This is a genomic window from Salinisphaera sp. Q1T1-3, from assembly GCF_003602005.1.
Taxonomy (GTDB): Bacteria; Pseudomonadota; Gammaproteobacteria; order Nevskiales; family Salinisphaeraceae; genus Salinisphaera.
The window spans coordinates 1-115343 of the sequence record NZ_QZWD01000010.1 but is presented as its reverse complement, the minus strand read 5'-3'; the positions used below and the strand labels follow the sequence as shown (position 1 = coordinate 115343).

The following is a 115343-nucleotide window of genomic DNA, read 5'->3' as shown; positions in this document are numbered from 1 at the left end:
GCACGAAACATTAACAGGCCATAGGGCCGGTCGAAGGGCGCGTCGGCCGGCTATGTCGTGATTTCTGTCGGTGTGGGCGAGCGCCTGCCCCGGCGATTGGCGCTCCGCAGCGCAGTTCATCGGGGCGCCGTGGGCATGGCTCGGGCCTGGCCGGCCAGGATCGGCGGACGATAGAGACTTCGGACGACATGTCGATCGGCCATGGTGGGACGGTTCCGAGCGCCGGCGCGGCCAATGGTGCGGCAGCGTGCGACCGCTGTACCGACCAATGTGCCCGTTCGTTGAAATGTGCATCATGAAGCGACTCAGCAAAGAAAAGAGCGACTCGTTATACTCGGGCCCCTAAGTCGAAACACAAAAACGCTATTTCTCATTCCGACAACCCCGCGTCCAAGGACGTCATATTCAGGCCGCCCGGTAAGGAAGACGGCGCCGGCATCCTGCGACTCGTGCACGATCTCGGCGTGCTCGATGTCAATTCCGCTTATGCCTACATGCTCATCGGGGAGCATCACGCCGGCACAAGCGTCGTCGCCGAGATCGAAGGCCGCCTGGTCGGCTTCATCTCGGCTTATGTACTGCCCGCGGATCCGGAGACGGTGTTCGTCTGGCAGGTCGGCGTTGCGCCGGCCGGCCGTGGCAAGGGGCTTGCCACGCGCATGCTCGTCGACATCCTGAAGCGCCCCGCCTGTGCGGATGTGCGCTATCTCGACACCACCATCGGGCCGACGAACGAGCCTTCTCAAGCACTGTTCCGCGGGCTCGCCCGCCGTCTCGAGACATCGATCGACGAGACCGTGCTGTTCCCCGCCGAGCTGTTCGATGCCTTCGACGCCGGTGAACCGCACGAGCCGCACGAAGCCGAACACCTGTTCCGTATCGGGCCATTTGACGCCGAACGCGTCAACGCGCTTACTTCGTAAACACGACGCAAAGCTAGAAGAGCCGGGAGCTCTCTCATGGAAATCATTAATCGTCTTGAATCGGAAGTTCGCGGCTATGTCCGTTCGTTTCCGAAAGTCTTCACGCATGCCAAAGCCAACCGGATGACCACCGAGGATGGAGCCGAATATCTCGACTTCTTCTCCGGTGCCGGCGCGCTGAACTACGGCCATAACGACGAGGTCATGAAGAAGGCCCTCGTCGATTACATCGCCTCCGATGGTGTGACGCACGGTCTGGACATGGCGACCGAGGCCAAGCAGCATTTCCTGAAGACGTTCGAGGACGTCATCATGAAACCGCGGGGGATGGACTATAAGATCCAGTTTCCCGGGCCGACCGGCACCAACGCGGTCGAAGCGGCACTGAAGGTCGCACGCAAGGCCAAGGGCCGTGATCGCGTGTTGTTCTTCACCAATGCCTATCACGGCATGACGCTCGGCGCGCTCGCCGTGACCGGCAACGCCTCGAAGCGCGGCGGCGCCGGTGTGAACATGCCCGGCGCGATCCCGCAGCCCTACAGCGGCTATTTCGGAGAAGGGCGTGATACTGCCGATGATCTCGAGATGCTGCTGAACAACAGCTCGTCGGGCCTGGAGAAACCGGCTGCCATCATTCTGGAAACGGTGCAGGGCGAGGGCGGTATCAACGTTGCCGACTTCGACTGGTTGAAGAAGATCGAGAAGCTCTGCCGCGACCACGACATGCTGTTGATCGTCGACGACATCCAGGCCGGTGTCGGCCGTACCGGGCCGTTCTTTTCGTTCGAACCGGCCGGCATCAGCCCCGACATCATCACGGTATCCAAGTCGCTTTCGGGTTATGGGCTGCCGCTGGCGATCACCATGATCAAGCCGGAATACGATGTCTGGGCGCCGGGTGAGCACAACGGCACGTTCCGTGGCAACAACCATGCGTTCGTGACCGCCAGCGCGGCACTCGAGCATTACTGGCGGGACGACAAGCTCGAAAAGGCAGTGCTACGCGCCAGCGATCGCATCAAGGAGCGTCTGGGCGGCATCATCAGCAAGACCGGTTTCAAGGCCGAAGTTCGTGGACGCGGCTTCTTCATCGGCATCGATTGCGAGCAGGCCGAGCTGGCTGACGAAATCGCGGCCGAATGTTTCAAGCATCATCTGATTCTCGAAACCGCCGGTGCCGATGACAATGTCATCAAGGTCATGCCGCCGCTGATCAGCCCGGATGCGGACATCGAGAAGGGCCTGGATACGCTGGAGACCGCGATTCACACGGTGCTCGAACAGCATGGGTTGTTGACCAACGCCGCCTGAGCGTAACGATAGACCAGCGGGCGCTGTGCCCGCTGGTGTAATGTGTAAGAGTCAGCAAGTGACAGCGTCTATAGCAAGGAGACAGCATGAAGATCGTACGTACGGAAGATCTGCGCGGTACGGATCGCGAAGTCGTCAGCCCGGATGGCTGGACCAGTGTGCGATGGTTGCTCGCCAAGGACGGCATGGGTTTTTCGTTCCATGAGACGACATTCCCGCCGGGCCTCGAATTCGATATGTGGTACAAGCACCACTTCGAAGCCGTGTTCTGTTACCAGGGTGAAGGTTCGATCGTGAACCGCGATACCGGCGAAGAATTCGAGATTCGTCCGGGCACGGTCTACGCTCTGGACAATCACGATCGCCACACGCTCAAGGCGAAGACCGAAATGAAGCTGGTCTGTGCGTTCAACCCGCCGGTCACCGGCCGTGAGATTCACGACGAAGACGGCGCCTACGTTCTGCCGAGCGAATGATCGATGTCTAACATCGACTGAGATGTAAAAAAGCCCCGATCGTCGGATCGGGGCTTTTTTTTGTCGCGCCCCGGGCGATAGCGCGAATCCGCGCGCTACGTGGGACAACGGCTAATGCATCGTCGTTCGAGGCCGCCTGGCGCAGGCGGGCGCGCCGGGGCTGGGCTTTGCGCTTCGCACGCGCCGGGGGACACCGAGCCGACGCGGCGTGATGGCACGGAGCGCGCGAGTAATCGCTATGGTCAGTCCACGCTGACCGCCTGGCCCATCAGGTTCAGACCGTCGCGCCGCCGATAAGCGCGCCGAGAATGAGCGGGAAGAGCTGGATGACCAGAACCAGAAAGACGCTGATCGAGGCGATGGCGCCGATGATGGGCATGCCGGTCAACGCCGTGCCGGCGCCGAGCAGGATCAAGCAGAGGATCAGCGACGGCAGAATCGCGGCGAGGAGGCCGCGGCCGACACTGCCGGCCGTGCGCCCACCGACGAATCCGGCCAGGAGCGGGCCGGCGACCGGCAGCCAGAACAAGACGAGAGAAATAACGACCATCCAGATGATGGCCATGGTCAGGCTGCCCTTGGGCATAAGCACTCCTCGTGGACGCGACCGGTCGTAATCCGGACAATGGGCGCGATTATCGCATTGGATGAAGTGGTCGCGACATGAATTCCTACAGTCTCGACAATTACGAGCGCCCGGAACTGATCCCACCTGAACCGGGCACGAAACTGCTCATGCATTCGTGCTGTGCGCCCTGTGCCGGCGAAGTGCTTTCGGCGGTCAAGGCCTCGGGCATCGATGTCACGGTGTTGTTCTACAACCCGAACATCCATCCGCAGGCGGAATACGAGATGCGCAAGGCCGAGGATACGCGTTACTGCGACGAACTCGGCATTCCGCATATCGACGGCGATTACGATACCGACAATTGGTTCGACCGAATTCGTGGGCTCGAGAACGAACCCGAGCGCGGTCGTCGTTGCACGGTCTGCTTCGACATGCGATTCGAGCGGACCGCGCTCTATGCGGCCGAGCACGGTTACCACATGATTTCGTCCACGCTCGGGATCTCGCGCTGGAAGAACATGGCGCAGATCAACGAAGCCGGCGTACGGGCCACGGCACGCTATCCCGAAGTGACGTACTGGACGCTCAACTGGCGCAAGAAGGGCGGCGCGGCCCGCATGATCGAGATCGCCAAGCGCGAGGCGTTCTACCAGCAGGAATACTGCGGTTGTGTCTACAGCCTGCGCGATACGAATCGACATCGCCAGGCCGCGGGGCGTGAGCGCATTCAGAAGGGCATCAAGTTCTACGGTCGCGAGGCGGTGACCTCGCCGTTGCCCGGCGCGGATGCGCGCGGCGAGTATCCCTGGCTCAATCGCGACTGACGCGAGCCGCTCTCCGACGCATCGTCGCCCCAGGGACGATATCCACGATCCCCGGTCCGGGCGAGGGGTGAGACAGCGAGGGCGTATCGGGATATCGCCCGGTCACGGTCGACGACTGCGGTGACGCGGCGTCGACCAGTGGTCGGATATCGGCCTGGCAAGCGGGCCGTCCGAAAACGAAACAGCCCGCCGAAAAGATGCCATCAATAAGCGAATTCCGAGAACACGGGGTCGACTGATTCGTTCCAGCGCCCGTGGTAGAGCGAGAGCAGGTGCTCGGCCGGCGTGACGCCGGTGGCCGCGATCTCGGCCAGTTGTTCCAGAAATATTGCTTCGCTGCGATCGTGTGCGTCGAGTCTGGCGCGCCGTTCCAGGCCGCGTTGTGCGATCGCCACTGTCTCGCGCGCGATATCGGCCAGCGTGCCGCCACGAAATGGCGTGGCCAGGCCCTGGATCGGTGCCTGATCGCGCAGGTGATTGCGTTCGGTCGTGGAGAAATCGGCGACGAGCTGCCAGGCCTCGTCGAGTGCTGCGCTGTCATAGCACAGACCCGCCCAAAGCGCCGGCAGCGCGCAAAGCCGACGCCACGGACCACCATCGGCGCCGCGCATCTCCATGAAGCGCTTGAGCCGAACCTCGGGGAAGATCGTCGTCAGATGATCGTCCCAGTCGCTCATCGTTGGTCGTTCGCCGGGCATCGCGGGAAGTTTGCCGGCCAGAAAGTCACGGAACGACTGTCCGGAGGCATCGATGTAGCGGCCGTCGCGATAGACGAAATACATGGGGACATCGAGCGCGAAGTCCTTGTAACGTTCGAAGCCCATATCGTCGCCAAAGACCCAGTCGAGCATACCGCAGCGGTCCGGGTCCGTATCGGTCCAGATCTGGCTGCGATAGGAGACGAAGCCATTCGGCTTGCCCTCGGTGAACGGGGAGTTGGCAAACAGCGCGGTCGCCACCGGTTGTAGCGCGAGGCCCACCCGGAACTTCTTGATCATGTCGGCTTCGGAGCCGTAATCGATGTTCACCTGCACCGTCGAGGTGCGCAGCATCATGTCCAGGCCGAGACTGCCGACCTTGGGCATATAGGATTTCATGATGTCGTAGCGGGCCTTGGGCATCCAGGCGCACTGCTCGCGCGACCATTTCGGCTGAAACCCGAGCCCGATCAGTCCGACGTTCATCTCCGCCGCGACTTCCTTGACCTGGCGCAGGTGCACATGGATTTCGTCGCAGGTCTCGTGGATGGTGTCCAGCGGGGCGCCGGCCAGTTCGAGCTGGCCGCCCGGCTCGAGCGTGATGTGACACTCGCCAAGTTCCAGCGCCACCAGACGCCCGTCCTCCATCATTGGCTGCCAGCCGAAACGCTGCAGTTTCTCCAGGAACGTGGCAATGCTCTGCTCGCCGGCGTAGGGCAGCGGCCGCAGCGTCTCCCGATCGAACACGAATTTCTCGTGTTCCGTGCCGAGACGCCATCGGCTCGGTGGTTTGCAGGCGTTTTCGAAATATTCGACAAGCTGACGCTCGTCGGTGATCGGCGCACCGCCGGATTGGGAGGGAGCGGACATGAAATCTCCAGACCACGGGCAACCGAGGATCAGCGGGCTGCCGCGACAATTTTGCGCATGGTAACGTCTTGCGCTGCAAGCCGGTAGCTGACGGTTGCAGATATCACGCGCTACGCTTCGACACGGAGAGACACCTGCATGACCGCGACCACTCGATCGGCGAGCCGACTGGATGCTTATCTTCGTCTGACCCGGCTGAACAAGCCGATCGGCATATTCCTGGTTGTCTGGCCGATGATGTGGGCACTGTGGCTGGCCGCACGGGGCGTGCCGAACCCGTGGGTCCTGTTCGTGTTCGTGGTCGGCGCCGTGCTGATGCGCTCGGCCGGGTGCGTGATGAACGATTTCGCCGATCGTCGCATTGATGGCCACGTCAAGCGGACGCGGGCGCGGCCGTTGGCGACCGGTGAAGTCAGCGCGCGCGAGGCACTCGCAGTGTTTGCCGCGCTCAGTATTGCTGCCTTCGCGCTGGTGCTGACGCTCAACGGATTGACCATTGCCTATTCAATCGTCGGGCTTGGGCTCGCGGTGCTCTATCCGTTCACCAAGCGCGCGACGCACTGGCCGCAGATGTTTCTCGGTGCGGCCTTCGGCTGGGCGGTGCCCATGGCGTTCGCGGCCCAGGCCCATCACGTGCCGCTCGGAGGCTGGCTGTTGTTCGTGGCCACCCTGATCTGGGCTCTGACGTACGACACGTTCTATGCCATGGTCGATCGTGACGACGATCTGAAGATCGGCGTCAAATCCACGGCCGTGCTGTGGGGAGACAACGATCGTCGCAACATCGCCGTGATTCAGGTCATCTTCTATGCGCTGCTGGTCGCCGTCGGCATCTCGTTCGCGCTGGGCTGGCTCTACTACCTCGGGCTGGCGGGAGCTGTGGCGATGTCGATCTATCATTATCGTCTGACCCGACATCGCGATCGCGATGCTTGTTTCAAGGCATTCATGCAGCACAATTATCTGGGCGGGGTGATTTTCATCGGCCTCGCGCTCGATCTCGCGCTGGGCTGATAGGCCCGCCCCGTGTACCAGAACGCTTTTCCGAACCTGACAACCAGAGCCAGATGCCCATGAAGGCACGAATCGATACCAAGGGGCTTTTTGCCTGTTTCGACGCCGGTCTTGCCCACGACAGTGGCGACGCGGTCAATGTGGAGATTTCTGCCGTGGCCTGGGACGGTCGACGTCTGGTCTTCGGCAGCGACAAGAACGTGCCGGGCCGACATCGCTCGCCGGTGTTCGCACTGGAGATCGATGACGGGCGCCCGGTGGCCGACAGCTTGGGCTTCTACACCGCCTCTCTGATCAAGCACGCCGAGAAATACGAGGATTTCGCGCTCAGCGACGACGGACAGTTTTTGATCGCCACGACCGGATTCGATCGCGTTGACGATGACAGCGCGGCTCAGGATGCCTACAACCGGCTGCTCGTCTGGCCGGTCGATGCGCCGGACGACGTCCAACTGGTTGCGGATCGACACAACGACGGGGTGGCGAGCTCCGTGCCCCTGCGCGACGATCTGTCGACGGCCCTTGGCGCACCGTATTTCAAGATCGAGGGCCTGGCCAGTATCCCCGGCGAAGACGCCGGGGACGACCCGCTGCTGTTGTTCGGGATCCGTGAGGTCGGCGCCGATCATGAGAACTTCACCTACGTCGCGCAGGTGGTGGCGGCACCGTATCGCATCGACCAGGCCGGCGCGCTCTCGTTCACCGGCGCGTTCGAGATGGTCTACGAATTCGAGCCCGCGGCCTGGCCGGCGGTGCGGTTCGACGTCGGTCTGTCGAGTCTGGAATTCGACCCGACGAACGATCGCCTGCTGTTTCTGACGAGCTTCGAGGTCGACGACGGCGCCGGCGGCGACCGTCTCGGAGCCTATCTGTGGTCGCTTGATGTCGCCGACTTTCACGCCGGGCGCGCGCCTCGGCTGGTGCATGACGAGCAGGGCGAGGCGCTGGAATTCGCCAACAAGGCCGAAGGAGTGGCCGTGTTGCCCGACGGGCGTCTGTTCGTCGTCTACGACCCCGATCGGGCGCTCAAGCTCGAGTCGGATCATCCGCGGGACGCGCGTGACCCGCACGAAGCGCCGTATACACTGCTGACACTCGTCGACGAGACATGAAAACCGTTGGGCGGGCTCGGTAGAATCCGGGGCCGCCCCCGACGGCACGCGTGCCGTCGATTTGTTCGACCGACCGGAAATCCAGGCCGCATGACAAACCAAGAACTCGTCGATCGCGATCTTGAGGTGCTCTGGCACCCCTGCACGCAGATGAAGGATACCCGCAACCTGCCGCCGGTGCCGATGCGCCGCGGCGAAGGCGTCTGGCTCGAGGACTTCGAGGGCAATCGGTATATCGATGCCGTGAGTTCCTGGTGGGTCAACATCTTCGGCCACGCCAATCCGGACATCAACGCAGCGGTCAAGCGCCAGCTCGACACCATCGAACATGTCATGCTCGCCGGGTTCACGCACGAGCCGGCCGTCGAGTTGGCCGAGCGTCTGGTAGGCGTCACGCCACCGGGTCTGGACAAGGTGTTCTATTCGGACAACGGGTCCGCCGCGGTGGAAGTCGCGCTCAAGATGAGCTTTCACTATTGGCGCAACACCGGCCATGGCGAGAAGACACGATTCATCAACCTGACCAACAGCTATCACGGTGAAACCCTGGGCGCGTTGGCGGTCGGCGATGTCTCGCTCTACAAGAAGACCTACGAGCCCTTGCTGCTCAAGCCGCTCACCGCGCGCTCCCCGGACTGTTTCCATCGCGAGCCGGGCGTGTCCTGGGCCGAGCACAGTCGGGCCTGCTTCGCGGAGATGGAAGCGCTGCTGGCCGAGCATGCCGACCAGACGTGCGCGGTCATCGTCGAGCCGCTGCTCCAGTGCGCGGGCCACATGCGGATGTATGACCCGGTCTATCTCGAGCTGCTGCGCGAGGCCTGTTCGCGTTACAACGTGCACCTGATCGCCGACGAGATCGCGACCGGGTTCGGGCGCACCGGAACCATGTTCGCCTGTGAGCAGGCCGGCCCGTCCGGCATAACGCCGGATTTCATGTGTCTGTCCAAGGGCATTACGGCCGGCTATCTGCCGCTGTCGGTAACCTTGACCAGCGACCGGGTCTACGACGCCTTCTACGACGATTACGAGAATCTCACCGCCTTCCTGCATTCCCATTCGTACACCGGGAATCCGTTGGCCTGTGCCGCGGCGATCGCCACGCTCGACCAGTTCGAGCAGCGCGGCCAGGTCGAGGCCAACAGGGCTTTGGCTGCGAGAATGCGAATCGCGACCGCGCCGCTGGTCGACCATCCCAACGTGGCGGAGGTGCGCCAGACCGGCATGGTGCTGGCCATCGAGATGGTGGCCGACAAGGCCACTGGCACGCCGTTCGACTGGCGTGAGCGGCGTGGCCTTCAGGTCTATCGCCATGGGCTGACACGCGAAGCCCTGCTGCGCCCGCTCGGCGACACGATCTATTTCATGCCGCCCTACGTGATCACGCCGGAACAGATCGACCATCTGGCCACGGTGGCGGCGGAGGGCATCGATCGCGCCGTCTCGACTTGATCGGCAAGCCTTGCTAGCCTGCAGTAACTGACCGGTCGGCGTTTTACCGCGGCCGGCTCAATGTGCATCTCAAGGGTCGCCGTCTCCGGCGACCTTTTTGTTTCCATAATTTTCGAACACGTATCCGAGGTGGTTCTCATGGATCGCACGCCACTGACGCAGACCGGTGCCGATGCACTGCGCGCCGAGCTCAACCGCCGCAAGAAGACGGAGCGTCCGCGCATCGTCGATGCGATCGAGGAAGCACGTGCCCACGGCGACCTGAAGGAAAACGCCGAGTATCACGCCGCCAAGGAAGAACAGGGTTTCAACGAAGGCCGAATCGCCGAGATCGAGGCCAAGCTGGGGTCGGCCCAGGTCATCGACGTGGCACAGGTCGGCGCCCAGGCCAACGGGCGCGTCGTGTTCGGCGCCACGGTGGATCTCGCGGACGAGGATTCCGGCGACGAACTGACCTACCAGATCGTTGGTGAGGACGAGGCCGACATCAAGCAGGGCAAGCTGTCGTTCGCCTCACCGATCGCGCGTGCGCTGATCGGCAAGAGCGCGGGCGACGTGGTCGACGTCGACGTGCCCGGCGGCAAGCGCACGCTGGAGATCGTCGAGGTACGCTACGTTTGACCGGAGGGGCCGTCACTGTCCGGATTCGGGCGATATATCGTGGCCATGCGGCCGATCTCCTGGATCGACACCGCGTCGAGCCGCTCGCACACACTGGCGACATCGGCCTTGAAGGTCGGCTTGTCGTCAGCGACCAGCTTGATCTTGATCAGTTCGTGATCGGTCAGGGCGCGATCGATCTCGGCGAGCACCGGCTCGCTGAGGCCTGCCGCACCGGTCTGAACGACTGGCTTGAGATGATGGGCCTGTTTCTTCAGGGCGAGACGAGTGGTCTTGTCGACAGCGATGGGCATGGCAAGCGACGCGTTCATGTGAAACACGCCAGTATAGCCCCGTGAGTAAACGCAGCGACACCAAGCGATGGCTGGCCAAGCATCGCAACGACCCGTATGTACGAGCCGCCCAGGCCGACAACTATCGTTCCCGGGCGGTCTACAAGCTTGCCGAGGTCGACGAGAAGGAGGGGCTGCTCGCTCAGGCCCGCGGCGTCGTGGACCTGGGGGCGGCGCCCGGCGGCTGGAGCCAGTACTGTCGTCGGGTCGCGCCGCAGGCCCGCGTCGTGGCCATCGACCGGCTCGATATGGATCCGATCGACGGCGTGACCTTCCTGCGCGCCGATTTCGCCGAAGCCGAAGGGCTCGATGCGCTCATGGCCGAGATCGGCGAAACGCCCGTGGATCTTGTACTTTCCGACATGGCCCCCAATCTCTCCGGTGTGAAGGCCGCAGACCAGGCCGGTGTGATGCATCTTGCCGAGCTCTCGCTCGAGCTGTGTCGTGATGTGCTCGCCCCCGGCGGCTGTCTGTTCATCAAGGTGTTTCAGGGCGAGGGTTTCGATGCCTTGATCGCCGGGATGAAAAAGAGCTTCGACAAGGTGGCCACGCGCAAGCCCAAGGCTTCGCGGGACGCCAGTCGCGAAATGTATGTTCTCGGTCGCGGCTGGCGCGGCTAGGAGCGAAGGGCGCTCGATGACGCCCGCAGTGCAACCGATCGTTTATACTGATCGGTAACTCTATAGACTCGACAACCAAACGGCCGGTCTCTGGGTCCGGTCGAGGACGACGATCTTGAACGAACTCGCCAAGAATCTGTTGCTGTGGGTCGTGATCGCGCTCGTATTGATGAGCGTGTTCTCGAGCTTTGCGCCATCGGGGTCGACCGGTAACAGTATCGCGTACTCGGACTTCCTCACGAAGGTCGACAACGACAATGTGTCCGAAGTGCACATCGAGGACCACCAGATCAGCGGTCAGTTGACGTCCGGCCAGAAGTTCAACACTTACAGTCCGGAATCCGACAACAAGGCCATGATCGGCACCCTGATGGATCACAACGTGACCATCACGGGTGAGCCGCCGAATCAGGGTTCGTTCCTGAAGCAGATCCTGATCTCGTGGTTCCCGTTCCTTCTGCTGATCGGCGTCTGGATCTATTTCATGCGCCAGATGCAGGGCGGTGGCCGCGGCGGTGGTGCCATGTCGTTCGGCAAGTCCAAGGCCAAGATGATGGCCGCGGACCAGATCAAGCTCACCTTCGCGGATGTCGCCGGTGTCGAGGAGGCGAAATCAGAGGTCCAGGAGCTTGTCGAATTCCTGTCCGATCCGTCGAAATTCCAGAAGGTCGGCGGCAAGATCCCGCGTGGTGTGCTGATGGTCGGCTCGCCGGGTACCGGCAAGACCTTGCTGGCCAAGGCGATCGCAGGCGAGGCCGGGGTGCCTTTCTTCTCGATCTCCGGCTCGGATTTCGTCGAGATGTTCGTCGGCGTGGGCGCATCCCGTGTCCGCGACATGTTCGAGCAGGCCAAGAAACAGGCCCCCTGCATCATCTTCATTGACGAGATCGACGCCGTCGGTCGTCAGCGCGGCGCCGGTCTTGGTGGCGGACACGACGAGCGCGAGCAGACGCTCAACCAGCTGCTCGTCGAGATGGACGGCTTTGAAGGCAGCGAAGGCGTGATCGTCATTGCCGCGACGAACCGCCCGGACGTGCTCGATCCGGCGTTGCTGCGGCCCGGCCGTTTCGACCGACAGGTCGTGGTGCCTTTGCCGGATGTGCGCGGTCGCGAACAGATCCTGAAAGTGCACATGAAGAACGTGCCGGTGCACGATAACGTCAAGCCGGGCATCCTGGCGCGTGGCTGCCCCGGGTTTTCCGGCGCCGATCTGGCCAACCTCGTCAACGAGGCGGCGTTGTTCGCGGCGCGTGCCAACCGTCAGGAAGTCACGCAGGACGACTTCGAGCGGGCCAAGGACAAGATCATGATGGGCGCGGAGCGCAAATCGATGATCATGAACGAGGACGACAAGCGCATGACGGCCTATCACGAGGCCGGCCACGCGATCATCGGTCTGTCGGTTCCGCAGCACGATCCGGTTCACAAGGTCACCATCGTGCCGCGTGGACGCGCGCTCGGTGTGACCATGTTCCTGCCGGAAGAGGACCGCTACAGCTATTCCAAGCAGCGTCTGATCAGCCAGATCTGCTCTCTGTACGGTGGTCGTCTGGCCGAGGAGATCATCTACGGCAAGGACATGGTCACGACCGGCGCGTCCAACGACATCGAGCGTGTGACGGAAATCGCGCGCAACATGGTCACCAAGTGGGGCCTGTCCGAGCGAATGGGGCCGATTGCCTACAACACCGAGGACAGCGAGCCGTTCCTCGGCAAGGCCGCAGCCCAGGGCGGCGGCATCTCCGATGAGACGGTCCATGCGATCGACGAGGAGATTCGCTCGATCATCGACAATTGCTACGAGCGATCCCGCGAGATTCTCGAGAGCAACATGGACAAGCTGCATCTGATGGCAGATGCGCTCATGAAGTACGAAACCATCGATCGCAAGCAGATCGACGAGATCATGCAGGGTCATGAGCCGGGGCCGCCGGACAGCTGGAACGATTCCGATCCGACGGGGCGCAACGGTGGCGGGCCGAACGCCAGTGCCGGGAGCGACGACACGCAGCGCGCGCCGGACAATCGCGGCGACGACAACAGCGTGCCCAGCCCGGCGCACAACCGCCAGTCGTAGGACGGTAGCCGACGCATCTCGGCCGGCGGACTTCGGTCCGCCGGCTTTTTTTTGCACGGCGCATGCCGGCCCTCTCATGATCGACCCGTCTATGGCACGTTCGTCCCAATCCAATATCGGTGCCCGTCGTCTCGACGGGGCACATCGCTCGCTCGATCTGGGCGCGCCGGTGATCATGGGGGTGCTCAATGTCACCCCGGATTCCTTCTCCGACGGCGGTCGCTACGGGGATATCGACGCGGCCCGCGCCCGCGCTCGCGAGATGGCCGCCGAAGGCGCCGGCATCATTGATATCGGCGGGGAGTCCACGCGGCCCGGTGCGACGCCGGTGACAACCGAGGACGAGCTTGCGCGCGTTCTGCCGGTGCTTGAAGCGTTGCGCGCCGATATGCCGGATATGTTCATATCGCTGGATACGAGCAATCCGGTCGTCATGCGTCGTGGCTGTGATGCCGGCGCGGACATGATCAACGACGTGCGCGGGCTGGATGCGCCGGGTGCGCTCTCGGCCGTCGCCGACGCGAAAGCTGCGGTCTGCGTCATGCATCGCCAGGGCGAGCCGGCGACCATGCAGAACGCGCCGCGATACACCGATGTGGTTGCCGAGGTGCGCGATTATCTCCAGGCCCGAGTAGTTGCCTGTCGCGATGCCGGTGTGCGCCACGATCGCATCGTCGTCGACCCGGGGTTCGGTTTCGGCAAGTCGCTCGACCACAATCTGGCGATGCTGCGACATATCGAGCGCCTGGGGGTCGACGATTGTCCGGTGCTGATGGGCATCTCTCGCAAATCGATGTTCGCGACGCTGTTCGAGGCCGACGACATGGCCAGTCGAATCAACGGCAGCCTCGGGGCCGCCTTCTGGGCGGCCCGGCACGGTGTCGGTATCATCCGGGCACATGACGTACGCCAGACCGCCCAGATGCTGACGCTGGCACAAGCGCTTGGCGACGCGCCGGGCCGGGCATAGAAAAAGGAGCAGGCAGGTATGTCGCAACGCTATTTCGGCACTGACGGTATCCGCGGGACGGTCGGCGAGGCACCGATGACGCCGGATTTCGCCCTGCATCTCGGCTGGGCGGCGGGTAGGGTCCTGTTGCGTCGCCTGTCCGACGGGGGTGACGGTGATCTGCACGGCGCACGTGCCTGTGTATTGATCGGCAAGGACACGCGTCTTTCCGGCTACATGTTCGAATCGGCGCTCGAGGCCGGTTTCGCCGCCGCCGGAATCGATGTCTTGCTCGTCGGCCCTCTGGCAACGCCGGGCATTGCCTATCTGACACGTACCTTTCGGGCGGTCGCCGGTGTTGTCATCAGTGCATCGCACAACCCGTTCGAGGACAACGGGGTCAAGTTCTTTTCTCACCGAGGTCAGAAACTCGACGACGCCGTCGAGTCGGAAATCGAGCAGGCGCTTGCCGAACCGCTGGTCTGTGTGGCGCCGGAGCAACTCGGGCGTGCCCGTCGGGTGGAAAGCGCGTCCGGCCGCTACATCGAGTTTTGCAAATCCACGGCACGCCTGCCGGCCCACGGCCTGCGCGGTGTGCGTCTGGTGGTGGACTGCGCGAACGGGGCGGCCTATCAGACTGCGCCGGAAGTGTTTCGCGAGCTGGGCGCGGAGGTCCATGTCATCGGCAATGCGCCGGACGGCCTCAATATCAATCTGGGCTGTGGCTCGACGCACCCGGAACAGCTGGCGGCCGAGGTCGTGGCCCGCAGCGCCGATGCGGGGATTGCGCTGGACGGCGATGCCGATCGCTGCATCATGATCGACGCTGCGGGCCGGGTGGTCGACGGCGATCAGCTGCTGTTCGCCCTGGCTGAGGATCGACATGCCGCGGGCGAACTCACGGGTCCGGTCGTTGGCACCCTGATGAGCAACCTCGGTCTCGCGCTCGCGCTTGAAGCGCGCGGTATCGCCTTTGAACGAGCCAAGGTCGGCGATCGCTACGTGTTTGAACGTCTGCTTGCGCTCGGCGGCAACGTGGGTGGTGAATCGTCGGGGCATCTGCTTTGTCTGGATCGATCCACCACCGGCGATGGCACGGTCTCGGCGCTGCAGGTGCTGTCCGTGATGGGGCGTCGCGGGATCGCGCTCGCCGATCTCGTTGCACCGGTCGAGAAATGCCCGCAGAGCCTGATCAACGTGCGCATCGGTCGCGGCTCGGCCAGCACGCTCATGTCCGATCGTCGGGTGCAGGCCGCCGTGGATGAAGCGGAGCGTGATCTGGGCGGCGAAGGTCGCGTATTGTTGCGCCCGTCGGGAACCGAGCCGCTACTGCGTGTGATGGTGGAAGGTCTGGATGTCGCCCGCGTCGAGCGCCACGCGCGCGATATCGCCGACGCCGTCGAGCAGTCCGCTGCGGCCTGATTTACAGATTCATGAATCGACAAGGAGACGTCATGCACAGTCGTGCCATCGTTGCCGGGAACTGGAAGATGAACGGCAGCCGTGCTGCCATCGATGAATTCGCGCCGGCTCTGGCCGATGCGGCTGCCGGCATCCGCTGTCCGCTGGCGGTATGTGTGCCGTTCGTCTATGTATCGCGACTGGCCGAACGATTCGCCGATACCACCGTTGCCGTTGGCGGGCAGGATGTGGCCGCCGAGGTCGAGGCCGGCGCCTTCACCGGTGAAGTCAGCGGCGAGATGCTCATCGATGCCGGCGCAACGCATACCGTGGTCGGGCACTCCGAGCGTCGCGAAAAGTACGGCGAGACCGATGCCATCGTCGTCGCCAAGACGCGCGCCGCCGTCACAGCCGGCCTCGTGCCGATCGTCTGTGTCGGTGAAACACTCGAGCAGCGCGAGAATGACCAGGTCGAGGCCGTGCTCGGGCGTCAGCTCGGAGCCTTGCTCGATGGTTGTTCGGCCGAAGAACTGGATCGGATCGTGTTGGCCTACGAACCGATCTGGGCAATCGGCACGGGGCGCACTGCAACCCCCGAGCAGGCACAGGAAATTCATGCGTATTTGCGGTCGCAAATCGCAGATCGCGATGCTACACTAGCGCGCTCGCTGAGCATTGTTTACGGCGGTAGCGTTAAACCGGACAATGCAGAGGCGATTTTCGCCGGTGACGACGTCGACGGGGCACTCGTGGGCGGCGCGTCGCTGAAAGCCGATTCATTTGCCGATATTGCCCGTGCGATGGATGCGGTCGGGAAGACGAGCTGATTAATGATCTATACAATCCTGATCATTGTGCAGGTGGTCATCGCAATCTCGTTGGTTGCATTGATCCTGCTGCAACATGGCAAGGGTGCAGATGCCGGGGCGGCATTCGGAAGCGGCGCTTCCGGTACGGTCTTCGGCGCCAAAGGCTCGGCGAACTTCATGAGTCGGGCCACGGCGGCGCTGGCAACGCTGTTCTTTCTGAGCAGTCTGACGCTGGCCTACATCGTGAATGGCGGTGGTGTTGCCAGCGGTGGCGGCTCGGGCAGTGTGACGGACCAACTGTCGCAACAGCCCGCGGCACAGCAGGCACCGGCTAACAACGCGACAAGTTCCGAAGACGCCAATCAGGCGTCAGGTCAGGAACAGTCGTCTGATGATCAAGGGAACGGTCCGAAGATTCCGGACTGATCTGAAAGAACTGCCGACGTGGTGGAATTGGTAGACACGCTGTCTTGAGGGGGCAGTGGCGAGAGCCATGCCGGTTCGAGTCCGGCCGTCGGCACCAAACAGTCGCTTCTTGCGAGAGGCGATTTTCCCAAAGCCGTATCGCGACGCGATACGGCTTTTTTCATGCCTGTGCTCAGGGTCAGAGGTGACCTCTGATGAAGCCCGCGGCGGTTGTCGTCCGCCGGATGCCGACCCGCTCGGACGCGGCGCAGAACAACTGGCATCAGTCACTATTGATCGCACTCGGTGTCGGTGGACCCCGGCGTTCCGGTTTTCAGGCCTTCAGCGCAAGGCGCATCCGCTGCAACAGACGAGGCACACTGGAGACAGGGGCAGCAGGCAGGCATCGACCCGCCGCGGCATCGCCGCAACCGCAAGCCGGACGTGTTGGTACGTACCGTTTACAGCGTGGGGTGGTGTGTCGGGCCTCAGATGGCGCCAATGCGCGGGCAAGGTGGGGCCGATGTATGGGGGCTGTGATGTGCCGTCGCCAATCGAGGTCTCACTGCGCCATGCGAATACTGGAGAGCGGGTCATGCCAGGTGCTTTCCGGCCAACGGCGGCAGCGGCCAGCCCCGCGATGTCGGTGCGGCGCGTCAGGGGGATTGAGTGGTGGCCGTCAGCGGGCTTCGCCGTGCCCGCCTGCATGATGCAGGTGGTGATGCATGGGGCGCTGATCATGAAATGCGTGCGTGTTCCCAGGGCCGAACAACGACGTTTCGCCTCGTCGGAAAGCGCATTTCGCGCGCGTCGGCAAAGGCGCGAAGCCGGGCCGAATAGCGCTTGATCCGCGTCGTGACGCGATCGCGAAAAAACTTTCATGAATTGGACTTGCGTTTTGAAAACCGCGTGTTAACTTATGTCTCGCGTTGAGGGGTTGGGTTTTCCCAACCAGCCGGAACCGCAAGTCAGACGAGCGGCTTGCAATGATTTCGGTAACTATTTATAGTCTCGCGTTCATCGGGTGCGGGGTGGAGCAGTCTGGCAGCTCGTCGGGCTCATAACCCGAAGGTCGCAGGTTCGAATCCTGCCCCCGCTACCACATTTTGGTTATCGAAAAAGCCCCCGATGAGGGGCTTTTTTGTTGGTAACGCGAAATCGTCAACGAGACGGTGCACATGACGCAACGTTTTCATTCCCTGATCGAGCCGATCGTCACCGATCTCGGTTACGAGCTCTGGCACGTCGAATCGGTCGGTCGCGGCAAGAACGCGACACTTCGCGTCTATATCGATGCATCGGAAGGCATCGATATCGAGGACTGCGAAGCCGTGAGCCGCGAAGTCAGTGCGGCACTCGATGTGGCTGACGACGGCAGCGCAGCCTATACGCTCGAAGTCTCGTCGCCGGGCCTGGATCGGCCGTTGGTGGATGCCGGCCATTTCGAGCAGTTCATCGGCGAGCGCGCCCGCGTGAACATGTTCGCGCCGGTGGCAGGGCAACGAAAATTCCGCGGCGTCATTCGTGCCGTCAGTCAGGATGCGGTTGATCTGGCGTGCGACGACGCCATCTATAGCCTTCCGATCGGCGATATGGCAAAGGCGCGACTGGATCCGGTTTTCGAAACGTAGCGACGCAGCGATATCGATTGCGACACGGCGGCTCGCATGAGCCGTCTTCCATGACACGCGGGTGTTTTTATGAATAAAAACGTACTTCTGGTCGCCGAGGCGGTTTCCAACGAGAAAGGCGTCGAGCAAGAGATCATCTTCGAGGCGATCGAAGCGGCGCTGGCTTCGGCCACACGCAAGAAGCACGGCGGCGAAATCGCCGTTCGCGTCGACGTGGATCGCAAGAGCGGCGATTACGTGACTTTCCGTCGCTGGCTGGTCATCGATCCGGGCGAAGAGAACGCCGAGGGCGAGCTGCAGTTCATCGAGGCGCCGGATCGCGAGATCTCGCTCGAGCGTGCGCGGGAGACCAGGCCCGACGTCATGCCGGGCGAATACATCGAAGAACAGGTCGAATCGGTCGAGTTCGGGCGCATCGCGGCCCAGGCCGCCAAACAGGTGATCGTGCAGAAAGTGCGCGAAGCTGAACGCGCTCAGATCATCGATGCTTACGAACACCGTGTGGGCGAGCTGATCACCGGGCTGGTCAAGCGCATGGAACGTGGTGCCTGTATTCTGGACCTGGGCGGCAACGCCGAGGCGATCATTCCGCGGGATCAGATGATTCCCCGTGAGCCGATGCGGCCGGGCGATCGCGTGCGCGGCTTCCTCTACGATGTGCGCCCCGAGCAGCGCGGGCCGCAACTTTTCGTCTCGCGCAGCAAACCGGAATTCCTGATTGAATTGTTCAAGTTGGAAGTGCCGGAGGTCGGCCAGGGGCTGATCGAGCTGCGCGGTGCATCGCGCGATCCCGGACTTCGTGCGAAAATTGCGGTGCAGGCCAAGGACCGGCGTATCGATCCGGTTGGTGCCTGCGTCGGCATGCGTGGCTCGCGCGTACAGAGTGTTTCGAACGAACTGGCGGGCGAACGCATCGACATCATCATGTGGAACGAGAACCCGGCGCAGTTCGTGATCAACGCGATGGCGCCGGCGGACGTCGAGTCGATCGTGCTGGACGAGGACTCGAACAGCATGGATCTGGCCGTTTCCGAAGAATCGCTGGCCAAGGCCATCGGTCGTGGCGGACAGAACATCCGCTTGGCGTCCGAGCTGACCGGTTGGCAGCTCAACGTGATGACGCTCGAGGACGCGGACGCGAAGAGCGAAGCCGAAAGCGAAGAGCTGCAGGGCATGTTCCGTGATCAGCTCGATGTCGACGATGAAGTGGCAGCGATTCTGGTGCAGGAAGGTTTCACGTCCACCGAGGAGATCGCCTACGTACCGGAGCAGGAGCTGCTTGAAATCGAGGAGTTCGACGCCGACATGGTCGAAGAGCTTCGAGGCCGCGCACGGGATTATCTGCTTTCCAAGGCGATTTCGAGTGCCGAAGCCGGCGAAGCCGCGTACGATGCCGACCTGCTCGAAGTCGACGGCGTGGACGAAACACTGGCGGCGACGCTGGCCGAAGGCGGCGTCAAGTCGCGTGACGACCTGGCCGAGCTCGGTGCGGATGAATTGATGGAGCTGTTCGAGATCGACGAAGCCGGCGCAGGCGAATTGATCATGGCAGCCCGGGCCCACTGGTTTGCCGACGAGCAGGCCTAGGCCGAATAATAGAGCGTTAACGAAACGTAAAACGGATCGTCCGCGCCCAACGCGCGCGGGCACCACGGAGTAGACAGAGTATGGCGCAAACGACAGTCAAGCAGCTGGCATCGGAAACAGGCATTCCGGTGGAGCGGCTCGTCTCGCGCTTGGCGGAAGCGGGCGTGGAGGCACGCTCGGCAGACGATCAGATCAGCGATGACGACAAGCTTAAGTTGTTGCGTCACTTGCGTAATGCCGAGAACGCACGGCCCGGCGGCAGGCTGGGTGCCAAGCGTGCTTCGGTATCTTCGCGGCGCCGTTCGACGTCCGAGCTGAAGGTCAATACCGGTCGCGGTGGCGCCTCGGGACGCACGGTGAACGTGGAGGTGCGCAAGCGCCGCACCTACGAAAATCGCAACGAGCAGACCGAGCAGCCGGCCGAGACGGAGGCAGACGAGGCACGTCTTGCCCAGGCCGAAGCCGAGCGCGAGGCCGCAGAGGCCGAAGAACAGGCGCGGCGCGAGGAAGAACAGCGCAAGGCGGCCGAGGAGCAGGCGCGGCGTGACGAGGAAGAGCGTCAGCGCGCCGAGGCCGATGCCAAACGCCAAGCCGAAATCGCGGCCAAGAAAGAGGCCGAGGAAAGCGCTCGTCGCGAAGCGATGGAACGCGAGCGCGCCAAGCATGGCGTGCGCACGGATGCCACGCGATCGCGGGTGCAGGAAAACCTGCGCCGCGCTGCCGAGAGCCACGGCCGGACCGAGGAAGACATCAAGCGCGAGCGGGAACGCGAGCGCGACACCAAGGCCCGTGAGCAGGACGATTCCAAGCGCAAGGAACTGCACGTCGCCGAAGGCAAGCAGGGCCGGCGCAAGGACAAGAAAAAGCGCGGCGGCCGTCGTCAGAAGAACGTTCAGGTGGCCACCGAGCATACCTTCGAGCGTCCGACCGCACCGGTGGTGCGCGACATCGAGATCCCCGAGCTGATCACGGTCGCCGATCTCGCGCAGAAGATGGCGGTCAAGGGCGGCGAAGTCCTCAAGCGCATGATGCGGCTCGGTGTGATGGCGACCATCAACCAGACGGTCGATCAGGACACCGCGACGATCATCGTCGAAGAGATGGGGCACAATCCGAAGCCGGTCTCCAGCGAGTCCGCCGAAGAGGCGCTTGCGCAGGAAGTCCGTGCCGAGGAAGAGCAGGTTCAGGGTGTCACCCGCGCGCCGGTCGTCACCATCATGGGCCATGTGGATCACGGCAAGACATCGCTGTTGGACTACATCCGCCGCACCAAGGTGCAGGCCGGTGAGGCCGGTGGCATCACGCAGCATATCGGCGCGTATCACGTCACTCACGACAAGGGCGCGATCACGTTCATCGATACCCCCGGCCATGCGGCGTTCACCCGCATGCGGGCACGGGGTGCCGAGATCACCGACATTGCGATCCTGATCGTGGCTGCGGATGATGGCGTCATGCCGCAGACCAGGGAATCCATCCAGCACGCGAAGGCGGCCGGTGTGCCGATCGTCGTCGCGGTGACCAAGATGGACGTCTCGAGTGCAGATATCGAGAAGGTCAAGGCCGGCCTGGCTGCCGAGGACCTGATTCCGGAAGATTGGGGTGGCGACATCCAGATCGTGCCGGTGTCTTCCAAGACAGGCGACGGCGTCGATGATCTGCTGGATGCTGTGCTACTGCAGGCCGAGGTCAGTGAATTCGTCGCGCCACTGGATGTCCCGGCACGCGGCGTGGTGATCGAATCGAGCCTCGAGAAGGGGCGTGGTCCGGTTGCGACGATTCTGGTCAAGGCCGGCATGCTCAAGCGTGGCAACACGATTCTGGCCGGTCCGTTCCACGGTCGCGTTCGTGCCATGTTCAACGAATTGGGCGAGCAGGTGAAGGAAGCCGGTCCGTCGATTCCGGTCGAGGTGCTGGGCCTATCCGGTACCCCGGAGGCTGGCGACGAGGCGTTCGTCGTTGCCAACGAGCGCAAGGCCAAGGAAATCGCGGCCCAGCGCGAGGAGCACCAGCGCGAGTCCAAACTGGCACAGCAGCAGGCTGCCCGACTCGAGGAAGTGTTCTCGGCGATGGGCGAGGACGGCCCGTCGGAGACCAAGGATCTCAACCTGCTGGTCAAGGGCGATGTGCAGGGCAGTGTCGAGGCGCTCGTCGAGTCGCTGCGCAAGATTCCGGCACAGGAAGTCAAGATCCGCATCGTATCCAGCGGTGTGGGGGGTATCTCCGAGTCGGATGTCGAGCTGGCCCTGGCCTCGCAGGCGATCATCATCGGGTTCAACGTGCGTGCCGATAACAAGGCCCGCAAGGCGGTTTCGGAATCCGGCGTGGATGTGCGCTATTACAGCGTCATCTACGAAGCGATCGAGGACGTCACCAACGCCGTGAACGGCCTGCTCGGCACCGAGCTGCGCGAAGAGATCATCGGTCTGGCCGAGGTTCGAGACGTGTTCCGTTCATCCAAGCTCGGCGCGATCGCTGGCTGTGTGGTGGCCGATGGTGCAGTGGTTCGCGGTCAGCCGATTCGTGTCTTGCGCGACAACGTCGTGATTTACGAGGGCGAACTCGAGTCGCTGCGTCGGCATCGCGACGACGTCAACCGCGTGCCGGCGGGCACGGAATGCGGTATTGGTGTCAAAAACTACAACGACATCAAGCCCGGCGACCAGATCGAAGTGTACGAGCGGACCGAGGTCCAGCGTACGGTCGATACCGCGGAGCCTGCATAAGCCGTGGCCCGAGACTTCTCGCGACGTCATCGGGTGGCCGAGGAACTCAAGCGCGAGCTTGGGTTCCTCATCGCCAGTCAGGTCAAGGATCCACGTGTGCAGTTCGTGTCGATCAGTGACGTGGATGTGTCGCCCGACCTGAAGCATGCCAAGGTCTACGTGGCCAATTTCGATGTCACCGCGGCCGAGGACAGCGCTAAGCGTGCCGTGGCCGGGCTGCATGCGGCGGAGGGCTTTCTCAAGCGCGAGCTCGGCAAGCGGCTTCGGCTGCGCGTGATGCCGGAACTGCGTTTTGTCGAGGATACGACGGAGCGTGAGGCTCAGAAGCTGGACAGCCTTATCGCCTCGGCCGTCGCCGAGGACGAGTCGCGTACGCAGGACGCGACTGACGACGGTGACGAAGACGGCACCCATGGGGCGTCGTAGAAAGGGCCACGCGATAGACGGCGTCGTGCTACTCGATAAGGCTTACGGCGTCTCGTCCAATACGGCGCTCCAGAACGTGCGGCGTCGCTTAAACGCTGCCAAGGCCGGTCATACCGGCAGTCTCGATCCCCTGGCGACCGGTCTGTTGCCGGTCTGTCTGGGAGAGGCTACCAAACTGTCCTCTTATCTTCTGTCGGCAGACAAGCACTATCGCGTCACCGCAGCGCTCGGTGCAGAGACAACGACGGGGGATCTGGAAGGTGAAGTGACGATTCGCGGTGAGGCCTCTCTGCCGGACGAATCGGAACTGGCCGCGACGGTGGCGGCGTTTACGGGGCCCCAGTCGCAGATTCCCCCCATGTATTCGGCGCTCAAGGTCGACGGCAAGCCGTTGTATCAATATGCCCGCGAGGGGGTAACCGTCGCACGCTCGCCGCGTCCGATCACGGTGCACGATCTGCGCGTGGTGCGTGCCGCGGCCGATCAGGTGACCTTCGATGTCGCCGTCAGTGGCGGGACATACGTGCGCACCCTGATCGAGGACATGGCCCGTCACTGGGGCGGGCGCGCACATGTGGTTGCGTTGCACCGGACGTGCGTCGGCCATCTCGGCGCCGCGTTGCCCACGGTGTCGCAAGCGCGTATAGATGACGATGTCGAGGCCGAGGGCCCGCTGGCCGCATTCGATTGGCTGCTGCCGGTGAGCACGCTGCTCGCGGACTGGCCGGCAATCACGCTGACCGAAAATCAGGCGGCGCGACTCGGGCATGGCCAGACGGTCCGCGATGTCGATACGCCGGCAGCCGCGGCGATTCGGCTGGATCAGCCGGATGGCCGCGTACTCGGCCTCGGCCAACCGGCCGGAGGCGGCGGCATCGCGCCGCTTCGCCTGTTCGCCCGCCCGCTGGCTTGAGACCGGCCAGTGGCGATTTTGATTGCCTTTGCAACGCGTGCGCACTAGAATAGCGCGCTAATTCAGGTCGTACAGGCGGCATTCGAGAGTTCGTCTCCATCGTGACGGTGGAAGACGACATCGCCATGTCGGATCGCTGCTGACGGCCCATGTCCCCAAGGAGTGAATCATGGCCCTGTCCAATCAGGAAAAAGCAGACATCGTCGAGAAATTCGGTCGCGGCTCGGGTGACACCGGCTCGCCGGACGTCCAGATCGCACTGCTGACCACGCGCATCGTCCAGCTCGGCTCGCATTTCGATCATCACAAGGGTGACCATCATTCGCGTCGTGGTCTGCTCAAGATGGTCAACCGCCGTCGCAAGCTGCTTGACTACGTGAAAAAGCACGACCCGAATCGCTACAAGACGCTCATTCAGGAACTCGGCCTGCGTCGCTGATACGCGCGCCGATCCGCAAGTGATCGTGACAAGCGCCCCTCGGTATCGCCGGGACGGGCGCTTTTTTGTTTCCGCAAAACAGTCAGAGAGAAAAAAGTGAGCAAGGCAGAAATCAAGAGCCGACAGACATTCTCGTTCGGCGCACATGACGTGACGCTGGAAACCGGTGAGATGGCCCGCCAGGCCGACGGGGCCGTGATGGTCAGCATGGGCGACACGGTGGTTCTCGTCACGGCCGTCGGCAAGAAGGAAGCCAAGCCGGACGCGAATTTCTTCCCGCTGACCGTCAACTACCAGGAGCGCACCTACGCCGGCGGCAAGATTCCAGGCGGCTTCTTCAAGCGTGAAGGGCGTCCCGGGGAAAAGGAAACGCTGACGTGTCGCCTGATCGATCGCCCGATCCGGCCGCTGTTCCCGAAAGGTTTCTACAACGAAGTCCAGATCATCGCGACCGTGATGTCGGTCGATCCGGAGATTGATGCCGACATCCCGGCGATGATCGGCGCATCCGCGGCACTGGCGCTGTCGGGCATGCCGTTCGCCGGCCCGATCGGGGGCGCCCGCGTCGGCTATGTCGACGGGGAATACGTCCTGAACCCGGGCGCGACGCAGCTCGGCACGAGCGAGCTGAATCTCGTCGTTGCCGGCACGGCCGATGCCGTGCTCATGGTCGAATCGGAAGCCAAGCAGCTGCCCGAAGATGTGATGCTCGGGGCTGTCCTGTTCGGCCACGAACAGCTGCAGGGCGCGATCCAGGCCATCGAAGCCCTGGCTCAGGATGCCGGCAAGCCGGCCTGGGACTGGCAGGCGCCGGTCGAGGATGAGTCGCTGGCCGATGCCGTGGCCCGTGTCGCCACGGACGATGTGACCGCGGCCTATCAGATCGCCGACAAGCAGGCACGTCAGACGCGCCTCGGCGAAATCAAGGATCGTGTCGTGGCCGAGCTGGCCTCCGATGACGAGGATGGCCACGCCGAAGGCGATATCAAGGACGCCTTGAGCGCTCTCGAGAAGAAGACGGTGCGCTCGCGGATCCTGGCCGGAGAGCCACGTATCGATGGCCGGGATACCCGTACCGTGCGCGATCTGACCATCCGTACCGGTGTGCTGCCTCGCACGCACGGCTCGGCGCTGTTCACGCGCGGCGAGACCCAGGCGCTGGCGGTGACCACCCTGGGCACCGGTCGCGATGCCCAGCTCATCGATGCCGTCGAAGGCAAGTATGAAGAGCCCTTCATGCTGCACTACAACTTCCCGCCGTATTGCGTGGGCGAGACCGGCTTCATGGGCAGCCCGAAGCGTCGTGAGATCGGCCACGGCAAACTGGCCAAGCGCGGGATCCAGGGTGTTCTGCCGGATCTCGAGAAAGAATTCCCCTACGTGATGCGCGTGGTCTCCGAGGTCACCGAGTCCAACGGTTCCTCGTCGATGGCCTCGGTCTGCGGAACCAGCCTGGCGCTCATGGACGCGGGCGTGCCGATCAAGGCACCGGTGGCCGGTGTTGCCATGGGCCTGATCAAGGATGGCGACAAGTTCGCGGTGCTTACCGATATCCTCGGTGACGAAGACCATCTCGGCGACATGGATTTCAAGGTCGCCGGCTCGGTCAACGGTGTGACGGCGCTGCAGATGGATATCAAGATCGCCGGCATCACCCGTGAGATCATGGAGGCGGCGCTGTCGCAGGCCAAGGACGGCCGCATGCATATCCTGGGCATCATGAACGAGGCGATCGACGCGCCGCGCTCGGAAGTCTCGCAGTGGGCCCCGCGCATCTTCACCATCAAGATCGATTCCGAGAAGATCCGCGACGTGATCGGCAAGGGTGGGGCGACGATTCGCTCGATCACCGAGGAGACCGGCGCGTCGATCGATATTGAAGACGACGGCACGATTCACGTCTCTGCGGTTGACAAGACGGCGGCGGATCTCGCGATCAAGCGAATCGAGGACATCACCCGGGACATCGAGGCCGGCCAGATCTACGAAGGCAAGGTCGTGCGTATCGTCGATTTCGGTGCATTCGTGAATCTGGCGCCGGGCCGCGATGGCCTTGTCCATATTTCGCAGATTGCCCAGCATCGGGTCGAAAGCGTCAGCGACGAACTCTCCGAAGGCCAGATGGTCAAGGTCAAGGTGCTAGAAGTCGATCGACAGGGCCGTGTGCGTCTGTCGATGAAAGAACTGGCAGAAAACGAAGAAGCCTCGAGCGACGACAACGCCGAGTAAGGCGGGCTGCATCGCGACAGCAAGCCGCTGAAGGAAAAAGCGCCCCGCGGGGCGCTTTTTTTTTGCTCTGTGACCGACCGATCGATGGATCGCCGATCGTGCACGTGCAGGGTTCGTTTCGAGATGGCCCAAGCGAGGCCAGGCGCAGGATCGAAAGCGGGGGCTTATCGCGAGGCACGAAGCGCCGCGCAAAAAAAAGCCCCCTTGTTGCAAGGGGGCCAAGTGCGAGAAAGGCCGTTAGGCCTTTCGGAGGAGATAAGCAGGCCGTCAGCAACGACCTTGGTACGCAGTATAGTACGACTTTCGTATGAGTCAATCTATTCGGCGGAAATTTGGTATCGGTACCACGCGATCGTCAACGAATACCGCCACCGCCAGCGGCGCGCCGGTCGGCATTATGGGCCGGGCGCGCGTCGGTGCGCTGTCGGGAGCGCCAGCCGGAGGCGATGATCAGCGACCGAGCTGGCGTTCCCGGATCTCGTCCAGGCTCTTACAGTCCACGCACAGCGTCGCGGTGGGTCGGGCTTCCAGACGGCGAATGCCGATCTCCATGCCACAGGTGTCGCAGAAGCCGTAGTCGTCCCGATCGACGCGGCCAATGGCCTGATCGATCTTGCGAATCAGTTTGCGTTCGCGATCCCGCGTACGCAGCTCGAGCGAGAACTCGGATTCCTGACTGGCGCGATCGGTCGGATCCGGGAAGTTCGCCGCCTCATCCTTCATGTGATGCATGGTGCGGTCCACTTCCTCCATCAGCTCGCGCTTCCACTGCACGAGCAATCCGCGAAAATGCTCGCGCTGCTCCTCATTCATGTACTCCTCGCCCTCGGCGGGCGTGTAAGGAGTAAACTCCTGAGGGGCATCAAGTTTTTTGGGGCTGTCAGTAGTCGACATGGTGCTCTCGCCGTCGATAAACAGCGCGTAGCTGTAGCAAAAAACAGGGATTGGCGCAATTACGGGGCATTGTGGACCGTCGGTGTCGTGGTGGACGCCGGGCCCTCGGTTTCGATGTACAACAATGTAGCGCCGATCACGGCTGCCGGCATCACGATCAGATTGGCCAGCGGAATCGCTGTCGCCAGTGTGACGGCGCTGCCGAAACCGAGATGCCGCCAACCGCGGGCGTAGAGATGCTGCATCTTGTCGTCGAAGACCATACCCCGGTTCGCCATGGGCTGGTCGAGATATTCGAATGCGAGCATGAACGCGCCGAACACGAACCAGAGCGGCGCGATCGCCAGGTTGGCCAGCGGTATGAACAACAGCAGGAGACTGATGAGCGCCAGCACCAGCGCGCGCGAGGCGTAATAGCGAAGACGCCGCAGCTCACCGGCGAGACCGTCCCACATCTCGCCGGCCAGATTCATCCCGCTTTCCGGCGCCCGCCCCGTGGCCAGACGTTCGACCCGGGCGGACAACATGCCGTTGAACGGACTCGCGATCAGGTTGGCGATCACCGTGAAGAAGTAGCAGAAGGCAAGCGCGAACAGCACCATTACAATCCACCAGAGCACGTTTTCAAGCCATGCCAGCCAGCCGGGCAGCCCGGCGAGCCATGTATTCAGCCAGTCATTGACCTGCCAGCCCAGCAGACTGATGAGCGCGGCGATCAGAATCACGTTGACTGCGATCGGCACGATCACATAACGACGCAGGCTGCGCTCGGTGAGGAGGTTGAAGCCTCGGGCGAGATAACCGGGCCCGACGACGAACTCGCTGATCGGATTCATGTGTTGTTCGGCCAGACGATCTTAATCTTGCTGCCATTGTATCGGGCTCGGGTTTACCGACCCTGACCCCGTGTTGATGTTTTCCCGCTCTGGATCGAATGCCATGAAACATGCCACGCGTATGCCCGCGCTGTTTGCGCTGCTCGTCCTGATGGGGGCCGCGTTGGTCGGTTGCTCCAACGACAATGACGATGGGCAACAGACAAACGCCCAGCAGCAGCTCCAGCAGGCCAACGAGAATCTGGCCCAGGCCCAGCAGAACCTGGAGACTGCCAAGACACAGGCCGAGCAGGCGCAGGAAAAGGCCGACGACAACGCGCAGGACGCTGCCGAGGACAAGGTCGCCGCGGCGGAAAAGGAAAAGTCGCGCGCCGAGCAGAAGCAGGCGGCAGCCAAGCATGAGTCGACGAAATCCGAGTCGCACAAGAAGGAGACAGCCCGTGCCTCGGAGTCGTCCGAATCCGAGACGCAGGCGGTGTGCCAGAACTGCGGCACGATCTCATCGATCACGCCTGTCCGCCAGAACGCCCAGCACGGCTCCGGGGTCGGCGCCGTGGCTGGCGGCGTCGCCGGCGGGGCGGTCGGCAGCCAGATCGGCCATGGCGCCGGCAAGACCATCGCCGAGATCGCCGGCGCACTCGGCGGTGCCTACGCCGGTAATTATGCCGAGAAGAAAGTACGCAAGACGACGGTCTATCGCGTCGATGTAGCCATGGACACCGGCAACAGCCGGCAGCTCACACTGGATACGGCGAGCGGCATCAGCACCGGAACACGGGTGCGGGTGATCGGCGACAGTATTTCACCGATGCATTGACGTTGACTGCCGGGCCGCCCGGTTGGGGCGGACGGGAACGGCATCTGCCGGGGTATGGCGATGCGCCAGACGAAGCACGCCGGAAGCCGGTGGTGAACGTGACGTTCGCCGCCGGCTCTGCAGAGCGGCTCAGTGTCAGGGCAGTTCGACGCGACTCGGCGCCTGCCAGCCCGATGCACGATGTTCAGCGATCACGGTGGTGTCGATACCGCCACGAACCCAGAACTCGGCGCGCAGGCGCATGAAGCGCGGCGCGGTGGCGGCAACCAGGTCTGAGAGCATCTGATTGGTCACGGCCTCGTGGAAAGCGCCTTCATCGCGAAATGACCAGATATAGAGCTTGAGCGACTTCAATTCCACGCACGTGGTTTCCGGCACGTATTCCAGGTGCAGCGTGGCGAAATCCGGTTGTCCGGTCTTGGGACAAAGACAGGTGAATTCCGGAATCCGCATGCGGATGGTGTAATCCCGCTCGGGCGTCGGGTTGTCGAATGTCTCGAGTTGACGGCTTGGCTGGGTAGACATGAGCGAACGTCGGCAGAGGATGGGGATGAGGGACGCCGGATCGGTCGACAGCACGGGCGATATGGCTGTCACGGCCGCGAGCTCTGGCGCCAGCTCGCGTAGGGTACACTATGGCCGGTCGACGTTTCGCGGGAGCGCCCCGTTGGCGCCACAACTCGTGTCCGGCAAGACGCGAGTCACCGATCGTGGCGTGCCACGATTCAGGCTCGCAACGCCGCAGGGCGGGATTTGTGGCCCAACCCTTGGGGACAAGCGCTGTTTTGCGGCAATACAGCGTTGTCGCCTGCTGGTGCAGAATAACGGCACGGCGCGCACTACGCCTCGTCTTGCCGCAAAACAGCGCTTGGCGCGGACTCGTACGATATCTCAACAGGTCGCAGGGTCGCTGTGTTCTCATGCCGCAAGACGGCATCGTCGGCGGGGTGGCATGGGACCAGGCTTTGCGGCATCGTGCGCGTGGTTCGGGATCGCCTCGCGGTAAACGTGTTCCCACGAGCCGTGCGTGCAGAATATCGCAGCGCCGGCGGCGCGTGGCGTTGCCATCGGCGCTGGTGCATTCTCGATCGATGCGTTCCCGGCGGCGCCCTGAGCGTCGGTGAGCGCGTCATATCGCGCCTGAATCCTCAGCGCGCCGGTCGTGCACGGGCCGGTTGATCAGATCGTCGACGGGCGCGGTGCACCGGGCCTGGTTTTGTTGTTCATCACGCGAGACGTCATGCGTCTGACGCACATCAAACTCGCCGGTTTCAAATCCTTCGTCGATCCGACGACGTTGTCGCTGGCCTCGAATCTGACGAGCGTGGTCGGACCCAACGGCTGCGGCAAGTCGAATGTGATCGATGCCGTGCGCTGGGTCACTGGCGAATCGAGTGCGCGCCAGCTTCGTGGTGAAGCGCTCGAAGACGTCATATTCAACGGCTCGCACGCACGCAAGCCGGTCGGTCGAGCATCCGTCGAGCTGAAGTTCGACAATAGCGAAGGCAAGCTCGGTGGGCAGTACGCGGCGTTTGCCGAAATCGGCGTTCGTCGCGAGCTGACACGCGACGGCGCGTCGAAGTATTTCATCAACGGTACGCGCGCACGCCGGCGTGACGTGGTGGATCTGTTCCTCGGGACCGGTCTGGGCGGCCGGTCGAACTACGCGGTCATCGAACAGGGCGCGGTCAATCGGCTGATCGAAGCCAAACCGGAGGATATGCGCCAGGTTCTCGAAGAAGCGGCCGGCATCTCCAAATACAAGGAACGACGACGGGAGACCGAGAACCGAATCCGCCACACGCGCGATAACCTCGACCGCCTCGATGATCTGATCGGCGAAATCACCACGCGGCTCGGGACCTTGAAGCGTCAGGCCGACAACGCCGAGAAGTACAAGACACTCAAGGCCGACGAGCGTCGGCTCCGCGCCGAGCTCCTGGCACTCAAATGGCAGGAAAGAAGCACCGAGGTCACCGAGGCTGAAAACGCGTTGCGCGAGGTCGAGGCGCGGCTGCGCGAAGCGATCTCGTCCCGTCGTGCAGCCCAGGATAAACGCGACGAAGCCACACAGACCCAGCGGGCGGCCGGTGAGACCGTCCAGACGGCTCAGGCAGCCTTCTACGACGCGCAGGCCGGTGTCGGACGCATTGAACAAGCGATGCGTCATGCGCGTGAGGTCTCGGAGATGCGACAGCGCGAACGCCAGTCGCTGGTCGACCGCCTCGAGACGCTGGGCGCTCGGCGCGACGCGGATCGCCAGCAGGATGTCGAACTGGCCGAAACACAGGAGACGCGCCGTACCGAGCGGGCGGCGGCCGAGGCGGCCCGCCAGAGTGCGCTGGAAACGCGCGAGATGGCGGAATCGGAGGCCGAGGCCGCCGAGCGAGCCTGGGATGAGCTCAACAATCAACAGGCCAACCCGGTCCAGCAGCTCGAGGCAGAGAAGACCCGGGCATCATATGCAGCCGCCGAACGGGACAAGCTCGCCGACCGCCAGCAGCGCCGGCAACAGGAACGAGACGGGCTGCCGGAGATCGCGACCGAGCGTCTGACTGAACTGGCCGATGAAGTCACCCGTCAGAAGGCTGCACTCGAGGCAGAGCGGGCGTCGCTGGCCGACGAACAGACGCGCCACGACGCATTGCGCCTCGAAATCGACGCCGGCGACCAGCGTCTGGCCGAAGCCCGAACCGAGCACGGCGAACGCCAGGCCGAGCTTGCTGCCGAACGCGCCATGCAACAGGCCGTGCTGCGCGAGGACGATGCCGGCATCACCGAATGGCTCGCTGCGCAGGGCCACGGTGCACCGGTGGGGGTGGCCCGGCGTGTTCGCATCGCGACCGAATGGCGACACGCGGCCGAGGCGGCGCTCGCCGATCTGCTGCGCGGCTTTGCCGTGGACACCGTCGCGAGCGCGGACAGTGGGGCGCCGACCTGGCCGGACGAGCGGATCACGCTGGTCGATGACACGGCCGATACGACCGCCGGTGCCGCGGCCGGCTCAAACGATGCCGCACCGGCTGGACTGGCATGTCTGGCCGGCGGTATCGAGGGGCCGGCCGCCGTTCGGCGGGCCGCCGCCGCGGTGTTCGTGGCACCGGACTGGGCCACGGCGGCGGCTGCCCGATCGGCGCTGTCGGCGCACCAGCGCATCGTGACGCTGGACGGGGCGGTTCTCGGGGCGGGACATATCACGACGCCGCCTCGCGAGACGAGCGCGCAGGCGGTCTTCGAGCGTGAAACGCGTATCGACGATCTCGCAGCACGCGTGGCCGTGCTGGAAGAGACCGTCGCCGCCGAGCGGGACCGTGTGGCGGAGGGAAACCGGACCCTGAGCGTGCTGGACGAATCGCGCCGTGAACGCGAGGGGCGTATTGCCGAGCATCGGCGCGCGCTGGAAACCGCCGAGGCCGAGCTGGAAGGACAGCGTCTGCGTGTAGAGCAGACGCAAACCCGTCGCGCCGAGTTGGACAGCGAACTTGCGGAGCTGGCCGAGCATCTGACCGAGGCACGTGCAGCCGCCGAGGCGGCCGAATCGCGTACCGCCGCGCTGGCCGACGACGCCGCGCGCCATACCGAAACCCGCGAACAGACCCGCACGCGCCTCGGCCAGGCCCGCCGGCAACGCGATGACGCACGGCAGGCAGCGGCCGGGGCCGAGCGGGCGCTCGCCGATGTCGATCAATCGCTGTCGCAGCTGACGACCCGGCGCGAAAGCCTGAAACTGCGGCTCGACGAGACCCAGAGCGCCTTCGATGGCGTCAAGAACGATATTGCCCGCTTCGATGCCGAGACGCCGCAGAATGCCCAGGACGCCGGCTACGACGCGGCTGACCTCGAAGCGGCGCGCGAAGCCCGTGCGACCGCGGATCGCGAACTGAGAAGCGCACGCGAAGCACACGAGGCGACGGATACCACGCTGGCCGAGGCCGGCAAAGCGCTCATGCAGGCCGAGCAGCACGTCGAGAAGACGCAGGAGGCACTCGGTCAGGCGCGTATCGCGGTCGAGACCGCCGCAACGCGTCGCCAGGGCGTCGTAGAGCAGCTCTCGGAGCTGGGCGAGGCGCCGGCCCCGATCATTGAACGCCTGCCCGACGAGGCTGCACCGCCTGCCTGGCAGCGGGAGATCGAGCGCATTGAACAGCGCATCGCCCGGCTCGGGGCAATCAACCTCGCGGCCATCGAGGAATACGATGAGGCAGCCGAGCGCGAGCGCTACCTGGCCGAACAGCACGCCGATCTGACCGACGCGCTGACGACGCTTGAATCGGCGATCGCGCGCATCGACAAGGAAACGCGCGAGCGCTTCCGCACGACCTACGAACAGATCAATCGCCGGTTCTCGGAGATGTTTCCGCAGCTGTTCGGTGGCGGCGAGGCCGCGCTGTCACTGACCGAGCAGGACTGGCTGACCACCGGTGTGCGCGTCATGGCACGCCCGCCCGGCAAGCGCAATGCTTCCATCCAGATGCTCTCGGGCGGCGAGAAGGCCCTGACGGCGGTCGCACTGTTGTTCGCGCTGTTCGAATTGAACCCGGCGCCGTTCTGTATGCTCGATGAGATCGATGCGCCGCTTGACGATGCCAACGTCTCGCGTTTCTGTGAGCTGGTGCGCAAGATGTCGACACAGGTGCAGTTCATCGTCATCACGCATAATAAGCTGACCATGGAGCTCGCCGAGCAGTTGCACGGTGTGACCATGGCCGAGCCCGGCGTGTCGCGTCTGGTCAGTGTGGATATTGATGCCGCGCTCGATCTCGCCGGTTGATGTCCGATGCCGCATCGCTCGGGGTAAGGCAGGCACGAGGGCCCATTCATTTTCATCACACCGCGTATGTCTATCGTGCAATGGCTGCTTCTGATTCTGGTCGTCCTCGTCGTCGTGAGCGTGTACGTCTACATGCGTCGTCAGGCAGCGAGTGATCCCTGGCGCGACATGGACGAGCCCGAGGAAGCGCTCGACGAGCGTGCCGATGGACCTGGGGATTCCTACGTCGTGGGCGTGCGGACCATCAACCGCGAGACCCCGGCCGACCGCAAGGCGGCGGCGTCAGCCCGGGCCGATCAGCACGCCGAACCGGTCGAAGACGACGGCGCCGACCGCACGCGTGCCCTGCGGCCACAGCCGACCGCGGTGCGCCGTCGCCCGGCGCCGCCCGAGCCGGAACCCGAGCCGCTGCCGCGCCGTAGCGCGAAGGTGCGGTCGAGCGAGATCGAGGCCCCGCGCGGCCTGTTCGACGACGAGCCGGATACCGCCGAGGAACACGGCGCATCGACGCGCGGCCTGGAGACGCCGGGGGCTGCAGACGACGGCGTGGCCCGTACCGAAATGGTCGCGCCGCAGCCGGCGGCCGGCTCCGAGGTGTTCATCCTCTACGTCGCGGCCGGCGCCGAGCAGCGTTATACCGGACCGGCGATCCACGAGGCGCTGACGGCGCTCGGCCTGAAGTTCGGCCTCAATGACATGTATCACCGCACGACCGAGACCCGTGGCATGACGGAATCCGTCTTCGCCGTGTCCAACATGGTCCAGCCCGGCACGCTTCATCCGGCCGAAGCCGAGGCACTGGAAACGCCCGGTCTCGCCATGTTTCTCCTGGTCCCCGGGCCGCTCGAGGGCCGAGCGGCGATGCACGACATGATGGAAACCGCGCACGGCATCACCACGCAGCTCGGTGGCACCGTGCTCGACGACAAGCGGGCTCAGCTCAAGGCGCAGACGGCCCAGTTCATGCTCGATCAGATCAGCGAGATCGATCGGCGGGCACGTCTGGTCAGCCGTCGCTAGGGCCTGTTGATGTTTCGTTCGAGCGCCGCGTTGGAAACCGCGAATCGTGTCCTGCAAGGCGCGAGTTGCTGATCGTGGCGTGCCGCGATCCAGACTCGCAACGCCGCAGGGCGCGATTTGCGGCCCAACCCAAAGGGACAAGCGCCCCGAAAGCACGACGGCAATACAGCGCTTGGCGCGGACTTGCACGAAACCTCAACAGGCCCTAGCACGTCATGGCAGAAGAGATCCCCGAGCAGGTGCGCGAGCGCGCGCGAGAGCTGGCCGCGTCGCTCGGCGCGCTGTCGCGGGCCTATTACGTCGATGATGATCCGACGGTCAGCGACGCCGAATACGACCGCCAGTTCCGTGCGTTGGTGGATCTGGAGGCCGATTACCCGGGGCTGGTCACCGCCGACTCGCCCACCCAGCGCGTCGGCGCGCCGCCGGCCGAATACTTCGATTCGGTCGAGCACGCGATACCGATGCTCTCGCTGGCCAATTGTTTCGACGACGACGAACTGGCCGAGTTCGATCGCCGGGCACGTGAAGGTGCCGGGCGCGACAGGCTGGCGTATTGCGCCGAGCCCAAGTTCGACGGCACGGCACTGAACCTGCGCTACGAGGATGGTGTTCTGGTGCGGGCCACCACGCGCGGCGACGGACTGACCGGCGAGGACATCACCGCCAACGCGCGTACGATTCGCAACCTGCCGTTGCGACTGCCCGCCGAACGTCCGCCCGGGGTCATCGAAATCCGCGGCGAGGTGGTCCTGGCCCGGTCGCGGTTCAACGAACTCAATGCGCGTCTTGAAAGAGAAGGTACCAAGCCGTTCGTGAATCCGCGCAATGCCGCGGCCGGCAGCCTGCGCCAGCTCGACTCCCGCGTGACAGCCACGCGCCCGCTGGCCTTCATGGGCTACGGGATCGGCCAGGCCGTAGGCATCGAGCTGCCGGATAGTCTGCATGCCCAGCTGCAGCTGCTCGCGGACTGGCAATTCTCGATCAGCCCGTATGTCGATCGCGTCGAGGGGCTGGCGGGATGTCGTGAATACTATGACGCGATGGCGGCCCGCCGGGCCGAACTCGACGTCGAGATCGACGGCTGTGTGTTCAAGGTCGACGATCGCGCCAGTCGCGACGAGCTCGGTTTCGTTGCCCGGGCGCCGCGCTGGGCGATCGCCCGCAAGTTTCCGGCCGAAGAGACCACCACTCGGCTCAACGCCGTGGAATTCCAGGTCGGACGTACCGGGGCGTTGACCCCGGTCGCCAAGCTCGAACCCGTCTTCGTTGGTGGCGTGACCGTATCCAACGCCACCTTGCACAACATGGACGAAATCGCGCGCAAGGACGTGCGTGTCGGCGATACGGTCGTCGTGCGGCGGGCCGGCGATGTGATTCCCGAGGTCAAGGAAGTCGCAGAACGGGGCGCGGATGCACAGCCGATCGCGTTGCCGAGCGCATGTCCGGTTTGTGGTTCGGCGGTCGAGCGCGTGGAAGGCGAGGCCGTGGCGCGCTGTACCGGGGGGCTGGTGTGTGCGGCCCAGCGTCGTGAGTCGCTCAAGCATTTTGCCTCGCGCAACGCGCTGGATATCGAAGGCCTCGGCGATCGCCAGATCGAGGCGTTCGTGGCTGAAGGGCTGCTGGAAACCCCGGCCGATGTTTTTGGCCTGCACGCGCATCGCGCGGCCCTGGTCGAACGCGACGGCTACGGCGAGAAATCGGTCGCCAATCTACTGGCCTCGATCGAGTCGGCGAAGGACACCACGCTCGAGCGGTTCATCTTCGCGCTCGGGATACGCGAAGTCGGCCAGACCATGGCACGCGATCTGGCCCAGCATTTCGCCACGCTCGACGCACTGCGCGCCGAGGCGAGCGCCTATCTTGAGCGTGAGGGCCAAGCGCTGGCGCAACACCCTGACAACAAGGCCGCGCGCGAGCGCCTGATGACGGCAGAAGGTCTGCAGGCCGTGCCCGGTGTCGGCAGTCGTGTGGCCCACTGCATCGCCGACTTCTTCACCGAAAGTCGCAACCTGTCAGTCATCGATGCGCTTATCGCGGTCGGCGTGCACTGGCCTGTGGTGGATGTCGACGATACCCCACAGCCTCTGGCCGGGACTACGTTCGTGCTGACCGGCAGCCTCGAGACGATGACCCGCGAACAGGCTGGCGAGCGGCTCGAGGCGCTCGGCGCCCGCGTGACCGGCAGTGTGTCCAGGAAAACAGACTATGTGGTCGCCGGGGAGTCAGCCGGCAGCAAGCGTGACAAGGCCGAAAAGCTGGGCGTGGCGATCCTCGACGAGCCGGGGCTGGCCGCGCTCCTGGCCGAGCATGAAGGGCAGGGATCATGAACGGACATTTGTGTGGCCGTGTGGCGATGCTGCTCGCAGCGACCGTCGTCAGCGCCGGCTGCAGCGCCACACTGACGGGCCCGGTAGGCGAGGCCAGCTGTCAGGCTGCGCTCGACAACGCAGGCCAGCGTCTGGAGACATTGCGACACGATGCAAGCGGCGCATCCGATCCATCGACCCGTCGTGCCGATCTGGCGACATTCACAAGCGCGGCCGACCGGGTGGGCCGCGCCTGTGCGCCAGACACGCCGGCGCCTGTTTCACCGTCCGAACAGCAATCACGTTCGCGGGCCCGCTCGCCCAAAGCGGGATGAGCGGCGTGCTTGCCGGGATAGGCCCGACATCTTAGTCTAACGCCTCGATTTCCGAGTGAGGCAAGACACGGTGGCGCGAAGCTGGCTCGAGGTGACGACCGACGAAGTACAGTCCCGGCAGGGGGCCAACGACCGTCTGGCCGAACGACGTGAGGCGATGTCCGATCGGGCCTGGGCCTTGATCGAGGCGTCACTGGCGCCGGCTTTTCAGGCAGCGGCCGCGAGGCTCGGGGCGCGTGAATATCGCGTGGCCGGCGACAGCGAACTGGCCGTTGCCAAATGCGGAATCTATGCCCCGGGGGCCGTGGAACACGACCCGCGAGTCGCGTTCCACGAGGCCGAATTCGATGCCTATCAACCGCTCGTGATCCTGCGGCGCAAAGCCGATGGGGCCGGCCAGCCCGTGCATGCCACCACGTTGCATATCGAACGGCTCGATGCGGAGGCGATCGAGACGTTTCTGTCGGCCAACGGTTGATACCAGGGGCTGTTCGCCGCGCGCTGGTTGCCGTCGGGCGTATGCCGCGGCGAAAGCGGTCGGGTGACTGACCGGCCAGCGCCGATCACGAAACCGGCAGGGCGTATTTGATCGCGTATCGCGGTCGGTGCCGACTCGGGATGAGACACGCGACGCAATGGCATGTGCCGGGGCGGCGGCGGACACGAGCCACGCCGGGCCCGAGATGCCGCGCCGCGGCAGCGCCTCGGCCGGATCGAGAATCCGTGGCGATGCGCGGCGCGATGACGGCCCCGTTCGCGCATGCCGACTGGAAGCGAGTCGTGCGCGAACGCGGCGTCGTTGTCGTCTATTCGTCGCTGCTCAGGGCGCGAATCGACAAGGCGTGGATATCGGTCTGCATCAGATCGCCGAGCGCGCTATAGATCATGCGGTGCCGGGCGATCAGGGACGTGCCGTCGAAGTGTGCGCTTCGCACCGTCACGTGATAGTGACCCAGACCGGTCTTGGCCCCGGCGTGGCCGGCATGCAGATGGCTGTCATCGCGGATGGCGATGTCCTCGGTTTCGAGATGCTGTCGAATGGCGGCACGGATGCGCGGGATGCGATCGCTCATGCAAAAAACCTTTCAATGCGTTCAGGACTGTGGTCGGGACGAAGCGCGGCCGTCCAATCGTTCGGTGCGCGGCCTGTACTCTCGGACCGGCGGTGGCGGATCGGTCGACGCCGTTTGAAACGACGCCGGTTGATCATGATCACTTGATAACGCAACGCCAAGCACGCCGCGGGTTCAGGGCCGGAATATGGCCACCGCATCGAGGCCCACGCGACGCCTTATCTCATGACGACACGTCCTAGAAGACCTTCTTGTACGGGTAGACGCTCGTTTCCATGTACACGCCTTCGGCATTGTACGGATCGACGGTCGCCCACTGGCGTGCGGATTCCAGACTGTCGAAGGCCGCGATGATGATGCTGCCCTGAAAACCCTCGACGATGCGGCCATAGGCATCGGTGCGGGGCAACGGACCGGCCGTGAGCAGTCGGTCCTCGGCCTTGAGATCCTCCAGGCGCTGGCGATGCTCGTCGCGCGCCTTGGCACGACCGGTATCACTCTCGGCGACGTCGAAGGACACGATAGCGAAATATTCCATTGGCAGACCTCCGGGGCAGCATCGCTGCGGCATGTATCTGGGCGTAGTCTGCCGTATTCCGCACGTCATCGGCCATGCCGCGCTATACTCGGCTCATGGCTGATCTGATCCACGTCCACGCCGAGACACCGCAGCCGCGTCGTATCGCCCAGGCAGCCGCGGCGCTGCGCAGCGGTGCCGTGATCGCATACCCGACGGACTCGTCCTACGGGCTGGCCTGTGCGATGGGCAACAAGGGAGCGATGCAGCGCATTCGCTGGATTCGTGATCTCGACCAGCAGCATTTCTTCACGCTCGTGTGCCGCGATCTATCCGAGATCGCCCAGTATGCGAAGGTCGAGAACACGAGCTTTCGCCTGCTCAAGGCGGCCACTCCCGGCGCCTACACTTTCGTACTGCCGGCCTCCAGGCAGGTACCCAACTGGCTGGCCCATCCCAAGCGCAAGACGATCGGGATCCGCGTGCCGGCCCATCCGGTCGCCCGCGCGCTCGCCGACACGCTGGGCGAACCGTTTCTGTCGGTGACGGCGATGAGCGACGACGGGCGCAATCTGTCGGAGGCATTCGAAGTACGCGAGGTCTTCGATCGGCAGATCGATCTGGTGCTCGATGGCGGTGCGACTGGCGTCGACCCGAGCACAATCGTGGATCTGACCCAGGATCCGCCGGAAATACTGCGCCAGGGCAAGGGCAGCGCCGAGGCCATTGGCCTGGAGGCGCCGTCGGCGTAGGGCTCCGAAGCGGGTGACGCCTCGCGTATACTCTCGGCGATCGAATCCAGTTCTGAACAGGGAGTCAGTCGCGTGTCAGAGGCCAACCCGCGCCCGGTGGTGCTGTCCGGCATCCAGCCCTCCGGTGCACTCACGCTCGGCAATTACATCGGCGCGTTGAAGCACTGGGTCAACATGCAGTCGACGCACGACTGCCTGTTCGCACTTGTGGACATGCATGCAATCACGGTGCGCCAGGAACCGGCGTCGCTGCGTGATCGTTGTCATGAATTTCTCTGTCTGTATCTGGCCGCCGGTATCGATCCGGATAACGCCACGCTGTTCGTACAGTCACACGTGCCGGCTCATGCGCAGCTCTCCTGGCTGTTGAACTGTCATACCGCCATGGGCGAGCTCAACCGGATGACCCAGTTCAAGGACAAGTCAGCGAAGAACGTCGATAACATCAACGCCGGTCTTTTCGACTACCCGGTGTTGATGGCGGCTGACATCCTGCTCTATCAGGCCGATGAAGTGCCGGTGGGTAACGACCAGAAACAGCATCTGGAACTGGCGCGCAATCTGGCGGAACGCTTCAATCAGCGCGCGCAGCGCGACGTGTTCACGGTGCCCGAGCCGTTCATTCCCGAGGTCGGGGCGCGCGTCATGAGCCTGGGCGAGCCGACTGCCAAGATGAGCAAGTCCGACGATGTCGAGGCCAACGTCATCAAGCTGCTTGATCCGCCCAAGAAAGTGATCAAGAAGATCAAGCGTGCCGTGACCGATTCCGATGGCGAAGTGCGATTCGACCCGGAGGGCAAACCCGGGGTGTCCAATCTGCTTTCGATCCTCTCGGCTGTGACCGATCGCCCGATCCCCGACCTCGAGCGCGACTACGCCGGTGCCGGCTACGGCGCCCTCAAGGGTGATCTCGCCGATGCCGTGGTGGCATTTCTCGAACCCTTGCAGGCACGTTATGCCACGTTCGCGGCCGATCGGGCCGGGCTCGACGCCATCCTGGCACGGGGGGCGACCGCAGCCCGTCAGCGCGCCCAGCCAACGCTGGATGCCGCCTACGAGGCCACGGGCTTCCTGCCCGCGGTCTGAGTCGAACCGGGCATACGCGGATCGTGAACGAAGCGGATACGCCGGTCGCGGCGGAGGCAGCGCCGGCGCGGGTCGCCGGCGAGCCCTACGGCGAACTGCCGTCGGATCTGTATATCCCGCCGGACGCGCTACGCGTCTTTCTCGAGGCCTTCGAAGGGCCGCTGGATCTGCTGCTCTATCTGATTCGACGCCAGAATCTCGATATTCTCGATATACCGGTGTTCACGATCACCCAGCAATACATGGCCTACATCGAGTTGATGGAGGAAATGGCCATCGAGCTGGCCGGTGAATATCTTCTGATGGCTGCGATGCTGGCCGAGATCAAGTCGCGGATGCTGTTGCCGCGAACGACCACCGACGAGGCCGAGGAGGGCGAGGACCCGCGCGCCGAGCTGGTCCGCCGTCTGGCCGAATACGAGCAGTTCAAGGAGGCCGCCCAGGGCCTGGATGAGGTGCCCCGAGTCGGCCGCGATCTGACACCGGTCCGTCTGGCCGCGCCGGCCGTAGCGGTGGACAAGCCAATGCCCGATGCGGATCTCAAGGCGCTGCTCGGTGCTCTGCATGATGTCCTGGCCCGAGCAGAGCTCAATACCGAGCATGTCATCTCCCGCGAAACGCTGACCGTGCGCGAACACATGACACGAATTCTGGACAAGCTCGCGCCCGGCGCGCGCACCTCCTTTCCGGCGCTGTTGGCGATCGACGAGGGCCGACTCGGCGTCGTGGTCTCGTTTCTGGCGGTTCTCGAGCTCGCCCGGGAATCGTTGATCGCCATCGAGCAGGCCGAGCCCTATGCGCCGGTCGCGTTGCGCCGTGCGGCCCCGGTCGGAGCCGTGTGATGGACGAATCCGACACCCGTACGGATCACGACCCAGTCTCGTCGCGTGTGGTCACCGCCGTCGAGGCGCTGCTCCAGGTCGCGCATGGCCCACTGGCGGTCGACCGGCTCGTCGCGCTCATCGAAACCGATGAGCATGTCGATCGGGCGAGTGTGCGCGCGGCACTGGACGTACTGGCCACGCGTTATGCGGCGTCGGCCGCCGAAGTGGTCTCGGTGGCCAGCGGCTGGCGGCTGCAGGTTCGGGCCGAACATGCCGATCTGGTGGCGCGTCTGTGGGCCGACAAGCCACCGAAGCTTTCGCGTGCGGTACTCGAAACCCTGGCGATCATCGTCTATCGCCAGCCGTTGGCGCGCTCCGATATCGAGGCGATCCGCGGCGTCTCGGTCTCGACCCAGATCATCAAGACCCTGTCCGAATACGAGTGGATCAAGGTGATCGGTCATCGCGAAGTGCCGGGTCGGCCGGCGCTCTATGCGACCACGCCGCGATTCCTGGATGATTTCGGCGTGTCGCGTCTGGCCGATCTGCCGCGACTTCCCGAAATCAAGGATGCCGAGGCGCTGGAAGCCGCGATCGCGCGTCTCGGCGCCTCGTCGGCGGCCCCGCAGACGAGTGCGGCGGCAAACGAGCAGCCGGCCGATGAGGCGCCCGATACCGGCGCCCCGGGCGACCGCCCCTTGGAATAATGTGTCGCGCCCCGCAAGATACGCGCGACCGAGTTACTTGCCGGGCGCGGCGCGCCCTTCACGAAGGATTGTCATGGCAGCACTGAACACCGAGCGCGTGCTGAGCGTGAAGCACTGGAACGATTCCCTGTTCTCGTTCACCACCACGCGCGATGCCTCGCTTCGCTTCGAAAACGGCCAGTTCGTGATGATCGGGCTGACGCAGGACAACGGCAAGCCGCTTCTTCGGGCCTACAGTATCGTCTCGGCCAATTACGAGGAGCACCTCGAGTTCTTCTCGATCAAGGTGCCGGACGGCCCGCTTACCTCGCGGTTGCAGCATCTGGCCGTGGATGACGAAGTGTTCGTGTCCACCAAGCCGACCGGGACGCTGCTGATCTCGGATCTTCACCCGGGACGCAACCTGTATCTGCTGTCGACCGGGACCGGGCTGGCGCCGTTCCTGTCGATCGTGCGCGATCCCGAGACCTATGAACGGTTCGACCGGGTTATCGTCGTACACGGTGTGCGCTACAAGAACGATCTGGCCTACGACACGCTCCTGAGCCACGATCTACCCGAAGACGACCTGCTCGGCGAGCTGATTTCCGGCCGGCTGTTGTATTACCCGGTGGTCTCGCGTGAACCGTTCAAGCATGAGGGGCGGTTGACGACGCTGTTGGACAACGGGCGGATGACAGCGGATCTCGGCATCGAGGATCTGGATCCGGCCCACGACCGGGCCATGATCTGCGGTAGCCCGGCGATGCTCGACGACACGGCTAAGCTGCTCGATGATCGCGGTTTCACCGTGTCGCCGCATATCGGCGCGCCGGGCGAATACGTCATCGAACGCGCCTTCGTCGAGAAGTAGTCCCGATAACAAGCGAGTGAGGTTGGCCGTGGCCGATCGGATTCAGAAAACGCTGGCCCACGCCGGGCTCGGCTCGCGGCGAGCGATCGAGACCGCGATCCGTGAAGGGCGCGTACGCGTCAACGATCGGCTCGCCAAGCTCGGCGATACGCTCGATTCGGGTGATCGCGTCGCGCTCGACGGCAAACGCGTGAGCTGGGAGAAGCGCAGCGACGTGCCGTGTCGCGTACTGGCGTTCAAGAAACATGTCGACCAGGTCGTCACCCGGCACGATCCCGAGGGCCGGCCGACGATCTTTCGTAAATTGCCGAAGCTGGATGCGGGCCGATGGCTCGCCGTCGGCCGGCTGGACGTCAATACCTCGGGCCTGCTGTTGCTGACCACCGACGGCGAGCTCAAGCGGCGCCTCGAGCACCCGAGCTACGAACTGCCGCGGACCTATGCCGTCCGGGTTCGTGGCCATGTCGACCAGGCCATGCTGGATCGGCTCGTCGAGGGCGTGGCGCTGGACGATGGCGTCGCCCACTTCGAATCGATTCGTGAAGGCGATGACGAACATCGAACCAATCGCTGGTTCGAGGTCATCGTGCGGCAGGGGCGTAACCGTGTCGTGCGTCGCCTGTGGGACAGTCAGGGCGTGACCGTTTCGCGCCTGATCCGGACCGGCTTCGGCCCGGTGCCGCTGCCGGGCGGCGTCAAGGCGGGTAGTTTTCACGAGCTGTCGAAAAAAGAGGTCAGTGCGCTTGCCGCGGTCGTCGATCTCAAGCGCTGAATGGACGAGCGCGGCCATCGGCCGCCACGTTGATCGTCGATGAGCCGTGCCGGTGAGGCAGGGCCCGCGGCCGCCATAACCCGCGCCGGTCTGGCAATGTTCTACGACCGGCTGACCGAAGCACACGGGCCGCAGCACTGGTGGCCGCATCAGGATGCGGCGCATCCGCGTTTCGAGATCTTCATCGGGGCCGTGCTCACCCAGCATACGGCCTGGACCAACGTCGAGCGCGCGATCGCGACGTTGCTTGAAGCCGGGCCACTGACCGCCGAGGCGCTGCTTGCCAACGACGATCTGGCCGGCTGTATTCGCCAGGCCGGGCCGCATCGTGTCAAGGCCGAGCGGCTCAGGGCGCTGTGTCGGTGGTTTGTCGAGGCCGGCGGATTCGAGGCACTCGATACCTGGTCCACCGCGGATCTGTGTACGGCCCTGCGCGACGTGCGCGGCATCGGTCCGGAAACCGCGGATGTGATCGCGCTTTATGCGTTCGATCGACCGCGGTTCGTGGCCGATGCCTATGCGTTTCGCATCCTCGAACGGTACGGATGGTGGACCGGGCGGACGCGGCGCTATGAAACACTGCGCCTGCGGGTCGAGGATCAGGCGCCGGCCGGCTGGCGCGCGGCCGATTACGATGAAACGCACGCCCTGATCGTCGAGCATGCCAAGCGGGTCTGCCACAAGCGCCGGCCTGCCTGTGATGACTGCGTGCTGCTTACGGGATGCGCGCAGCACGGTCTGTGAGTCGAATCAGCGCGGCTGGTAATCGCCGACGGCGTATACGCCGCTGATGCGCTGCCCGTCGAAGCGGTAGCGCAGATGCGTGCTCTGGTGGACGCGCCCGATGGCCGGCGGCCGGAACAGCGCGACACACCGCCCGCCCGGCGAGCGGATCGACGGATAAGCCAGTCCCCAGGCACCATCTCGGCGCAGTGCCGCCCCCCAGCGCTGGCTCAGCGTGTAATCGTCGGCATGGCGCACGGCGGCCGGCAGCACGTCGCCCAGGCCGTCGTGCAGCGGCTTGCACAGTGTGCCGACATAGGCGCGCATCTGGATTTCACAGGCAGGCTCACCGCTGGCGCGCAGGAAACGTTCACGATGATGGACGGTTTCGTCGATGGCGACCTGTTCGCTGTCGCCGGCGTAATAGACGCCGTAGCTGCCGTCGGAAAAACGGGAGCCGGAGACGCTCGGGTGCGTGAACGCCGCCATCACGGGCGTGCTGCCCGGGCCGGTGACGATATCGTCCGGGGCGACGAGCTCGATATGGCCGAGCGGATCGGCCAGACGCTCGTTGGTCCGTGATTCCAGCGCCTGGATGAAGGCCAGGTCGCCCGGGTCTGCGACCGTATCGAAGATGCCGACCGGCGGGAATCGACTCGGTACGATCCGGTGGACCGTCGTGAACGGTAGCGGACGTACAAGGAGTTGTTCCGGTGCCGCGACCGGCACGATCAACCGCGCCAGCCGTCGAGAAAGCGTCGCACATGGCGCAAGTCGTCCATGCTGCCGCCGCGGATCACCTCGATCGCACTACGCCCTTCCATGCCGGGCAGCTCGACCGGCCGATGAATCCAGCGGTCGGCCTGTGTCTCGTCGAGGAACAGGATATGCAGAGCCTTGTAGATCCCCAGCAGATAACTGATGCGGTCCATGCGATCCCGGTCGAGCTGGGCGGCGGTCGGCTGACCGCGTCGCAGTCGCATGCGCCAGCGCGTGATCGTGGGGACCGAGACTCCGCCCAGTGCAATGCCGAGATCGGCATCACCGAGCTGCCATCGTTCGGCGATGCGCAGAACCGCCTTGACGGCGGCATTGGCCTGGTCGGCGGTTGTCTCTGGCGCCGAGGCAGGGCGGGCGGCGGCATTGGTATGCATCATGGCAACCTCCGTTATCGATCACATGATACGTCAAAATATTTTTAATATCACGTGATGTTTATCAGGAGTTCCATATCCGCGATTCGCCGGGCGTCGCGATCGTTGACGTGATGTGTGCCCGGTTTCGTCCGCGCATGACACGGCCACCGACGCTGCCGTGTATCGAGTGATATCCGACAATGCACCACGCTCATGGCCCCGGGGGAAAGCGGATGCCGGATGCCGTCCATTTCGCGTGCCAGTTCGCGCTGGGCTGGCCGCGGATAGGTCACTGCGCGGGCCCGGGCGTCGATCATCGGGTGCCAGTACTTGAGGGATGGCGTGTTTCGGCAAGACCGGGCATGCGCGGCGGACCAAGGGCGAGCCGGGCATCCGGCCCATGGCGGTCGTCGCTCGTGCTGACCCCACCCGATATCAACGCCGTGCCTGCAGGGCAAGGGGGCCAGGGCCTGTTGATGTTTCGTTCGGGTGCCTTTTCGTCGAGAGACCGCCGTGTGTCCGGCAAGGTGCGAGTCGCCGTATCGTGGCGTGCCACGATCAAGGCTCGCGACGCCGCCGGGCGCCCATCGTCGATTTTCCATGGGCGGCCCAACCCGAAGGGACAAGCGCCCCAAAATCAAAAACACGACGGCAATCCAGCGTTGTAGCCCGCGGGTGCAGAATGGCTGCACGGTGCGTGCGACGCCTCGTCTTGCCGCCCCTCGTCAATGTCAGGGCGCGCTGGGCGCGGACTCGCACGACACATCAACAGGCCCTCGTGTCGAAATGAAAGAGACCGTTGCCGTGCCGATGGTGAGGACGCGCGGGTACCGCACCGCGGGGCTCGGCGCCGGGGCGGGCGGACAGCGAGCGACACGCCATCCCGCGACGATACGTTGATGATTTTGCTCGCCGGGGTGTCGCACGCAATGCGTGCCGCGTATCACCTTGCCGCCCGTCCGGGTTGATGTCTCAGTAAGACTTCCAGAGAGACTGGATGGCTTCACCCAGCGCCGCAATCGACTCGACGTGCCGTTCGGCCGGCCAATCGGCCGGTGATTCGTCGGGTGGAATATAGCCATAGCAGGCCGCGATCGTGGGCATGCCAGCAGCCTGGCCGGCGGCGATATCGCGATCGGAGTCGCCGACGTAGATACAGTCGGTCGGCGCGACCTCCATCCGCTCGCAGGCCAGCAGAATCGGTGCCGGATCGGGCTTGGCGACGCCGGCCGTGTCGCCACCGATCACACAGCCCGGCGCGGGCTCGAAGGCCAGATGTGCGATCAGCGGCACGGCCAGGCGCTCCGGCTTGTTCGTCACGATACCCCAGCGCACGCCGTCATCGGCCAGATCGGTGAGCAGGGCGCGCATGCCGGTATAGGGGTAGGAGGCCCGGGTCATGCGCTGGGCATAGGTGGTGATGAACTCGTCGTACATCGCATCGTAGTCGGGTGCTCCGGGCGCGATATCGAAGGCCGCGGCGAGCATGCCGCGGCCGCCGTAGGAACACATCGGCGCCATCGCATCGATCGGGCGCGCCGCCAGCCCGCGTCGCGCCCGCATGTCGTTGGCTGCGCCAGCCAGATCGGGGGCGGTATCGACGACGGTCCCGTCGAGGTCGAACAGAACCGCGCGCGAGGATGGGGCGCCCACGTCAGGCGCTCGGCTTTTCGGCATGGATGAAGTAGTTGACATCCGGCCGATGCCCGAGTGTGGCGTTGCGTGACAGCGGGTTGTAGCGCATGCCGGTGAGATCGCGCACGTCGAGACCCGACGTGCGGCACCAATGGGACAGTTCGGCCGGTTTGATGAGCTTGGCGTATTCGTGCGTGCCGCGCGGCAGAAGGCCGAGCACGTATTCGGCGCCGCCGATCGCCAGCGCCCAGGACAAGGGGTTGCGGTTGATCGTCGAGAAGAACAGATCGCCGCCAGCGGCGGTGAGCAGGGCACAGTCGCCGACGACGTTGCCGGGTTCATCGACATGTTCAAGCATTTCGTAGGCCACGACGATATCGAAGGCCCCGGCCATCTCGGCTGCCAGATCGCGCGAGGAGATTACGCGGTAATCGATCGACAGATCCGACTGGGCGGCGTGTCGTTTCGCTGCCTCGACGGTGTCGCCGGCCAGGTCGATGCCGGTGACCCGGGCGCCGCGGCGCGCCATGGCCTCCGAGAGTACCCCCGCGCCGCAGCCGACATCGAGCACCCGCTTGCCCTTCAGGCCTGCGCGTCGATCGATATAGGCACAGCGCAGCGGATTGATGTCATGCAGCGGACGCATATCGCCGTCCGGATCCCACCACGTGGCGGCCATGGCATCGAATTTGTTCAGTTCGGATTTCTGATCGGAGGGCATGGGGTCACGTTACAAAGCGCAATGAACTGGCTGAGAGATTCGCATGCGGGCCGTGCCGACACAACGCGCTGGTACGCGGTCTGAGTACGGCTCGTATCCGAACGCTCGCGATTATCGAGCCGGCATCGATGCCCTGACCGGGTCAGCGGCCGTCGCGGTAAGGCGAAAGAAAAGCGTGCGTGTTGATCAGTGCTTCGACTCGCGCCCGGGCCTCGTCGGACCAGGCGACCTGATGTCGCGTTTCGTTGGCCTTGCGATGCACCACGCCGGCCAGACGTTCGACATCGATTGCGGCGTCATCCAGGGCCAGAAAACCGAACAGTGCCTTCAACGTATCGGCCGGCGATTCGATGAGACGCTCGTGCGTGAGCACGTGCCAATCATGTGCGGGGGTGATGGCGAGCAGGTCGCTCAAGGCATCGCACAGGCGTGCGTATTCATCGATCTGCGCGGTCTCGGCTTCACGCGCGATACGCCCGTCGGCCTGATGAGCCGACAGTTCCTGCTGGAATGCCGCGGAATCAAGGCCTCGGGTGCGCAGCGCGTCGTATGTGCGATTCTGCCTTAGCGACATCGTCGCGATATTGTCGTACGGATTGCGCAGTACGCAGATCCAGCGCCTTGGCGGGCCGCGGCGGTTGGCCAGGCGCTCGCGTAATGTCGGATCGGCGGCCATGCGGCGCAGGGCCAGATCGCCTTTCTTGTCGCCGTAGAGACGCGGACGCTCCAGCCGTTCGTGGCGGCCGCCGGGCATCGCATAGCAGAAGCCGTTCCACCAGCGCCCGCTCTGGTTGAACGCATCGCAGTGTCGATCGACGAGGGCCATGACGGAGGCCAGCGAAAAGCCACGATCGATGAGCCCCATCGCATCCAGTTCGTGGGCGATTCGTGCCTCGGGGTGGGCATCGATGATCGCGCCGATGAGCGAATGGCCGGAGCGCGGGAAACCCGCGAACTGCACGAACGATTCCACCTGTCGATGTCGGCCGCGATGACGCAGCCGCTCGGCGTGTGCTGTCACGCGCAGCTGTCGAAAGGGAATGGACTGATGCGCGCGCGAGGCCTTGCCGCGCCACGCCGGGATGCTGTGCTCCGCGCCGGCCACTTTCCTGTATAGGCGCCGCCCGACCGATCTGATGCCTGCCACGTCCGTTCCTTTTGTGAAAATTCGCGTATATGTCGAGGCTGGCAGATGTTTACACAGAGCGTCCATCCGCACTCGGCGCGTATCGCGCGAGTCGCTGCTGCCATGCATCGACGCTGCGAGAAAGATCGGCTGCATCCAGCGTGGTCAGGCGACGATCGCGCATCAGGGGCCGCCCGTCGACCCAGGTATCGGTAACCTGGTCGCGGGTTGCGCTGTAGACCAGGGCGCCGATCGGATCGAATACCGGTCGGGTTTCGAGGTCGGACAGGTCGATCGCGGCGAGATCGGCCATCTTGCCCGGGGCCAGGCTGCCGGTACGGTCATCGATGCCCAGCGCACGTGCGCCGTTGATCGTCGCCATGGCCAGGGCCGTGTCGGCCGGAATGGCGGCAGCATCATTGGCCGCGACCTTGCCGATCAGGGCGGCCGTGCGCATTTCGCCGAGCATATCGAGGTCGTTGTTCGAGGCCACGCTGTCCGTGCCGAGTGCCACGTTGATGCCGGCATCGAGAAGCTTCTGCACCGGACACAGTCCACTGGCGAGCTTCAGGTTGGACTCCGGTGAATGCACCACATGTATGCCGGCCGCGGCACAGCGCGCGATTTCGTCGTCGGTGATCTGTGTCATGTGCACGGCGAGCAGGCCAGGATTGACAAGGCCGAGCGCATCGAGCCGGGCGAGCGGCCGCATCCCGTGCTTGTCGCAGCTGTCATCGACTTCGTCGACGGTTTCATGGACGTGCATGTGTACGCGCAGTTCCATTTCGTCGGCGTAGGTCCGCACCTTGCGTAACGGTTCGTCCGAGACGGTGTAGGGCGCATGGGGCGCAAACACGGTGCTGATGCGGTCGTGGTGGCGCCATGCATCGCGCAGTGCCAGCCCCTTGTCCAGATATTCCGCGGGCTCGGCCGCCCAGACACTCGGGAAATCGATCACGATCATGCCCAGGGTCGCGCGCATGCCGGCGGCATCGATGCGGGCCGCGGCCACATCGGGAAAGAAATACATGTCGTTGAAGCAGGTCGTTCCGCACCGGATCATTTCTGCCATGGCGAGGTCGACGCCGTCGCTGACATAGGCCTGGGACATCTCGGCGCTTTCGATGGGCCAGATATGTTCGGTCAGCCAGGGCATCAGCGGCTTGTCGTTGGCGATCCCGCGCATCGGGTTCATGGCAGCGTGCGTGTGGGCATTGATCAGCCCCGGGATCAGCAGATGATCAGTGCTCAGATCGACGATTTCGTCGGCCTGATAGCGCGCGTCCGCGGTCTCGATGGGGCAGATCGCCTCGATCACGCCGTGGCGTATGGCCACCGCGTGATCGGTCAGTACGCGCTCTTGTCCGTGCATGGGCGCGATCCAGCGCGCCCGAATGAGAGTATCGATGGATTCCATGGCAGGTCGCCGCACCGGGCACAAAGATGGCCGTCGTCGACGAATTCGGGTTTGGCTGCATTCTAGGGGCTGTTGATGTGTCGTTCGAGCGCCGCGTTGGCGCGCTCAGCGCGCTATGCCGGCTCGGAACGCTGGGCGCCCTGTGGCGACACACGGCCAGATCATCGAGCGAGCCCGATCCGGCGGCACCTGTCGAGATGGCCTCGTCGTCGTGCATGGACCGGGGTGGGACGGGCCCGATGCCCGTATCGCCAGGAGACAACCCGGGGCGAGCGGTTCGGGCCCGTTGTCGGCGGGTATGGCAGCCCGCCGATGGGCTGGATCAGGCGCGCAGCGCAGACGAGATCACAACGCCCGGTCGAGCCATGGCTGACCGGATACCGGGCGGCGCACCGGACAAGCCCTGAAAGCTCCGGTTTCCGGGCCCGGGTGTGCTAGGATGCGCGGCTTAGCGTAATGCCCTCGTCGGGCCCGCCGGAGCGGGTTCCGTCTCCGGTCCGGGAGGGGCGGCCGGTGGTCATGCGCGCGACCCGAAACGAATCGATCTATGGCCGACGTCGCAAAAGAGATCCTGTCGATTAACCTCGAAGACGAGATGCGCCAGTCGTATCTCGACTACGCCATGAGCGTGATCGTGGGGCGCGCGCTGCCCGACGTGCGCGATGGCTTGAAGCCCGTGCATCGCCGCGTGCTCTATGCCATGGCTGAACTGTCCAATGACTGGAACCGGCCGTACAAGAAATCGGCGCGTGTGGTCGGCGACGTCATCGGTAAATATCATCCGCATGGCGATTCGGCCGTCTACGACACGATCGTGCGCATGGCCCAGGATTTCTCCATGCGCTATGTCCTGGTCGATGGCCAGGGCAACTTCGGCTCGATCGACGGCGATGCGCCGGCGGCCATGCGTTACACCGAAGTTCGCATGGCCAAGCTGGCACACGAGCTGTTGGCCGACATCGGCAAGGACACCGTCGATTTCATTCCGAACTACGATGAATCGGAATCCGAGCCGGCGGTGCTGCCGACGCGTCTGCCCAACCTGCTGGTCAACGGCGGGACCGGTATCGCCGTCGGCATGGCCACGAACATCCCGCCGCACAATATCCGCGAGATTATCAACGCCTGCCTGGCCGTCATCGACGACGAGGACGTGACGATCGCCCAGCTGATGGCGCACATGCCAGGCCCGGACTTTCCGACCGCCGGCATCATCAACGGCGCCGACGGCATTCGCGAGGCCTACGAGACCGGTCGTGGCCGGATTCATATCCGCGCGCGTGCCCATTTCGAGGACATCGACGAGCGTGGCAAGCAGGCGATCGTCGTCACCGAGCTGCCGTATCAGGTCAACAAGGCCCGGCTGCTGGAAAAGATCGCCGAGCTGGTCAAGGACAAACGCATCGAGGGCATCACCGAACTGCGCGACGAGTCCGACAAGGACGGCATGCGCATGGTGATCGAGCTGCGTCGCGGTGAGACGCCCGAGGTCGTGCTCAACAATCTGTATCGACACAGCCAGATGCAGACCGTGTTCGGCATCAACATGGTCGCGCTCGACGACGGCCAGCCGCGCACGCTTAATCTGAAGCAGATGCTGGAGGCGTTCATTCGTCACCGGCGCGAGGTCGTCACACGCCGGACGCAGTACGATCTCGCCAAGGCACGAGCGCGTGCCCATGTGCTCGAAGGGCTGGCCGTGGCGCTGGCCAATATCGATGAAGTGATCGCATTGATTCGGGCCGCCTCCAGCCCGGCCGAGGCCCGGGAAGGGCTGATCGGTCGCGTGTGGGCTCCCGGTCAGGTCAACAGCATGCTCGAGCGTGCCGGCGCCGATGCCTCGCGTCCGGCGGATCTGGCGCGTGAATACGGCCTGCTGGATCAGACGCGCTACCGGCTGACCGAAACACAGGCACAGGCGATTCTGGATCTGCGTCTACACCGTCTGACGGGGCTCGAACAGGACAAGATCATCGAGGAGTTCGAAAAGCTTCTCGACGACATCGCCGACTATATCGAGATCCTCTCCTCGATGGCTCGCCTGTTCGAAGTCATCCGTGACGAGCTGGTCGCGATCCGTGATGAATACGGCGATACCCGGGCGACTCAGATTCTCGACCATCATCTCGACCTGACCACGGCCGATCTGATCTCGCCGGAGGATGTGGTTGTCACGCTCACGCATGAAGGCTATGTGAAGAGCCAGCCGCTGGATGCCTATCGCGCCCAGCGCCGCGGCGGACGTGGCAAGTCGGCGACCACGACCAAGGACGCGGACTTCATCGAGAAGCTATGGGTCACGCATACCCACGACACGCTCCTGTGCTTTTCCTCGTATGGCAAGGCCTACTGGCTCAAGGTCTACGAGTTGCCGAGCGTCGGTCGCGGGGCGCGTGGCAAGCCGATCGTCAATCTGTTGCCGCTGGAGGCGGACGAGCGGATCAGCCAGGTGCTGCCGATCAAGGACTTCGCGACCGGCGAGAACGTCTTCTTTGCCACCCGCAACGGCACCGTGAAGAAGACGGCGCTGGAGCAGTTCTCGCGCCCGCGCACCAACGGCATCATCGCCATCGATCTGCGCGCCGACGACGCACTCGTCGGCGTGGATCTGACCTCGGGCGACGATCACATCATGCTGTTCGGCACCAACGGCAAGGTCATCCGTTTCGCCGAATCCGACGTGCGCGAGATGGGCCGCAACGCGGCCGGCGTTCGCGGCATCCGGCTGCCCGAAGACGACACGGCGGCGCGCGTGATCGGGCTGATCGTCGTGCGGGAAGGCCATATCCTGACCGTGACCGAACATGGCTACGGCAAGCGCACTCCGGCCGACGACTATCCGCTGCGCGGACGGGGCGGCCAGGGGGTGCTCACGCTCAAGCAATCGGACAAGACCGGGGCCGTGATCGGCGCGACCCAGGTGCTCGAAGAAGACGAGATCATGCTCATCTCGAACATGGGCACGCTTATCCGCACCGCAGTGGCCGAGGTCTCCGTTCTGGGGCGCAATACGCAAGGCGTACGCATCATCCGTGTGGCCGACGATCAGCACCTGGTGGGGGTGGATCGCATCGCGGTCGAGGACTCGGATGATGACGCAGACGCCGATACGGCGAGCGAGTCGGCCGGTGACGGGCCGGCCGATGCGGCATCGCCCGACAACAACGCGCCTGCCGACGATTGATCGCACGGCGCAACTCGCTTCGATTTCCACGAGGAGTGGTTTGAATGTCACGTGTGTATAACTTCAGTGCCGGTCCGGCGACGCTGCCGGTCGAAGTGCTCGAAAAAGCGCAGTCCGAGATGCTCGACTGGCAGGGCACCGGCATGTCCGTGATGGAGATGAGCCATCGCGGCAAGGCGTTCGTCTCGATCGCTGAAGATGCCACGGCGCGTCTGCGTCGCCTGCTTGACGTGCCCGACGATTATTCGATTCTCTTTCTCCAGGGTGGCGCGGCCGGTCAGTTCGCCGGTGTGCCGCTGAACCTGCTGGGTGAAGGCGATACCGCGGACTACATCGTCACCGGCAATTGGGGCAAGAAGGCCATCAAGGAAGCCGGCAAGTACGGTACGGCCCACAAGGCTGCCTCGAGCGAGGACAGCAGCTTCACCACTGTCCCGCCGCGCGCGCAGTGGCAGCTCAGCGATCGCTCGCGCTACGTGCATTACACGCCGAACGAAACCATTCAAGGCGTGGAGTTCCAGGAAACGCCGGATGTCGGTGATGTACCGCTCGTCGCCGACATGTCCTCGAATTTCCTGTCGCGACCGGTCGATGTGGCCCGTCACGGCGTGATCTACGCAGGCGCGCAGAAGAACGCCGGGCCGGCCGGCATCACCATGGTCATCGTGCGTAACGACCTCATGGGACGGGCCCAGTCGGCCTGCCCGATGGTGCTGGACTACAAGCAGCAGGCCGATGCCGACTCGATGCTCAACACGCCGTCCTGCTACGCGTGGTACATCTGCGGGCTGACGTTCGAGTGGCTCGAGAACCAGGGCGGTCTGGAGGCCATCGAGGCAATCAACAAGCGCAAGGCCGCCAAGCTCTACGATTTCATCGATGGCTCGGACTTCTATTCGAACCCGGTCGATCCCGCCGTGCGTTCGCGCATGAACGTGCCGTTTCTCCTGGCCGATGACGCGCTCAACGCCGGCTTCCTAGCCCAGGCCGAGGAGGCGGGGCTGTCGACGCTCAAGGGGCATCGCTCGGTCGGCGGTATGCGGGCCTCGATCTACAACGCCATGCCGGAGGCTGGCGTCGACGCGCTGATCGATTTCATGCGGGCTTTCGAGAAGGAAAACGGCTGAACCACGCCGTTTCCCCTCGAGACTCGATTTTTCGATGAAAGGATTGTCATGAGCCTGAAGATTCAGACCCTGAACAACATCTCGCCGCGCGGTCTCGATCGTCTGCCGCGCGAGCTTTACGAAGTCGCCTCGGAACTGTCCGAGCCGGACGCGATCATCCTGCGATCGCACAACATGCACGACATGGCCATTCCGGAGTCGGTGCGTGCCATCGGCCGCGCCGGGGCCGGGGTGAACAACATTCCGGTCGCCGCCATGACCGAGCGCGGTGTGCCGGTATTCAATGCGCCGGGCGCCAACGCCAATGCGGTCAAGGAGCTGGTGCTCTCCGGCATGCTGCTCTCGGCGCGCAATGTGCTGGGCGCCTGGAAATATGTCGACGAACTATCCTCGACCGGCGCCGATCTTCACAAGGAAGTCGAAGCCGGCAAGAAGAAATTCAAGGGGATCGAGCTGCCCGGGCGTTCGCTTGGCGTGATCGGCCTGGGGGCCGTGGGTGTGAGCGTGGCCAATGCCGCGCAGAGCCTCGGCATGAGCGTGACCGGTTTCGACCCGGGCATCACCATCAACAACGCCTGGCGTCTGCATGCCAGCGTGCACGGTGCGCTGTCGGTCGACGAGACGATTGCCGGCTCCGAATTCCTGTCCCTGCATGTGCCGTTGATCGACGCCACGCGGGGCTTGATCAACGCCGACCGGCTCAAGCTGATGCCGCAGGGCGCGGTGTTGCTCAATTTCTCGCGTGCGGAGATCGTCGACGAAGATGCGGTGTTGGCCTCGCTGGCCGAGGGGCATCTCAAGTATTACGTCTGCGATTTCCCGTCCGAGAAGTTGCGCGGTCACGAGCGCGTGATCACCCTGCCGCATCTCGGTGCCTCGACCGACGAGGCCGAGGACAACAGCGCGATGATGATCGCCGACCAGCTGCGCGAATGGCTCGAGGTCGGCAATATTCGCAACTCGGTGAATTTCCCCGAAGCGATCATGCCGCCGACCGCGCATGCGCACCGTATCGTGGTGATCAACAAGAACCAGCCGAACATGGTCGGTCAGATCACCTCGGCGCTCGCACGCCACGAGCACAATATCGCCGACCTGCTCAACAAGTCGCAGGGCGACGTGGCCCTGTCGCTCGTCGATGTGGATACGCACGTGGCCGATGCCGCGCTGGATGAGCTGCGCGCTATTTCGGGCGTGCTCTGCGTGCGCTATCTTGGCGCGATCGGGCGAGACGCGCGCTAGCGCGTTATCGTCGGCACGCCCTGGCCGATCGCCGTCGGCCGGGGCGTGGACAGCCGTTCCTTGGATTCATACGGATGCGCCGCACAGCGCGTCCCACTCCTGTGTGCCCATGTCTGAGTCACCCCGCGACGACGATGCATTGCGCGAGGCGCGCGATGCCATCGATGAGCTCGACCAGCAGATCCAGTCGCTGATCAATCAACGTGCCGGCTGGGCCGTGCGCGTGGCTGAAGTCAAACAACGCGCCGGGCGCACCGACTTCTATCGCCCCGAGCGTGAAGCCCAGGTGCTGGATCGGGTGGCGCGGCGCAATGCCGGGCCGCTGTCGGATGCCGCGATGACGCGCATCGTGCGCGAGATCATGTCGGCCTGCCTGGCGCTCGAGCAACCGCTGACGGTGGCCTACCTCGGCCCGGAGGGTACTTACACCCAGGCCGCGGTCTACAAGCACTTCGGGCATGCCGTGAACGCCCGGCCGAGCCCGGCGATCAACGATATCTTTCGCGAAGTCGAGGCGGGCAATGCCCACTTCGGTGTTGTGCCGGTCGAGAATTCCACCGAAGGCGTGGTCAGTCACACCCTCGATCAACTGGTCTCCAGCCCGTTATCGATCTGTGGTGAAGTCGCGTTGCCGGTCCACCATCATCTGCTCTCGCACGAAACGGACCCAAGCGCGATCAAGCGTGTAGTCGCACACGCGCAATCGCTCGCCCAATGTCGCAACTGGCTCGACAGCCACATGCCGGGCGTCGTGCGCGAAGCGGTCTCGTCGAACGGCGAGGCAGCACGTCGGGTCGCTGGCGAAACCGGGGCGGCCGCCATCGCGGCGCGCGCGGCGAGCGCGTTCTACGATCTCCCGATCCTGGCCTCGAATATCGAGGACGATCCGAACAACACCACACGTTTTCTGGTGCTCGGCAATCAGGCCGTGGCCCCGTCGGGGCACGACATGACCTCGATTCTGGTATCCATCCGGAACCAGCCGGGGATGCTGTATCGCCTGTTGGCGCCCGCTGCGCGTGCCGGTGTCGATCTGGCTCGTATCGAGTCACGGCCTTCGCGCCGACAGGCCTGGGATTACAATTTCTTCATAGACATGCAGGGCCATGTCGATGACGCACCGGTGCGTGCCGTCATCGAAGCGATCCGCGGTGAGGCGGCGCTGATCAAGGTCCTGGGATCCTATCCGTGTTCCGTCGGCCGAGAGGCCGAGCAGCCAGACGACTAAGCATCATGCCGCAAGACATTACTCCCCAGCCTCATGCCGGCATCACGCAGCTGCACACGTATGTGCCGGGCAAGCCGATCGAGGATCTCAAGCGAGAGCTCGGGCTCGAGCACATCATCAAGCTTGCCTCCAACGAGAATCCGCTCGGTACATCGCCGGCCGCCCAGGCGGCGTTGTCACGTTTCGACGGCGCACTCTATCGGTATCCGGATGGCGCCGGTTACGACATCAAGCAGCGTCTCGCGGCCGAGCACGGGGTCGATCCGACGCAGATCACGTTGGGCAACGGCTCCGATGATGTGCTCGAGCTGACCGCGCGCGTCTTTCTCGGGCCCGGCCGGAACGCAGTCATCTCGCAGCACGCATTCGCGGTCTATCCCATCGTCACGCAGGCGGTCAACGGCGAGGTGCGAGAGGTCGCGGCCCTCGATGCGGCCGCCGAGATGCCCTATGGCCACGACCTGGCGGCAATGCGCGAGGCGATCGACGAGAACACCGGTGTGGTCTTCATGGCCAGCCCGAACAACCCAACCGGGACCTGGCTGTCGAACGCGGCGCTGACGGCGTTTCTCGAGAGCGTGCCGCCGCATGTCGTCGTGGTGCTCGACCAGGCCTATATCGAATATCAGACCATCGAGGCGGCGCCGCCGGTCGCGGCGTGGCTGGCGCGGTTCCCCAATCTCATCGTCACGCGCACCTTTTCCAAGATCTACGGCATGGCCGCGCTGCGGTTCGGTTACGGGCTGGCCTCGTCGACGATCACGGACTATCTCAACCGGGTTCGGGCGCCGTTCAACGTCAATACCCTTGCCATGCACTGCGCGCTGGCCGCGCTCGACGATACGGATTTCATCACCCATTCGGTGACCTCGAACACGGCCGAGCGCGATGCGCTTGCGCGAGAACTCGCAGCGCGCGGTCTGCCGTGTCTGCCGTCGCAGGCCAATTTCCTGACCTTCGACACCGGGGGCGATGCCCGCGAGACCTACGAAGCCATGCTGCGGGCGGGCGTGATCGTGCGTCCCCTGGCCGGTTACGGCTTGGCGCAGCATCTGCGCGTGACCGTGGGCAGCGCCGAGGACAATGCGGTCTTTCTCGCCGCGCTCGACCGAGTGCTCGATCGATGAGTGACCACAAGCACACCTTCAACGCCAAGCATGTCGCGATTATCGGCCTGGGGCTGATCGGCGGCTCGATCGCCCGAGGCATCTATCGCGCCGGTTTCCGGGGACGCCTCGTAGGGGCCGTGGCCGGCGAGGGCGATGTGCAACAGGCCTTGCGGCTCGGACTCGTCGACGATTGTCATGCCGATGTGGCCGCGGCGGTCGCGGATGCCGATGTGGTCGTCGTGGCTGTCCCGCCCGGGGCGTTGTCCGAGGTGCTGCGGGAGGTGGCGGCCCATGCGCCGTCCGATGCGGTGATCACCGATACGGGCAGCAGCAAGGCCAGCGTGATCGAGATCGCGCGATCGCTACTCGGCGACGGTATAGCGCGCTTCGTGCCGGGGCATCCGATTGCCGGAACCGAGAACAGCGGCATCGATGCCGGTTTCGCGACGCTGTTCAACGAGCGTCGTGTCATCCTCACGCCCACCGCAGAGACCGGGGCAGCAGCACTCGACTGCGTGGTCGCGCTCTGGCGCGAGCTCGGGGCGAGCGTGATCGAGATGGACGCGGCCCATCACGACGAAGTGCTGGCCGCCACCAGCCATCTGCCGCACGTGCTCGCATACACGCTCGTCGACACGCTGGCGGCGATGAGTGAGCACCAGGAAGTCTTTGCCTATGCCGCGGGCGGCTTCTCCGATTTCACGCGCATCGCCTCGAGCGATCCGATCCTGTGGCGGGATATCGTGATCGCCAATCGCCGGCCGGTGCTCGATATGCTCGATGCGTTCATGGCGCGTCTGGGCGATGTGCGTGCTGCCGTGGCTGCGGGCGACGGCGGCGCGCTGGACGACGTATTCGGGCGGGCCAAGGCCGCGCGTGACACGTTTGCCGGTCCACGACAGGAGAGCCGCGGATGAGCGCGCAACGTTTTCATATCGCCCCCGGCGGCTGCCTGACGGGCCGCGTCAGCGTGCCCGGCGACAAGTCGATGTCGCATCGCGCAATCATGTTCGGGGCGCTGGCCGAAGGCACCACGACGATCGACGGCTTTCTTGAAAGCGGGGATTGCCTGGCGACTCTGCGTGCGTTCGAGGCGATGGGTGTGGCGCATCGCCTCGAGGGTCGGACACGCGTCATCACCGGCGCGGGCCTGCGCGGCCTGGGTGCGCCCACGGGCCCGCTCGATCTCGGCAACTCCGGCACCGCGATGCGGCTTCTGTCGGGCGTGATGACCGGCCAGGCTTTCGACTCCGTGCTGACCGGTGACGGCAGCCTGTCGCGCCGGCCCATGAACCGCGTCATCGAGCCGCTGACACGCATGGGCGCGGCCATCGCCGGGGATGCCGGCGGTCGCGCGCCGTTACGCATCGCGGGTAATCAGGCGCTGCATGCCATCGAATATGCCTCGCCGGTCGCCAGCGCCCAGATCAAGTCCTGTGTCCTGCTGGCCGGGTTGTATGCCCAGGGCACGACATGCGTGACCGAGCCGGGCATCAGCCGGGATCACACCGAGCGCATGCTGGCCGGCTTTGGCGTGGCCGTCGAGCGGGCCGGGCGCCGTGTATCGCTTGTCGGCGGCCAGACGCTGCGCGCGGCCCACGTGACCGTGCCGGCCGATCTGTCGTCGGCGGCATTCTTCCTGGTGGGGGCGGCGATCGCGCCCGGCAGCGATCTCACGTTGCCCGGTGTCGGCATCAATCCGACCCGACGCGGCGTTATCGATGCCTTGATCGCCATGGGCGCGGATATCACGTTGCTCGACGAACGTGAATCGGCCGGCGAGCCGGTGGCGGACATCCGGGTACGGGGCTCGCAGCTGCACGGTATCGCGATCGACGGGGATCTCGTGGAGCTGGCCATCGACGAGTGCCCGGCGCTTTTCATCGCCGCGGCATGTGCGAAGGGCACGACCGAGATCAGCGGCGCTGCCGAGCTTCGCGTCAAGGAATGCGATCGGATCGCCGTCATGGCGCGTGGCCTCGAAGCGCTCGGGGTCGACTGCGAGGAAACCGCGGATGGCCTGATCATCAGAGGCCGTGAGGACGCTGAAGCATTCGGCGCGGCAACCATCGCCTCGCACGAGGATCATCGCATCGCCATGGCCTTTGCCATGGCCGGATTGCGTGCGCGCGGGCCGATCGTCATCGACGACTGCGATTATGTCGCCACCTCTTTTCCCGGATTCACGGCGCTGGCGGCAGAGGCCGGGCTGCGGATTCAATCCCGGGAGCTGTCATCGTGAGCGCTTCGGCACCGGTCATTACACTCGACGGGCCGGGCGGGGCCGGCAAGGGCACGCTCGCCGGGAGACTGTCGCAATGGCTTGGCTGGGCGCTGCTCGACAGCGGTGCGCTGTATCGCCTGGTCGGTCTGTATGCACTGCGCGACGGTCTATCGATCGATGCGGCCGTGGACCTGGCATCCGCGGTGGCGCGCGCCCGCGCGCTCGATGTGCACTTTGAATCCGGCGCCGAAGGACAGCGTGTGCTGATGGAAGGCGACGATGTCACGCAGGTGATCCGCAGCGACGAGGTTTCACAGGCTGCCTCGCTCTGGGCCGCCAACCCGGATATCCGGGCCGCGCTCCTGGATCGCCAACGTGCGTTCGCGGGCGCGCCGGGGCTGATTGCCGACGGCCGCGACATGGGCACGGTGATCTTTCCTGATGCCGACCTGAAACTCTTTGTCACGGCATCCGCGGCCGAGCGCGCACGTCGGCGTTACGAACAGTTGTCGGCGCAGGGTGTTGCTGCTAACCTTTCGCGGATATATCGTGAAATCGTGGATCGTGACGAACGCGATGCATCACGCGAGACCGCGCCACTGAAGCCGGCCGCCGATGCACACGTGATCGATACCACAGGCGATAGTGTCGATACGTCCTCGCGGAAGATCCGCGAGCTCGTGGCGGCCAGGGGCTGGCTTGGTACGTCGTAGAACGATGGTCGAGCGGCCATAACGGGTCCGGCCGTGGTGCAATGCCGCGGGCGGTGTTTTTGTCTTCAAACAACCGATGGCGTCGACGCTGGACGCCGCAGGATTTTTTCCACACATGTCTGAAAGTTTCGCCGAGCTATTCGAGCAAAGTCTGCAGGGTCGCACCATGCAGCCCGGTTCCCTCATCAATGCCGAGGTGCTGGAAGTCAAGAACGATGTCGTGATCGTCGACGCGGGCCTGAAGTCCGAAGGCGTGATTCCCGTCGATGAATTCCACGACGAGAACGGCGAACTGACAGTCGCCGAAGGCGACAAGGTCGAGGTTGCACTCGAGGCCGTCGAGGACGGTTTCGGCGCCACCCGCCTGTCCAAGGAAAAGGCCCAGCGTATCCGGACGTGGGACTTCCTTACCGAAGCTTACGAGAACAGCGAATCGGTCGTCGGCCACATCTCGGGCAAGGTCAAGGGCGGTTACACCGTCGATGTCGGCAACATCCGTGCGTTCCTGCCGGGATCGCTGGTCGATGTACGCCCCGTGCGCGACACGACCTATCTCGAAGGCAAGCCGCTCGAATTTCGTGTCATCAAGCTGGACCGTCTGCGCAACAACGTGGTCGTCTCGCGTCGCGACGTGCTCAAGGAAGAGTACAGCGAAGAGCGCAAGCAGCTGCTCGACACGCTTCAGGAAGGCATCGTCCTCAAGGGTATCGTCAAGAACCTCGTCGACTACGGCGCGTTCGTGGATCTCGGCGGCATCGACGGCCTGCTTCACATCACGGACATGTCCTGGAAGCGCATCAAGGACCCCTCCGATGTCGTCACCGTGGGTGAAGAGATCGAGGTCAAGGTGCTCAAGTTCGATCGCGAGCGCACCCGTGTCTCGCTCGGCCTGAAGCAGCTCGGCGATGACCCGTGGGTCAACATCGCGCGTCGTTATCCCGAGCACACCCGCCTGTTCGGCAACGTCACCAATATCACCGACTACGGTGCCTTCGTCGAGATCGAGGAAGGCGTGGAAGGTCTGGTGCACGTCTCGGAGATGGACTGGACGAACAAGAACGTGAACCCCAACCAGGTCGTCTCGGTCGGCGACGAGGTCGAGGTCATGGTTCTGGAGATCGACGAAGAGCGTCGTCGCATCTCGCTCGGCATGAAGCAGTGCCAGTCGAACCCGTGGGAAGACTTCGCGGCCAATCACGCCCGTGGCGACACGGTGTCGGGCCAGATCAAGTCGATCACCGATTTCGGTATCTTCGTCGGTCTGCCGGGCAACATCGACGGCCTCGTCCACTTGTCGGATCTGTCGTGGAACGACGCCGGCGAAGAGGTCGTGCGCAGCTACTCGAAGGGTGACGAGGTCGAAGCCGCCGTGCTGGCCATCGACGCCGATCGCGAGCGTATCTCGCTCGGCATCAAGCAGCTGGCACAGGATCCGCTGGGTTCGTTCGTGGCCGATCATCCGAAGGGCAGCATCGTCACCGGCACGATCGCAACGGTCGACGCGCGCGGCGCGACGGTGGATCTGGGCAACGACGTCGCTGGCTACATTCGGGCGTCGGACATCTCGCGCGATCGCGTCGAGGACGCACGCAGCGTGTTGTCCGAGGGCGAGGCAGTCGATGCACGCTTCGTGGGCGTCGATCGTCGCAATCGTTCGATCAGCCTCTCGATCCGGGCCAAGGAAGAGAAGGACGAGCAGCAGGCAATGCGTGACTACGCAGATACCGATGCATCTTCCGGCACAACGAGCCTCGGCGACCTGCTCAAGGAGCAGATGGCTGATCGCGACAGCTGATCATCGGTTGTCGCGGCTGCGAGGTATGCCCTCGCGGTGACGCGCACCAAGGTGCAACAAAGCCGCCCGACTCCTCGAGTCGGGCGGCTTTGTTTTATGACGCCGGTGGACGTCGCCCGACAGCAGGCCCATCGGAGTGGCGTACGCACGCTTTCGTGGCCTCTTTCTTGATGAATGCTTGCGTAAAGTTCGTGTTTTCAATAGCCTCTGTGGTATTCCTCTATCGTTACGGTCATTGCGCTCGCGATCGCCGTGTAAATGTCGTATCAGGGGATGCGGCGTTGGGGGTGCGACAGGGGATACGCGAGTCAGCGCGCAATGCGGCGCGAACTCTATTGGGGCGGCGTTTCAGGGAGAGCGCTGAATGACCAAATCGGAACTGATCGAGCGTCTGGTCAATCGACAGACGCATATGACGCAGCGTGATGTCGAGCTGGCAGTGAAGGTGCTTCTGGATAATGTCATCGGCCAGCTGGCCGACGGCGGCCGGGTTGAAATTCGTGGTTTTGGTAGTTTTTCCGTGCATCATCGGCCGGCGCGCCGTGGACGGAATCCCAAGACCGGTGAGTCGGTCGATATTCCTCAGAAGTACGTGCCACACTTCAAGCCGGGCAAGGAACTGCGCGAACGCGTGAACGCACGCGACGTGTGACGATGGCGACGCCGGGGTCGTCGATGCGTCGATTGAGCAACCGGGACGTATTTACATGCTGAGTCTTTTCCGTCTTCTCATCGCGATAGTCGCGGCTATGATCGGGCTGGCTTTCGGGTATGCCAATTTCCAGAGCACATCGGTCGATCTGTTCTGGACGCAGACGCAGGCGCCGCTGGTATTGCTTCTGGCCGTGGCATTCGTGGTCGGCCTGATCGTGGCGGCGTTGATCTGCGCGACACGTCTGGTCCGCATGCGTGCCCAGCTTTCCAGTACCAGGCGGAAGCTCAAGGACGCCGAGGCAGAGATCTCCACCTTGCGGAGCATGCCGATCCACGATGCCTGACGCCATCGTCTGGGTGGTGATGCTGCTGCCGATCGCGGCGGCATCCGGATGGTGGGCCCGCGCCCGGGCTGAAAGACAGCGCACCGAAGGCACATCGGCGAATACCAACCTGCAGAACGATTATCTGCAGGGCATTCGCCATCTCGTGAATAACGATGCCAACCGAGCGATCGAGACGTTCTCACGCGTACTCGAAGTCGACGATGAAACCGTCGAAACCCATCTTGCTCTGGGCGATCTGTTTCGACGTCAGGGCGATATCGATCGAGCATTGCGTCTGCACCAGAACCTCGTGGCGCGGCCGAATCTCGCCAAGAGCCATCGCGACCAGGCGCGCTTCGAGCTGGCACAGGATTATCTGCGGGCCGGCGTACTCGATCGGGCCGAGGACCTGTTCAATGAACTCGCGGCGCATCCGGAGCATGCGGATCGGAGTCTTGCCGGGTTGCTCACGATTCACGAGCAGACAAGAGAATGGGCACATGCAAGCGATGTGGCCGAACGGCTCGCTCGTCTTCGAGAGGTTTCGCTGCGTCCGGCGATCGCGCAATATTTCTGCGAGCTGGCCTGCGAGCGTCTGGAGCATGCCGATGATGCCGGTGCCCGCGCGGCACTGCGCCGCGCCGAGCAGGCCAGCCGCGACTGCGCGCGCACCAGTCTGATCGAAGGCGCCTGGCTCGCCGCTCGCGACGAGCACCGTCACGCGATCCGCGCCTACCGACGCGTCCTGTCGCAGGATATCGCGTTTGCCGCCGAGATCCTCGAGCCGGTCAGCCACTGCTACGACGCGTTGTCGGACCAGGCTGGCCTGCTCAAATTTCTCGACTGGTTCATCGATCGTGCTTCGATACCCCTTGCCCACGTTGCCAAGGCGAAAACGCTCGACAGTGCTGGTCGCACCGATGAAGCGATCGCGCATCTGTCACGCTACCTTCAGACCGAGGCGAGCTGGCGGGCTTTCTCATGTCTGCTGGAACTATCCGCAGCGGATCCGCGTACGCGATTGAGTGGGCCGCTCGATAGCCTACGGGCCTCTCTGACCCACATCATCGCGCGCGCGCCGACACACCGCTGCGGGCACTGTGGATTCGCCAGTCGTTACCTGCACTGGCAATGTCCGAGCTGTCGACAATGGAATCGGATGACGCCGATCGACGACATCCGGCCGGATGCGCAATGAAGCCCGAGGATCGGTTTCTGGCAAACCAGACCGGATGTCACGCTTTGGCCGACGTGAGACGACCGGCGACAACGCGGCCACGTGCGAAGTGTTAACAGGCCCTAGTATCGATTTTGTTCGACAACGGCCTGACGGCACTGCGCGACCGACCACGCCTGATGGCAGGCGCTGACCATCTGGTCACGCAGCGCGCCGAGACGCGATTTGTTATAAGGACTCAGGTCAGCGGTCTGTAGAGCGGTCCGCAGCTGATTGATCGCGCTCGGGTAATCGTTGATCATCGCGTAATAACGCGCCTGTCGGTAGTAGGCTTCGCCCAGGTCGTGCTGGTCGCCGGCAGCACGGGCCAGTAGCTGCTGCGCTTGCGGATAGTCGGCGAGCAGTTCGGGCTGCGATAGCATGAAGTTGCGCATCTCGCCCGGACGACCCTGGTCGGTCAGATTCTCGGCGTAGGCGAGCTTGGCGGCGTCTCGATCCGGGAAGCGCTTCATCGCGCCCTCGAGCAACGTCGAGGCCTTGTGATAGTTGCCGGCCCGTGTCTCCGTGCTCGCCAGCGCGAGCGTCCAGGCCAGCAGCTCCGGATGGGCCTTGGCGCGGGGCGCCAGGATGTCGATCGCATCCTGAAGCCGACCCTGTTGATCGAGCACGAGCGCATAGCCGTAGTAATCGGCCGGTGACTTGTCGCCGTTGCTCAATCGCTTGCGATAGTAGCGCAGCAGCACCGGGATACTGTTTGCCTGCAGCACGCGTGCGCGTTCGCGCATGTAGGGGTATTCCGCGCTTTCGTGCACCGGCACGTTGGGATACTGCGCGGCCCGTTCCTCGGCGTTGGCCATGCGCGTGCCGGCCATCGGGTGGGTCAGCAGTATTTCGGGCGGGGCCTTGCCGTAAAGATCCGATTGTCGCTGAAGCTTGGCGAAGAAGCGGCTCATCGCGTTCGGGTCGTAGTCCGAAGCCGCCAGGATCCGGATGCCGACCCGATCGGCTTCATACTCGTTGGCGCGGGTATAGCTGATGCTCTGCATGCCGAGATGCGACATGCCGCCCATGATCGCCGCCATCGCCGCATCACCACCGCCGCCTGCCTGCGCGCCGGCAATGGCAGCTACGATAGCTGTGGCCAGGGTGGCGATCGTATCGCCCTTGCTCTCGGCAAGCTGGCGTGCAATGTGGTTCTGAACTTCGTGAGCGGTCTCGTGCGCCATGACGCTGGCGAGTTCGCTCTCGCTATCGGTTTGAACCATCATGCCGGTGAAGATGCCGATATTGCCGCCGGGCAGGGCGAACGAATTGATCTCGTCCTGCTTGATCACATAGTAGTGAATACTGCCCTTCGGCTTGTTCGTATGAGCGACGAGCCGCTTGCCGATGCGGTTGATATAGGCTTCGAGCTGCGGGTCGTTGACGATCGCGCCCTGTTCGCGCAGTTGATAGACGACCTGGGCGCCGAGCTTGTTTTTCTCCGCGGGAGACATGGCCGTATCCGCCGGATCACCGAGATCGGGCAGGTTGTAGTCACTCGATATGGCGCCGGCTGATCCGGCCACGGCCAACATGGACGCGGTGACGAGGCTTCGTAATACGGCGGATCGTGGAAACAAGCGGTCGATGCCCGGCAAGGCCCCTCGCGAAGATCTGTCAGCCAGTGTAGCGCGCTATTCTGACGCATTGAAAACAGGCCGGCAGCGGCCAGCGCCCATCGGTGTGCGCGGCTGATACCATGATCGCATCTTACGTTCCCGAAGAGCGCGGCGGTCCTGCCCATGAATGTCTTTCGCGCGTGGTTCTCGCGCTATCTCGCCGATCCGCAGGTTGTCTCGCTCGTGCTCATTCTGCTCGCCGGGCTCGTACTGGTCCTGTTCGTCGGTCAGCTCATCACGCCAGTGCTGGCGGCATTGGTGGTGGCCTATCTGTTCGATTCCCCCGTGACCGCGCTCGAACGTCTGCATGTGCCGCGCAGCCTGGGAGCGGCGCTCGTATCGATCGTGCTGATCGTGATCGTGGTCTGGATCAGCTTCGCCCTGATTCCGCTGCTGACGCGCCAGGCAGGGCAACTCGTCCAGGAGCTGCCCCGCCTGATCCATCGCACGCAGGACTGGATCGGGGGGCTGCCTGACCGTTATCCGGCGTTGATCACCAACGATCAGATCAATGCCCTGATCGGCAGCATGTCGATCGACATCGGGGCACTGCGACAGGCCCTGCTCAGCCGTTCACTCATGGTTGGGGCGAGTCTGCTGTATCTCGCGGTCTATCTGGTTCTCGTGCCGTTGATGGTCTTTTTCATGCTGCGTGACAAGCATCTGCTGATGCGATGGTGTGGCGGTTTCGTGCCGGAAAACGGCGCGCTGCTGCATCGCGTCTGGAACGAAGTCAACGTGCAGCTGGGCAATTATATTCGTGGCAAGGCGCTGGAAATCATCATCGTCTGGATCGCTGCCTATGCGACGTTCTGGGCGTTGGGTCTGAACTACGCCATGCTCCTGTCCGCCCTGGTGGGCTTCTCGGTTCTCGTGCCGTATGTCGGGGCGTTCGGGATGACGATTCCGGTCGTGCTGGTGGCCTACACGCAGTGGGGCATGGAAACCGAGACGCTGACGGTGCTCGTGGCCTACACCGTGCTGCAGATGCTCGACGGTAACGTTCTGGTGCCGATTCTCTTTTCCGAGGCGGTGGATCTGCACCCGGTGGCGATCATCACAGCGGTGCTCTTCTTCGGCGGTATCTGGGGTTTCTGGGGCATCTTCTTCGCGATTCCGCTGGCCACGCTCGTACATGCAGTCATCAAGGCCTGGCCTCGACGACACCGGCTCGCCGCCGGCGGCGAGCGTGTCGCGACACCGAACGACGAGAACGCCGCCGCCTGATATCGCAAATGCGCGGTGTGCCTGGAGCGGCGGCCCCGGCCGTGGTGTTTCAGGCCAGCAGCTCGATCCAGTGGCGCACCGGGACGCCGGTTGCGGCTTCCAGATGGAGCTGGCAGCCGATGTTGGCGGTCGCGATCACATCCGGTGTGCCGGACTCGAGGTTGTCGAGCTTGTGGCGGCGCAGTTCGCCCGCCATCTCCGGCTGCAGGATGGAGTAGCTCCCGGCCGAGCCACAGCAAAGATGCGCATCACCGACGTGGGTCAGCTTGAAGCCGGCCTGGGCGAGTATCGCAGCGACATGATCGTGTAGCCCCGGCGCATTCTGCAGAGTGCAGGGTGGGTGGTAAGCGACGCGACGACCGGTGCCGATATCGCCGAGGCCTGACAGATCCTGTTTTGCCAGTATGTCGGAGACATCATGAGTGAGCTCGGTGACGCGCGCGGCCTTGTCCGCATAAGCGGGATCGTCGCGCAGCAGGTGTCCGTATTCGGCGACCTGGGCGCCGCAGCCGCTCGCGGTCATTACGAGCGCCTCAGCGCCATCGGCGATGTACGGCCACCACGCATCGATATTGCGACGCGCTTGCTCACGCGCGGTCTCGCGGTGTGACAGGTGCTGGTGGAGCGCCCCGCAGCAGCCGGCGGTTTCTGCTTCGATCAGTGAGATACCAAGTCGGTCGAACACACGTCGTGCCGCGGCATTGGTATTGGGGGCCGCGCTCGGTTGCACGCAGCCCTGAAGCATCAACATGCGCCGCGGATGTGCCGTTGTCGAATGGCTGTCTTGTCCAGTCGATGTCCGTCGCGGCGGTATCTTGTCGCGCAGTGGGGCGAGTCTTCCCACCAGGAGTGGCGACATGGCCCGGCCGAGCGCCACGAGAAAAGCGAAGCGTCGACGATGCGCGACGATGTGTCGTAGCCCCCAGCGAATCGCGCGTTCCCGCGGGGGGCGCTCGACCTGCGAATCGACCAGGCCGCGACCGATATCGGCCAGACGAGCGTATTCGACGCCGGACGGACAGGTGGTCTCGCAGGCCCGACACGTCAGGCAACGGTCGAGATGAAACTGGGTTCGCGCCGTCGGCTCGGCCCCTTCCAGCGTCTGCTTGATGAGATAGATCCGCCCACGCGGGCTGTCGCGTTCGTCGCCGGTGAGCTGATAGGTCGGGCAGGTCGCGGTACAGAATCCGCAGTGCGTGCAGGCTCTGAGAATGCGTTCGGCTTCCTGGCCATCGGTGGTTTCGCGCAGGCTTTCGATAATGGCGGTCTGCATGATTCAGACTCCGATACGGCCGGGATTCAGAATGCCGGCAGGGTCCATCGCGGCCTTGAGCCGTCGATGCACGGCCACGTGTGCCGCCGACAACGGATGCTGACGAGGTTTGTCGTGACCGCGATAGAGCGTGGCATGGCCGCCGTGGGTCGCCGCGGCCTCGCGTACCGTCTCGGCGGGCGCATCGGAAACAAGCCAGCGTTGGGCGCCGCCCCAGTCCAGCGACCAGGTTCCGGACAGCTTTGCCATCGGGCTCGCCGGCGCACATGAGATACGCCACAGCGGCATGTCCCCTCGCTTGAAAAAATCCCGTTCGTGCTCGCGCAGCCCGGACCAGAACGATTGATCTTCGTCCAGGGGCTCGCCGCCCAGCGCATCTCGTGCGGCATCCACCGACGCCTGGGCGCCCGATAGACGAAGATGCGTGCGCCCGGCCTCCCAGTAGGCGCCGCTGATGGGCCAGGGTCGGGCCGCCCAGGCCGAAAAGGCAGCGAGTGCTTCCGGCGCCTCATGTTCGAAGACCTGCGTGAGCTGTGCACGTGGACTCGGCAGCACTTTCAGACTGATCTCCAGCAGTACCCCGAGCGTGCCATGGGCACCGGCCATCAAGCGCGACAGATCGTAGCCGGCAACATTTTTCATGACTTCGCCGCCGAAACGCAGAACCTGCCCGCGGCCGTTGACGATGCGACAGCCCAGTACGAAATCCCGTGCCGCGCCGGCGTAAGGACGTGCCGGGCCGGAGACCCCGGTCGCGATCGTGCCGCCGAGTGTGGCCGTCGGCCCGTAATGGGGCGGCTCGAATGCCAGACGCTGATGGTTTTCGGCGAGAACGGCCTCGATATCGCGTAGCGGCGTGCCCGCCCGGGCGGTGATGATGAGTTCGCCCGGGTCGTACGAGACAACACCGCTGTGAGCGTGTACGGCCAGCGTCTCGGTTGCCGCCTCGGCCACGGGTTCGCCGAGAAAAGACTTGCTCTGACCCGCGACGATGCGTAGCGGCGCAGCCCGCTGATAGGCGTCTTCGACCTGGGCAGCGATGGCCTCGGTTCGGTCTTCGCTCGGCTGGCGCGTCGTGCTCATAGTCTTTCCAGCTCGGGAAACGGCAGGGCGCCGTTGTGAACGTGCATGGCGCCGAACTCGGCACAGCGATGCAGCGTGGGGACGGCCTTGCCGGGGTTGAGCAGTGTCTTCTCGTCGAACGCGGCTTTCACGGCGTGGAACTGCTGTAACTCGGCCGTCGGGAACTGCACGCACATCTGATCGATCTTCTCGACCCCGACGCCATGTTCGCCGGTGATGGTGCCCCCGTGCTTGAGGCAGAGCTCGCATATCGCGCCACCGAAGGCCTCCGTGCGCTCGAGCTCGCCCGGCTGGTTCGCATCGTAGAGGATCAGCGGATGCAGATTGCCGTCTCCGGCGTGGAAGACATTGGCCACGCGTTGCCCGTAATGCTCTGACAGCTCTGCGATACCGATCAGGACATCGGACAGCGCGGCTCGTGGGATCGTGCCGTCCATGCAGTAATAATCCGGCGAGATACGTCCCATGGCCGGGAAGGCCGCCTTGCGGCCCGCCCAGAAGAGCGCGCGTTCGGCATCGTCGCGCGAGACACGGATTTCGGTCGCGCCACTGGCCTCGGCCACGGCCTGGACACGCGCCATGTCTTCGTCGACCTCGGCCGTCGTTCCATCCACCTCGCAGAGCAGAATCGCCGTTGCATCGGTTGGATAGCCGGCATGCACGAAGGCCTCGGTGGCCACGATGGCGGGCGAGTCGAGCATTTCGAGACCGGCCGGGATGATGCCGGCCTTGATGATGTCGGCCACGGCGTTGCCGGCCGCGCGCAGGTCATCGAAAGCGATCAGCGCCACCCGGGCCAGCTCCGGTTTCGGCAGCAACTTGACGACGATCTCGACGATTACGCCAAGCAGACCTTCGGATCCGGTCATCAATGCCAGAAGATCGTAGCCGGGCGTATCCAGTGCGTCACTGCCGATCGTCAGGCGCTCGCCCTCGACGGTCACGATTTCCAGCCGGACGATATTGTGTGTGGTGAGGCCGTATTTCAGGCAATGGACACCGCCCGAGTTCTCGGCGACGTTGCCACCGATCGAGCAGGCGATCTGGGACGAGGGATCGGGCGCGTAATAGAGCCCGAGATGATCCACCGCTTCGGAGATTGCGAGGTTGCGTACCCCCGGTTGCACGGTGGCCCGGAGATTGTCGGTGTCGATATCGACGATCCGGTTGAACTTCGCCAGCGACAGCAGGACCCCTTTTTCGAGCGGCAGCGCGCCGCCGGACAAGCCTGTCCCGGCGCCGCGTGCCACGACCGGTGTGTCGTGTGCGTGACAGATGCGCATCACCGTCTGCACCTGAGCGACCGTCGCCGGCAGCACGGCAATCATGGGCAGGGCGCGATAGGCCGATAGACCGTCGCACTCGAACGGCCGCAGACTCTCCTCGTCGGTCAGGACGATGTCGTGGGGCAGGGCGGCGGTCAGGGCCGCGACGAGCGTGGCCTTGCTCGCGGCACCGTCGGCATCCAGTGCCGCGGCGCGCTCGCCCGATATCACATCGGACATGTGTTCTCCTCCGAACGGCATCGGCCGGACCCATGGCTTTGTTATCGGTCAGCTTTCGGGAAGCTGCCGGGCCGGTCCGATGCGCCAGGTTTTGATCTTACGCTAGTTAACGCTTCCCGCGTGCGGCGCCATGCACCTTGCCTGGCCGGTTTTTGGGCGGCAACGCAGCGACGTACGAAGTATTATTGATCCGGCACCAAAACAGCTGACGACGTCAGCTGTTTTCAACGCCATCGAAAGAAACGCCGGCCCTTGTCCGTCTTTTTAGGAACCTCTGATCTATTCATCCACGGTCGCGTTTGAGTCCCAAAAGGCCACGATACAAGGCGCATGGCGCCGCGTCATAGCCACTCTATGATCCAGCCATGCAACACCGTAGCGCGGCCTTTTGGGCCAAACCGCTTCGCGGCCGGGCTTTTGCGCGCGCCTGAGCGGCGTTGCCGCTCGCTCATTTGCATTCAGCAAACGGCGCTCGCGGCGTCTTGTCAGACGCGCGCAAAAGACACCGGCGCGACCGTGGATGAATAGATCAGAGGTTCCTTTATTTTCAATGGCGTCACGGCCGTCGGCCGTGGCGCGCGTGCTTTCGCACACGCGCGTTATCAACTCGAAGAATCATCTGTTTCTATGCCGGGTTGATAGCAGACCCTAGCTCACAGATGTTCCGATGCATAGTGGGCCAGACGCGAACGTTCACCCTGTGCCAGCGTGACGTGGCCGGCGTGTCGCCAGTTCCGGAAGCTGTCCACGACACGTGTCAGCCCGGAACTGTTTTCCGTCAGATAGGGCGTATCGATCTGTGCGAGATTGCCGAGGCAGACGATCTTGGTGCCGGGGCCGGCTCGGGTGATCAGAGTCTTCATCTGTTTCGGCGTCAGGTTCTGGGCCTCGTCCAGAATCACAAAGCGCTCCAGAAACGTCCGGCCGCGCATGAAATTCACCGAGCGGATCTTGATGCGGTTGGCCAGCAGCTCGTTGGTGGCTGCCTTTTCCCAGTCCGAAGCGCCAGAGCTCCCGGTGAGGACTTCCAGGTTATCCATCAGTGCGCCCATCCAGGGCGTCATCTTCTCTTCCTCGGTTCCCGGCAGAAAGCCGATGTCGTCGCCGACCGGTACGGTCACCCGCGTCATGATGATTTCTCGATAACGCGATTCATCCAGGGTTTGCGCCAGCGCCGCCGCCAGTGTCAGCAGCGTTTTCCCGGTGCCGGCCGCGCCAAGCAGCGTGACGATATCGATTTCCGGGTCCATGAGTAGATTGAGCGCGAAGTTCTGCTCGCGATTGCGGGCATGGACACCCCAGACATTGCGTTTGCCGTCGCGATAATCCTCGGCCAGCTCGAGCAGCGCGTCATCGTTCTCGATATCGCGCGTGACCAGTTCGACCTCGTTCTCGCGATCGAAATGCAGCAGTTCGTTGACGTGCCAGTCGGCGACGTCCGGGCCGCGTACCTGGTAATAGGTCTCGCCGCCCTCCTGCCAGGACTGCATGTCGTCGGCATGCGCGCTCCAGAAATCCTCGGGCAATGTGGCATGCCCGGTGTAGAGCAGATCGAGGTCCTCGACGACCTTGTCGTTGAAATAATCCTGTGCCTCGATGCCGATCACCGAGGCCTTGATCCGCAGATTGATGTCCTTGGATACAAGCACGACCTCGGATTGCGAGAACACGTTGCGCAGAGCCAGAGCGCTCAAGAGGATCGAGTTGTCGGCCTTGCTGCCCGGCAGCATCATGGGCAGCTCGCCTTCCGGCGGCCGGGTTTCGAAGAACAGCCGGCCGACCGGGTGCGGCGCGTTGCGGCCGTTGTTGCGGGCACCGATATCGGCCCGCTGTTCGAGTGGAATGCCGGCTTCGATGTCTTCATGGCTGTGGCCGGCCATGATCTCGTCGAGAAAGCGGCTGACCTGGCGAACGTTCCGGGCGACTTCGGACAGGCCTTTCTTGCCGCCGTCGAGCTCTTCCAGCACCACCATCGGTAGAAACACGTCGTGTTCGGCGAAACGGAACACCGACGTCGGATCATGCATCAGAACATTAGTATCGAGAACGAATACCCGCTGGCTCATTGATCGGCTCGGCTCGGCTTCGATGGATGGGTTCATGCCAGCGCGGTGACGGTCGCCAGCACCTCGTCTGCGTGCTCGGCGACTTTCACGCCGCGCCATACGCCGCGAATCACGCCGTCGCCATCGATGACGAACGTGCTGCGTTCGATGCCGATGTGTGTTCGCCCGTACATGTTCTTTTCCTTGAGCACGCCATAGGCCTTGCAAAGGCGTTCGTCCGCGTCGCTGATCAGATCGAACGGAAAGGCGTGCTTGCTGCGGAAGTTGTCATGCTTGCGCAGGGAGTCTCTCGAGACGCCGACGATGTCGGCGCCGGCGCGCTGAAACGCCGGATATAGATCGCGGAATGCTTCGCCTTCCTGCGTGCACCCCGGGGTGTTGTCGCGCGGGTAGAAATAGAGGACGAGTATGCGGCCGGCGAAATCCGACAGTTGCAGCGTCTTGTCGCCGGTGGCCGGGGCACGGAATTCGGGCGCGTGTTCGTTGATCTCGGCAGTCATCTTCGCATCATCCTATACAAGCACGGGCTGGCCGGGGAAGGTCGGTACGGTCTGCGTGGGCGAGGCCTGCGTTGGCCGGGCAGCGCTCAGGTCTTGATCGGATCCAGCAGGCCGTCGGCGTTGAGGTCGTCGCAGATATCCATGAACGCATCGCGCAGGGTCTGGGGATGCTGATTGAGGGGTACCTGCAACGACATGTGCATCGTACACATCGCCGCCCCTGTCATGCCCGAATCGTAGGCTTGCACGCTGGCTTCGTGGACGCGCACGTCCTGCTCGGAAAAGAAAGACATCAGCTCGCCCAGCAGGCGCGGATGCTGCGGCGCGACGATCTCCGCCGCATACGGACGGAAATCCGGCGCCGGCTCGGCGTGGTGCGTATGCTCGAACTGGATGGCGAGTCCGAGATGCTCGGCCAGGCCGGGCAACGCGCTTTCCATCTTGCCCATCGCGCTCCAGTTCCCGGCGAGCATCATGACCGCCGAAAAGCGATCGCCGAGCGGCGTGATACGACACTCTTCAATCTCGCAACCGCGACGTGCGATCGCGCTGACCAGATCATGTGCGAGTCGATCCCGGCTTTCGCCGAGCACGACGATCGACAGGTATTTCTTGATTTCGGGCATGGCCTGCCTGCACGGGCTGAAAAGCCGGCTATGTTAGCACCAACAAGCTCGGTACAATCCGGCCCGTTCAACCGGCCCGGAGACGTCATGACGGTATCAAGAGAACAGCTCGGCGGGAGCATGGTGGCGCTTGTCACACCGATGCACGCCGACGGGAGTGTGGATTGGCAGTCGCTCGAGCGGCTGGTGAACTGGCACGTGGAGCAAGGCACGCACGGCATCGTGGCCGTCGGGACAACGGGCGAGTCGGCCACGCTCGGTTTTCGCGAACACGACGAAGTCATCGAGCGTACCGTCGAGATCGTGGACAGGCGTGTGCCGGTGATTGCCGGAACCGGTGGCAATGCGACCGACGAAGCGATTCGTCTGACGCGGCACGCCCAGCGAGTCGGTGCCGATGCATCGTTGCTTGTCTGTCCCTACTACAACAAGCCGAGTCAGGAAGGGCTCTATCGGCACTTTCACGCCATTGCCATGGCCGTGGATATTCCACAGATCCTCTACAACGTGCCGAGCCGTACGGGCGTCGACATGCTGCCCGAGACCGTCGCGCGACTGGCCGAGATCGACAATATCGTGGCACTCAAGGAAGCCAAGGGCTCGATCGAACGGATCCACGATCTGATCGAGCATGTCGGTGATGGCATGGATATCTATTCGGGCGACGATGGCACCGCGATGGAATCGATGCTGGTCGGCGGCAAGGGCAATATCTCGGTCGTTGCCAACGTGGTGCCGAATCTGATGAGCCGTATGTGCGACGCCGCGGTTCGGGGCGAACGCGAAACCGCCGAACGCCTGGATGCCGAGATGCACGGTCTGCACTCGGCGCTGTTTCTGGAGGCTAATCCGATTCCGGTCAAATGGGCGCTTCAGGAAATGGGCTGGATCGAGCCCGGGATCCGGCTGCCGCTGACGCCGCTGGCGGATCATTTTCATTCGCACGTCCGAGAGGCCCTGCAGGGGTGTGGGCTGTTCGACAACGACGCTCGATGACGCATCCTTGCGCGGCATTGCAGAGTCGAAAGAAGGTGCGTGTCGCTACTTGTATTTTCTCCGGCCATTGTGTAATTTGACGTTTAGTGCGTCGACACACTAAGCCCCATGGGAGGCAACTTATGAAAAAAACGCTTACCGCAGTAGCAGTTTCGCTTTTCGCGCTTGCTCCGGCCGCCTCGTTTGCACAGTCCACGGACAGCAGTGCACAGGGTGATGCCGCGACTTACCCGGCTTCGGGTGGTGCCGCAGGCGCTGACTCGACCAAGGTCATCGGTTACACCGCTCTGGCTGGCGTCGGTGCCGCAGCCGCTATCGGCGCTGCGTTTGCCGTGGCCGACAGTGGCAGCGACGACAAGAACGTCGATCTAGGCGGCGGCACGGGTACCACCGGCACGACCGGCACTAACTGATAGCTGCTTCAGAGGTCTCATGACCCGATCGCGATTTGCTCGCGAGAAGAGAAGCCGCCGCAAGGCGGCTTTTCTTTGCGCGGCCGTTTTTTGTGTGGCAAACGCATTGAGCGGCTGCGCTCGCTTTGATGCCAATGATCACCCATTGTTATCGACACTGGGGGCATTCATTCCCAGTACGGGGCGTGATGTCTCACAACAGGCCGAGACGCTCAAATACGCCACGATCAAGCTTTCGCTCGATGGTCGGGGCGGTCTGCTGGTGCTTTCAGAGCAGCAGCCGGGCGTGACGTACTGGCAGTCCAGCCAGTCGGAAACCGTCGTTCTTACGCGTGGTTATCCGAGCGCCACGGCGGGCCTCGGGCACAATCTACAAATGACACGCTTCGATGGCTTGTCACCGTCGCCGTCCTCGGCGACCCCGTTCGTTGGCGCGCTGTCCAGGCCGCGCCACTACCAGGTGACCCGCCAGTGGACATCGAATGACGACAATCGAACGATAACGCGGACAGCGGATGCCGTGATGCGCTGCGACGCCGAGACCACGAAAGTAGCGCTGCCGCTCGCGACGCTACCGCTTCGAGCCTGTCACGAAAAACTGCGCTGGCAAGGTGGGGGGACGACGAAGTCGACGTACTGGATCGATCCGAAGGATAACCGGATCTGGAAGGGCAGGACGCAACTCTGGCCTGGGGGCTTCGACATGACATGGGAGGTCGCAAGGCCTTGGTGGTGAGCGATTCTCGAACACGCAGGCGTGTTTTCGGCTCGGGATGCAATTGATATGACGACGATCGGAACAGGCCGCGGCGTGCGTCTGCTCATGCTCGGTATATTGCTGGGGGGTAGCGTGCCGACGGCTGTGGTAGCGGCGCCCCCGGACAACGCCGGCGCGGAGCTTCAGCAGCCGGCGAATCTCGTCCAGGCTTGGCTTTCGTTTCCGGACGCCGTCTCGATCGACTGGCCCTATGCCTTCATTACGGCGAGACAGTCCGAGGCCGGCGAGAACGCCGGCCGACAAGATCTGCTGGACGAATTCGGCCGCCTTGAGTGGCGGCTCAAGGATTACGGTTATGCTCGGCTTGCCGAAACGATCGACACGTGGCGCGAAAAGATCAAGACATTCAAGACGTTTCGTGTCCCTGGCCATTGGTCGCCTGCGTATCTTCTGGCCCATCCCGATCGCCAGCCGCCGATAGCTAACATTGCAGCAGTCGGGGCCTGCGAAGTGCCGTCCGATGTCGGTGTCTGGTCGGCCGACGGATTCGAGTCCATCCAGTGGCGTTCGGGTCTACGGCTTTCAGACATCGAGAAGCGCGTTCCAGCCCTTCGCGATGGGAGCAAGCCGATGGTCGCGGTCGTCGATCCATATGGCCATATCGATCATTACGGCGTTGAGGCATGGAATTATGCCGATGGCCCCGTCGAGCCGGGTAGCCAGATCGTCGCGAGCCTGCCGCTAAAGGGCGAGGCGTTCGGTTGGATTCGCGATCGCATGGCAGACTTTCTCGCGCATACGCCGTCCGGCGTCAATTGCCGACAGACCAAAATTGCAGGGGAGACCGATAGTGACGATAACGACACCTAAAGCGCGTCGCGCGCGGCCGAAGTGGTCGCATGTGGTAGCGGTTGTGGTGGTCGTCATGCCGGTTTCGCTACCCGCGCCTGCCAAGGATTACACCGGCGACCAGCGTCCCTTTCAGGCCAACTACGGCGGGACCGGTCTGATGGAAACGCCGACAGCGCGCATGGCGCCCGTTGGTGAGTTTTCTTTCACTTATTCGAACATCGACCCATACAGCAACTACGCTTTCAGTTTTCAGCCGTTTTCATGGCTTCAGGGTGGGTTCCGATACACAAGCATTGCTGGTCGTCAATTCAACGCCGACACGCCTGATCGAGATTATCTGGATAAAGGCGTTGATCTGAAGTTGAGGCTCCTCGAGGAACGCACCTATCGGCCACAAATTGCGCTAGGGTTCCGTGACTTTGGCGGTACGGGCCTTTTTAGTAGTGAATTTCTCGTTGCGAACAAGCGGTTTTACGATTTCGATTTCAGTTTCGGCTTGGCTTGGGGGTATCTGGGACACCGCGGAGATATTGACAATCCATTGGGTGTCTTTGGTGGCCGATTCGATGATCGGGTAGGAGGTGGTGATACCGGTGATTTTAACCTGAAGAGTTTGTTTACCGGGCAAGCCGCTTTCTTCGGCGGGATCCAATATCATACGCCTTTCGAGCCACTGACTCTGCAGCTCGAATACGAAGGTAATGACTATAGCGACGAGCCGCGGGGACTCAATATCGACCAAGATTTGCCCGTCAACGTCGGTGCGCGCCTGCGGGTCAACGATAATCTGACACTCTCCGGCGCTTTCGAGCGGGGCAATACGGCGATGTTCGGTGCCACCCTCAATCTTGGCCTGGCGCATTTGTCGCAGCCGAAGTCCGATCCGGCACCGGTGCCAATTGATCGCAGTCCGAGCGATGAAGCCGATCGCGACTGGGCGGCGGTCTCGCGCGCGCTTGCCAGCAACGCCGGTATCCGGGTGCGCAAGATCAAGCAGAGCGGCGATAGGCTCATTGTGGAGGGGGCGCAGAACCGATATCGACAGTATGCGCAGGGCGAGTTGCGTGCGAATCGAATCCTGAACAATGTGTCGTCATCGGATATCAGCTCGTTCCAGTACCGTTACACAAGCCGCGGTTTCTACCTGCGACAGGACGATCTGCCGCGTGCGCCACTGCCCGAGAGAGAGCCTTTCATCACGCAACCCACCAGTATTTTCGCGCACGACGACTATCGACGCGGCGTCAAGATATACGGGGTTTCCCAGAATGAAGTCGCTGATGCATCAGACTCGGAAAAAACACTCTACGACAACGCGCCGAGTCGCTTCACCTGGAACATACGTCCGACGCTGAATCAGAACTACGGCGGTCCTGATGGCTATCTTTACCAGATTCGGGCCGAGGCCAGCGCCGAATTTCGTACCGATGATCACGGCTGGATCTCCGGCACGATCGGTTACTCGCTGATCGACAATTTCGATAAGTTCAATTACATCGCGGACTCGGACCTGCCGCGCGTACGGACCTTCGTCAACGAGTACACGGATCAGACGGATCTCGGGATCTACAACCTCCAGTACACCCGGACCGCGCGTCTCGGCGAAAACTGGTTTGCCATGGGTTACGCCGGGCTTCTCGAGCAGATGTACGGCGGGGCCGGCGGCGAAGTGCTCTATCGGCCCTTCAATAGTCCGGTCGCGCTCGGGGTCGATGTGAACTACGTTCGACAGCGGGATTTCGACACACAGTTCGACTTCCGCGACTACGACACGGTCGAAGGGCACGCAACGGCTTATATCAACACCGGCATTCAGGGCGTGTTGGCCCGCGTCAGTGCCGGGCGTTATCTGGCCAAGGATTACGGCGCCACGCTCGATCTTTCGCGCCGCTTCGAGTCGGGCGTCCGGCTCGGGGCCTATGCGACCTACACAAGCGCCAGTGTCGAAGACAAGTTCGGCGAGGGCGGATTCGACAAGGGGATCTATATCAGCATCCCGCTGGATACGTTGTTCACCAAATCGACACAGAACACGCTTGGATTCGGCTGGAGCCCGCTGACGCGTGACGGCGGCGCGTTCCTGAATCGCCGTTACAGCCTTTACGGCCTGACCAGCGACCGCAGTCTTGATGGGTACTGGCGCGGCTATGAGAAAGCCACCGGGCAGGACCGGTAACGGCCTCCACCGGCGCCGGCGTTGTTACGCTGGCTGACAAGGATATGCATGACTGATCGACAGGAGCGATACGTGAAGAAAATGGCTTGTGCGAGTGCCCTGGGCACGCTGCTGCTGCTGTCCGCATGCAGTGGCACGCCGGGATGTCTGAAAACGCAGCGCTACACCGAGGCCAAGAGTCTTCCGGCATTGAAGGCCCCGCCCGGTCTCGATGTGCCCGAATCGGACGATGAAATGAAGGTTCCCGATGTACGCAACGGCCCCGTGGCCGCATTCGCGCAGCCCCCGGAGGGCACGGAGCAGGACAACCCGCAGTCGCGCTGTCTTTCGACGCCGCCGCCACTGTCGAACCCGAGTTGAGCGAACGTCGGGTATGTGCTGGAAACACAGCCCGAGTCAACGGCGCTTGCGCGGTGTTGTGGCATCGCCGAGATCAAGCGCTTGAAGCCGAACGGAAAGGGTTTTCCGGTTTTTTCTTGTGAGCGGGCTGCCGAAGGGCGCATGTGTCAGTACAATGCGTGTTCGTGCCGAAAGAGAGGTGTCCGAGCGGTCGAAGGAGCAGGACGCGCCTGGAAAGCGTGTGTGCGCCAAGTCGTAGACGAGGCACGTACCGAGGGTCGACCGGCAGCCTCGCTGCCGGCGCGAACACGCGATGCGTGTGAGTCCGAAGGACGGAAATCGCCATCAGCGATTTTCGCGATCCGTCCCTCTCAGGTCGCCCACAGGGCGACGTTTTCAGTTACAATGCGCGCCCGTTCAGAAGGAGAGGTGTCCGAGCGGTCGAAGGAGCACGCCTGGAAAGCGTGTGTGCGGTAACCCCGTACCGAGGGTTCGAATCCCTCCCTCTCCGCCAACAACACGTTTCGATGCGCACGCGTCGTGACGTCATTTTCAATGGTGGCCCACGTCGGTGCCCCCGCGACGATATGCCGTTAACCCCGTCAGGCCCGGAAGGGAGCAGCGGTAGCGGCGGATTCGGGCGCCGGGGTGTCGCTGGCGTGGGCCGCCACCCTTTACTTGAATCGATGGCGCGTCGGGGCGATAGTCTGGGCATGACGCCATCCGACCTGTTCTCCGGCCCGGTCTCGCCCATGACACGAGCTCTGTCCCCACGCTGTGTGGAGATGTCGCGGACATGAGTTTCCAGGCGCTGGCGCGCATATGGCGCCCTCGACGATTCGACCAGATGGTCGGACAGGAGCATGTCGTTCGGGCGCTCACGCATGCGCTCGATACCAACAAGCTTCATCACGCGCTGCTGTTTTCGGGCACACGAGGCGTCGGCAAGACGACCCTGGCGCGCATTATCGCCAAATGCCTGAACTGCGAGCATGGCGTCAGCGCCAGTCCTTGCGTGGGCGGCGATGACGCGTGCGCAACCTGCCGTGAAATCGATGAAGGCCGCTATGTCGATCTGATCGAAGTCGACGCGGCATCCCGGACCGGTGTCGACGACACCCGCGAGCTCATGGACAACGTCCAGTACGCGCCGACGCGGGGACGAACCAAGGTGTACCTCATCGACGAGGTGCACATGCTGACCAAGCATTCATTCAATGCGTTGCTCAAGACGCTCGAGGAACCGCCGCCACGCGTACAGTTTCTGCTGGCCACCACCGAGCCGGAAAAGATACCGGTCACTATTCTGTCGCGCTGTCTGCAGTTTCCGCTCAAACGGCTGTCCGCGGCACTTATTACGGAACGATTGGCGCATATCGCTTCCGTGGAGTCGCTGGACGCCGAGGATGATGCCCTGGTGGAGCTCGCGCGGGCCGCGGACGGCAGCATGCGCGACGGCCTCTCGCTACTCGACCAGGCGGTGGCGTTCGGCGGAGGCAGCCTTCAGGCCGACAATGTCCGCGACATGCTCGGGACCATCGGTGAGGCACGTGTCGCGGAACTCGTCGACGCAGTCATCGATACACGAGCGACCGATGCGCTGGCAGCGCTCGAGGCCTTGTACGCACAGGGCCTCGACATGAAATACCTGCTCGATGCCATGGCGAGTGCCTGGCAGCACATGGCAACGATCCAGGTCGTTGGCGAGCCCATCGACGACGCGAGCGAGCGCTGGGAAACCAGCGCATCCCGATTGTCGCCAGAACTGACGCAGCTGTTCTACGACATCACGATCACGGCAACCCGGGATTACGCGTTCGCGCCCGATCCGCTGGTGGCGGTCCGTATGTGCGTATTGCGAATGTTGGCGTTCCAGCCGTCGCGTGGCGGTATGTCGCCGGCGCCGTCATCGTCAACGAGTCCGGCCGATGGCAGGCCGGCCTCCACGCCGACCGGCGCGGCCATCGGCGGCAGCGAAAGCGCGGCCGGTGATGCACCGTCCGGCGATTCGGCTCGCCTGAGCGCACGCGAGGCCATGGCGCAGGCCCGCGCACAGCTGGCGGGGCAATCGTCGTCTGCAAGGTCTGAAACCGCGGCACCACAGCGCTCGAACAGAGAGAACTCGTCAGGCCAGACGCCGGCAGCCAGCGAGCAGAAAAGCGCGGATCGTGCCGTCCATGCGCCCGCGGAAGAGCAGGGGGCATCGGCGGCGCGTGACGACGCCCCGGCCGTGTCTGTCGACGCGTCCGAACAGCTCGAATCGGGCGCGGGAGCTGCGCCAGAAACCTCGAATGCCTGGCCGGGACACACTGGACAGGCCACAGAAGTGCAGGCGCATGCTGCTGTCGAGCCGGAGCCGGAGCCGGAGCCGGAGCCGGAGCCGGAGCCAGAGCCAGAGCCAGAGCCAGAGCCAGAGCCAGAGCCAGAGCCAGAGCCAGAGCCAGAGCCAGAGCCAGAGCCAGAGCCAGAGCCAGAGCGAGAGCCAGAGCCAGAGCGAGAGCCAGAGCGAGAGCCAGAGCGAGAGGAAATTCGTCCGGTCAATGACGACGCCGAATCCGTATCCGCGCGGATTTCTAGCGGCGATGCCGAGACCGCACACCAGGCGTCCCCCGGTGCCATGCCGCCCCGCGACATGGACAACGGTGAGACACCGTCCATGTCTGATCGGCCCCGAGACAAGGATGTCGATGAAGACCGGGAGGCGCCGGCCCAGGCCAAGAGCCGAGATCATCCCGAAGACTGGCACAGCGTTGTGCAGTCCCTGGATATCAACGGTTTTGCAGCACAGTTGGCGAACAACGGGCGCTGCCGGCATTTCGATGACGCCGTCGTCGAACTTGAAATCGCGCGGACCCATCAGTTCCTGGCCACCGATGACGCGAAGACGCAGCTGGCCAGTGCATTGGCGCCTTACGGCCGTGATGGACATCCCCCACGCTTGGCCGTCCACTTCGTGGATGCGCTCGACGACACCCCGGCGCAGCGTCATGAGGCAGACGCGGAAAAGCGTCAGCAGGATGCGGTTGCATCCATCGAGAACGACCCGATCATCCATGAATTGCGCAGCCAACTGGGCGCGCAGCTCCGAACCGAAACGATCAAACCCAATCGTCGACAACCGACGGTCCAGCAGCGAGACGAACCATGAAAGGCTCTATCGGCAAGATGATGCAGCAGGCGCAAGCCATGCAGGGCAAGATGGAAGAAGCCCAGAAAGAGCTCGCGCAAATGGAGATCACCGGGGAAGCCGGCGCCGGCATGGTCAAGGTGGTCATGACCGGGAAACACGAGGTTCGCAACGTCCATATCGACCCGTCGGCGCTCGAAGAGGATGCAGAGTTTCTCGAGGATCTCATCGCCGCCGCGATCAACGACGCGGTCCAGCACGTCGAAACCGCCAGTAAGGACAAGATGTCGGATATGACCGGCGGCATGGATCTGCCGGAAGGGTTCAAGTTCCCGTTCTGATGTACATCGGTGAGGCCATTCACACCGGGCCCATGCCACGGTGTGCCGGCGTCGGGGATTGATGTGGCGTTTTCTCCTGCATTGACGCGATTGATCGAAGCCTTTCGCGTTCTCCCGGGCGTCGGTGCCAAAAGCGCACAGCGCATGGCTTTTCATGTGCTCCAGGACGAACGCGAAGGCGGCAAGCGATTGGCCTCGGCGCTGGGTGCGGCCATCGAGAGCGTGCACCACTGCCGGCAGTGCCGCATGTTTACCGAGCAGGAATGCTGCGATATCTGCAGGAATGCACAGCGAGACGCCACACGGGTTTGCGTTGTCGAAAGCCCGGCCGATGTGATGGCAGTCGAGCAGAATACCGACTTCCGTGGTCAGTATTTCGTGTTGATGGGGCGACTATCGCCGATCGACGGTATCGGGCCGGAAGAACTCGGGCTTGATCTCCTCAGAGATCGTCTCGTGTCCGGCCCGGTCGAAGAGCTGATCCTGGCCGTAGGCGCGACGGTGGAAGGCGAGGCCACGGCGCAATATGTAGCCGAGCTCGCGCACCAGGCCGGTGCAGGTGTGACGCGCATCGCACACGGCGTACCGGTCGGCGGCGAACTGGAATACGTGGATGCCGGTACTCTGAGCCAGGCGTTTTCCGGCCGACGACCGCTGTAAGGCCTCGCCTGGCGGCCGGCTGATTGTCAGTCGACGAGCCCGTCTATTTTCGCCGCACTGATGAAATCATTGTCCGATAGACCGTTGATCGCGTGTGTGGTGTAGACCACATCACATGTGTTGTAGCCAAAAGTTATATCCGGGTGATGGTCTTCACGATGGGCGATATAGGCCACCGCATTCACGAAGGCCTGAGTCTCGTAGTAGTTGCCGAACTTGAATTGCCCGACAATCCGCGTTTCGCCATCGACGGACCAATGGTCGGACAGCTGCTTCATGCGCTTTTCGATATCGGCGCTGTTCAACGGCGTCGTTTCGCCGTCACAGGGAGTGCAGCGCTGCTGTGCAAGATCGCTCATGGATATTCTATCCTTGGATGTTACCACTCGACGATAACATCGAATTCGGCAACGCCATACGGCCACATGCAGGGGCGGCGGCATATGGCCTCGTGGGCATGCCGGCAACGCATTCGCTGCCGCGAAGACCTGAATAGAGCTTGATGCGCGGAGACTGTGGATCGCTGATCGCCCATGCATTGAATCAATGGAGCGGCGTGTAAACGCCTGTCGGTCGACGGTCGCGACTCGCTATTTTCAGCGCGTGGGTTTCGTGTCGGCCGAGCGCCATCCTCTGATGACCACATCCCGCAGCGCTTTTCCGCTGGCTTGTCCCATATCGCGACATCCGCAAGGTTCGGCGATCGCCGCTTGAGTGTTCGCGAGTCGACGACCGATCGGCTGGCAAGTCCACGGACACAACGCCACAATAGGGATTTGGCTGCCAAGAAAGGGCCCGCATGAGCTACGCAGATGACAACCTGATCTGGATCGATCTGGAGATGACCGGTCTCGATCCCGACGCCGACCGCATAATCGAAATCGCGACGCTCGTGACCGACGCCAATCTTCGCGTGCTGGCCGAAGGGCCCGTTCTGGCCGTACACCAGGCGCAACGGCATCTCGACGCCATGGATGAATGGAACACGCGGCAACACAATGGCTCGGGCCTGGTCGCTCGGGTGCAGGATTCGGATTACGACGACGCGCGAGCAGAAGCCGATACCATCGATTTCCTGGCGCAATACGTGCCGGCGGGCAAGTCGCCGATGTGTGGTAACAGCATCTGCCAGGATCGACGCTTTCTGGCGCGCTACATGCCGAAGCTCGAAGCCTTCTTTCATTATCGGCATATCGATGTCAGCACGCTCAAGGAGCTTGCGAGGCGATGGGCGCCGGAAATCGCCAGCGGCTTCTCGAAACAATCGAGTCACCTGGCGATGGATGACGTTCGCGATTCGATCGCTGAACTCTCCTATTACCGTGACACGCTTCTAAAGGTCTGAGCCGAAACGCCTTGTCCTGGAGGTCAGCCGAAGGTATGAGGTGTTTTTCGTTGACCGATCACGAAGAGGCCAGTAAAACCGTAACCAGCAGCACGAATGCCTCGCGATGCTGCATGGACTTTCGGTCTTTCGGAGGAGATCGCAAGAAAAACAAGCACATCTCAATCGATGTGCGCCCGCCGCTTTATTGTCGATGCACAACGCCTGATGGCGGACAATAAAAACAGGGGAAGATCAGCTACGGCCTCGTTCGCGGGGCCTTTTCTTTTTCTGCACCGGGGCACGCCATCGTTTCCCGGGATCACCATGCCGGCAGCCCCGCCTGATTCCATGCCGTCTTTTCCCGTTGACAGGGCGCCGACTGTACGACGGGCTCGCGCAAGCAAGGCTCGGACGGCCTGCATCCTTTCTTCTGTCAATTGGTTTGAGCTGGAAAGGCGACAGGTCACCCGCCATGCTTTCGTTGGCATTCATGTGCCGTGAATGACGAAAGAGAACTGCAAGGACTGGGTGCGATGTTGATCAACCAGGCGAGGTGGCCCGAACGTGATGAGCATCACCTGGGCGATTGACGTGCTCAAGTTCGCGGGGCTCCGGGGTCGTGAAAGCGGGTTCTATCCGGCTTCGATGGAACCCGAGCCAGGCTCCGATCGCGCCCGCAGGCTGGCGCTGGCTGAGATGTATGCTTCAGGCGTATCCACCCGCAGGGTCGCCCGTGTGACCGAACAGCTGTGCGGCCTCGAGGTCTCGTCGAATCAGGTTTCACACTGTGCGACGGCGTTGGATGAGGCGCCGGCAGCCCGGCGCCGACGACCTGTCGTTCCGCTGGGTGCCTGCTACGAAAAGAGGCCTCATGGCGGCACCGTCCTGGCGGGTGTCATGCTTGCTGGCCATGGGCGTCGATACCGCCGGCAAGCGTGAGCTGCTGGGCGTGTCGGGAGCGCCGTTCGATCGAGGCGGCGATACACTGGCGCGACTCCCTGAGCGATCTGGCCGCTCGCGGGCTGCACGGTGTCACGCTTTTTGTGTGTCTCGGACGACCATGCCGATCTCAAGGCCGCTCGTGCAGCCGTTTCTGGCGACCTCTGTCAACGCTGTCAGTTTTACCTGCAGCAGAATGCCGGCCATGTCGCGCCCACGAAAGCACTCAGGGAACTGGCAGCCGCCGATATTCGGGCAATCTTCGATGCGCCGGATGCAGCCGAAAACAAACAGCTGATCGACCGCTTCATCAGAACCTGCGAAACCAAGGCGCCGAAGTTTGCCGAATGGCCGGAACGGCCTTTTCCAAAGGCTTGGCGGTGCTGGCCAACCGCGCCATCACCGCCAAGGGCTGCGTACGTTCATGTCCTGTCACCGTACGTTTCGCGGCGGCGCTCGCCGATGTACGGGAATAGCCTCTGCCAGGATTATCGCTTCCTGGCGCCTCACATGCCGCAGCTCGAAGTCTTTTTCATTACAGGCATATCGACGTGAGCCCACTCAAGGAACTCGCGCACCGGCAGGACCCGAAATTGCCACCGGCTTCTCCAGGCAATCCAGTCGGCTCGCAATGACCGATGCCCGCGACTCTATCGCGGAACTTTCCCATAACCGTGAAACCCTGCTAGAAATTTGATTTTCAAGCACGCCTCTGCTCTTTGGCTGAAGGTATAACAGTCGTGTTCTTGACTTGCTCCATATATTCCAGTAGGACGTGTGAAAGTGGCTCAAGAGCCGGTGAAATGATAAGAGTCCCGGTCTTTCGAAAGAGGCCGTTTCAGAAACAGGCAAGATTCCGGACAACCCGGCTCCCGGGACTTGCCGGGTCAGTGCCGAAACACAGCTTGCAGTAATAGGGGCTTTGATGGCGGGCCGCAACTGAGTTCCCGGCCTGATCAGGGGTTGAGTTGCGGCGTTCTCTCTGTCACGTCAAGAATGGTCGAAATCGTTCCGAGTTCATCACCACCGGGGAATCATGAATAAACTGAAGCCGGGTCTGTTTTTATCCGGATTGCTCATCAGTGTCAGTGCCTGGTGCGCGTCTGGCGGCAGTGCTTTGAACATGGCTGGTAAGGCAATGCCGCAAAACAGCTCATGCGTCGCAAGCTGTGCAAGATATTTCTATACCGATGATTATTTTAAAATAATCGATCTAGGGCCAAACGGTGAAATAACGAGCGTAGCCCAGGCGCCGATTCCCCATGGCTCAAAACCGGCTTTGATAATCGAAAATGTGAAGGGCAGCATCACAAGGAAAGGTCAGCATCAAGGCACGGCTGTCGACGGTGATTCCTCGCACCCTCTGTCGAAGTGTACGGGGCGTTGTGAAGAGAATCCCGAGATGATCAGGCTTGAAACCAATTATGCCTTTTTTTCGCACGACCGGGGTCAGATCAGGGTAGTCCAGACGACAAGCTTTGTCGGAGTGAATAGCAGTCGTGTATATAATAGAAAAATAACAGAATTTGATATCTCGGCGGATGAGGCGAAGCGAATCTACGGTTACGATCCGAAAGACTGATTTGGAAACACATCGCCCAAGCTCAGTTGCCGCCCAAAGCGCGGTAGTGCTTTGGGCGGCAACTGCAGCGCCTTGTCATGCAGCATCGAACTCGATCTTTTCGACGGCATCAAGATTGACGGTACGCTTTGCGTGCCATAACGCATAGCTATCCTGCATCGCCAACCAACTTTCGGCAGAACGGCCCAAGGTCTTGGATAAACGAAGAGCCATTTCGGAGCTGACCCCGCTGCTACCTTTAAGCAAACGGTTCAAAGTCGAAGGCGAGACACCGAGCTTTTGGGCCAACGTACGCCCCGTAATATCGAAAGGTTCCATATAAACCTCTCGGATGAACGCCCCAGGATGCGGGGGATTGTGCATAGCCATTAGTGATAATCCTCGTAATCTAGAACGAAGGCATTACCTTCCTGAAATTCGAACGTGACTCGCCAGTTGCCATCAACCCAGATAGACCATCGGCCTTCGTTCGAGCCCTTCAACGAGTGCAATTTAAAGCCAGGGATATCCATATCTTCGATAGCAATCGCTGTATCCAACGCAGCTAGTTGCATTCGTAGCCGCTTGGCGTGCTCAGGCTGGATTCCCGCTTTTGAACCCGATTCAAAGTACTTCTTGAGCGCTTTATGACGAAACGACTTAATCACGCCATAAACATACCGCGTTGCGCATCACGCAACAAGACATGACTCGCGTTTACGCCAGGGCGGGTCGCAACCAGCCAGGGCCTGTTAACACTTCCCGCGTGCCCCGCGCCGGCGCTCATTTTTTGCAAGACAAGGCATCGTGAGCATGGCATGCCCTAGCCACGTGAGCGCGCGATAACGCCGGATTATCACCGCTTGGCCGCTGGCCTTTCGGGTTGCCCCGCCGGGCGCGCCAGGCCGCGTTGCCAGTCTCGACCGTGGCGCCGGCCCGCGTCTCGCTTGAAGCGCCCCGCAGAGGCAATGCGGCTGCCTATCTCGTGACGACACGCACAAGTTCGGCAACGCCGCATGGCGCCGCCGGCCGGACAACACACGAAGGGGCGACCCGGCGGCAATCGCGTATTCACGTTGCCTGAGCGCGAGATGCTCGCGATACCTTGTCGTGCCGTCGATCGTCCATTTTCGGGCGCCTGGTGCAGGGCTCGCCCGAAATATCAAAGCCCCCTGGGGCGGGACATCGCAGGCACATGGTCTGCGTTTTCATCCCGGGCCGCGTCTGCCGCGCGGCCGTATATCGCCGACAATGGGTCGATCCGATGTGCACGCACTGTCATTTGAATCCGAACCGGGCTCAGTGTGCGCCCGCAGGCCGAGCAGATATCTATATGCCGTGTTACGCGAGCTGTCGTTCGGCTCTACGCTTTTCCGTGTCCGGTTTTGGCGCGTCTCAATTCTTGACCTGATCGAACGCCTCAAGCGCATTCCTGCGTGATACTTTCAAGTCGACGATCGGCTTCGGGTAGGTATCGCCCAGGGTCACGCCGGCGTTTTCGAGCACGTCATCCGGGGCATCCCAGGGCTTGTGTATATGCTTGTTCGGCAAGTCGGACAGTTCGGGGACCCAGCGGCGAACGTATTCGCCCTTGGCATCGAAACGCTCGCCCTGACGTGCCGGGTTGAATATACGGAAGAAAGGCGCCGCGTCGGCGCCGCATCCGGCAGCCCACTGCCAGCCGAGCGTATTGTTCGCAAGGTCCGCATCGACCAGCGTATCCCAGAACCAGCGCTCTCCGTGTTGCCAGGCGATGCGCAGATTCTTCGTCAGAAACGAGGCCACGGTCATCCGCAACCGGTTATGCATATAGCCGGTCGACCACAGTTCGCGCATGCCGGCGTCAACCATCGGTATACCGGTCCGGCCGGCGGTCCAGGCCTTGAAGTCCTGCTCGGAATGCCGCCAGGGAAATGACTCGAAACGCGAATCCAGAGGCATATCGGGCGTTTTCGGGAAGTGATAGAGCACATGGTGCGAAAATTCGCGCCAGCCGACTTCGCTCTGAAAACTGGCCATGTGCTCATGCACGGCGCCGCCGGATTGTTCGGCGAGCCACTCTTCCGTGCGATGCATGACCTGAAACGGGCTTATTTCCCCCCAGTGCAGATACGGCGACAGATAGGAGGTGCCGGCGACAGCCGGGTGATCGCGGTCGTTGTCGTAATGCTCAGCGGCGTCCGCGAGAAATGTTTCCAGTCTGTCGTGTGCACCATCCTCGCCGGGTTGCCAGTTTTCGCGTATGCCCTCATCCCAGTTGATGTCGGGCAGCAGCTGTAGCGCGTCGAGTTCGAGCGAGCCGATGCGAGACCAGACATCGGGCAGGGCAGCAGGGCGCGGCAGCGGTTGCCGAATGCCGCGATCCTTGATGGCCTTCCAGAACGGCGTGAAGACCTTGTAGGGGCTACCCTGCCTGGTTTCGACGTCCCAGGGCTCGTTGAGCAAGTGCGCCTGGAAGCTTTCGAGCCCGATATCCGGGTGGTCCGTCGCGATACGTGATGCGAGCTGGTCGTCGCGTTCGCGCAGTTTCGGTTCGTACAGCCGATTCCAGAACAACGCGCTGGCTCCGGATTCTTCTATAAGTGCATCGATTGCGTCTTCGGTCGGCCCCTGCCGAATGATCAGGCGCGAGCCCAATGCTTCCAGCGCCGCTGAAAGCGCGGAGAGGGATTCATGTAACCAGACGTTCTGAGCACTGCCCGGCGCCCAGTCGCCTTCTTCATCCGGCGCGTGGATGAATACCGGCACGATGCCGTCATAACCGCCGTCCACGGCCGCGCGCAGCGCAGGGTTGTCTGCTAGGCGCAAATCGCGCCGAAACCAGACGAGTGCGCGTTGTTTCATATTCGTTCCTGTTGGCGTATTCGTGTCTTCAATCTTGCTGCCTGCGTGCGGATGGCCTGCATCAACGCGGAATCGTCACGCTTCTTCTCGATATTCTTGACCTGGAAGATCATGCGACGGTTTTCGCGGAACACATCCAGATTCCGGTCGAGAAAGTCCCAGTAAAGGGTTGTGATCGGGCAGGCGTTCTGTCCGGAGGCTTGTTTGTAATCGAAGGCGCAATTCTTACAGTGATTGCTCATCTTGTTTATGTAATTGCCTGATGCGCAATAGGGTTTCGTCCCGAGGATGCCGCCGTCTCCGTATTGGCTCATGCCCAATGCGTTCGGCAGGCTGACCCAATCGATCGCATCGAGATACATCGCCATGTGCCAGTCGTGAAACTGTCGGGGATGGACGCCGGCGACAAGCGCAAACAGCCCGAGCACCATCAGACGCTGGATGTGATGGGCATAGCCATGCTCGATCACGTTGGTCATGGCATCGGCAATACAGGCCATATCCGTATCGCCGTTCCAGAATGCCTTGGGCACCGGCAGATCCGCGCCGAGGGCGTTACGTTCGATATAGCTCGGCATTTCGCGCCAGTAAACACCGCGTACGAATTCGCGCCATCCCAGGATCTGGCGTATGAAACCCTCGACACTGTTAATGGGGGCCGCCCCCTCACGATATGCCTTTTCCGCCGCAGCGACACAGCTGGCTGGCGAGAGCAGATGGAGATTGAGTGCCGCCGACAGGCGTGAGTGATAGCCGAATCGCAGGTCAGACCAGAGCGCGTCCTGGTAAGGACCGAATTCGGGCAGTCGTTTATCGATGAAATCACGCAAGGCGGTTTGCGCTTCGCCATGTGTGACGGGTAGGTCGAATGAGTCCAGGCGGCCGGGGTGGTCCGGAAAACGCGCCTCTACCATGCCAATGACTTCACGCGTCAGCTCGTCGGGCCGAAAGCGTCGGACGTGCGGGAGTTCGCCCGGGCCGTCCTTGCCAAAGTGCTCTCTGTTGGCCTGATCGAAATTCCAGGCCTCGCCGGCGGGTTGGTTGCCATCCATGAGAACGTCGTGCTCACGGCGCATTTCCCGATAGAAATCCTCGAGCACGAGGGACTGGCGACCAGCTGCCCAGGTATCGAACGCCTCCAGACTGCAGTAGAAATGGCGGTCCGGCCGGACCTGCAATGACACCGCGTTATCGGTGGCACATTGCTGGATCATGCGTTGCACACGGTCATCCCCGCATTCCGTCATCACGAGACGCTCTGGTCGTGATCCGTTCAGGGTTGCCGTGAGAATATCCGCGAAATTCCTGCCGCTGTCGCGGCGCGCATCGGCTTCGAGCGCGTGGTAGTGAACGGTCTTGCCGCTATCGATCAGCCCGTCCCGGTAGTGCCGCATGGCGGCGAAGAACAATACGAGTCGTTGCTTGTGCGCCCAGACATGCGTGGCCTCGGTTTCATTCTCTGCCATCCAGACAGCGTCTGTTGACGAATCGAAGTCGTCCAGCGCGGATAGCTGCTTGTCGAGTTGATCGCCGAGAATTAGAACCAGATTGCGCAATTTTGTTACACCACAGATAGAGCGGACACTTTACCGAGGCTACGCTGCGACCCGCAGACGCGGATGCGACACCTCGACACAATGGCGTATGACCTCCGCGCAGAGACGAGCGCCGTATGTTGCTTGATATACCGTCTTTGTCGGACACACAATACGCGCCATGGCTGAAAGCGGGAGGGCACAAGAGCCGCTAATGCCGTCACTGACCCGTATCGAATGAAGGGGCTATGGATAAAGTCAAGAGTAAAAACCTCCACCACCACAATGGCTTGGTAAGTCGCCAGCGCCGTGAGGCAATCAACCGCCATCGCGGTCTGACGATATGGTTTACCGGCTTGTCAGGCTCCGGGAAGTCGACCGTGTCGGTGGCACTCGAGGAGCGACTCACCGCGATGGGGTGTCGTACTTACCGACTCGATGGCGACAACATCAGGACGGGGCTGTGTCGAGATCTCGCTTTCTCGCCAGAAGACCGCATTGAAAATATTCGTCGTATCGGCGAGGTCGCGAGCCTGCTTCGAGACGCCGGCATCATCAATCTCACGGCTTTCATCTCCCCGTATCGGCGCGACCGAGAAATGGCGCGTGCATTGGCTGACGAAGACGATTTCGTCGAAGTGTTCGTGGACGCACCGCTAGAGGTTTGCGAGTCACGCGATCCAAAAGGCTTGTACGACAAGGCGCGGTCCGGTGCGATTTCCAATTTCACTGGAATCAGCGCACCGTACGAGGCGCCACATGAGCCGGAAGTCCATCTGAGGACCGAAACGCAATCGATTGACGAATGCGTTGAATCACTGATCGCCTTCCTGATCGATCGTGGGTATCTTGATAGTTCACTGGTCGCGGCGGCCGGACGTGGTGGTTTCGAAGGCTGAACCAACCATGGTTCCCAGTACCGCTGAATCGCTGTGATACAGTCACCGCCGCTCATGTCTCGACAATACTCCATGCCCATGCATTCGACTTTTCGCGTGTTTCTGGCCGTTGCTTTTATGGCAATGCTTTCAGGCTGTGCCACTTTCGGGTTGGGCGGTAACAGCGCCGGCGTGAAGGTCGTTGGTAAGCAGACATATTGCGGTACACCTTCACAAGCTTCCGATGTGCATTACTTCGCAACCGATGAGGCTTTCCAGAATTGGGTTTCGTATCGCGACATTGGAAGCTGGCATGAAAACGTTCCGCCCCGCGGGCTCGTCGTGGTCGAAATGGGCCAGCGTCCAACAGGTGGTTACGCCTTGGAGCTGGATGACAAGAAGACGCGTGTCAACGACGGGACTCTGCAGATCGCGATGGACTGGCATGCGCCGCGCTTGGATGCTGCTGTCAGCCAGGCGATGACGACGCAGTGTGTCGCTCTCGCCTTGCCGGCGGGGGACTATGACAATGTGACGATCGTTGACCAGCTCGGAAATTCGCGCGGAACAGTAAATCCGAACGAGTGATACTCTCGTCGGTGGCAGAATCTGAATGAATATGTCAAATATCTTGTGCGTTTGCACAGGTAATATATGTCGGAGCCCCCTGGCGGAAGTTTATCTAGCTAGTAAGTTAGGCGCTCGCGAAATAACTTCGGCGGGAACACACGCATTAGTCGATAAACCGCCGGATGAGAATGCGATATCAATAGCCGGCGCTGATGGATGGGACATAAGTGGTCATCGTGCTCGCCAGCTCGACGATGCCATATCTCGCAAACAAGATCTGATTCTCGTGATGGAGCATTCGCAGCTGCATTGGGTTCGCGCGAATTTTCCTTTTACGCGAGGAAAAGTTTTCTTGCTAAGCCAATGGAAAGATCAAGAGAACATCGACGACCCTTACAGGCATTCTCGAGAATTCTTCGACGTAATCTATCGACGTATAGCATCATGTGCCGACGATTGGGTCGACAGGCTAAAATAAATCATTACTAAAACCTCTTCTAGCGTCTATCGCTTGGGTCGCTAAAGCTGTACAAGAGAATACGAGTAAAACTGAATGGCAAAGGGTTTTGCAAGAGCCTCGGGCAATATGGTCGGTCTAGTTGCCAGGCGATACGGGTTGATGACGATTTCGCTTGCTATGCTTTTGAGCGTGGCGGGTTGTACGCTCCCGGGATATAGCTCTAGCCCTGTTAAAGGCGATAGTTGGTACAACTTCGGCGATAACACAGATACGACGTATCAAGACGAGTTAGATCGCCGCAAAACAGACTATGATCCTCGTATCGTTAAAATCACGCCTAGCCTCATCCAGTACCAACAAAACCAAGAAGCACACGAAAAGCTACCCGCTGCTGAAAAGGCTTTAACCTCTCCGAATCCTCCAGACGATTACAAGATTGGGCCTGGCGATGTGCTCCGCATCATTGTCTATGGCCAAGAAGATTTGAATAGCCCCGGCGGCAACAATGGCTCCGATGAGTCTGCGGGGCAGGTCGTAAATTCCAAAGGCGATATTTATTATCCATTCGCTGGAGAGGTTCAAGTTGCTGGTAAAACTCCGACTACTGTACGGCGCGAGCTGACGGAGGACTTGAGCTCTGTCATTCGTGACCCTCAGGTTGATGTGCGTGTTATGCAGTACCGAAGCCAAAGGGTCTATATTTCTGGAGATATATCCAAACCCTGTACGGTGCCACTAACCGATATCACGAATACTGTTTTGCAAGCTCTCGACCAGTGCGACACTTTGAGTTCTGGTAAGTCGTCAAACTCGGCTGCTCCAGCTACTGGAGTGCAAAATGTCGTTCTGATCCGCGATGGGAAGTCGACGTTTTTGGATTTGAACGAGATTTACGCCGCTGGCGACCCTGTGCCTTTGAAATCCGGTGATCGGCTTTTGGTTGATGACAGCGCCAATCGTGTCTTCATGATGGGCGAGTTCGACAAACAGCAGGCACTTTCATTCTCGACCGGTGGGATGTCACTGAGCGACGCCATTTCAGATGCCGGTGGTTTGAACTTAGATACGGCTAATCCGGGTAAAATATATGTTATCCGTGGTTTCATAAGCGACCAGTCAGTAGCGGCAGGGCAGTTGCAGACGGTTATGCGGCCGAACGTTTACGCACTCGATATGAGTAATGTCGGAGGTATGTTGCTTGCGAATGAATTTCAGCTTCGTCCTCGAGATATCGTATTTGCCGCACCTGCAAGTCTCGTGAACTTTAACCGTGCACTGAGCCAGATCACGCCTTCGCTGAACGTCATCCTGCAAAGCTTGTTGCTCTATAACCGGGCAGGCAATTGATGCGTGAAATTTTTTCTTTTCTGAAGATGGTCGCACAGAGGCGCCGGGATTTGGCCGCGTCAAAGATATTGAAAAAAATGCTGCCAGCGGTGCTGGTCATGCGGTCTAGGGCATAGTGATGAGCAATACTTCCGTAGAGCGAGGCGGCAAGTCGCCGGGTCGAGTAGCTAGCTTGAGCAACGAGCAGCTAGACCTAAAGCGCCTTTTCGCTATGCTCTTAGCTGGGAAATGGTGGATAGCTACTTGTGTTGGCATAGGCGTGCTGCTGGCAATTGCATACCTATTTATTACGCCATACGTATATACCGCCGATGCTTTATTGAAGATCGAAGGAGGGGGCAAGTCGCCGTTAAGTAGCCTAGTCGGCCAAGGGTTGGATGGGCTTTCTGGGGGTAGTGATGCGGCTTTAAGCGAAATTCCGATCATCACTTCTCGTAGTGTTCTGGGGCAGTCGGTTGATGATCTCAACTTGACGATCAATGTTTCTCCGCAGTTACTCCCAGTGATCGGCGAGGCATTCAACGATCCGCAAAAGACGATCAATGTATCTAAATTTGATCTGCCTGAAAATTTGGAAAACCGATCATTCGAGCTTTCAGTTGTTTCGCCAAATACTTATCGTCTAGCGCAAACGGATGGAAGCGAAATCCTAACTGGGACCGTAGGTAAAACTGCGACTGGTAAAACGCCGGCGGGCAATGAGGTTTCTTTGCTCGTAAGCTCTATTTCGGCTGATGTTGGGAGTTCCTTCTCTCTTTCAAAACGTTCTTGGCTCTCCGCCGTAAATAATCTCAAAGGTCGATTGGCGGTTGTTGAGCTGGGTAATGGATCGGGCATCCTGCAGTTGAGCATGACCGGGCGCGATAAGTCCTATGTTCCCAAACTGCTTAACTCTGTCGCGAAAAATTATGTCCAGCAAAATATAGAAGCGCGATCGAAAGACGCGGAAAAAAGTCTGGATTTTCTGGACTCGCAGCTTCCGAAGTTGAAGCAAAAAGTGAACGCTGCAGAGAGTAGACTTGCTGATTATAAAGAAAATAATCAGCCAGTTGATTTGTCTTCAGAGTCTCAGGCTCTTTTGCAGCGGGCGTCCAACTTAGAACGTCGCAAATCTGAGCTAAAGCTTGAGATTGCTCAGTTGACAGAGCAATACACCTCAGAATATCCCGCAGTTAAAGCTGATAGGCGTCAGCTCAATCAGATATCTGAACAAAGCTTGGCGCTGCAAAAAAAGATCAATAAGCTGCCGAGTAACGAAAAAGAGCTGCTTAGCTATCAGCGTGACGTTAAGGTAAACACTGATCTGTATACGTCTTTGTTGAATAAAGCTCAAGAGCTAAGAGTTGTTAAGGCTGGAACTATCGGGAACGTTAGAATAGTCGATCCTGCCGTAGTACCTCTCGGTCCGACTTCGCCGCGTCCAAAAGTCGTCGTATTCGCGTTGACGTTTCTTGGACTCCTGGTCGGGCTGGGAATTGTTGTACTCCGGGCTTTTCTCAAAAGCGGAGTTAATGATCCAGCCGAGCTTGAGACTCACACCGGATATTCTGTCTATGCGGTGATCCCGTTTAGCAACTGGATGGCCAAGGAGAGTAGAAAAAGAGCCGGCCGCCAAGACCAGCCGGAGCCTATTTTGGCACGTGATCATGGCGATGACGTGGTCGTTGAGGCACTGCGAAGTCTTCGAACAAGTTTGCACTTTGCGCAGCTCGAAAGTGGTAGCAACGTGGTGCTAATGACTGGACCGGCACCAGGTGTTGGCAAATCATTCCTTAGTCTGAACTTGGGCTATCTTCTTGCGGATGCGGATCGGCGGATTCTGATCGTGGATGCTGATATGCGTCGCGGCCATCTTCACGATGTATTCTCTAAGTCGGACAGAGGATATGGTCTTTCGGAGCTCCTTGTTGATCAAGCAGGTACTGAGGACGTACGGCGCAACGTCAAAGGGACAAACCTAGATGTAATTACTTCTGGCCAGATTCCTCCTAACCCTTCGGAGCTTCTAATGAAAAATAAGTTCTCGAAGTTAGTAGATGGTTGGCGAGCGGAGTACGATCTGGTGATTATTGATGCTCCGCCTGTCCTGGCCGTAACGGATGCAAGCATAATCTCGGGAAGCATCGATAAAATTATCACGTTTATGGTTCTCCACGCGGGAGAGCACCCCATGCCGGAAATAGATGAGGCTATTGCTCGTTTCACTCGTCAAGGTGGTGATATTGCTGGCCTTATTCTCAATAGATACAAGGCAGAACAGGCGACCGCGTCTTATGGACATGGTCATTACCAGTACGCCTATTCCAGCGATAAAAGCTGATGTCTTCGAGGCTTGGTCCTAGCTAGGTCAAACATGAACGCGCTTCTTTCTTCCAGCTTGGTAAAAACGGAGCGATAGGCATCAGTTTTTTGCGGGACATTCAGTCTTAAATGTACATGAAAGAAAAGCTGATAATTTTTGGCGGCGGCGGCTGAATGCTTTCTAAGCTGGCTAAAATTACGTTGTTCCTTGCGCCGAGCGGGATTTTCTTTTTGCCGATTCCGGCGCTTGGCTCATTCCGAACTTTTTACATTCCGCTTCTCTTTTTAAATCTAATTGCAATCGCTAATTTATGGCGCCGGCAGTTAGCAGAGGTGGCGGTCTTAGTTTTCCTCTTTGGACTGTTTTGGTTTAGCGCGGCTTACGGCTATATCGCTTTCGACTTGGTTCCTCAGAGCCCGACGGAGAATCCCTTCGTACGCTGGGTGGTGATAGCTAATCTGGGGTTTGGGTTTTATTTCTTGGGCTGTTGGCTGGATGGCGCTGAAAATTCCGTCGTTTGGTTTAAGCGTGTCGATATAACCTATTATGGATTCATCGTTGTTTTCTCTTTGGGGTTTCTTCTTTACCTAAGTGTCGTTTTTGGCCCAGTGCCCGCAAGCTTTTACAAACATTTTGTTACTGTAGAACAAAGCGCCTTTGGTTATCTACGGTTATCCCCAGGGACTTATCCTAATGAATTCGGAACTTTGTGTTCTTTTTTTGCAATTTATGCGTTAATAAAGAATTCTCGTGAGGGTGGTCTAGTACCTGTAACGATAGCGTTGTTATCTCTGATCGGCATAGCGCTGGCATCGACGCGTTCCGCTTACGTCACATTAATATGCGGCACGCTCATCGTGATTGTTGGAATGCCAAGTCTAAAGCGTCAAACGCAAGCGATTGTCGCCATTATGATTGCTGTGCCATTAGGCCTTCTTCTGCTAAATGCGTTGTCGTTTAATACTATCGGAGTTATTCAGGGTGGTTATTCGGCAGCTATGGATCCCTCCCGAGGTAGTTTGGGTACGCGTTTAACAGCCTGGGCTACAGCTTATGGTGAATTTGTTAATTTTCCGTTCTGGGGTTTTGGCTTCGAGTCATCAAATATTATTTTCTTGCATAACTTGTTTTTGCAGGAAATATTTGGCCTGGGGCTGCTTGGATCTGCTTTAGCTATTTTGTTATCTATAGTTTTTTGGATGACTCGGAAGTGGGACGCGAGCATTGGCGTCATTTGCGTTCAAAGCGAAGACCGCCGATATATGATGCTGATACGTCTGGTTGCATTAGAGCATACTGTTTTGTTCGGCTTGAATAATCACAATCAAAGTCATTTCTTGACTTGGCTAACTTTCGCTCTTTTTGTTTCTAATATCTTTAATTTCGATCCAAACAGGCAAGCCAGAGAAAGCGGTTAATGAGCTTTTAAATTTATTGAATTCTCGTCTAGTCTGCGCACTTTTAAAATATTTCTCAAAAAATCCTGTCATGTTTCGATTAATTCGCGAGTTATACTCGCTTTTGACGCCTGCTCAGCGTCGAGGTTTGAAGTGGCTTCAGGCTCTCGTCGTATTGATGAGTTTTGCTGAAATCGCAGGTGTCGCGTTAATTGGTCCGTTCATGTCGATCGCGACGGACAAGGAGCATTTGCAATCGCATGCGAAGATCTGGGCGGTTTATAAGGAGCTCGGATTCACATCGCCGAATCAGTTTCTCGTTGTGGCGGGGTTGGCAGTATTTTCAATCCTGGTCGTTGCGGCGGTTTTCTCTGTATTCGCTTCTTGGCGGCTTTTTATCTATGGGTCGCGCGTCGGAGCGGAAATTAGCCAGCGGCTTTACAATCATTATCTTTATCAGAGTTGGCTTTTTCATGCGAGTGGGTCGAGTAGCAATCTGACTAAGCAGGTTTCTCAAGAGACCAACCGACTAACGGATAACATTCTCATTCCGCTGATGCAGCTTAATGCCAAGATGGCCGTGGTGCTTGGCATGGCGCTCGCTGTGTTTTTCTATAGTCCCGGCGTCGCCGTTTCGGGTCTGGCTCTTTTCATACTTGCGTATGCGCTGATCTATTTCACGGTTCGTCGCCGTTTGATTGCCAACGGCGCCATGATTAGTGAAACGGGCGGGGCCCGGTTCAAGCTCATGGCCGAGGGCTTTGGCGGTATCAAGGATGTGCTGGTCCTTGGTCGCCAGGAAATATTCACGGAGCGTTTTGAAAAAGCGAGTAACGACTTTGCGTATGCGAAAGGTGTAACGCAAGCGCTCGGGCAGACGCCGCGTTATCTGATTGAGACCGTCGCTTACGGCTCTATCGTTTTATTGGTGATTTACTTGATTACGCTTTACGACGGTAGTGCCGCAGCGATCCTGCCGGCGTTGTCGTTCTATGCGCTTGTTGGGTTCAAAATGCTCCCGGCGCTGCAGTCGAGTTATCAGAACGTTTCGAAAATTCGCTCTAATCTTGCAGCGTTCGAGGCAATCAAGACCGATTTGAACGAAAGCGCTGAAGGCGCGGATCTTTCGCCGGAACAAAACGCAACCGCTCGTAAAATGCCAGTTGCGGAATCAGTGGCGTTGGATCAGGTACGGTTTACTTACCCGGGCAAACAATCTCCCGCGCTTGATGGCGTTTCCATTCGGATTCCGAAAAATCACGCAGTTGGCCTCGTCGGCGCGACAGGATCGGGAAAGTCGACTGCTATCGATGTGTTTCTTGGGTTGCTCGAACCGGAAGCGGGTCATCTCCGAGTTGACGGAACGGCTGTGGCTCCGAACACCATGCGGGCTTGGCAGAATAGCGTGGGCTACGTACCACAGGATATTTTTCTTGCGGATGCCACGATAAGAGAGAATATTGCCTTTGGGATTCCGCCTGACCAGATTAGCGAGGACAAGATCAAGCATGCTGCTTCGCTGGCGCACCTCGACGAGTTGCTTGATCAGCTTTCGGCTGGTCTCGAGACTCGTGTTGGCGAGCGCGGTGTTCAGCTTTCGGGCGGACAGAAGCAGAGAATCGGTATCGCACGTGCCTTGTATGATGACGCTGAAGTGCTCATTTTCGACGAGGCGACAAGTGCTCTGGACGGTGTGACGGAGCGCAAGATCATGGAGGCGATTTATGAATTCGCCGGAAAGAAGACGGTGTTGATGATCGCGCATCGCCTGAGTACTGTTCGGCGTTGTAATAATATCTATTTGATGAAAAGCGGCGCGGTCATGGCTGCGGGCACATACGAAGAACTCTCGGAAAATAGCGATACGTTCCGACAAATGGCGCATGACTCTGCTTGATGTTTTGACGCTCGGCTCTATATACGCTCGGAACTCGCGCTTCAGTGCGAGACCGAGGTTCGGGTAAAAAACGCTGGTGCAGCGGCGACGATTTGTTGCATCTAATCCGATGCTTTCAGATGATTTCGTGTTGTAGCGTTCGCGCAGATCGTCGCGCGGCGATATCGTCTTACGGTTCCTGCCTGCTGCTTTCCTTGCTGGCCGATTTAACCTCGCGACCTAGAAATTGGATGATTGAATGGCTAATGGTGCGTCTGACTCGTGGAAGCGAATCAAGCTGACGGAAGGCACCCGGGCGCGTCGATATCACGCGCATAGCTATTACGACATCCCGGTGTTTGATGACGGCTCCCGCTACATAGCCGCCCATGAGATGCGGTTTGCGGAACGTGAGCCGGCCCCGCGGGAATCGGTTACCGTCGGAGTGGTCGATTGCGAAAGCGGGGAAGGTTTCGAGCCCGTCGGTTTAAGTACAGCGTGGAGCTGGCAGCAGGGGCCGCTAGCGCAATGGAGACCAGGCGCGGAGCGTGCTCTTCATTGGAACGATCGTTTCGAGGATCGTTTTGTCACGCGTGTCTACGAGCTCGACTCGCAGAAAGAACAGATACTTCAGCGACCCACATATGCAATCGCGCGCGACGGGAGTTTTATTCTGTCGCTGAACATGGCGCGGTTGAATGAACTGCGGCCGGGCTATGGCTATCCCGGTGGACATTGCGGTTTTCTGGAGGAAAAGTATCCGGCGAACGATGGGGTTTGGCGCGTCGATACGGTGACCGGCCGTGAACGTCTGATACTGTCGCTTTCTCGGGCGTTTGATTTCTTGATGGAAATGCTTGAGCCACAGGCGCGTCGTCTGCAACACGCGCACGAATACCATTATTGGTTCAATCACGCGAAAATATCACCGGACGGTCTGCGTTTTACGGTGAAGCTTCGCTTCAAGGTCCGCGGTGGGTCATGGAACGACCGCCAAGGGGTTAGCCTGACCTGCGGAGTAGATGGTGAAGATCTTCGTTTGCTCACTGATGCGACATCGCACGTAATCTGGCGTGATGACTCGTCTTTGTATATGTGGCGCCTTGACGGTTTCTACCTGTATCGCGATGAGGCGCCCAAGGGCGAATGTATTCGTCAGATCGGGAAAGGTCTGGTGGATTCGAATGCTCATTTGCAATATTTACCGACTGAGACGGATCAGTACGTTTTCGATACGCCATATCGAGAAGATGTGGATATCTACATTCGTGATGAGACGGCAAGGTCCACGACTCATGTGACACGGTTCAGTCGCCACCGGCCGAAACGAGGACCTTACCGCTGTGATGTGCATCCTCGTCCGAGCCCCGATGGCAACCGTATTGCGGCAACGTCTCTTGAGGACGGTGGGCGACAACTTTATCTGCTTGAGAAAGTCTGAGAATTCAAAAATCAACGGCTGATCAGTTCACATGGCAAAACGAATCGAGCGGATACGAGAGAAAATAGAATGTGCGTTCTTTGCCAGGGGCGAGGAATCGCAGGAGCTGTCCGCGGATCGGATACACGTCATCAGTTGTATTGGTGTCGAACTTGAGAGCGATCTGGTAGGGCACTTTGCGGATCATTATCTCGGTCTTGGTGTGCCTGCCAAGAATTTTCACATCGTTCTGAATGCAACGCGCGAGAACGCGGATGAACTGCGGATCGCATCTTCGATGCTGGAGACGCGCGGCATCGTGCCCGAAGAGATATGGGTCGAGCCTTATACTAGCGAGGCGATGTGGCAAAAACGGCGTGATGTGCAACGTCGTTGCGTGCCGAAGGATCACTGGGTGATCAGCGCCGATGCAGACGAATTTCATGAATACCCGTTACCCTTGCCGCGCTTCCTCGCCCAATGCGAGCTTAATGGCGTCACTTGCGTGGACGGCGTTTTCGTGGATCGGGTCACCCCTGACGGCACATTGCCGTCGCTCGATCGGGATCGGCCGTTGAGTATTCAGTTTCCTGTCCAGGCGATGGTTCAGGGACGCATTGTCGGATTTGGCGAAAAGAATCGACCATTCGGCAGTATCAAGCTCATGGCCTTCGACGCCGGCCTTCTGCCGGCGCAGGGGGGGCATGGCTTGGTCGACAAGGGAGAGGCCAGGTTCCTGTTTGGTCGGCACCTTGCCGAATATCCGCAAATCAGTTTACCTGCGTTTCGCTTTTGCCTTCCATTGCGTGTCCATCATTACAAATGGCATGCCGGCCTCATGTCGAGTCTCAATCGTCGGTTGAGTGCCGAGGGCGTGAGTCCCGCGGGGAAGGAGTACGGCGAAAACTTGATGGCTCACATTCGCGGTCGTGGCGAGCGAATCGACTTCGCGCAAATCGCTGTATATCGTAAGCACGCGTTATCGTCGTTTGTGGGTTGGCGTACTAGGCTGCGTGCTGTTCGCGGTCTCCATTACGCACGCAAAAACAGTCGCAGGATTCGACGCAAGTTGCCGATCTGATTTGTGGTCTTGTTGGCGTTTTGCACTCGATTGAATACCGCTAACGTCATACACCAGCTATATCTGACCGATTCCTTCAGTGTTCATTAGCGTAATCATCCCAATACATAACGTGGCTTCGACGGTCGCAGAGTGCTTGACGTCGGCCGCTACACAGCTGCCCGACGATTGCGAGATTGTCTGTGTCGATGACGGTTCCACAGACGACTCCATGAAGCGAGTCGAGCAAGTCAGGCAGGCCTTTCCAGACGCAGCGGCGCGTATACGCGTCGTCCATCAGGAGAATCAAGGTCTCAGTGTTGCAAGAAACACCGGCATTGCGTTGGCGTCTGCCGACTTCATCGGTCTGCTTGACTCCGACGATGTCCTTCGTCCCGGTTATTTCGCACATATCCGAGACATCGTCGACAGTAAGCCCGATGTTGAGATCATCTGTTTCAATGCAGACCGTTTTGGTGTCGGCAAAGACGGAGAAGTCGTCAGGCAGCCACTGCACGTACATCCGGGAGCCGCCGATTTTTTTCCATCGAGACCACAAGACTTCGACACGATCGCCATCAATTTTGCTCGTTGTCGCTGGTTTTCTTGGGCTCGGGTTTACGCTCGCAGGTTATTCAGTCTCCGCGGCTTTTCACCAGGTCTGAAATATCAGGATATGGAGCTTCTGCCTGAGCTATATCTTCACGCCAGGCGTGTGGTGAATATCGACGCTCGGTTGGTGGACTACAGAATTCATGAGGCCAGCGTCACGTCGAGGCCCAATCAAAGCACTCTGGAAAATCTCGATGTCATCATTGACTACTATAGTCACACCCTTGCCGATGTCTCCCCGAAGCTGAACGAGTTGCGTCATTTTGTCGTTGTTTCCGCGCTTGAGAGCGCATTTCATGCCGGTAAGAGAATGGCCGGTATCAGTGGTGGTCGGCAGGCGTTTCGATCCCGACAACGGGAAATCGGTCGATCAGTATTGGCTCGTTTCATGGGACGGCATCTGGACAAATACTCGAGTGATTCGGTGATTCTTCAGTTGAGCCCTGTGTTGTTTCTGGCGGTTGGCCGCCTACGGCGGTTCAGGCGAGAAAAACGACGTGCCGCATGCTCTGCGGGTTGAATATGATGTCTCATGATATCCGCGAATCGCGGCGTGCGTCAGATGCCGACCGGTTGGATCTGATGTTTTACCTGCCTGATTTGTCGGGCGGTGGGGCAGAGCGTTTGACGATCGACCTCTGCCATGAATTACAGGCCCAGGGCCATATTGCCGAGTTGACGGTCGATTCGCGCAAGGGCGAGAACAGTGACATTGTGTCGCCGTCTGTTCGACTACATGAGTTGTTACCCGGTGACAGACCGGCGCGACGGGTGATCGAAAGCGGTTTTGCGATCGGCTCGATGGGCGCAATGATCGAGTCGTGTCTTGCATCGCGCAAACCGGTATTCACATGGCAGCGCGTTGCAGCTCTGGCTGCGCATCTCAAGGCCCGGCGTCCGGCGATTCTTGTTGCGGCGCTGGGATATGCGCCGTTTATCGCCTATTGGGCAAATCAAATCGCGGGCCATATCTGCAAAGTTGTTGTGGTTGAGCACAACACTTCCTCAAAAGCTTTTCTTGCCGAAGGGTTGCCGATTCGAAAGCTGATCCGGCTGAGCCAGATCAAGGCGCTCTCTCGTCGGATATATCCAGCACTCGACGGGGTGGTCGCGGTTTCGAATGGTGTTGCTGAAGATGTCTCCGAGTTCGCCTATATCAATCGTCGGTCCGTTCAGACGATCTATAATCCAATCCCCTTTGACCGCGTTACCCGGTTAGCCACGGAGGCGCCTGGTCACGAATGGCTGCAGGACGATGCAGCCGGGCCGGTGATCGTGTCTGCTGGTCGACTCGTCGCCCAGAAGAATTACCCTTTGCTGCTACGTTCGCTGGCGAAGCTGAATGCACGGCCCGGGCGTCAGATGCCGGTCAAATTGCTGGTATTGGGTGACGGGCCCCTTAAACAGGATCTCATGGGTCTTTGTCGCGACCTCGGTATCGAAAGCGAAGTGGATTTCCTCGGTTGGCGGGCGAATCCATATGCCTTGATGTCGCGTGCGGACGTGTTCTGTCTGAGTTCCGACCGTGAAGGACTCGGCAACGTTCTGATCGAGGCGCTGGCCTGTGGGGTAGCCGTCGTGGCGACCGATTGCCCTAGCGGCCCGAGAGAAATATTGGCGGATGGCCTCTATGGCCGGCTTGTGCCACCCCGAGATGTCGATGCATTGGTAGCGGCGCTGGTCGAAGCACTCGATTTTCCCGAGTCGACGACCGAGGATCGTATTGCTCGTGCAGCGCAGTTCTCTGTACCCACCATTGCGGCACAGTACATCGAGTATCTGAGCCAGTTCATGCCACAGGAAAATCGCATTTGTGCGGAGCGGAAGCCGGAAGCATGAAGGTTCTATTCGTACATACCGTCTCGATATTTGAGTCGGTGGGCGGAGCTGAGGTCAGCCTCAAGTATCTCGCGACTTCGTTGGCGGCGCGAGGTCATGAATGTGTGGTTCTCGTGGCTGCTCCGGGGCGGGGTATTAGCCGAAAAGTGGAGCAGGGGGTCACGGTCATCGAGGCCGGACTTCGGAACATATACTGGCCATTCGACAAAAAAGACCACACCAGGCTGGGTAAGTTGGGGTGGCATGCGCTCGATAGCTACAACCCGCTCATGAAGCGTGTTGTCGAGCAGGTTTGTCGAGAAGAAAAGCCGGATGTCGCGTCGGTGCACAACCTTCCGGGCTGGTCAGTGGCTGCCTGGGACGCATTGACAACATGCGATGTGCCGATCGTGCAGGTGCTTCACGATCAGTACCTGCTTTGTGCAAATGGCACCATGTATCGCAACGGCCATAACTGCAACACACAATGCCGGTCGTGTGCGCTGCTACGACGCCCGCATCCACGGCGAAGCCGTAAACTTGCCGCGGTCGTAGGCGTCAGTCGTTTTATTCTCGAGCACCATGTGTCCAACGGCTATTTCCACGACGTGCCGATCAAACGTGTGGTGCACAACGCCAGATCCCCAGCGATTCTCGGCGGAGACCAGAACGCGTTGGCCCCCCAGCCCACGCCAACGGCGGGCGGCGTCGTTTTCGGGTTTATTGGAAGCCTTACGCCTGCCAAGGGCATCAAGAATCTGATCGATGCATTCGCTGATTTGTCTTCTGAAAGTGCACGCCTTTTGATTGCTGGCGATGCGTCATCCGGTTATGGGGCGGTGTTGCGGTCGGAAACCGGGGATGATCGTGTTCGCTTTCTCGGGCGAGTTGCACCGCGTGAGCTTTTCGAGCGTATCGACGTTCTTGTTGTGCCGTCGCAGTGGCGGGATACGTTCCCCGGTGTGGTCTTCGAGAGCCTCATTTTTGGGAGGACGGTGATTGCAGTCGATCACGGCGGCGCCCCGGAGATGATTCACCACGAAAAAAACGGTCTGCTATTCAAGGCGGGCTCGCAAACGGCGCTGACCGACGCTCTCACGCGCGTCAACGAGAACCCGGAACTGGCCGCGCAGCTCTCACGCCAGGCTCGCCTCGATGGCCGTGAGTATCTTGATGTCGAGGGTTGGGTCGAGCGCTATCTCGAAATATACCGAGACGCTCTGGATTCGCGTTTCTGAATGACGCGCTTATTGGCCTCGCGACGGTAAAGGGTAATCCTCCCAAAAATTAACGCGGGTCAGAAGTGGAATATTCTCGTACCCTGAACCGAGGATGAATCGCCCCGGTTTCGTCGGAGGTTCCAACTCTTGAGAGACTGGAGCGATGAAACAGAGCAAACGTTATTCCCCGGAGGTCCGTCAGCGCGCGGTTCGGATGGTGTTCGAGCATCAGGGCGAGTACGCGTCACAGTGGGCGGCGATCGGCTCGATCGCCGGCAAGTTCGGTTGTACGCCGGAGACGCTGCGCAGCTGGGTTCGCCAGGCCGAACGCGACCGCGGCCTACGCGATTGCCAGACCACCGAAGAGCGCGAACGCGTCAAGGCGCTTGAGCACGAGAACCGCGAGCTCAAGCGCGCCAACGAGATCCTGCGCAAGGCCTCGGCGTATTTTGCCCAGGCGGAGCTCGACCGCCGAGGCAAGTGATGATCGACTTCATCGACCATCACCGCGACGTTTACGGTGTCGAGCCGATCTGCACGGTGTTGCCGATCGCACCGTCGACGTACTACGAAGCCAAGCGGCAAGCCTCTGAGCTCAGCCGCCGATCGGCCCGCCAGAAACGTGATGCCGAGATCCGCGGCGCCATCCAGCAGACCTGGAACGCCAACAAATGCGTTTACGGGGCGCGCAAGGTCTGGCGCCAGCTGCAGCGAGACCAATGGCACGTTGCTCGTTGCACGGTTAAGCGTCTGATGCGGGACATGGGCTTGCACGGTGTCACCCGCGGTCGTGCGCCGCGCACGACCCAATCCGACGCGTGTCAGGCCGCGCCCGAGGATCACGTGCGTCGCGACTTTACGGCGCACGCGCCCAACCAACTCTGGGTGGCGGATTTTACCTACGTTGCGACATGGCGCGGATTTGTCTACGTCGCCTTCGTGATCGACGCGTTCGCGAGTCGGATCGTCGGCTGGCGCGCGTCCAACGCACCCAACACAAATCTTGTGCTCGATGCGCTCGAGCAAGCCATTCACGATCGCCAACCGGCCAAAGGCTTGATTCAACATACTGACCGCGGCGTTCAATATCTGTCGATTCGATACAGCGACCGACTGGCTGATCTCGGGATCACGCCCTCGGTCGGGCGTGTCGGCAGCTCGTACGACAAGGCGTTGGCCGAGACGGTGATCGGGTTGTTCAAGACCGAAGTCATCCGTCGCAACGGGCCATGGCGCGATCTCGAAGCGGTCGAGTTGGGTCGACTGGTTCAACCGTCAACGCCTTCTCGGCCCCCTCGGCGATATCCCGCCGTCCGAGGCTGAAGAACACTTCCATGCCACACTTTCCGAGTCCGCCAAGGCGGCGTGACCCAAACCCACGAGCCTCCGGGAAAACCGGGGTGATTCACTAAGCTTGTGGCTTGCAATTCTTTGACGACACGCCCTAGTGCTCGGTCATCGGGAGAGGGTCATGGGAGCATTGAATTGAGTGCTTCAGCTGACTTTCGCCAACTGAAACGGGTAATGTTGTCGCGCCCAAGTCGCGTGAGTTTTTGGCCTAGTTCGCGCTGGCGGTAGAGCGCAATCATGTTGTCGGCCAGTTCGGCGCTTGATTCCGGCGCGCTCAGCAGCGCACTGTCACCAACTATCTCCGGTAGAGCGCCGGCTTGGCTCGTGAGTACCGGACAATCCAGGGCTTGTGCTTCGATAGGTGGTAAGCCAAACCCAGCGTAGTGGGGTACAAAAACAAAGCCCAGTGCAGTTTGGTACTCGCGGCTTAGCGCCTGGTCATCTAGACGGCCAAGCGTACAAATGGTGTCAACGCCAAATTGTGCGTTGAGTGCTTTGATGCGCTCAAGATGGCGTTCGCTAGAACTTAAACAGCGCAGCTTGATCGGCACCTGCTCGCGGGCTTTTGCGAAAGCATCCAGCACTGTATCGAAATTCTTTAGGCGGCTGCCTGAAGCGTAAGTAAAGAAAGTGTCAGAACTGCGTGCTTTTTTTGCACCGTCAGGTGTGGTCAGCTCTCTCCCGATGGCGTTGTACACTACTCCAATCCGCGCTGGGTCGATGCGATAGGCTTTGGCGATGGCGTGCTGAGAGGAATGACTCACCGTCGCTATTTTCCTTGCGGTATGGCTGAGATAAGGTAGTAGGGCCGTATACCACCATCTGAAAGTGCGATCGTAACCTGCGGGATATTTCAGAAAAGCGACGTCGTGAATCACCACAAGCTGATTGAAATAGCTTACCGGCGCTGAATTCCCCAAATTGATCAGAAAAGGTTTTTGACGATTCCGGAGGAATTTCGGCAGCTCAAATTGTTCCCAAGCGAGCCCGCGTCGCTTGCCAACGATCTCAACGCTCGGCGCTAGCGGGCCCAGATCCAACGCGTCCGGTGGTGCCGCGATGACTACGTCGTCACGCAACATAGTGAGTTCGTACAGAAGTTCGCGGCTGAAGCGCTGCACACCAGTCAGCGGCTGACTTAGCACGCGGCCGTTCACATAGATCAAGAGTAAGGCTCCGAATCAACATTAAATACAGCGTAGAACACTTATTATAGCGCTGCGAGCGCCATTATGTGGCGGTTTTAGCGTGAACATTAAACCGCAACCAGCGACGCGGCGCGCCTGTTGTTAAACGGGCGTGTCCGGTTCTACTGACAGCTGATGCTGAGCCATATAAACTCTGTGTAATTCTGGCACTGAGCCGTTCCGCGTTGAGCTTAATGCGTTCAGATAACTGTTTACTCCGGGTGCCATTAACGAATGGATACGCAAGCGAGCGGCAATTTATTTGCCATTTTCATCGAAACCAAAAGCGCCGTTTACGGCGGTCAGAAGCAATTGCTCGCGCGTTGCAAAGAATTTGATAAACGCGGGCTTGATTACGCGGTTATTCATCCATTCAGAAAGTCTCTTTTTTCGGATGAATATTCTGAGCTGGAGCTTAAGGGCGGCTTGATCAAAAAGTCAGCAAGTAATGGTCGCTTGGCGAATAGCAAGGCGTTATCGAAGATAAGTCGTAACGTTTTTATTTTGCGAGAGCTATTTCAGTTAATCAGGCAACGCCGCGGTCGTGTCGTTATACACAGTGATGCGTTCGACAGCGCATATCTGGTTTCAATCGCGTCGCGAGTACCCGGCTTCATACCCGATCGGGTGGTCAAAGTGTTTTCGGTCAATAGTGATCGGTACCGTTTTTTCTCGCGTCTCGATCGGGCATTACTCCCTGCTCAGGATCGGCTTTGCACCAACTCCGAGTTTAGCCGAGATCAGCTTAGACGTCATAAGTGGTTGTCCGCTTTCGATATCAGCGTGTGTTACAGCGCCATAGATTTCGATACGCTGGACGCAGTGCTGCAGCGCGTGCCTCTGTACACCGCTGGACGTCAGGGCAAGGTGTCGATCGCTTATATTGGGAGTTTCGATCGGCGCAAGCAGCTCGATCAATTTGCGCGCTGTGCGATCGCAGCATTGCGGGCGATCGGATCTCGGTTCGAGCTGGAATTTACTGTGTTTGGCGATGCGAAGGACGCAGACCAAGCTTCTTTCGCAGAAGAAATTAAGCGAGATATTGCCAGCAGCGGCTTCGGAGCGCAGATCACTTTTGCCGGTTATTGCGTGCCCGAAAAGGTCGTGTCGAGAGTCGATGCCTTGCTCTGCCCGTTTCGTTTCGAGCCTTTTGGGCGAGTGGTCCCGGAGTTCCTCTACCTCGGGCTCGAGGTGTTCGTGATCCGAGACGGTGGTTTGACGGAAGCTGGCTGTGGATTTGCACGCGGACTTGATGCGTTGGAAGGAATACCTCTGGAGCGTGAGTTCGTTGCTGCGCTTTCGGAGTGGCTGGTGGGCCGCTCTCGTACGAAGTATGAGCTCGCAGATCGTCGGAAGAAGCTGCGTGCAGCGTTCGGATCGGCAGCCATAGTTAACCGCGAGCTAAAATCGTACGTGAAGAGTTGAACTCTAATATATGTCGAAACAGCGTGTTGCCATCGTTCATTACTGGTTTATTAGTGCCCGTGGTGGGGAGAAAGTTGTTCGGAGTCTGCTCAAACTCTACCCTGAGGCTGATGTCTATACTCATGTATTCGACGAGGCGGTCTTCCCGGATATCTCACGTAAACACCGCGTAATTACATCCTTTATAAGTCGCCTGCCGCGTGCGACTCGCTTTTATCAAAAATTTCTTCCCCTAATGCCGCTCGCGCTCGAGCAGCTCGATCTTCGTGACTACGACTTGATTATTTCGAGCGAGTCAGGCCCCGCCAAGGGGGTGCTCACCCGTCCGGACGCACTACATGTTTGTTATTGCCATTCTCCCATGCGTTACTTGTGGGACATGTATCATGACTACAGGGAAACGGCAGGGCGGTTGACTCGATTCCTGATGGTTCCTTTGACACACTATTTGCGGCTGTGGGACAGGCTTTCGGCGGACCGAGTCGATCATTTCATCGCTAACTCTAATTTCGTCGCATCACGTATTCGTAAGGTCTATCGACGAGAGGCGTTTGTCATTCACCCGCCAGTGGATATCCATCGATTCGAGCTTGTTTTGTCTAAGCAGGATTATTTCGTAATGCTTGGGCAGCTTACTGCTTATAAGCGACCGGATCTCGCAGTAGAAGCTTTCCGCTCGATGCCTGATAAGCGGCTAAAAGTCCTTGGAGAGGGCGAAATGGTGGATAAGCTACGGGCTACCGCCCCCGATAATGTAGAATTTCCTGGACGCGTGCCGGACGACGATGTAAAGGCGACGCTACAGCACGCTAGGGCCTTAATTTTTCCAGGCGTCGAAGACTTCGGCATTGTTCCAGTTGAAGCTATGGCTTGCGGCACACCGGTAATCGCCTTTGGAAAAGGTGGTGCGACGGAGTCAGTTAAAGATGGCGTGACCGGATTATTGTTCCAATCTCAAACGGTAGATGCCTTGATTGAGGCATGTGTGAAATTCGATGATTGGGAAAAGACGGTTGATCGGCCGGCACTACGAGCTCGCGCGGCGGAATTCGATGAGGCCGTGTTTCGAGAGCTATTTAAACGCTATGTGTCTGAGTTACACGAGGTAAAAGATTAACCAGAGTGTTACGGCAGCTTGTTAATGGATCCGTCAGAAGTGCGTGTCGGCCCGCCGAAGCGCAATCATCGCTATCGGTTATAATGATGCCCATTATTCAAATAAAGAAAACTGCGGTACGAATCGCGCAGCGCTACGTCCCTCGTCATTTTTATAAGCGGGCTCGGAAGTGGCAATTCGCTGCGCAGGCTGCTGTTGCAGCTAAGCGATGGCCGAGCTTGCTAGAAAGAGGGCACGAGCCTCATACACCGTTTCTTCCCAGTCAAAGGTGGGTTTTTCGAAAAGGCGCTTCTCAGGGCCGATCCCAGACGATACCACGGCAAATATGGCTTTTTTGGGAGACACTCCCGGCGCCGGCATTCATCGAGGCTTGCTATCGTGATATCGAGCGCAAGAATCCTCATTTTACGGTGACTTTATTAAATAGTAGAAACGTCGCGAGCTTCGTGCCGGAATTTGATGCTTGGCCTGAAGATATGCTGCCTCAGCATAAAGCTAATCTTCTGCGCTTATATCTTGTCTTTCGATACGGGGGTATTTGGCTAGATAGCTCAATTATTCTTGGCGAGTCGCTAGACTGGGTAATCGAGTGGCAGGAAGAGCAGAAATTGGATTTCATCGGTTTTCATAACGATCGAATATCAAGATCTGAGGACGAGCCAACTATCGAGAATTGGTTCCTCGCGGCCCCACCCGGCAATCAGTTCCTCCGGTCGTGGATTGATTATCTTTCGGAACAGGCCGGGAGTGGGGCAGATGCCTGTTATCGTGAGCTCATAAAGCGGGAAGAGGTGCGCCGTGCGGCTGAGCGCGTCCCAAACCCTCGATTGCGGGTAGCATATTTGGCGTGTGCAGCGGCTTTGTACGATTGCAAAAACGCTCGTATGGGGCTAGTACGTGTACGAGACGAAGCATTTGCAATCGTTGAAGAGCGTTCAAGTAATGACTGGGATATCGCCATCAACTGGCTTGTGCGTGCCGCGCCTGGCGGTCGATGGCCCGTTTTGAGTAAACTTACGCAGAAAGATCGCGGTATCGTCGAAGCTTATCTCGAACGTGGGCTCTATCAATCGGCAAGTCTTATTGGCCAAGTCGTTGACCAAGATTAGCTTGCATCGGTAATCCTCCCAAAAATTAACGCGGGTCAGAAGTGGAATATTCTCGTACCCTGAACCGAGGAGGTTCCCGTGAAGAAGTCCCGTTACACCGACAGCCAGCTCCTGGCAATTCTGAAACAAGCCGAGGCCGGCACGCCGGTGCCGGAGCTCTGCCGTGAACACGGCATGAGCTCGGCCACGTTCTACGAGTGGCGCAGCAAATAAGGCGGCATGGACGCCTCGCTCATGGCCCGCATGAAAGAGCTCGAGGACGAGAACCGGCGCCTCAAGAAGATGTACGCCGAAGAACGCCTCAAGGCCGAGATCGTCCAGGAGGCGCTCACAAAAAAGTGGTAGGGCCATCTCGCCGCCGCGAGACGGCCCAGCGCAGCGTCGCCGAGCGCGGCCTCAGCATTCGACTGGCCTGTGACGCGTTCTCGATCAATGTGACGTGCTATCGCTATCACCCCCGATTGTCGGATGAAAACGCCGAGATCGCGGACTGGCCGCTGCGGCTGACCGACACCCATCGTCGTTGGGGCTTTGGCCTGTGCTTTTTATATCTGCGCAACGTCAAAGGCTTTGGCTGGAACCACAAACGCGTGTATCGGATCTATCGCGAGCTCGAACTGAATCTGCGGATCAAGCCGCGCAAGCGATTGAAGCGAGACGCCCCGGATAAGCTGGCAGAGCCCGAGGGCATCAACCACGTTTGGTCCATGGATTTCATGCACGACCAGCTTAGCGATGGCCGTGGCTTCCGGTTGTTCAATGTCATCGACGACTACAACCGCGAAGGGGTTAGCACCCGCTAGCACGGACACTTCAGAGAAGGTGCACAATGCACCGAAGGAGTGTTTATGTCTAAGCGAAGAAGATACAGCCCGGAATTCAAGCGCGAGGCGGTTGAGTTGACCCGCCAATC

At 61.3% G+C, this 115343-nt stretch carries 101 protein-coding genes, 3 tRNA genes, 1 other RNA gene, 2 pseudogenes and 1 other annotated feature; of the genes and pseudogenes, 80 read left to right on the top strand and 27 right to left on the bottom strand.

The window, feature by feature from the left end; translation table 11 throughout:
• The first annotated feature begins 365 nt into the window (after positions 1–365).
• The 3 genes from ectA (at position 366) to D3260_RS10935 (ending at position 2710) form a co-directional block, all read left to right on the top strand.
• A complete protein-coding gene (gene ectA / locus D3260_RS10945) occupies positions 366–923 on the top strand; it encodes a diaminobutyrate acetyltransferase (RefSeq protein ID WP_120098632.1) in 558 nt (185 codons plus the stop codon).
• 36 nt (positions 924–959) lie between these two features.
• Positions 960–2234, top strand: coding sequence for a diaminobutyrate--2-oxoglutarate transaminase (gene ectB, locus D3260_RS10940; protein WP_120098631.1), 1275 nt, complete (start codon positions 960–962; stop codon positions 2232–2234).
• Positions 2235–2320: 86 nt separating this feature from the next.
• Positions 2321–2710: an ectoine synthase gene (locus D3260_RS10935; protein WP_120098630.1), complete on the top strand. Its 390-nt coding sequence runs from the start codon at positions 2321–2323 to the stop codon at positions 2708–2710.
• 274 nt (positions 2711–2984) lie between these two features.
• Here D3260_RS10935 and D3260_RS10930 read toward each other — a convergent pair whose 3' ends face one another.
• Positions 2985–3296, bottom strand: a complete 312-nt coding sequence (locus D3260_RS10930) for a hypothetical protein (protein WP_120098629.1) — start codon at positions 3294–3296, stop codon at positions 2985–2987.
• A 77-nt stretch (positions 3297–3373) separates the two neighbouring features.
• Between D3260_RS10930 and D3260_RS10925 the strand changes: the two genes are divergently transcribed.
• Positions 3374–4102 carry an epoxyqueuosine reductase QueH gene (locus D3260_RS10925; RefSeq protein WP_120098628.1) on the top strand — a complete coding sequence of 243 codons (729 nt, stop codon included), beginning with the start codon at positions 3374–3376 and terminating at the stop codon, positions 4100–4102.
• 203 nt (positions 4103–4305) lie between these two features.
• Here the strand turns inward: D3260_RS10925 and D3260_RS10920 are convergent, their stop codons facing one another.
• Positions 4306–5670, bottom strand: a complete 1365-nt coding sequence (locus D3260_RS10920; RefSeq protein ID WP_120098627.1) for a glutamate--cysteine ligase — start codon at positions 5668–5670, stop codon at positions 4306–4308.
• Between the two features lie 138 nt (positions 5671–5808).
• Between D3260_RS10920 and ubiA the strand changes: the two genes are divergently transcribed.
• From ubiA to greA, 4 genes are all read left to right on the top strand, one after another.
• Positions 5809–6684, top strand: a complete 876-nt coding sequence (ubiA, locus tag D3260_RS10915; RefSeq protein ID WP_120098626.1) for a 4-hydroxybenzoate octaprenyltransferase — start codon at positions 5809–5811, stop codon at positions 6682–6684.
• Between the two features lie 59 nt (positions 6685–6743).
• Entirely contained in the window at positions 6744–7796 is a 1053-nt protein-coding gene (locus D3260_RS10910) for a hypothetical protein (RefSeq protein ID WP_199671467.1), read from the top strand.
• 90 nt (positions 7797–7886) lie between these two features.
• Positions 7887–9245 carry an adenosylmethionine--8-amino-7-oxononanoate transaminase gene (locus D3260_RS10905; protein ID WP_120098624.1) on the top strand — a complete coding sequence of 453 codons (1359 nt, stop codon included), beginning with the start codon at positions 7887–7889 and terminating at the stop codon, positions 9243–9245.
• Between the two features lie 138 nt (positions 9246–9383).
• Positions 9384–9866, top strand: coding sequence for a transcription elongation factor GreA (gene greA, locus D3260_RS10900; protein WP_120098623.1), 483 nt, complete (start codon positions 9384–9386; stop codon positions 9864–9866).
• Here greA and D3260_RS10895 read toward each other — a convergent pair.
• Positions 9857–10177, bottom strand: a complete 321-nt coding sequence (locus tag D3260_RS10895; protein ID WP_199671466.1) for a YhbY family RNA-binding protein — start codon at positions 10175–10177, stop codon at positions 9857–9859. The genes greA and D3260_RS10895 overlap by 10 nt on opposite strands.
• A gap of 23 nt (positions 10178–10200) precedes the next feature.
• On the opposite strand from D3260_RS10895, the gene D3260_RS10890 reads away from it, so the two are divergent.
• The 15 genes from D3260_RS10890 (at position 10201) to pnp (ending at position 26410) form a co-directional block, all read left to right on the top strand.
• Entirely contained in the window at positions 10201–10818 is a 618-nt protein-coding gene (locus tag D3260_RS10890) for an RlmE family RNA methyltransferase (RefSeq protein WP_120098622.1), read from the top strand.
• A 115-nt stretch (positions 10819–10933) separates the two neighbouring features.
• Positions 10934–12895, top strand: a complete 1962-nt coding sequence (gene ftsH / locus D3260_RS10885; protein ID WP_120098621.1) for an ATP-dependent zinc metalloprotease FtsH — start codon at positions 10934–10936, stop codon at positions 12893–12895.
• Positions 12896–12986: 91 nt separating this feature from the next.
• Positions 12987–13865 (top strand): dihydropteroate synthase, encoded by an 879-nt coding sequence (folP, locus tag D3260_RS10880; RefSeq protein ID WP_233544034.1) that lies wholly within the window; start codon positions 12987–12989, stop codon positions 13863–13865.
• An 18-nt stretch (positions 13866–13883) separates the two neighbouring features.
• Positions 13884–15266 (top strand): phosphoglucosamine mutase, encoded by a 1383-nt coding sequence (glmM, locus tag D3260_RS10875; protein ID WP_120098620.1) that lies wholly within the window; start codon positions 13884–13886, stop codon positions 15264–15266.
• A gap of 32 nt (positions 15267–15298) precedes the next feature.
• On the top strand, positions 15299–16072 hold the full coding sequence (tpiA, locus tag D3260_RS10870; protein WP_120098619.1) for a triose-phosphate isomerase: 774 nt from the start codon (positions 15299–15301) through the stop codon (positions 16070–16072).
• Between the two features lie 3 nt (positions 16073–16075).
• The gene (gene secG / locus D3260_RS10865; RefSeq protein ID WP_120098618.1) at positions 16076–16480 is read left to right on the top strand and encodes a preprotein translocase subunit SecG; all 405 of its coding nucleotides are present in this window, start codon (positions 16076–16078) and stop codon (positions 16478–16480) included.
• A 12-nt stretch (positions 16481–16492) separates the two neighbouring features.
• Positions 16493–16577: transfer RNA gene (locus D3260_RS10860), tRNA-Leu, on the top strand.
• A gap of 907 nt (positions 16578–17484) precedes the next feature.
• A tRNA-Met gene (locus tag D3260_RS10855) sits at positions 17485–17561 on the top strand.
• A 76-nt stretch (positions 17562–17637) separates the two neighbouring features.
• The gene (gene rimP / locus D3260_RS10850; RefSeq protein ID WP_120098617.1) at positions 17638–18090 is read left to right on the top strand and encodes a ribosome maturation factor RimP; all 453 of its coding nucleotides are present in this window, start codon (positions 17638–17640) and stop codon (positions 18088–18090) included.
• 69 nt (positions 18091–18159) lie between these two features.
• Entirely contained in the window at positions 18160–19677 is a 1518-nt protein-coding gene (gene nusA, locus D3260_RS10845) for a transcription termination factor NusA (protein ID WP_120098616.1), read from the top strand.
• Between the two features lie 80 nt (positions 19678–19757).
• Complete coding sequence (infB, locus tag D3260_RS10840; protein ID WP_120098615.1) at positions 19758–22403, top strand: translation initiation factor IF-2; 2646 nt, start codon at positions 19758–19760, stop codon at positions 22401–22403.
• A 3-nt stretch (positions 22404–22406) separates the two neighbouring features.
• The gene (gene rbfA / locus D3260_RS10835) at positions 22407–22829 is read left to right on the top strand and encodes a 30S ribosome-binding factor RbfA (protein ID WP_120098614.1); all 423 of its coding nucleotides are present in this window, start codon (positions 22407–22409) and stop codon (positions 22827–22829) included.
• Positions 22816–23742 (top strand): tRNA pseudouridine(55) synthase TruB, encoded by a 927-nt coding sequence (gene truB, locus D3260_RS10830; protein ID WP_120098613.1) that lies wholly within the window; start codon positions 22816–22818, stop codon positions 23740–23742. The genes rbfA and truB overlap by 14 nt, the downstream gene beginning before the upstream one ends.
• 169 nt (positions 23743–23911) lie before the next feature.
• Entirely contained in the window at positions 23912–24181 is a 270-nt protein-coding gene (gene rpsO / locus D3260_RS10825) for a 30S ribosomal protein S15 (RefSeq protein ID WP_120098612.1), read from the top strand.
• Positions 24182–24352: 171 nt separating this feature from the next.
• Entirely contained in the window at positions 24353–26410 is a 2058-nt protein-coding gene (gene pnp, locus D3260_RS10820) for a polyribonucleotide nucleotidyltransferase (RefSeq protein WP_199671473.1), read from the top strand.
• Between the two features lie 450 nt (positions 26411–26860).
• On the opposite strand, the gene dksA is transcribed toward pnp, so the two are convergent.
• Positions 26861–27304 carry an RNA polymerase-binding protein DksA gene (gene dksA, locus D3260_RS10815; protein ID WP_120098611.1) on the bottom strand — a complete coding sequence of 148 codons (444 nt, stop codon included), beginning with the start codon at positions 27302–27304 and terminating at the stop codon, positions 26861–26863.
• A gap of 59 nt (positions 27305–27363) precedes the next feature.
• Positions 27364–28140, bottom strand: coding sequence for a sulfate transporter CysZ (gene cysZ / locus D3260_RS10810; RefSeq protein WP_120098610.1), 777 nt, complete (start codon positions 28138–28140; stop codon positions 27364–27366).
• 103 nt (positions 28141–28243) lie between these two features.
• On the opposite strand from cysZ, the gene D3260_RS10805 reads away from it, so the two are divergent.
• Positions 28244–28957, top strand: coding sequence for a glycine zipper 2TM domain-containing protein (locus D3260_RS10805; RefSeq protein ID WP_158583498.1), 714 nt, complete (start codon positions 28244–28246; stop codon positions 28955–28957).
• A 135-nt stretch (positions 28958–29092) separates the two neighbouring features.
• Here the strand turns inward: D3260_RS10805 and queF are convergent, their stop codons facing one another.
• Entirely contained in the window at positions 29093–29482 is a 390-nt protein-coding gene (gene queF, locus D3260_RS10800) for a preQ(1) synthase (protein ID WP_120098670.1), read from the bottom strand.
• A 715-nt stretch (positions 29483–30197) separates the two neighbouring features.
• Between queF and smc the strand changes: the two genes are divergently transcribed.
• The 4 genes from smc (at position 30198) to D3260_RS10775 (ending at position 37870) form a co-directional block, all read left to right on the top strand.
• Entirely contained in the window at positions 30198–33728 is a 3531-nt protein-coding gene (gene smc / locus D3260_RS10795; RefSeq protein WP_147418176.1) for a chromosome segregation protein SMC, read from the top strand.
• Between the two features lie 66 nt (positions 33729–33794).
• A complete protein-coding gene (gene zipA, locus D3260_RS10790) occupies positions 33795–34748 on the top strand; it encodes a cell division protein ZipA (RefSeq protein ID WP_120098607.1) in 954 nt (317 codons plus the stop codon).
• A gap of 215 nt (positions 34749–34963) precedes the next feature.
• Positions 34964–37078 carry an NAD-dependent DNA ligase LigA gene (gene ligA, locus D3260_RS10785; RefSeq protein ID WP_120098606.1) on the top strand — a complete coding sequence of 705 codons (2115 nt, stop codon included), beginning with the start codon at positions 34964–34966 and terminating at the stop codon, positions 37076–37078.
• A gap of 384 nt (positions 37079–37462) precedes the next feature.
• Positions 37463–37870: a hypothetical protein gene (locus D3260_RS10775; protein ID WP_120098604.1), complete on the top strand. Its 408-nt coding sequence runs from the start codon at positions 37463–37465 to the stop codon at positions 37868–37870.
• A 328-nt stretch (positions 37871–38198) separates the two neighbouring features.
• Here D3260_RS10775 and D3260_RS10770 read toward each other — a convergent pair whose 3' ends face one another.
• Both D3260_RS10770 and D3260_RS10765 read right to left on the bottom strand, forming a co-directional pair.
• Entirely contained in the window at positions 38199–38465 is a 267-nt protein-coding gene (locus D3260_RS10770) for a BolA family transcriptional regulator (protein ID WP_120098603.1), read from the bottom strand.
• Positions 38466–38703: 238 nt separating this feature from the next.
• Positions 38704–39003, bottom strand: coding sequence for a YciI family protein (locus D3260_RS10765; RefSeq protein WP_120098602.1), 300 nt, complete (start codon positions 39001–39003; stop codon positions 38704–38706).
• Between the two features lie 95 nt (positions 39004–39098).
• On the opposite strand from D3260_RS10765, the gene D3260_RS10760 reads away from it, so the two are divergent.
• From D3260_RS10760 to D3260_RS10730, 7 genes are all read left to right on the top strand, one after another.
• Positions 39099–39734 carry an L-threonylcarbamoyladenylate synthase gene (locus D3260_RS10760; RefSeq protein WP_120098669.1) on the top strand — a complete coding sequence of 212 codons (636 nt, stop codon included), beginning with the start codon at positions 39099–39101 and terminating at the stop codon, positions 39732–39734.
• Between the two features lie 72 nt (positions 39735–39806).
• A complete protein-coding gene (gene trpS / locus D3260_RS10755; protein WP_120098601.1) occupies positions 39807–40820 on the top strand; it encodes a tryptophan--tRNA ligase in 1014 nt (337 codons plus the stop codon).
• A gap of 23 nt (positions 40821–40843) precedes the next feature.
• Entirely contained in the window at positions 40844–41662 is an 819-nt protein-coding gene (locus tag D3260_RS10750; protein ID WP_233544031.1) for a ScpA family protein, read from the top strand.
• Entirely contained in the window at positions 41662–42351 is a 690-nt protein-coding gene (gene scpB / locus D3260_RS10745) for an SMC-Scp complex subunit ScpB (RefSeq protein WP_120098599.1), read from the top strand. The genes D3260_RS10750 and scpB overlap by 1 nt, the downstream gene beginning before the upstream one ends.
• A 73-nt stretch (positions 42352–42424) precedes the next feature.
• Positions 42425–43204, top strand: a complete 780-nt coding sequence (locus tag D3260_RS10740) for a ferredoxin--NADP reductase (RefSeq protein WP_120098598.1) — start codon at positions 42425–42427, stop codon at positions 43202–43204.
• 28 nt (positions 43205–43232) lie between these two features.
• Positions 43233–43976 (top strand): pseudouridine synthase, encoded by a 744-nt coding sequence (locus D3260_RS10735; RefSeq protein WP_120098668.1) that lies wholly within the window; start codon positions 43233–43235, stop codon positions 43974–43976.
• 39 nt (positions 43977–44015) lie between these two features.
• Positions 44016–44720 (top strand): endonuclease III domain-containing protein, encoded by a 705-nt coding sequence (locus D3260_RS10730; RefSeq protein WP_199671464.1) that lies wholly within the window; start codon positions 44016–44018, stop codon positions 44718–44720.
• Positions 44721–44726: 6 nt separating this feature from the next.
• Here the strand turns inward: D3260_RS10730 and D3260_RS10725 are convergent, their stop codons facing one another.
• The 6 genes from D3260_RS10725 to D3260_RS10695 form a co-directional block, all read right to left on the bottom strand.
• The gene (locus D3260_RS10725) at positions 44727–45428 is read right to left on the bottom strand and encodes an RES family NAD+ phosphorylase (protein ID WP_120098666.1); all 702 of its coding nucleotides are present in this window, start codon (positions 45426–45428) and stop codon (positions 44727–44729) included.
• Positions 45429–45430: 2 nt separating this feature from the next.
• The gene (locus tag D3260_RS10720) at positions 45431–45856 is read right to left on the bottom strand and encodes an antitoxin Xre-like helix-turn-helix domain-containing protein (RefSeq protein ID WP_120098597.1); all 426 of its coding nucleotides are present in this window, start codon (positions 45854–45856) and stop codon (positions 45431–45433) included.
• 951 nt (positions 45857–46807) lie between these two features.
• Positions 46808–47488 (bottom strand): HAD family hydrolase, encoded by a 681-nt coding sequence (locus D3260_RS10710; protein WP_158583497.1) that lies wholly within the window; start codon positions 47486–47488, stop codon positions 46808–46810.
• A 1-nt stretch (position 47489) separates the two neighbouring features.
• Positions 47490–48191, bottom strand: a complete 702-nt coding sequence (gene ubiG / locus D3260_RS10705; RefSeq protein ID WP_120098594.1) for a bifunctional 2-polyprenyl-6-hydroxyphenol methylase/3-demethylubiquinol 3-O-methyltransferase UbiG — start codon at positions 48189–48191, stop codon at positions 47490–47492.
• 142 nt (positions 48192–48333) lie between these two features.
• On the bottom strand, positions 48334–49338 hold the full coding sequence (locus tag D3260_RS10700) for a sulfotransferase (RefSeq protein ID WP_147418175.1): 1005 nt from the start codon (positions 49336–49338) through the stop codon (positions 48334–48336).
• A 49-nt stretch (positions 49339–49387) separates the two neighbouring features.
• Positions 49388–50734 (bottom strand): TRZ/ATZ family hydrolase, encoded by a 1347-nt coding sequence (locus tag D3260_RS10695; RefSeq protein WP_120098592.1) that lies wholly within the window; start codon positions 50732–50734, stop codon positions 49388–49390.
• A 547-nt stretch (positions 50735–51281) separates the two neighbouring features.
• On the opposite strand from D3260_RS10695, the gene gyrA reads away from it, so the two are divergent.
• From gyrA to lapB, 12 genes are all read left to right on the top strand, one after another.
• The gene (gene gyrA / locus D3260_RS10690) at positions 51282–53918 is read left to right on the top strand and encodes a DNA gyrase subunit A (RefSeq protein ID WP_120098591.1); all 2637 of its coding nucleotides are present in this window, start codon (positions 51282–51284) and stop codon (positions 53916–53918) included.
• A 44-nt stretch (positions 53919–53962) separates the two neighbouring features.
• On the top strand, positions 53963–55045 hold the full coding sequence (serC, locus tag D3260_RS10685; RefSeq protein WP_120098590.1) for a 3-phosphoserine/phosphohydroxythreonine transaminase: 1083 nt from the start codon (positions 53963–53965) through the stop codon (positions 55043–55045).
• Positions 55046–55093: 48 nt separating this feature from the next.
• Positions 55094–56287 (top strand): phosphoglycerate dehydrogenase, encoded by a 1194-nt coding sequence (locus D3260_RS10680; protein ID WP_120098589.1) that lies wholly within the window; start codon positions 55094–55096, stop codon positions 56285–56287.
• 109 nt (positions 56288–56396) lie between these two features.
• Entirely contained in the window at positions 56397–57515 is a 1119-nt protein-coding gene (gene pheA, locus D3260_RS10675; RefSeq protein WP_120098665.1) for a prephenate dehydratase, read from the top strand.
• A 5-nt stretch (positions 57516–57520) separates the two neighbouring features.
• The gene (hisC, locus tag D3260_RS10670) at positions 57521–58642 is read left to right on the top strand and encodes a histidinol-phosphate transaminase (RefSeq protein WP_120098588.1); all 1122 of its coding nucleotides are present in this window, start codon (positions 57521–57523) and stop codon (positions 58640–58642) included.
• Positions 58639–59541, top strand: a complete 903-nt coding sequence (locus D3260_RS10665) for a prephenate dehydrogenase/arogenate dehydrogenase family protein (RefSeq protein WP_120098587.1) — start codon at positions 58639–58641, stop codon at positions 59539–59541. The genes hisC and D3260_RS10665 overlap by 4 nt, the downstream gene beginning before the upstream one ends.
• The gene (aroA, locus tag D3260_RS10660) at positions 59538–60866 is read left to right on the top strand and encodes a 3-phosphoshikimate 1-carboxyvinyltransferase (RefSeq protein WP_120098586.1); all 1329 of its coding nucleotides are present in this window, start codon (positions 59538–59540) and stop codon (positions 60864–60866) included. Before D3260_RS10665 ends, aroA begins: the two co-directional genes overlap by 4 nt.
• A complete protein-coding gene (gene cmk / locus D3260_RS10655; RefSeq protein WP_120098585.1) occupies positions 60863–61561 on the top strand; it encodes a (d)CMP kinase in 699 nt (232 codons plus the stop codon). Before aroA ends, cmk begins: the two co-directional genes overlap by 4 nt.
• Positions 61562–61676: 115 nt before the next feature.
• Entirely contained in the window at positions 61677–63356 is a 1680-nt protein-coding gene (gene rpsA, locus D3260_RS10650) for a 30S ribosomal protein S1 (protein WP_120098664.1), read from the top strand.
• Between the two features lie 364 nt (positions 63357–63720).
• A complete protein-coding gene (locus tag D3260_RS10645) occupies positions 63721–64008 on the top strand; it encodes an integration host factor subunit beta (RefSeq protein WP_120098584.1) in 288 nt (95 codons plus the stop codon).
• A gap of 55 nt (positions 64009–64063) precedes the next feature.
• Positions 64064–64354: a lipopolysaccharide assembly LapA domain-containing protein gene (locus D3260_RS10640; RefSeq protein ID WP_120098583.1), complete on the top strand. Its 291-nt coding sequence runs from the start codon at positions 64064–64066 to the stop codon at positions 64352–64354.
• Positions 64347–65534 (top strand): lipopolysaccharide assembly protein LapB, encoded by a 1188-nt coding sequence (gene lapB / locus D3260_RS10635; RefSeq protein ID WP_120098582.1) that lies wholly within the window; start codon positions 64347–64349, stop codon positions 65532–65534. The genes D3260_RS10640 and lapB overlap by 8 nt, the downstream gene beginning before the upstream one ends.
• 101 nt (positions 65535–65635) lie before the next feature.
• Here the strand turns inward: lapB and D3260_RS10630 are convergent, their stop codons facing one another.
• Complete coding sequence (locus D3260_RS10630; protein ID WP_158583496.1) at positions 65636–67081, bottom strand: M48 family metalloprotease; 1446 nt, start codon at positions 67079–67081, stop codon at positions 65636–65638.
• 216 nt (positions 67082–67297) lie between these two features.
• Here D3260_RS10630 and D3260_RS10625 point away from each other — a divergent pair, with 216 nt between their 5' ends.
• Positions 67298–68401 carry an AI-2E family transporter gene (locus D3260_RS10625; protein ID WP_120098580.1) on the top strand — a complete coding sequence of 368 codons (1104 nt, stop codon included), beginning with the start codon at positions 67298–67300 and terminating at the stop codon, positions 68399–68401.
• A 49-nt stretch (positions 68402–68450) separates the two neighbouring features.
• Here the strand turns inward: D3260_RS10625 and glcF are convergent, their stop codons facing one another.
• The 6 genes from glcF to D3260_RS10595 form a co-directional block, all read right to left on the bottom strand.
• Positions 68451–69674, bottom strand: coding sequence for a glycolate oxidase subunit GlcF (gene glcF, locus D3260_RS10620; protein ID WP_120098579.1), 1224 nt, complete (start codon positions 69672–69674; stop codon positions 68451–68453).
• 3 nt (positions 69675–69677) lie between these two features.
• The gene (glcE, locus tag D3260_RS10615) at positions 69678–70757 is read right to left on the bottom strand and encodes a glycolate oxidase subunit GlcE (RefSeq protein WP_120098578.1); all 1080 of its coding nucleotides are present in this window, start codon (positions 70755–70757) and stop codon (positions 69678–69680) included.
• The gene (locus D3260_RS10610) at positions 70754–72262 is read right to left on the bottom strand and encodes an FAD-linked oxidase C-terminal domain-containing protein (protein WP_120098577.1); all 1509 of its coding nucleotides are present in this window, start codon (positions 72260–72262) and stop codon (positions 70754–70756) included. Before D3260_RS10610 ends, glcE begins: the two co-directional genes overlap by 4 nt.
• A gap of 653 nt (positions 72263–72915) precedes the next feature.
• Entirely contained in the window at positions 72916–74328 is a 1413-nt protein-coding gene (locus D3260_RS10605; protein WP_199671462.1) for a PhoH family protein, read from the bottom strand.
• A gap of 32 nt (positions 74329–74360) precedes the next feature.
• The gene (locus D3260_RS10600) at positions 74361–74828 is read right to left on the bottom strand and encodes a peroxiredoxin (RefSeq protein ID WP_120098575.1); all 468 of its coding nucleotides are present in this window, start codon (positions 74826–74828) and stop codon (positions 74361–74363) included.
• A gap of 86 nt (positions 74829–74914) precedes the next feature.
• The gene (locus D3260_RS10595) at positions 74915–75454 is read right to left on the bottom strand and encodes a glycine cleavage system protein R (protein WP_120098574.1); all 540 of its coding nucleotides are present in this window, start codon (positions 75452–75454) and stop codon (positions 74915–74917) included.
• 87 nt (positions 75455–75541) lie between these two features.
• On the opposite strand from D3260_RS10595, the gene dapA reads away from it, so the two are divergent.
• The 11 genes from dapA (at position 75542) to recR (ending at position 85076) form a co-directional block, all read left to right on the top strand.
• Positions 75542–76450, top strand: coding sequence for a 4-hydroxy-tetrahydrodipicolinate synthase (gene dapA / locus D3260_RS10590; protein WP_120098573.1), 909 nt, complete (start codon positions 75542–75544; stop codon positions 76448–76450).
• Between the two features lie 122 nt (positions 76451–76572).
• A complete protein-coding gene (locus D3260_RS10585; RefSeq protein ID WP_120098572.1) occupies positions 76573–76863 on the top strand; it encodes a hypothetical protein in 291 nt (96 codons plus the stop codon).
• A gap of 19 nt (positions 76864–76882) precedes the next feature.
• Positions 76883–77599 carry a YjbF family lipoprotein gene (locus D3260_RS10580; RefSeq protein WP_120098571.1) on the top strand — a complete coding sequence of 239 codons (717 nt, stop codon included), beginning with the start codon at positions 76883–76885 and terminating at the stop codon, positions 77597–77599.
• Between the two features lie 48 nt (positions 77600–77647).
• On the top strand, positions 77648–78451 hold the full coding sequence (locus tag D3260_RS10575) for a hypothetical protein (RefSeq protein ID WP_120098570.1): 804 nt from the start codon (positions 77648–77650) through the stop codon (positions 78449–78451).
• Entirely contained in the window at positions 78432–80609 is a 2178-nt protein-coding gene (locus tag D3260_RS10570) for a YjbH domain-containing protein (protein ID WP_233544030.1), read from the top strand. Before D3260_RS10575 ends, D3260_RS10570 begins: the two co-directional genes overlap by 20 nt.
• Positions 80610–80657: 48 nt before the next feature.
• Positions 80658–80969 (top strand): hypothetical protein, encoded by a 312-nt coding sequence (locus D3260_RS10565; protein WP_147418174.1) that lies wholly within the window; start codon positions 80658–80660, stop codon positions 80967–80969.
• A 402-nt stretch (positions 80970–81371) separates the two neighbouring features.
• Positions 81372–81462 (top strand) — tRNA-Ser (locus D3260_RS10560).
• Positions 81463–81514: 52 nt separating this feature from the next.
• An RNA gene (ffs, locus tag D3260_RS10555) (signal recognition particle sRNA small type) lies at positions 81515–81611 on the top strand.
• Positions 81612–81744: 133 nt separating this feature from the next.
• Positions 81745–84096, top strand: a complete 2352-nt coding sequence (dnaX, locus tag D3260_RS10550; protein WP_120098568.1) for a DNA polymerase III subunit gamma/tau — start codon at positions 81745–81747, stop codon at positions 84094–84096.
• Complete coding sequence (locus D3260_RS10545) at positions 84093–84416, top strand: YbaB/EbfC family nucleoid-associated protein (RefSeq protein ID WP_120098567.1); 324 nt, start codon at positions 84093–84095, stop codon at positions 84414–84416. Before dnaX ends, D3260_RS10545 begins: the two co-directional genes overlap by 4 nt.
• Before the next feature lie 63 nt (positions 84417–84479).
• Positions 84480–85076: a recombination mediator RecR gene (recR, locus tag D3260_RS10540; RefSeq protein WP_120098662.1), complete on the top strand. Its 597-nt coding sequence runs from the start codon at positions 84480–84482 to the stop codon at positions 85074–85076.
• Positions 85077–85102: 26 nt separating this feature from the next.
• Here recR and D3260_RS10535 read toward each other — a convergent pair whose 3' ends face one another.
• Complete coding sequence (locus tag D3260_RS10535; protein ID WP_120098566.1) at positions 85103–85435, bottom strand: 4a-hydroxytetrahydrobiopterin dehydratase; 333 nt, start codon at positions 85433–85435, stop codon at positions 85103–85105.
• Between the two features lie 440 nt (positions 85436–85875).
• Between D3260_RS10535 and orn the strand changes: the two genes are divergently transcribed.
• The 4 genes from orn to D3260_RS17300 all read left to right on the top strand — a co-directional run bounded on the left by orn (position 85876) and on the right by D3260_RS17300 (position 88924).
• Positions 85876–86421, top strand: coding sequence for an oligoribonuclease (gene orn / locus D3260_RS10530; protein ID WP_120098565.1), 546 nt, complete (start codon positions 85876–85878; stop codon positions 86419–86421).
• A gap of 549 nt (positions 86422–86970) precedes the next feature.
• Complete coding sequence (locus tag D3260_RS18115; protein WP_120098564.1) at positions 86971–87342, top strand: transposase; 372 nt, start codon at positions 86971–86973, stop codon at positions 87340–87342.
• 90 nt (positions 87343–87432) lie between these two features.
• On the top strand, positions 87433–87897 hold the full coding sequence (locus D3260_RS10520; protein WP_120098563.1) for a transposase: 465 nt from the start codon (positions 87433–87435) through the stop codon (positions 87895–87897).
• A 481-nt stretch (positions 87898–88378) separates the two neighbouring features.
• Positions 88379–88924, top strand: a complete 546-nt coding sequence (locus D3260_RS17300) for a hypothetical protein (protein ID WP_147418173.1) — start codon at positions 88379–88381, stop codon at positions 88922–88924.
• A 75-nt stretch (positions 88925–88999) separates the two neighbouring features.
• On the opposite strand, the gene D3260_RS10515 is transcribed toward D3260_RS17300, so the two are convergent.
• The 4 genes from D3260_RS10515 to D3260_RS10500 all read right to left on the bottom strand — a co-directional run bounded on the left by D3260_RS10515 (position 89000) and on the right by D3260_RS10500 (position 93303).
• Entirely contained in the window at positions 89000–89293 is a 294-nt protein-coding gene (locus D3260_RS10515) for a HigA family addiction module antitoxin (protein WP_120098562.1), read from the bottom strand.
• The gene (locus D3260_RS10510; protein WP_120098561.1) at positions 89293–89571 is read right to left on the bottom strand and encodes a type II toxin-antitoxin system RelE/ParE family toxin; all 279 of its coding nucleotides are present in this window, start codon (positions 89569–89571) and stop codon (positions 89293–89295) included. Before D3260_RS10510 ends, D3260_RS10515 begins: the two co-directional genes overlap by 1 nt.
• 727 nt (positions 89572–90298) lie before the next feature.
• Positions 90299–91747 carry a deoxyribodipyrimidine photo-lyase gene (locus D3260_RS10505; RefSeq protein ID WP_120098560.1) on the bottom strand — a complete coding sequence of 483 codons (1449 nt, stop codon included), beginning with the start codon at positions 91745–91747 and terminating at the stop codon, positions 90299–90301.
• A complete protein-coding gene (locus D3260_RS10500; protein WP_120098559.1) occupies positions 91744–93303 on the bottom strand; it encodes a cryptochrome/photolyase family protein in 1560 nt (519 codons plus the stop codon). The genes D3260_RS10505 and D3260_RS10500 overlap by 4 nt, the downstream gene beginning before the upstream one ends.
• Before the next feature lie 227 nt (positions 93304–93530).
• Here D3260_RS10500 and cysC point away from each other — a divergent pair, with 227 nt between their 5' ends.
• The 13 genes and pseudogenes from cysC to D3260_RS10435 all read left to right on the top strand — a co-directional run bounded on the left by cysC (position 93531) and on the right by D3260_RS10435 (position 109611).
• Complete coding sequence (gene cysC / locus D3260_RS10495; RefSeq protein WP_120098558.1) at positions 93531–94181, top strand: adenylyl-sulfate kinase; 651 nt, start codon at positions 93531–93533, stop codon at positions 94179–94181.
• A gap of 78 nt (positions 94182–94259) precedes the next feature.
• The gene (locus tag D3260_RS10490) at positions 94260–94748 is read left to right on the top strand and encodes a protease complex subunit PrcB family protein (RefSeq protein ID WP_158583495.1); all 489 of its coding nucleotides are present in this window, start codon (positions 94260–94262) and stop codon (positions 94746–94748) included.
• A gap of 25 nt (positions 94749–94773) precedes the next feature.
• Positions 94774–95208, top strand: a complete 435-nt coding sequence (locus D3260_RS18110; RefSeq protein ID WP_199671461.1) for a low molecular weight protein-tyrosine-phosphatase — start codon at positions 94774–94776, stop codon at positions 95206–95208.
• Positions 95209–95283: 75 nt separating this feature from the next.
• Positions 95284–96537: a polysaccharide biosynthesis/export family protein gene (locus D3260_RS10480; protein ID WP_120098556.1), complete on the top strand. Its 1254-nt coding sequence runs from the start codon at positions 95284–95286 to the stop codon at positions 96535–96537.
• A gap of 118 nt (positions 96538–96655) precedes the next feature.
• On the top strand, positions 96656–98857 hold the full coding sequence (locus D3260_RS10475) for a polysaccharide biosynthesis tyrosine autokinase (RefSeq protein WP_120098555.1): 2202 nt from the start codon (positions 96656–96658) through the stop codon (positions 98855–98857).
• A 155-nt stretch (positions 98858–99012) separates the two neighbouring features.
• Entirely contained in the window at positions 99013–100257 is a 1245-nt protein-coding gene (locus D3260_RS17295; protein WP_147418172.1) for an O-antigen ligase family protein, read from the top strand.
• Positions 100258–100327: 70 nt separating this feature from the next.
• On the top strand, positions 100328–102133 hold the full coding sequence (locus tag D3260_RS10470; RefSeq protein ID WP_120098554.1) for an ABC transporter ATP-binding protein: 1806 nt from the start codon (positions 100328–100330) through the stop codon (positions 102131–102133).
• A 238-nt stretch (positions 102134–102371) separates the two neighbouring features.
• Positions 102372–103553 carry a hypothetical protein gene (locus D3260_RS17290; RefSeq protein ID WP_147418171.1) on the top strand — a complete coding sequence of 394 codons (1182 nt, stop codon included), beginning with the start codon at positions 102372–102374 and terminating at the stop codon, positions 103551–103553.
• Positions 103554–103584: 31 nt separating this feature from the next.
• Positions 103585–104613: a hypothetical protein gene (locus tag D3260_RS10455; RefSeq protein ID WP_120098551.1), complete on the top strand. Its 1029-nt coding sequence runs from the start codon at positions 103585–103587 to the stop codon at positions 104611–104613.
• A gap of 79 nt (positions 104614–104692) precedes the next feature.
• Positions 104693–105724, top strand: coding sequence for a glycosyltransferase (locus tag D3260_RS10450; RefSeq protein WP_255415815.1), 1032 nt, complete (start codon positions 104693–104695; stop codon positions 105722–105724).
• A gap of 5 nt (positions 105725–105729) precedes the next feature.
• Positions 105730–107043 (top strand): glycosyltransferase, encoded by a 1314-nt coding sequence (locus D3260_RS10445; protein ID WP_158583493.1) that lies wholly within the window; start codon positions 105730–105732, stop codon positions 107041–107043.
• Positions 107040–108260 (top strand): glycosyltransferase family 4 protein, encoded by a 1221-nt coding sequence (locus D3260_RS10440; RefSeq protein WP_120098548.1) that lies wholly within the window; start codon positions 107040–107042, stop codon positions 108258–108260. Before D3260_RS10445 ends, D3260_RS10440 begins: the two co-directional genes overlap by 4 nt.
• 145 nt (positions 108261–108405) lie before the next feature.
• Positions 108406–109611: pseudogene (locus D3260_RS10435) on the top strand (IS3 family transposase).
• Positions 108684–108800: a sequence feature (AL1L pseudoknot), on the top strand. It overlaps the preceding pseudogene by 117 nt.
• A gap of 100 nt (positions 109612–109711) precedes the next feature.
• Here the strand turns inward: D3260_RS10435 and D3260_RS10430 are convergent.
• Positions 109712–110749: a glycosyltransferase family 1 protein gene (locus D3260_RS10430; RefSeq protein WP_233544039.1), complete on the bottom strand. Its 1038-nt coding sequence runs from the start codon at positions 110747–110749 to the stop codon at positions 109712–109714.
• 264 nt (positions 110750–111013) lie between these two features.
• Between D3260_RS10430 and D3260_RS10425 the strand changes: the two genes are divergently transcribed.
• The 4 genes and pseudogenes from D3260_RS10425 to D3260_RS10410 form a co-directional block, all read left to right on the top strand.
• The gene (locus D3260_RS10425; protein WP_120098546.1) at positions 111014–112204 is read left to right on the top strand and encodes a glycosyltransferase; all 1191 of its coding nucleotides are present in this window, start codon (positions 111014–111016) and stop codon (positions 112202–112204) included.
• 10 nt (positions 112205–112214) lie between these two features.
• A complete protein-coding gene (locus D3260_RS10420) occupies positions 112215–113321 on the top strand; it encodes a glycosyltransferase (protein ID WP_120098545.1) in 1107 nt (368 codons plus the stop codon).
• Between the two features lie 83 nt (positions 113322–113404).
• Positions 113405–114430 carry a glycosyltransferase family 32 protein gene (locus D3260_RS10415; RefSeq protein WP_120098544.1) on the top strand — a complete coding sequence of 342 codons (1026 nt, stop codon included), beginning with the start codon at positions 113405–113407 and terminating at the stop codon, positions 114428–114430.
• Positions 114431–114508: 78 nt separating this feature from the next.
• Positions 114509–115221, top strand: a pseudogene (locus D3260_RS10410) (transposase); the annotation flags it as partial.
• Positions 115222–115343: the final 122 nt, after the last annotated feature.

What these genes read in the sequence shown, in the direction of transcription:
- ectB (WP_120098631.1), top strand. Translation starts at nt 960, where the DNA reads ATGGAAATCATTAATCGTCTTGAATCGGAAGTTCGCGGCTATGTCCGT.
- D3260_RS10935 (WP_120098630.1), top strand. Translation starts at nt 2,321, where the DNA reads ATGAAGATCGTACGTACGGAAGATCTGCGCGGTACGGATCGCGAAGTC.
- D3260_RS10930 (WP_120098629.1), bottom strand. Translation starts at nt 3,296, where the DNA reads ATGCCCAAGGGCAGCCTGACCATGGCCATCATCTGGATGGTCGTTATT.
- D3260_RS10925 (WP_120098628.1), top strand. Translation starts at nt 3,374, where the DNA reads ATGAATTCCTACAGTCTCGACAATTACGAGCGCCCGGAACTGATCCCA.
- D3260_RS10920 (WP_120098627.1), bottom strand. Translation starts at nt 5,670, where the DNA reads ATGTCCGCTCCCTCCCAATCCGGCGGTGCGCCGATCACCGACGAGCGT.
- ubiA (WP_120098626.1), top strand. Translation starts at nt 5,809, where the DNA reads ATGACCGCGACCACTCGATCGGCGAGCCGACTGGATGCTTATCTTCGT.
- D3260_RS10910 (WP_199671467.1), top strand. Translation starts at nt 6,744, where the DNA reads ATGAAGGCACGAATCGATACCAAGGGGCTTTTTGCCTGTTTCGACGCC.
- D3260_RS10905 (WP_120098624.1), top strand. Translation starts at nt 7,887, where the DNA reads ATGACAAACCAAGAACTCGTCGATCGCGATCTTGAGGTGCTCTGGCAC.
- greA (WP_120098623.1), top strand. Translation starts at nt 9,384, where the DNA reads ATGGATCGCACGCCACTGACGCAGACCGGTGCCGATGCACTGCGCGCC.
- D3260_RS10895 (WP_199671466.1), bottom strand. Translation starts at nt 10,177, where the DNA reads ATGAACGCGTCGCTTGCCATGCCCATCGCTGTCGACAAGACCACTCGT.
- folP (WP_233544034.1), top strand. Translation starts at nt 12,987, where the DNA reads ATGGCACGTTCGTCCCAATCCAATATCGGTGCCCGTCGTCTCGACGGG.
- glmM (WP_120098620.1), top strand. Translation starts at nt 13,884, where the DNA reads ATGTCGCAACGCTATTTCGGCACTGACGGTATCCGCGGGACGGTCGGC.
- tpiA (WP_120098619.1), top strand. Translation starts at nt 15,299, where the DNA reads ATGCACAGTCGTGCCATCGTTGCCGGGAACTGGAAGATGAACGGCAGC.
- secG (WP_120098618.1), top strand. Translation starts at nt 16,076, where the DNA reads ATGATCTATACAATCCTGATCATTGTGCAGGTGGTCATCGCAATCTCG.
- rimP (WP_120098617.1), top strand. Translation starts at nt 17,638, where the DNA reads ATGACGCAACGTTTTCATTCCCTGATCGAGCCGATCGTCACCGATCTC.
- nusA (WP_120098616.1), top strand. Translation starts at nt 18,160, where the DNA reads ATGAATAAAAACGTACTTCTGGTCGCCGAGGCGGTTTCCAACGAGAAA.
- infB (WP_120098615.1), top strand. Translation starts at nt 19,758, where the DNA reads ATGGCGCAAACGACAGTCAAGCAGCTGGCATCGGAAACAGGCATTCCG.
- truB (WP_120098613.1), top strand. Translation starts at nt 22,816, where the DNA reads ATGGGGCGTCGTAGAAAGGGCCACGCGATAGACGGCGTCGTGCTACTC.
- rpsO (WP_120098612.1), top strand. Translation starts at nt 23,912, where the DNA reads ATGGCCCTGTCCAATCAGGAAAAAGCAGACATCGTCGAGAAATTCGGT.
- pnp (WP_199671473.1), top strand. Translation starts at nt 24,353, where the DNA reads ATGGCCCGCCAGGCCGACGGGGCCGTGATGGTCAGCATGGGCGACACG.
- dksA (WP_120098611.1), bottom strand. Translation starts at nt 27,304, where the DNA reads ATGTCGACTACTGACAGCCCCAAAAAACTTGATGCCCCTCAGGAGTTT.
- cysZ (WP_120098610.1), bottom strand. Translation starts at nt 28,140, where the DNA reads ATGAATCCGATCAGCGAGTTCGTCGTCGGGCCCGGTTATCTCGCCCGA.
- D3260_RS10805 (WP_158583498.1), top strand. Translation starts at nt 28,244, where the DNA reads ATGAAACATGCCACGCGTATGCCCGCGCTGTTTGCGCTGCTCGTCCTG.
- queF (WP_120098670.1), bottom strand. Translation starts at nt 29,482, where the DNA reads ATGTCTACCCAGCCAAGCCGTCAACTCGAGACATTCGACAACCCGACG.
- smc (WP_147418176.1), top strand. Translation starts at nt 30,198, where the DNA reads ATGCGTCTGACGCACATCAAACTCGCCGGTTTCAAATCCTTCGTCGAT.
- zipA (WP_120098607.1), top strand. Translation starts at nt 33,795, where the DNA reads ATGTCTATCGTGCAATGGCTGCTTCTGATTCTGGTCGTCCTCGTCGTC.
- ligA (WP_120098606.1), top strand. Translation starts at nt 34,964, where the DNA reads ATGGCAGAAGAGATCCCCGAGCAGGTGCGCGAGCGCGCGCGAGAGCTG.
- D3260_RS10770 (WP_120098603.1), bottom strand. Translation starts at nt 38,465, where the DNA reads ATGAGCGATCGCATCCCGCGCATCCGTGCCGCCATTCGACAGCATCTC.
- D3260_RS10765 (WP_120098602.1), bottom strand. Translation starts at nt 39,003, where the DNA reads ATGGAATATTTCGCTATCGTGTCCTTCGACGTCGCCGAGAGTGATACC.
- D3260_RS10760 (WP_120098669.1), top strand. Translation starts at nt 39,099, where the DNA reads ATGGCTGATCTGATCCACGTCCACGCCGAGACACCGCAGCCGCGTCGT.
- scpB (WP_120098599.1), top strand. Translation starts at nt 41,662, where the DNA reads ATGGACGAATCCGACACCCGTACGGATCACGACCCAGTCTCGTCGCGT.
- D3260_RS10740 (WP_120098598.1), top strand. Translation starts at nt 42,425, where the DNA reads ATGGCAGCACTGAACACCGAGCGCGTGCTGAGCGTGAAGCACTGGAAC.
- D3260_RS10730 (WP_199671464.1), top strand. Translation starts at nt 44,016, where the DNA reads ATGAGCCGTGCCGGTGAGGCAGGGCCCGCGGCCGCCATAACCCGCGCC.
- D3260_RS10720 (WP_120098597.1), bottom strand. Translation starts at nt 45,856, where the DNA reads ATGATGCATACCAATGCCGCCGCCCGCCCTGCCTCGGCGCCAGAGACA.
- ubiG (WP_120098594.1), bottom strand. Translation starts at nt 48,191, where the DNA reads ATGCCCTCCGATCAGAAATCCGAACTGAACAAATTCGATGCCATGGCC.
- D3260_RS10695 (WP_120098592.1), bottom strand. Translation starts at nt 50,734, where the DNA reads ATGGAATCCATCGATACTCTCATTCGGGCGCGCTGGATCGCGCCCATG.
- gyrA (WP_120098591.1), top strand. Translation starts at nt 51,282, where the DNA reads ATGGCCGACGTCGCAAAAGAGATCCTGTCGATTAACCTCGAAGACGAG.
- serC (WP_120098590.1), top strand. Translation starts at nt 53,963, where the DNA reads ATGTCACGTGTGTATAACTTCAGTGCCGGTCCGGCGACGCTGCCGGTC.
- D3260_RS10680 (WP_120098589.1), top strand. Translation starts at nt 55,094, where the DNA reads ATGAGCCTGAAGATTCAGACCCTGAACAACATCTCGCCGCGCGGTCTC.
- pheA (WP_120098665.1), top strand. Translation starts at nt 56,397, where the DNA reads ATGTCTGAGTCACCCCGCGACGACGATGCATTGCGCGAGGCGCGCGAT.
- hisC (WP_120098588.1), top strand. Translation starts at nt 57,521, where the DNA reads ATGCCGCAAGACATTACTCCCCAGCCTCATGCCGGCATCACGCAGCTG.
- D3260_RS10665 (WP_120098587.1), top strand. Translation starts at nt 58,639, where the DNA reads ATGAGTGACCACAAGCACACCTTCAACGCCAAGCATGTCGCGATTATC.
- aroA (WP_120098586.1), top strand. Translation starts at nt 59,538, where the DNA reads ATGAGCGCGCAACGTTTTCATATCGCCCCCGGCGGCTGCCTGACGGGC.
- rpsA (WP_120098664.1), top strand. Translation starts at nt 61,677, where the DNA reads ATGTCTGAAAGTTTCGCCGAGCTATTCGAGCAAAGTCTGCAGGGTCGC.
- D3260_RS10645 (WP_120098584.1), top strand. Translation starts at nt 63,721, where the DNA reads ATGACCAAATCGGAACTGATCGAGCGTCTGGTCAATCGACAGACGCAT.
- D3260_RS10640 (WP_120098583.1), top strand. Translation starts at nt 64,064, where the DNA reads ATGCTGAGTCTTTTCCGTCTTCTCATCGCGATAGTCGCGGCTATGATC.
- lapB (WP_120098582.1), top strand. Translation starts at nt 64,347, where the DNA reads ATGCCTGACGCCATCGTCTGGGTGGTGATGCTGCTGCCGATCGCGGCG.
- D3260_RS10625 (WP_120098580.1), top strand. Translation starts at nt 67,298, where the DNA reads ATGAATGTCTTTCGCGCGTGGTTCTCGCGCTATCTCGCCGATCCGCAG.
- glcF (WP_120098579.1), bottom strand. Translation starts at nt 69,674, where the DNA reads ATGCAGACCGCCATTATCGAAAGCCTGCGCGAAACCACCGATGGCCAG.
- glcE (WP_120098578.1), bottom strand. Translation starts at nt 70,757, where the DNA reads ATGAGCACGACGCGCCAGCCGAGCGAAGACCGAACCGAGGCCATCGCT.
- D3260_RS10610 (WP_120098577.1), bottom strand. Translation starts at nt 72,262, where the DNA reads ATGTCCGATGTGATATCGGGCGAGCGCGCCGCGGCACTGGATGCCGAC.
- D3260_RS10605 (WP_199671462.1), bottom strand. Translation starts at nt 74,328, where the DNA reads ATGAGCCAGCGGGTATTCGTTCTCGATACTAATGTTCTGATGCATGAT.
- D3260_RS10600 (WP_120098575.1), bottom strand. Translation starts at nt 74,828, where the DNA reads ATGACTGCCGAGATCAACGAACACGCGCCCGAATTCCGTGCCCCGGCC.
- D3260_RS10595 (WP_120098574.1), bottom strand. Translation starts at nt 75,454, where the DNA reads ATGCCCGAAATCAAGAAATACCTGTCGATCGTCGTGCTCGGCGAAAGC.
- dapA (WP_120098573.1), top strand. Translation starts at nt 75,542, where the DNA reads ATGACGGTATCAAGAGAACAGCTCGGCGGGAGCATGGTGGCGCTTGTC.
- D3260_RS10585 (WP_120098572.1), top strand. Translation starts at nt 76,573, where the DNA reads ATGAAAAAAACGCTTACCGCAGTAGCAGTTTCGCTTTTCGCGCTTGCT.
- D3260_RS10580 (WP_120098571.1), top strand. Translation starts at nt 76,883, where the DNA reads ATGACCCGATCGCGATTTGCTCGCGAGAAGAGAAGCCGCCGCAAGGCG.
- D3260_RS10575 (WP_120098570.1), top strand. Translation starts at nt 77,648, where the DNA reads ATGACGACGATCGGAACAGGCCGCGGCGTGCGTCTGCTCATGCTCGGT.
- D3260_RS10565 (WP_147418174.1), top strand. Translation starts at nt 80,658, where the DNA reads ATGACTGATCGACAGGAGCGATACGTGAAGAAAATGGCTTGTGCGAGT.
- dnaX (WP_120098568.1), top strand. Translation starts at nt 81,745, where the DNA reads ATGAGTTTCCAGGCGCTGGCGCGCATATGGCGCCCTCGACGATTCGAC.
- D3260_RS10545 (WP_120098567.1), top strand. Translation starts at nt 84,093, where the DNA reads ATGAAAGGCTCTATCGGCAAGATGATGCAGCAGGCGCAAGCCATGCAG.
- D3260_RS10535 (WP_120098566.1), bottom strand. Translation starts at nt 85,435, where the DNA reads ATGAGCGATCTTGCACAGCAGCGCTGCACTCCCTGTGACGGCGAAACG.
- orn (WP_120098565.1), top strand. Translation starts at nt 85,876, where the DNA reads ATGAGCTACGCAGATGACAACCTGATCTGGATCGATCTGGAGATGACC.
- D3260_RS18115 (WP_120098564.1), top strand. Translation starts at nt 86,971, where the DNA reads ATGAGCATCACCTGGGCGATTGACGTGCTCAAGTTCGCGGGGCTCCGG.
- D3260_RS17300 (WP_147418173.1), top strand. Translation starts at nt 88,379, where the DNA reads ATGAATAAACTGAAGCCGGGTCTGTTTTTATCCGGATTGCTCATCAGT.
- D3260_RS10515 (WP_120098562.1), bottom strand. Translation starts at nt 89,293, where the DNA reads ATGGCTATGCACAATCCCCCGCATCCTGGGGCGTTCATCCGAGAGGTT.
- D3260_RS10505 (WP_120098560.1), bottom strand. Translation starts at nt 91,747, where the DNA reads ATGAAACAACGCGCACTCGTCTGGTTTCGGCGCGATTTGCGCCTAGCA.
- cysC (WP_120098558.1), top strand. Translation starts at nt 93,531, where the DNA reads ATGGATAAAGTCAAGAGTAAAAACCTCCACCACCACAATGGCTTGGTA.
- D3260_RS10490 (WP_158583495.1), top strand. Translation starts at nt 94,260, where the DNA reads ATGCATTCGACTTTTCGCGTGTTTCTGGCCGTTGCTTTTATGGCAATG.
- D3260_RS18110 (WP_199671461.1), top strand. Translation starts at nt 94,774, where the DNA reads ATGAATATGTCAAATATCTTGTGCGTTTGCACAGGTAATATATGTCGG.
- D3260_RS10480 (WP_120098556.1), top strand. Translation starts at nt 95,284, where the DNA reads ATGGCAAAGGGTTTTGCAAGAGCCTCGGGCAATATGGTCGGTCTAGTT.
- D3260_RS10475 (WP_120098555.1), top strand. Translation starts at nt 96,656, where the DNA reads ATGAGCAATACTTCCGTAGAGCGAGGCGGCAAGTCGCCGGGTCGAGTA.
- D3260_RS17295 (WP_147418172.1), top strand. Translation starts at nt 99,013, where the DNA reads ATGCTTTCTAAGCTGGCTAAAATTACGTTGTTCCTTGCGCCGAGCGGG.
- D3260_RS10470 (WP_120098554.1), top strand. Translation starts at nt 100,328, where the DNA reads ATGTTTCGATTAATTCGCGAGTTATACTCGCTTTTGACGCCTGCTCAG.
- D3260_RS17290 (WP_147418171.1), top strand. Translation starts at nt 102,372, where the DNA reads ATGGCTAATGGTGCGTCTGACTCGTGGAAGCGAATCAAGCTGACGGAA.
- D3260_RS10455 (WP_120098551.1), top strand. Translation starts at nt 103,585, where the DNA reads ATGGCAAAACGAATCGAGCGGATACGAGAGAAAATAGAATGTGCGTTC.
- D3260_RS10445 (WP_158583493.1), top strand. Translation starts at nt 105,730, where the DNA reads ATGTCTCATGATATCCGCGAATCGCGGCGTGCGTCAGATGCCGACCGG.
- D3260_RS10440 (WP_120098548.1), top strand. Translation starts at nt 107,040, where the DNA reads ATGAAGGTTCTATTCGTACATACCGTCTCGATATTTGAGTCGGTGGGC.
- D3260_RS10425 (WP_120098546.1), top strand. Translation starts at nt 111,014, where the DNA reads ATGGATACGCAAGCGAGCGGCAATTTATTTGCCATTTTCATCGAAACC.
- D3260_RS10420 (WP_120098545.1), top strand. Translation starts at nt 112,215, where the DNA reads ATGTCGAAACAGCGTGTTGCCATCGTTCATTACTGGTTTATTAGTGCC.
- D3260_RS10415 (WP_120098544.1), top strand. Translation starts at nt 113,405, where the DNA reads ATGATGCCCATTATTCAAATAAAGAAAACTGCGGTACGAATCGCGCAG.